The organism is Mesorhizobium sp. M0062 (genome assembly GCF_040323125.1).
Taxonomy (GTDB): Bacteria; Pseudomonadota; Alphaproteobacteria; order Rhizobiales; family Rhizobiaceae; genus Mesorhizobium.
The window spans coordinates 54,483-161,888 of the sequence record NZ_JAMYUO010000010.1 but is presented as its reverse complement, the minus strand read 5'-3'; the positions used below and the strand labels follow the sequence as shown (position 1 = coordinate 161,888).

Here is a 107,406-nt window from a genome sequence, read left to right as displayed (position 1 = left end):
AGCTGCCCGGCCGCAAGTTCATCTTCACCAACGGCGACCGCAGGCACGCCGAGCGCACCGCGCGTCAGCTCGGCATACTCGACCATTTCGACGACATTTTCGATATCGTCGCCGCCGGGCTGACGCCGAAGCCGTCGCGGCAGACCTATGAGAAGTTTGCCGAACTGCACGCCGTCACCGGACACAATGCGGTGATGTTCGAGGATCTCGCCCGCAACCTCGAGGTGCCGAAATCACTGGGCATGACCACGGTGCTGGTGGTGCCGCGCAATTTCGAGCCTACCTTTGCTGAAATCTGGGAACGCGATCCGGCCAATGAGGACGACGTCGATTTCGTCACCGACGATCTGGCGACGTTTCTGACGGGGATAGTGGAGGGGGTGGAGGAATTGAGGAGCTGAAGAATTGAAGAACTGGTGAAAGGAAGAACTGGTGAAAGGAAGACCGATCCGGACCTCCTTTTCCTCAATTCTTCAGTTCCTCAATTCCCGGTTCCCCTACTCCCCCAACTTGTAGAAGCGGCTGATGATCCCCCAGGCCTCGTCGGCGGTGTCGACAAAGTCGATGATATCCTGGTCGCCGGGCGTGATGGTGCCTTGTTCGGCCAGGAAATCGAGGTCGATCGCGCGCTGCCAGAACGCCTTGCCGAACAGGATCACCGGCACGCGCTCCATGCGGCCGGTCTGGATCAGCGTCAGCGTCTCGAAGAATTCGTCCATGGTGCCGAAGCCGCCCGGAAACACCGCGACGGCCTTGGCGCGCATGACGAAATGCATCTTGCGGATGGCGAAATAGTGGAAGTTGAAGCACAGCTCCGGGGTCACATAGGCGTTCGGCGCCTGCTCGTGTGGCAGGACGATGTTGAGGCCGATCGACGGCGCGCCGACATCGTCGGCGCCGCGATTTCCCGCCTCCATCACGCCTGGGCCGCCACCAGTGACGACGACGAATTCGCGGTAGTAGGACGTGGCCGATTGCTGTGAGCAGAGGCGGGCGAATTTGCGCGCCTCCTCGTAGTATTTGCTGTTTTCCTCGAGGTTTTTCTTCTGCGTCTCGTTCTTGGCGGCCCAGGCCTCGCCGCCGGGCTCGGGAATACGCGCGCCGCCGAACAGGATGACCGTCGAGCGGATGCCGCGCTCGGCCAGGATCATTTCGGGCTTCAAGAGCTCAAGCTGCAAGCGCACAGCGCGCAATTCCCGGCGCGTCATGAAGTCGGGATCGTTCCAGGCCAGCCGGTAGGTTTCGGCGCGCGTCTGCGGCGTGTCGGGAACGCTTTTCGAGCGCTCCAGATCCTCGTCCGAATGCGGCAGCGGCGTCCATCCCGCCTTTTCCATAGGAGTCATATGCTTTCTACCCGTCCCAACAGTTCACTTGCGCCGTCCCATGGCGCACGCGTGATTGACCCCCAATACGCCTTAACATAGGGTCCGCGCGACTTTCAAAACAAGGTTAAGGCCGACGGCCTTAACAGCGTGGTAACGGAGCGAATTCATGTCGAAGCCTGATCTGGCCAGCCTCGAAAAGACCATCGAGAAGGCCTTCGAGGAGCGCGACACGATTTCGACCGCGACCCGTGGCGAAACGCGCGACGCCATCCAGTCCTCACTCGACCTGCTCGACCGTGGCACCGTGCGGGTCGCCGAGCGCCAGCCGGATGGCAAATGGCATGTCAACCAGTGGCTGAAGAAGGCGGTGCTGCTCTCCTTCCGGCTCTATCCGATGGAGATCATCAAGGGCGGCCCCGGCCAGGCGGTCTGGTGGGACAAGGTGGCGTCGAAGTTCGACGGCTGGAGCGCGGTCGACTTCGAGAAGGCAGGCTTCCGCGCCGTGCCGTCTTCGATCGTGCGCCGTTCTGCCTATGTCGCGCCGGGCGCGGTGCTGATGCCGTCCTTCGTCAATGTCGGCGCCTATGTTGACAGCGGCACCATGGTCGACACCTGGGCCTCGGTCGGCTCCTGCGCCCAGATCGGCAAGAATGTGCACCTCTCGGGCGGCGTCGGCATCGGCGGGGTGCTGGAGCCGATGCAGGCCGGCCCGACCATCATCGAGGACAATTGCTTCATCGGCGCGCGCTCCGAAGTGGTCGAGGGCTGCATCGTGCGCGAAGGCTCGGTGCTCGGAATGGGTGTGTTCATCGGCCAGTCGACCAAGATCGTCGACCGCGCCACCGGCGAAGTGTTTTATGGCGAGGTGCCGCCGAATTCGGTCGTCGTCGCCGGCTCGATGCCGGGCAAGGCCTTTCCGAACAACGAGCCGGGCCCTGGCCTCTACTGCGCCGTCATCGTCAAGCGCGTCGATGCCAAGACCCGGTCGAAAACCTCGATCAACGAACTGCTGCGTGATTGATCCTGTCCGAGCAACCAGAGCGCTCCAGATTGCCCACCACACCACCACTTCCCTGGCTTTTCTTCAGCCTCTCAGGGCGCGTCAGCCCAAGTGCCTACGTGCTCGCCGGGCTGCTGCTGGTGCTTGCACAGTTTTTCCCGCTCTACCAGTTGTCGAGACTGGAACCAGGCACCGCAACCAGCCAGAACTGGGCACTTGTGTTCTGGGTCGTTTTGCTGATCTCGACATGGTCGAGCTTTGCGGTAACCGCAAAGCGGTTTCATGATTTCGGCAAGCCGACTTATTACGCGTTGATCTCTCTTATCATCGGCCCCATTCTTCTCATCGTTCTAGCGTGTTTCCGCGGTGACCCCGGTCCGAACCGCTACGGCAAACGCAGCAACGCGCCGGCTGAACCATGAGCGCCGACCGGATATCTCGCCATGCGCTACCGCACGCTTGATCCGAAACTGATCATCGACACCGCCGAGCGGCTGGAAGAGCGCGTCGCCGAGCGTTTTCCCGATGCCGGCCTGCGCGGCGTCGCCGCCGAACTGGTGTCGCTGTCGCGCGACCTGGCCAAGGCGGCGCAGGCGCTGGAAGCGCCGATCTGGTGGCTGCGCGGCGCCATCGTCGCCGCTGTTGCCGCCGGCGCGCTGATCTTCCTATTCGTCGGCACCATCCTGCCGCTCATCCATATCTCGCAGGCCGACGATGCGGTGCAGTCAGTGCAAGGCATCGAAGCCACGATCAACATGATGATCCTTGCCGTGCTCGGCCTGCTGGCGCTGATCCGCACCGAGGAGCGCATCAAGCGCAAGCGGGTGTTTCGCCAGCTGCATGGGTTGAGATCGCTGATCCATGTCATCGACATGCACCAGCTGACCAAGGATCCGGCAGCATTGTCCGCCAATTTCAGGCCGACCGCGCATTCGCCGGCTCGCATCACCAATGCCGCCGACCTGGCGCGCTACCTCGACTATTGCTCGGAAATGCTGTCGATCACCGGCAAGATCGCGGCGCTGTTTGCGCAGTCCGTCAATGACGATGTGGTCATCGACGGCGTCAACGACGTCGAGAACCTGGCGTCCAACCTGTCGCGCAAGATCTGGCAGAAGATCACGCTGATCGAGAACCACCCGGCGGCGCAGCCCGTGCCGGCGCCAGGCCCGGCGAGCAAAGCGCCGGCTCCGAGGCGCGCACCAAAGCTGTGACGCGGGGCCCACGCGCCTGTTTTCGGGCTATGCGGGCCAAGGCCCGAGGCTCGCGGCAAGTAGACTATCCAGTGACGGCTTCCGGCGTCAGCCCGGGTGAGCCGCGCTTTTCCCGCTCGGCCTGCCGCACCAGCACGGTGACCCGCTTCAGCAGAGGCGCCGGCGTGCCGGCCTTTTCGGCGAGGTTCAGGACGGCCCCCTGCAGGTCACCGATCTCGGTCGGCCGACCACGCTGGAGGTCGTCCCACATCGACGAGCGCGCCTGCGGGTCGATGGCGAGCATGCGGCGGGCGACCAGCCGGAACAGCCAGTCCGGCAGCCGGAGCAGTTTCGGCAGCAGGACGGGATGCAAGCCGCCGATTCGTGCCGGCGCGATATGTAACGCCTTCATCGCCGCCAGGGCCTCGTCGATCTGACCGGCCAGGATTCGCCGCCAGCGGCGGTCGGCAAGTTCGCTCGCCAGCGGCAGGCCGGACAAGGCGACAAGCGCGTTGTTGAGGTTGATCAGCAGCTTGCCCCACTGAACGGCTTTCATGTCGGGATGGGTTTCCACGCCAAGCCCTTCGACATCGAGAAGGCCGGCAAGGCCGGTCACGCCATCTTCGATCATGACCTTGCCGTCGCTGGCGCGATGCACGTGAAGCGGCAAATTGCCTATGGCCGACTGGACGACATTGAACGGCACCATGCCGGCGAGCACAGTCCGTCCACCGAGCCCGGCGCGTAACCGGTCGGCATTGCCGACGCCGTTCTGCAGGCTGACCACCACGACATCGCCGCGCGCATGTCCGGCAACAAGCGACGCCATCTCCTCGGTAGCGCCGTTCTTGACCGTCACCAGCACCACGTCGGCACTGGCGAGGGCAGCGGCGGGATCGGTGGTGACGGACTCCGGCCGGATGGATCGGTCGCGACCATCGAGATCGGTGATGCGCAGGCCACCGTCCAGCAAGGCTGTCGCGATGCCCGGCCGCGCCAAAAACACCACCTTGCGTCCGGCCAGCGCCAGGCAACCGCCGACATAGCAGCCGATGCTGCCGGCGCCGGCAATGACGATGGTCTTTTCGGCGTTGGCCATGCGATTATCTCGTGTTGGCCTGCACTATACGACAGGAAAACCATAATGTCGGCGGCAGGATCGGTCATCATCTCTGGCCGTGACAGGCCTTTCGCTTTCGACTATCGCTTTGCCCATGAAACTGCCGACCGATCCCGCCGCCAACCTCGCGACCCTCATACGCTGCGCCTCCGTAACGCCCGCCGAGGGCGGCGCGCTGGCTGCCCTGGAAGGCATGCTGAAGCCGCTCGGCTTTTCCGTCGAACGCCCTGTGTTTTCCGAAGACGGCACCCCCGACATCGAGAACCTCTACGCGCGTCGCTCCGGCAACGGGCCGCATCTGATGTTTGCCGGCCATACCGACGTGGTGCCGGCGGGCGACGAGGCGTCGTGGACGCATCCGCCCTTCGCCGCCGAGATCGCCAGGGGCGAGATGTATGGCCGCGGCGCCGTCGACATGAAGGGCGGCATCGCCTGTTTCATCGCCGCCGTGGCGCGCCATGTCGAGAAAAAGGGTGGTCCGAAAGGCTCGGTCTCGCTGCTGATTACCGGCGACGAGGAGGGGCCGGCGATCAACGGGACGACAAAACTGCTCGACTGGGCGGCGGCCAAGGGCGAGAGATGGGACGCCGCGATCGTTGGCGAGCCGACCAATCCGGACACGCTCGGCGACATGATCAAGATCGGCCGGCGTGGCTCGATGTCGGGCAGTGTCACGGTCAACGGCCGCCAGGGCCATGTCGCCTATCCATTGCTCGCCGACAATCCGGTGCGCGGCCTGATCAGCCTGGTCGACGCCTTGCTGTCGCCCGTCTTCGACAAGGGCACGAAGGATTTTCAGCCGACCAATCTGGAAGTGACCTCGATCGATGTCGGCAACCCGGCGACCAATGTTATTCCGGCCAAGGCGACAGCCACCTTCAACATCCGCTTCAACGACACATGGACTGCCGAGACGGTGCAGGCCGAGATCCATAACCGCCTCGACCAGGCGGCGAAGCGCAAGAAATACCGGACCGGCAAGACGCCGGTCGACTACGAGCTGATCTGGCGCGACCGGCCGAGCCATGTCTTCCTGACGCGCGACGACAAGCTGATCGAGACGCTGCGCGGCTCGATCAAGGCGACGGTCGGCAAGGAGCCGGCGCTGTCCACCTCGGGCGGAACCTCGGATGCGCGTTTCATCAAGGACTATTGCCCGGTGGTCGAGTTCGGCCTGGTCGGCAAGACCATGCACATGGTCGACGAGCGCGTCGCACTGGCCGACCTCGAGACGCTGACCCAAATCTACCAGCGCTTCATCGATGACTGGTTCGAGCAGGGCTGATCATGCTTTCGGTTGACGAGACCTCTTCATCGCTTAACGGCGCCTGGCGGCTGATGCTCGGGAAGGCCGACGGCTTGCGGCTGCTCGACCTGTCGGCGGACGGCTTCTGGAATTCCTTCTTCGCCATCGTCGTCGCCGCGCCGGCGATGATCGTCGGCTGGGTCGGCACGGCCAACGAGATCGGCGATCCCAATGCGTTCGCCGGCCGGCTGGGCATGTTGATTCGCCTGGCGACCGTCGACCTCGGCTCGTGGCTGCTGCCCCTGGTTGTGCTTGCCCTGGTCGCATCGCGCGCCGGCATCGGCGACCGCTTCGTCCACTATGTCGTCGCCAGCAACTGGGCGTCGGCGATCACCGCCTGGATGCTGCTGCCTTCAGCGCTGATCAGGCTTTTCCTGCCGTCCGGCAACCCGGTTGCCGAATTGGTGTGGCTGGTTCTGGTGGTGCTTTCGCTGGTACTCTCCTGGCGGATGACCAACGCCGCGATCGGCAAGGGCGCGGCTGTCGGCAGCGCCGTGTTCGCAGGCATGTTGGTGGTGTCTCTGGCCGTGTTGTTCGGCCTGGTGGCGCTGCTCGGCATCACTGTGCCGACCGCCGCTCCGGCCTAGAACTTTTCCGGATAGTCTACACCGACGAGAAAAAGCCCGTCGGGCGGCGCCACCTGGCCGCAGGCGGCGCGGTCTTGTGCAGCGAGCGCGGCCTTGAGGTCGGCGGCGGTCCAGCCGCCGTCGCCGACGCGTTTCAGCGAACCGACCATGGAGCGCACCTGGTTGTGCAGGAAAGAGCGCGCCGAGGCCCTGACTTCGATCAGGTCGCCCTGGCGGCTTACATCGAGCAGCTCCAGCGTCCGCACCGGACTGTTGGCCTGGCATTGCGTCGAGCGGAAGGTGGTAAAGTCATGTCGGCCGAGCAGGACTTTCGCCGCTTCGTGCATGGCGTCCGCATCGAGCCGCTTCGGCACCCACCAGACCTTGCCCTTTTCCATCGCTGCAGGCGCGCGCCGGTTGAGGATGCGGTAGAGATAGTGCCGTCCGCGGGCCGAGAAACGGGCGTCGAACTCATTGGGGACAACCGTCGCCTGCAGGATGGCGATGCGCGCGCCCGCCGCCTGCAGGTGCGCGTTGACGGCGTCGCGCACCTTGTCGTTTGGCCATGCCTTGGCGAGGTCGACATGCGCCACCTGGGCGGTCGCATGCACCCCGGCGTCGGTGCGGCCGGCGGCGCGTATCCGCACCGCCTCACCGCAGAATTTCTCGATCGCCTGCTCTATCGCCTGCTGCACCGAAGGCTGATCCGCCTGGTGTTGCCAGCCGGCGAAGAGGCTGCCGTCATATTCGATATCGAGACGAAAACGCGGCATACACCCTTCGTTCAGGCGGCGAGTGCGGTAAAGGCCTGGGCGTAGACCAGTTTGCCTTTTTCGGGTGCGTCACCCCAGGCCAGCGCCTGCAGCGCTTCGCCCTGATATTCGCTCTCGAACTTTTCGGCCCGCGCATGATTGTAGCCGAAGCGGCCGTAATAGGCCGGATCGCCCAACACAACGGCGAGCGTCTCGCCGGCATCCCTGAGGCGGATATGCGCCTCGCGGATCAGCGCACCGCCAATGCCCGAGCCGTGGAACGAAGGTTCCACCGCCAACGGCGCCAGCGCCACGGCTGCAAACTGCTTGCCGCCGTTCTGAACGAACAGCCTGGAAAACAGGATGTGGCCGACCACCTGGCCGTCTTCTTCCGCCACCAGTTCGACAACGGCGTCGCCGCCGGTGACCAGAGCGTCGACCAGCCCGGCCTCCGCCTGCTGGCCGAATGCGTGTTCCTCGACCAGGCGTATAGCCTCGCGGTCCCGCGGCGTCGCGCCGCGTATCGACATCATGCTCATGAGAACTTCATTCCTTTTTCGATCTTGGCCCCGCGCAGAAACTCCTGCGCGGCAGCAGGCTTTCCGCCCGCCCGTTGAACTTCGACCAGCCTGACCGCGCCCGACCCGCAGGCGACCGTCAGCCGGTCATCGAGAATTCCTCCCGACTCGCCCATGCTTTCAGAAAGCGTACCTTCAGAAAGCGTCGAGCGAAGCAGTTTCAGCCGTTCCGTGCGGCCGCCGATGTCGGCCTCGCACCAGGCGCCCGGGAATGGCGACAGCCCGCGAATGTGATTGTGGACCTCCGCAGCCGGGCGCGTCCAGTCCACACGTGTCTCCGACTTATCGATTTTCCTGGCGTAGGTCACCCTGTCAGCCGCCTGCAAAGTCGATGCCAGGGTATTTGTCTCCAATCGGGACAGCGCTTCCACCATCAGCGTGGCAGCAATATTCATCAAGCGGTCGTGCAGATCGCCGGCGGTCATGTCGGGCTCTATGGCGCATTTTTCAACCAGTGCCACCGGACCGGTGTCCAGGCCCTCTTCCATGCGCATCACCATCATGCCGGTTTCGACGTCGCCGGCCATAATGGCGCGCTGGATGGGAGCTGCACCACGCCAACGCGGCAAAAGCGAGGCGTGGCCGTTGAGGCAGCCGAGGCGCGGAGCCTCCAAAATACCCTTCGGCAACAGCAAACCATACGCGACGACGACCGCGACATCGGCACGCAACGCATAGAAAGCAGCTTGCTCGGCCTCGCCCTTCAGCGACAGCGGCGTGCGCACTTCGATGCCCAGCCGCTCAGCCTCGCGCTGCACCGGCGACGGTGTCAGCTCCAGCCCGCGGCGGCCCGCGGCGCGCGGCGGCTGGGTGTAGACGGCTGCTATCTCGTGCCCGGCCTCGGCAATCGCGCGCAGCACCGGCACCGAAAACTCCGGCGTGCCCATGAAGATGACGCGAAGCGGCATTTTTCGTCCAGTATCCTGTTCTGCGCGCGGCAGTCCGCTCAAGCGTCTGCTTCAAACGGGTTTACGATCTTGAGGTCAAGCTCTTCGAAGTCCTTAATATTGCGCGTCGCCAGCATAGCGTCGTGCGACAGGCAGATGGCAGCGATCATGGCATCGGAAAGGCTGATCGGCCGGCCGATAGTTTCCCGCATTGCCCGGAGCTTGCCCGCCAGACGGGGAATGGGACCGGCAAATTCGACGACACGTCCCGAAAACTGCTTCGAAACCAGGTGGTCAAGTGCACGGACGTGGCGGTCCGAGCCGGTCTTGTTGAGAAACCTTTCGGCTCCAAAGGACTGCTCCATGACAACAGGACCGCAGAGATAGAGGTCGAGCAGGTCCTGTCTGCCAAACCACTTAGCGACGTTTGGATCGGGCGCGGGCCGGCTCGCTTCCGAGACGACATTGGTATCGAGGATTATCACTCGAAATTCTCAATGGTGCGGCCAAAGTCGCGTTTCCGTTCCGCTTCGATCTCATCCATCATCTGCGCAAATTCGTCGCTGATTGCATTTTCCGAGGCGAAGGCAGCGCGAATCGCATCCCAAGCCGTGAGTCCAGGCTCGGCCTTGCCTTCTTTTTCCGCAACCATGCCTTTTCGCAACAGATCGATCGCCTTGATCGAGAGGCTTTGGCCGCCCTTGCGTGCCGCATGCTCGATTTCACGCTTCAACGGCTCGGGAATATCTCTGATCAACATATCGCCCATCTGAGTCTCCAGTCTGATATCAATGATATCACGCAAGGAAGCGTCTCTCAATAGGGGCGGGTCGAGACGGGATTTTGTGCGAGTCGCCGAAAGCAGGGCCTATCCCACCAGCTTGCCCGGCGCCTTGTCCTTGGCGAGCTTCTTGAACTTCTTGACCACCATGTCGCGCTTCAGCTTCGAGATGTGGTCGATGAACAGCACACCGTTGAGATGGTCGATCTCGTGCTGCAGGCAAGTCGCCATCAGGCCTTCGGCCTCGATCTCCTGCAGCTTGCCGTCGCGGTCGAGATATTTCACGCGCACCGAGGCGGGACGCTCGACCTCGGCGTAATAGTCCGGGATCGACAGGCAGCCTTCCTCGTAGACCGAGCGGGCGTCGGCGCTTTCGAGGATTTCGGGATTGATGAAGACATGCGGCGCCGGCGGCTCGTCTTCCTTGGCGAGGTCGATGACCAGCATGCGCAGCGGCTCGCCGATCTGGATTGCGGCCAAACCGATGCCCGGCGCATCATACATCGTCGCCAGCATGTCGTCGGCCAGTTTGCGCAAAGGCGCGTCGACGCGTTCGACTGGTTTGGAAACCTGGCGCAGGATGGGATCGGGAAGGATGATGAGCGGCTTGATCGACATGGCGCCTCACCTAAAACGTCGCAGGAGAAGCGTCAACCGGTGCGAATCGGTCTCGTTCACGTTTTGATCTGTGCCAGGTCTGCGAATCGGCTATGCTGGCGGGATGAACGACCTGAGCACCATCCTTTCCGAACCCGTTGCCCGGCTTGGCGCCACGACGATCACGCTCGGCCATGCACTGGCCCTCGGCGCGCTGGTGTTTCTCGGCCTGTTCCTGGCGCTTGTCGTGGCGCTGTGGCGATCGGCCAAGGCGCGCACCATCGCCGCGGCGGAAGCCGCCGACCACGCCCGCGACACCGAGGCGCGGATGGCCGGCATTTTGCAAAGCCAGGCCGAGATGCAGGGCCGCATGGGCGCCATCGCCGACGTGTTCGGCGCAAGGCAGGCCGAACTCAACCAGTCGATCGGCCAGCGCCTCGACGCCATGACCGGCAGGCTCGGTCAAACCATGACCGAACAGACCAAATCGACGCATGAGAGCCTCGCCAAACTGCAGGAACGGCTGGCGGTCATCGACACCGCGCAAGGCAACATTCAGTCGCTGGCCGGCCAGGTCGTGCAATTGCAGGCGATCCTGTCCAACAAGCAGACGCGCGGCGCCTTCGGCCAGTCGCGCATGGAGGCGATCGTCGCCGACGGCCTTCCGATGGGCGCCTACGAGTTCCAGGCAACGCTGTCAAACGGCAGCCGTCCCGACTGCCTGGTCAGGATGCCGAACGGTGCGCCGCAGCTTGCCATCGACGCCAAGTTTCCGCTGGAAGCCTGGAACGCCATCCGCGCCGCCGATGGCGCCGAACAACAGAAGATCGCGGCCCAGGCTTTCCGCCGCGACATCGAAATTCACGTCCGCGATATCTCGGAAAAATACCTGATCCAGGGCGAGACGCAGGACACCGCCTTCATGTTCGTGCCGTCGGAATCGGTGTTCGCCGAAATCCACGAGAATTTCGACGCCGTGGTCCAGAAGGCGCACCGGGCGCGTGTCATCATCGTCTCACCGTCGCTTTTGATGCTGTCGATCCAGGTCATCCAGGCCATCCTCAAGGACGCCCGCATGCGCGAACAGGCGCATCTGATCCAGGGCGAGGTGATCCGGCTGATGGAAGACGTCGCGCGCGTCGACGAACGCGTGCGCCGGTTGCAGACGCATTTTGGCCAGTCGGCCAAGGATATCGACGAGATACTGGTGTCGACGTCGAAGGTGACCAAGCGCGGCCAAAAGATCGAAGCGCTGGAGTTTGGCGAAAGCGAAGCCGAAGTGCGCGGTGGCGGACCCGCCAAGGCCGAAGCCGGAGTGCGGGTGGCGGATTCCAAGACGGGGCAGCTCAGGCTACGTGTCGTCGAAGGCGACGATTAAAGCGCGTCGCGCTGAACGGATTCATACGACGCGCTTTAAAAGTCTTTGTTTTGATGCATGTCGTTGTCCCAGAACCGCGGCACACTTCTGGGCGCCATGCATTAGACCGTAGCCACGATCACGTGCGCCTGGATCTTGGCCGCAACCTCGCCGCTGCCGTGTCTGGCTGCAATCACGGACGCGGCGTGATCGGTTGCGGCTTCCAGTTTTCCTCTAGCCTCGATTTCGTTGCGAAGCGGAGTTCCCTGGCAATAGGCAACCGCCGGAAGGCGCGGCGAGGAGGCACGGCTTTGTTCGGGCCTCGTGTCGATCACCACACGGGAGAAACCTGCGGCTTCCAACTCGCCGCGGATCAATGCAATGTCATTGTAGCCGTGCGGCGTGCGGGCGAGAAAGCGGGGCGGATCGTTCGGAAAAATCTCCGCAAGAGCATTCGTCACATCATTGGCGAATACATTCTCTTCGATGCGATCCCACACGTTGAACAGGAAATGGCCGCCGGTCTTCAGGACCCGCTTTGCTTCGCGATAGCCGGCGGCTCGGTCGGGAAAGAACATCGCGCCGAACTGACAGCAAACGAGATCGAAAGCCGCATCTTCGAACGGCAGCGCCAGAGCATCCGCCTGACGCCATTGTATACGACTGTCGGGAGCTTGTCGCGAGGCCGCGTAGTCGAGCATAGGCTGGTTGAGGTCGGTCACGACATAGCTTGCGCCGGGAGACAGTTTTGGAGCCAATGCGCGGGTGACAACGCCGGTACCGGCGGCGACTTCCAGGACGGCGCCGGGCGACAAGGACGCTGCCCGTCGTGCCAAATCCGCGGCGAACGGCTCGAAGATCAGCGGCACCATGTAATGGTCGTAGTTTTCCGGAATCGAGCCGGCAAACACTTTGTCCGTTTCCGACATTGCTATCCCCCGCCATCCGTTTGATGGCTAGCCTAGCACATTATTGGCTGGTTTGGGCCGCGTTTAACCGGGAGGCAGGTGCTACTGCGCCTCTACGATGCTTACGCCCTCGAATTCCGGAAGCCAGTGCAGGGCCGATCGGTGCCATTTCTGTTGGGTCGGAACGAGATCTTCGCGTTGCCGCGCGGTCCCCGCCCTGATCCCATAGACCTTCGGCCCGTCGCCAACCGACGTTGCGTAAAGATGGGAACCGCAGTCGCCGCAGAACGCCTGGGCACGCTTGGCGCCGCTCGATCCCGTCTTGATATAAACCTTCGGTGTGCCCTTTGTGATCCTATAATGATCCTCAGGCGCGGGAACAGTGACACGAAAGGCGGTACCGGTCAGTTGCTGGCAGTCGGTGCAATGACAGATAGAGGTCTTTTCCGGGTCGACGTCTGCTTCATAAGTTATGGCGCCGCAATGGCACCCACCATCGATTTTCATCGTTGATTCTCCGAAATCCGTCGGGTGATCTTAGCGGGACCAGGCGATGGCGCCAACGGTGGACTGCTGGTCCAGAACTAGTCCGACGCCGCCTCGACCTGCTTGCGCCGGTGCTCCCAGGTTCCGGTCGTCTGCGGCTTGACGAACAGTCTGGTGATCTCCGGCATTTCTTTTTTCAAGAGCGCCTCGATGCGCTCGACACAGGCTTCGATCTCAGGCGCCGTCAGATGGTCCTCGAATTCGATGCTCAGCCCAGCGACGATCTGTTGCGGGCCGAGATGGACGGTGAGAACGCCGTTGGCCCGCTGCACTGCCGGATCCTGCTGGGCGATGGCCAGCACCTTGGCCTGCACTTCCGGCGAGGCCGGCTCACCGATGAGCAATCCCTTGTTTTCGCGCGCCAGAAAGATGGCGGTGGCGCCGAGGATCATCGCGATGCCGATCGAGGCGACGCCGTCGAGCTCGGGCATGTCGAGGAGTTCGGCCGCCAATATGCCGGCGAAGGCGACGAACAGACCGAGCAGGGCGGCGCTGTCCTCGAACAGGATCGTGTAGACGCTCGGATCCTTGCTCGATTGCACGGCCTGCAGCCAGCCTTGGTTGCCCTTCTGCTGGCGGAACTCCTTCAGCGCCACGTACCAGGAGCTGCCCTCGAACAGCATTGAGAGGCCCAGCACAATGTAGTTGATTTTGGGATTGGCGACCGGCTGAGGCGCCATGATGTGGACGACGCCTTCATAGAAGGACACGCCAGCGCCGAGCGCAAAGACGAGCAGGGCGACAATGAAGCTCCAGAAATACAGCTCGCGGCCATGGCCGAGCGGGTGCGTGCGGTCCGGCGGACGGGCGGCGCGGTGCATGCCGTAGAGCAGCAGCCCGCCATTGCCGGTATCCACCAGCGAGTGCACGCCTTCCGACAGCATCGCCGAGCTGCCGGTGAAGAAGGCGGCGACGAATTTGGTCATAGCAATAGCTAAATTACCGGCGAGCGCCGCGTAGATGACCGTCTTCGACCCGCCATGCGCTGCCATGCTGTCCCTCCAAGGCGCCCAATGTAACGGCCTGCCGCCGAGCTCCACAGGCATCACAACGCACGAATCGCCTGGTCGTTCAGGTTGAAGGCCAGCTTGCGGAAAGACGCCCCTATTCGATGATCTCGTCCGTCCACACCTTGAAACCAGCCAGCGTGCCCGGTCCGAAGATGTGGGTCAGCGGCACGTCGGCGGCGTCGCGACCCGACGCGATCAGGATGCGGCCGATGCGTGGCGAATTGTTGCGCGGGTCAAAGACATGCCAGCGGCCACCGAGATAGACCTCCATCCAGGCTGCGAAATCCATGCTCGCCCAAGGTTTGGGCAGGCCGATGTCGCTGATGTAGCCGGTGCAGTAGCGGGTCGGGATGTTTAGCGCACGGCAGAAGGTGACGGCGAGGTGGGCAAAGTCACGGCAGACGCCGCTTTGCTCGCGATAGGCTTCGGCCGCGGTGCGCGTCGGTCGGGCATTGCCGTAGCTGAAGACGATGTGGTTGTGGACGAAATCACAGACCGCCTGGACGCGGGCAATACCGAGCGGCGTATGCCCGAACAGCCGCCAGGCTTCGCTGGCCAGCAGATCGCTCTCGCAAAAGCGGCTGGGCAACAGGAACAGCAATGTGTCCGACGGCAGGTCGCGAACCTCATGCTGCCAGGCCATCAGGTCGCCCATCTCGAAGGTACCGGGGTCGCGGATTACCGAATCGGTGCCGAAGGTGAAGCGCCCGGGCGGGGCGACGAAACGGTTGCACCAATTGCCGAAACTGTCGCGGTAGCTCTGGATCGGCACCGGCGGGCTGGAGGTCAGGAAATCCGGGCGCTCGAGATCGGAGGCCCTGGAGTAGTGGACGTTGAGCATCGCGATGAGCGGCGTTTCCTGCGGAAAATCGAAACTCATCTCGCTGCCGATGCGGATTCGCATTGTCGTCCTGACCGCACTGCCTGATCATCGCCGGGCGAAGGCATGGCCGATGCTGCAGTGCGAAGGCAACCATGGCACGGACCGGAATGGTTTACGAGCAAATTAGAAACCGGTTGAAAGCGGCCCGACGGCGCCGGCGACAGACGCCCGCCCCCTTGCAGTCCGGCGTTTCTCTTGTTTCACTTGGCCTCCCAGCAACTGGAGGAGCGAATCATGGCTAAAGGTGCGATGAAGGCGGGCAAGGAAGCTCGGAAGCCGAAAAAAGACGCCAAGAAGCCCGCAGCGGCTCCGGCACTCAAGGCGCCGCCCGTCAAGGCGATGAGGCTCAAGGAAAAGTAAGCCCGCCTCGGAAGATCTTGGACGGTTGAAATCCGGACAACCGTTTCGGCGCAGATTTTGACACCGGCGGCATGAACGATGCGGCCGGTGTTTTTGTTGATCGCACCGGCGCAGCCGCTTATACCGAAGCGGCGAGGACGACCTCGCGCCTTTCTCAAAAGTCCGGCCGGGACGCCCCGCCATCCTCATGGAAGGAGTGCATCCCGATGTCGTGGATTTTTCTGTTCTTCGCTGGTCTGTTCGAAATCGGCTGGGCGATCGGCCTCAAATACACTGACGGCTTCTCGAAGCCGCTGCCGACGGTGCTCACTGTCGCCTCGATGATCATCAGCCTCGGGTTGCTCGGCCTGGCGCTCAAGACGCTGCCTGTCGGGACGGCCTATGCGGTGTGGACCGGCATCGGCACGGTCGGCACGGCGCTGCTTGGCATCTGGCTGCTGGGCGAGCCGGCGACGGCCATCCGGCTCGCCTGCATTGCGCTCATCGTCTGCGGCATTATGGGGCTGAAGCTCGCCGCCTGAGCAAAGCAACCAAGGAAATCGACGCACAAACACATTCAGGGCCGCTGGAAGGCGACCCTGATGTCCGATCGTTTCGATCGAAGCGTTAGCGGGCGGAGAAGCCCGGAGGCGTCCTGCCGGTACGCTGCTTGCGGGCCGCATAGCGTGCGTCGCGCTTGGCCTTGCGTTCGGCTTCGTCGGCCAGCAAACGGGCAATGCGCTCGTTTTCTTCGGCTTCCTTGATCTTCGCTTCAGCCTGCGCTGCCTCTTCGGCCGCAATACGCGCCGCTTCGGCTGCTGCCTCGCGCTCGGCCTTCTCGACCGCCTCGCGTGCCAGCTTTTCCTGCTTCAGCCTGGCCTTTTCGGCCTCGCGTATCTCGCGAGCCTCAAGAATCGCCTTGCGTTCGGCTTGTTTGGCCAGAACCGCAGGATCATCAGCCGCCGGCTTTGACTTGAAGCGCTCCAGAAGCGCCTTCTTTGCCTCGTTCGCGGCATTGCGCCGCTCGAAAATGTCTTTTTCCCTGTAGATAGCCAAGTCCACTTCCCTGAAGTCAATTCGCGACGCTTACATACGCGCGAAAACCGAGAGTTCAAGCGCCAAAACGGTATGCCAGCCATGAAAGTTTATGCTGTTGCAGCCGGGAGACGCGTTTTCCCTGAAACAAAGCCGGCCGAAACCGACATGCACTGTTCACCATCCGCCCCTCTGGCGGCCGGGGCGGCTCGCCGCTACCTCTAGCGGCAAATCAGAACATTTGGATGACATGCCATGGAACTCGGTCTCTACACTTTCGCCGACGTCAGCCCGGAGCCCGGCCCCGGCGCGATCGGCCCGCATCAGCGACTGCGCAATCTGATCGAGGAGGTCGAGCTGGCCGACCAGGTCGGCCTCGACGTCTTTGGTCTGGGCGAACATCACCGCCCCGACTATGCCGCGTCCGCGCCGGTGGTGGCGCTGGCCGCTGCCGCCGAACGCACCAAGCGCATCAAGCTGACCAGCGCGGTCACCGTGCTGTCCTCCGACGATCCGGTTCGCGTCTTCCAGCAGTTCGCAACGCTCGACCTTTTGTCGGGCGGCCGGGCCGAGATCATGGCCGGGCGCGGCTCGTTCATCGAATCCTTCCCGCTGTTCGGCTACAATCTCGAGGATTATGACGAGCTGTTCGCCGAAAAGCTCGATTTGCTGCTGGCCATCCGCGATAATGTAAATGTCACCTGGTCCGGCAATCTGCGCGCGCCGATCAACGACCGCGGCGTCTATCCGCGGCCGCTGCAGGACAAATTGCCGATCTGGATCGCAATAGGTGGAACGCCGCAATCTGCGGCGCGCGCGGGCGTGCTCGGCCTGCCGCTGGCGCTGGCCATCATCGGCGGTGAGCCGGCGCGGTTTGCACCGCTGTTCGACATTTATCGCGATGCCGCCAGGCGGGCCGGTACCGACCCCTCGGGCCTTGCCACCAGCATCAATGTGCACGGCTTCATCGCCGGGACCACTGAACAGGCGGCCGACGATTTCTACGGCCCGCAGGCCGAAGTGATGAACCGCATCGGCCGCGAGCGCGGCTGGGGCCCGACCTCGCGGGCGCATTTCGATCAGTCGCGTGGTCCGAACGGCGCGCTGTTCGTCGGTAATCCGGAGCAGGTGGCGGAAAAGATCGTCGCCCAGCACAAGATCTTCAACAATGACCGCTTCCTGCTGCAGATGGCGATCGGCGCCATGCCGCACGCCAAGATCATGAAGGCGATCGAACTGTACGGCACCAAGGTGGCGCCGATCGTGCGCAAGGAGACCGCCAAGCCCGGCGTCGCCGTCGCAGCGCCAGCCGCCTGAGCGACGGGCGGCCCGGATTGAGGGCCTTGCCGGCTAACGGAACCTTGGGCTTGCAGAGGCGTTTCCGTCAGGGGAATGCACCAATTGCGGTGCGCCGCTGAGGGAAAATCATGAAAGCCGAACCCGCCGCTTTGGGTGCTGGCCTTGCCGAAACCGAAGAGGCGAGAGTTGTGGCGCGTGCCGACACGCATCTGATGCGTTCGCTGCTCATCGGGATCTTCCTGTTCATGGCCATCTACGCGCTGTATTTCGCGCGTGCTTTCTTCATGCCGGTCATCCTCGCCTTCCTGCTGACGCTGACGCTGACACCAATCGTGCGCTTCCTGCGCAAGCGCGGCATTCCGGAAGTGGTTTCGGCGACAATGTTGGTCGTGCTGTCGATCTGCGTCTTCGGCGTTGCCGGCTATCTGCTCAGCGGCCCGGTCATCGACCTTCTCAACAACACCTCGTCGATCGGCCAACAACTTACCGAACGGCTGGCGCAATTACGGCGTCCGCTCGAGAGGATCATGCAGATCTCGCATCAGATCGAACAGATGACGGAGACCTCGCAGGAGCCGGGCATCCAGAAGGTGGCGATGGCACAGTCCGGCGTCCTGTCGGCCGCCGCCAGCAACGTCCTGTCGGCGGGGACAAGCCTGACCATCATCTTCGTGCTGTCGCTGTTCCTGCTGGCGTCAGGCACGATGTTCTATGAGAAGATCATCCAGTCCTTCGCCAGCCTCAGTGAGAAGAAGCGGGCCTTGCGCGTCGTCTATGACGTCGAGCGCGAAATCTCGCATTATCTGCTCACCGTCACCGTCATCAATGCCGGTCTCGGCGCGGTTATCGGCCTTGGCCTGTGGGCGCTCGGCATGCCCAACCCGCTCGTCTGGGGAACGATGGCGGCGCTGCTCAACTTCCTGCCCTATGTCGGCGCGCTGATCACCATCGTGCTGGTCAGCGTCATTGCGATGATCAGCTTCGACTCGATCACCTACGCCCTTTTGGCGCCGGGCTTCGTGCTTTTGTGCGACATCGTCGAAGGCCAGTTCGTTACGCCGATGGTTGTCGGCCGACGCCTCGAGATCAACGCCGTGGCGATCTTCATCGCCATCGCCTTCTGGTCCTGGCTTTGGGGCTTTGTCGGCGCGCTGATGGCGGTGCCGCTGTTGGTCGTCGTCAAAGTGTTCTGCGATCATTTCGATGGCCTCAGCCATGTCGGCAATTTTCTCGCCGCACAGCAGACGGCCGTGGTGGAGGAAGAAGCGGCCGAAGAGAACGGAAAGGCAGCGGCATAAGCTTGCCGCGCCTGTCCGTCATCGCGCATTTGTTGTCTTCAGGCGGAGTGCCTATATCGAGCCGGTCAAGCCGGACCCTGCGATGAAAGATGCCTCCTTCGACCTCGATTCCTATTTCGACCGCATCGGCTATCGCGGCCCGATCGATGCTCCGCTCGGCACGCTGAGCGCGCCGCATCGCCAGCGTCCGCAGGCGATCCCGTTCGAGAATATGGACCCGTTGCTTGGCACCAGCTCGACATCGTCATTCCCGACCGCGCCTTCGAAACCAGGGTCAGGCAGTTGAACATCGTAAAGGCTTGAGGCCCATGACCGCACTTTCCGTTCTCGACCTGTCGCCGATCGTCGAAGGCAGCGACGCCTCGCAATCGCTGGCAAATTCGCTCGACCTGGCCCGCCATGCCGAGCGGCTCGGCTACAGGCGCTACTGGCTGGCCGAGCACCACAACATGCCGGGCATCGCCAGCGCGGCGACCGCCGTCGTCATCGCCCATGTCGCCGGCGGCACCAAGACCATCCGCGTCGGCGCCGGTGGCATCATGCTGCCCAACCATGCGCCGCTGGTGATTGCCGAGCAGTTCGGCACGCTGGCGGCACTGCACCCCGGCCGCATCGACCTCGGCCTCGGCCGCGCGCCCGGCACCGATATGGGAACAGCGCGCGCGCTGCGCCGCAATCTCGAGGCGTCAGACAATTTCCCCCAGGATGTCGTCGAGCTGATGGGCTATTTCCAGCCGGCCGCGGAAGGCCAGCGTATCCACGCCGTGCCCGGCGAAGGCCAGAAGGTGCCGGTCTGGATCCTCGGTTCCAGCCTCTATGGCGCGCAGCTCGCCGCCATGCTCGGCCTGCCCTATGCCTTCGCCTCGCATTTCGCGCCGGCCGAACTGGACCATGCGCTGGAGATCTACCGTTCGCGCTTCCAGCCTTCGGAACAGCTGGACAAGCCCTATGTCATGCTCGGCCTCAACGTTTTCGCCGCACCGACCGATGGAGAGGCAAAACTGCTGTTCACCTCGCTCCAGCAGGCCTTCGTCAATCTGCGCACCGGGCGGGCCGGCCGCCTGCCGCCGCCGGTCGAGGGCTATGACCAGACGCTCGAGCCGATGGCAAAAACCATGATTTCGCAGGCGCTGTCCTGCGCCGTCGTCGGCTCTCCCGAAACCGTCCGGCAAGGCATAGACGCGTTCGTGCGCCGCACCGGCGCAGACGAGCTGATGGTGACCGCGCAGATCTTCGACCATGCGGCACGCGTGCGCTCGTTCGAAATCCTGGCCGAGGCGCATAAATCGCTGTCGCAGGCCGCGTGACGCTTTTGCCTGTGTCTGCTGTGGGCAGGCGCCTTCCTCAGCCAGGAGCCGCCTCTCTCACGCATAGGTGACGTTTTCTTGTGGTTTCGAAGCCCTGACTGGGCGCTTCGCCGGGGGATCGCGCAGATCCTGGGGTTTTGAGCGCGGTTGGAGCACATCCGGGCCGCTGGGCGGCTGTTCAAAGGCGCCAAGCGCGGCGCGGTGGATGCCATGCGCAGAATGCTTGCGCCCGATGCCGCCTGTTCTTATATACGCGCCAAGCCGCCCAGTGCCGGAATGCCGGTTGCCGGAGCGGAATTTCTTGTGAACAGGGGCTTTCGTCGGAACGCCTTACGGGTCCTGAGAGCCTGCTTAGCGGAGAGACTAGAAAAATGGCAAAAGTAATCGGTATCGATCTCGGCACCACCAACTCCTGCATCGCCATCATGGATGGCAAGGAGCCCAAGGTCATTGAAAATGCGGAAGGCGCGCGCACGACGCCTTCCATCGTCGCCATCTCGGGCGACGGCGAACGTCTCGTCGGCCAGCCGGCCAAGCGCCAGGCGGTCACCAATCCTGAAAACACCATCTTCGCGGTCAAGCGCCTGATCGGCCGCCGCTATGACGACCCGGTGACGGAGAAGGACAAGAAGCTTGTCCCCTACAAGATCGTCAAGGGCGACAATGGCGATGCCTGGGTCGAGGCCGGCGGCAAGAAGCAGTCGCCCAGCCAGATCTCGGCCATGATCCTGCAGAAGATGAAGGAAACGGCGGAGGCCTATCTCGGCGAGAAGGTCGAGAAGGCGGTCATCACCGTTCCGGCCTATTTCAATGACGCCCAGCGCCAGGCCACCAAGGACGCCGGCAAGATCGCCGGCCTTGAGGTGCTGCGCATCATCAACGAGCCGACGGCTGCAGCACTTGCCTACGGCCTCGACAAGAAGGATGGCAAGACCATTGCCGTCTATGACCTTGGCGGCGGCACGTTCGACATTTCGGTGCTCGAAATCGGCGACGGCGTGTTCGAAGTGAAGTCGACCAATGGCGACACCTTCCTCGGCGGCGAGGATTTCGACATGCGTCTCGTCGAATACCTGGCGGCCGAGTTCAAGAAGGAACAGGGCATCGACCTGAAGAACGACAAGCTTGCGCTGCAGCGCCTCAAGGAGGCGGCTGAAAAGGCCAAGATCGAGCTGTCGTCGACGACGCAGACGGAAATCAACCTGCCCTTCATCACCGCCGACGCGACCGGCCCCAAGCACCTGACGCTGAAGCTGACCCGTGCCAAGTTCGAGCAGCTGGTCGACGATCTCGTCCAGCGCACCATCGAGCCCTGCAAGGCGGCGCTCAAGGATGCCGGGCTGAAGGCTGGCGAGATCGACGAAGTGGTCCTGGTCGGCGGCATGACCCGCATGCCCAAGATCCAGGAGATCGTGAAGCAGTTCTTCGGCAAGGAGCCGCACAAAGGCGTCAACCCGGATGAAGTCGTCGCACTCGGCGCCGCCATCCAGGCCGGCGTGCTGCAGGGCGACGTGAAGGACGTGCTGCTGCTCGACGTGACGCCGCTGTCGCTCGGCATCGAGACGCTGGGTGGCGTGTTCACCCGCCTGATCGAACGCAACACGACCATCCCGACCAAGAAGAGCCAGGTGTTCTCGACCGCTGAAGACAGTCAGTCGGCCGTGACCATCCGCGTCTTCCAGGGCGAGCGTGAAATGGCTGCCGACAACAAGGCGCTCGGCCAGTTCGACCTGGTCGGCATTCCGCCGGCGCCGCGCGGCGTGCCGCAGATCGAGGTCACTTTCGACATCGACGCCAACGGCATCGTCAACGTTTCGGCCAAGGACAAGGGCACCGGCAAGGAGCACCAGATCCGCATCCAGGCCTCTGGTGGCCTTTCGGACGCCGACATCGAGAAGATGGTCAAGGACGCCGAAGCCAATGCCGAGACCGACAAGCAGCGGCGTGCTTTGGTCGAGGCCCGCAACCAGGCCGAGGCGCTGGTGCACTCCTCCGAGAAGTCGCTGAAGGAATATGGCGACAAGGTTTCGGAAACCGAGCGCACGGCGATATCGGAGGCTATCACGGCGCTGAAGGCTGCTGCCGAAGGCGACGATGCCGCCGACATCGAGGCCAAGTCGCAGACGCTTGCCGAAGCATCCATGAAGCTCGGCCAGGCCATGTACGAAGCTTCGCAGAAGGAAGCGGCGGAAGCCGACGCCAAGGCGGACGCGGCCAAGGATAGCGACGTGGTCGACGCCGATTTCGAGGAAATCGACGAAAACGACGAGAAGAAGAAGTCGGCCTGACCGGTTGACGGCAAATAAAGCGGAAAGCCCGGCGCAAAGCCGGGCTTTTTTGCAACCCTCGCTGAAAAAGTGCGGGCCTTGCCGAAAAAGTCACTGAAAAACACAGGCACAAGCGCGCCGGCCCTAGCATCCGGGCAGCACCGCTCCTAAATCGAGACAACGTGCCGGCAAACGACGCAACATGCATCAAGACGTTGAGCATCCGGACTGCGGGAAAAGATGAAAGCTGATTTCTACGAGACGCTGGGCGTGCAAAAGGGCGCCGACGAGAAGGAGCTCAAGAGCGCTTTCCGCAAGCTGGCCATGCAGTTCCATCCCGACCGCAATCCCGGCGATCACTCATGCGAGCATAAGTTCAAGGAAATCAACGAAGCCTACGAAACGCTGAAGGACCCGCAGAAGCGCGCGGCCTATGACCGTTTCGGTCACGCCGCCTTCGAGCAGGGCGGCATGAATGGCGGCGCGCAAGGTTTTGGCGCCGGCGGCTTCGCCGACATTTTCGAAGATATTTTCGGCGACATGATGGGCGGGCGCCAGCGCCGCTCGTCGGGCGGCCGCGAACGCGGCGCCGATTTGCGCTACAATATGGAAATCACGCTGGAAGAAGCGTTTGCCGGCAAGACCGCGCAAATCCGCGTGCCGGCCTCGATCTCATGCACGGAATGCTCCGGGACCGGCGCCAAGCCCGGCACCCAGCCGGTGACCTGCTCGATGTGCCATGGCCACGGCAAGGTACGAGCGACGCAAGGCTTCTTCTCGATCGAGCGTACCTGCCCGCAATGCCAAGGCCGCGGCCAGACGATCAAGGACCCGTGCCCGAAATGCGCCGGCCAGGGCCGCGTCACCGAGGAACGCTCGCTGTCGGTCAATATCCCGGCCGGCATCGAGGACGGCACCCGCATCCGGCTTGCCAATGAGGGCGAGGCGGGCCTGCGCGGCGGCCCATCGGGCGACCTCTATATTTTCCTGGCGGTGAAGCCGCATGAATTCTTCCAGCGCGACGGCGCCGATCTCTACTGCAAGGTGCCGATATCGATGACGACGGCCGCCCTTGGCGGCTCGTTCGAGGTGACGACGCTGGACGGCAGTCAGACCAAGGTGAAAGTGACCGAAGGCACGCAGAACGGCCGCCAGTTCCGCCTCAAGGGCAAGGGCATGCCGGTGCTGCGCCAGCCCAATGTCGGCGACCTCTATATCCAGACCGCGGTCGAAACGCCGCAAAACCTGTCGCGCCGCCAGCGCGAGTTGCTGGAAGAGTTCGAGCAGCTGTCGTCGAAGGACAATTCGCCCCAGTCGAGCGGCTTTTTCGCCCGCATGAAGGACTTTTTCGAATCCTTCGGCGAGCACTGAACCCAAGCCAAGGCCGCCACGCTTCCCGAACGTCATCAACATCTTATGCCAGATCGCGCCTTGCCTTGGACCTGTTAGCTGCTAAGTAGCGTTCGGGGAGTGTTGAGGAGAACTTGCATGGCACGTGGTCCGGGATTGCGGAAGGCGCTGGCGGAAAAGTTCGACGACGAACTCAAATTCTTCAAAGGCTGGATCGACAAGCCGAAGTCGGTCGGTTCGATCGTGCCGACAAGCTCCGTCACCGCCCGCAAGATGGCTTCCATCGTCAATCCGAAGTCCGGCCTGCCGGTGCTTGAAGTCGGCCCCGGCACAGGCGTCATCACGCGTGCAATCCTCGCCCAGGGCGTTAAGCCCGAAAACCTCTACGCGGTCGAATATTCCACCGATTTCGTGCGCCATCTGCGCCAGCTCTATCCCGGCGTCAACGTCATCGAGGGCGATGCCTTCAGTCTCAACGCCACGCTTGGCGAGAAGAGCGGGATGGTTTTCGATTCCGTCGTCTCCGGCGTGCCGCTGCTCAATTTTCCGGTCGCACAGCGGATCGCCTATATTGAAAGCCTGCTGGACCGCATCCCGGTTGGACGGCCGATCGTGCAGCTGACCTATGGGCCGTTGTCGCCGATCCCGCCCGGCCGCGGCAATTACACGGTCAAGCATTTCGACTTCATCTTCCGCAACATCCCGCCGACGCAGCTGTGGATCTACCGGCGCGAAGCGCATTAGCTGGTATTGGGGGCGGGAGAAGTCTCTGGCGCCTTGTAGAGGATCGCCGTCTCCCGAAGGAAGCTCGATTGAGGGTCGATCCACATCCTTGACTGTTATCCGCCTCGCAAACTCGTGGCGACCTCTCTGATCGCCGCGCACATGGCCCGCACGGCCGTTGCTTCGGCGCTGCTGGAGAACAGAAGCAGCAGAGGCCGACGCGCACGCGGCTCAAGAGGACGCCTCGCGACGGTTCGCTGCCAATCGGCCGGAAACGCCAGGCCTGGCGCAATCGACAAACCGCGCCCGGCCCCCACCAGAGCAAGCAGCGCCGCCATATCGCTCGCCGACAGGATGACAACTGGCGCAACGCCAAAATCCTGGAACAATTCGGCAAGCATTGGTCCGCAGCCGCCGCTCGACATGATGAATGGCTGGCCGTCGAGAGCGCGGATCGGAAATGACCCGCCTTGGACTGAGTTCTTTTGCGATGACGCCACAAAGAGTTCGTCGTCGACAAGTTCCTCGGCTTGGCAATTGCCGGCGATGTAGGACAGTCCAATATCGGCGGCACCGCGATCGACCCACTCCGCCACCTCGGTATCCGTGCCCAAGAGCAGTTCGACAGCAAGCTCCGGGTGCCGGACGGAAGTAATGTTCAACGCATATGGAGCAATCTTTACCGAGGCGCTGCTGACCAGCGCGAGCCGTACTCTGCCTTTGATGGAGTGTTCCCGTAGGCCGACAAGACGGCCTAAAGCATGCAAAGCGGCGCGCGCCGCGTCCAAAGCCGCCTCGCCGGTTGCGGTGAAAGCGACACCGCGCCGATCACGTATGACGAGGGGCGCGCCAACGATCTCCTCCAGCGCCTTCATTGCATGGCTTATGGCCGATTGAGAAAGACAGAGCCGCTCGGCGGTTTTGGTGAAGCTGCGCGTCTCGCTGAGCGATGTCAGGACGCGCACCATCGTGATGTTGATATTAGCTTTGTTCATGGCTGCCGAAATATCTTTCATTTCGCTCATATTAAAGAGCGCTGTAGGTTTTGTGAAGGTGAGGGAAACGACCCTCGAAATCGGCGAGCGGCTTTCCTGGCCTCTCCGGCATGCAGGCGTGCGGTACGACGAGACTGAAACTGGAGTATCGCATGAGCTACCTTCCGCAATTCCTGACCCTTGCTTCGGTCTTCCTGCTCGGCGCCATGAGCCCAGGACCCGATTTTGTAGCCGTGACTTCCCATGCGCTGATCAGCCGTCGCGCGGGGTTCCATGTGGCGCTTGGCATTGCCGCAGCGATCATGGTGTGGGCGGCTCTCGCGATGTGTGGCCTGGGCCTCGTACTGACGCAGATTGCATGGGCTCACCTTGCCGTCCGGATCGCCGGTGCCGTGTATCTCGGTTACCTGGGCAGCAAGATCCTTTTGTCGGCTTGGCAGGCGCGGCCACCGCTGGCCGTCGGTGGCGCAGAGACTACGGCTCCTTGGCGAAGCGGATTCGTTGTCGGAATTACAAATCCGAAGACGGCCGCGTTCTTCGCGAGCCTGTTCATATCGGTATTGCCGATGCAGGCTCCGATCTGGGTCCAGGCAGTGTCGCTGGCCATAATCGGGCTGGTCGCGATGGCGTGGTTTGGGCTTGTCGCGCTAATGTTCTCCACAAGAAGGGTTCGGTCGGTATATGGCAGCGTCCGCAGGCCGATAGATGCCTTGCTCGGAGTTGCACTCATCGCGCTGAGTGCAAGAATTGCGGTCACCCACTAGAAATAGCCCAGCTGCTCGGCACACCTTCGCGCGCTTGCCCCCCGATCGTTTCCGTTTTTTGGGCCAGTGCGTTGATTTGCGCAGCCTCTGGCTGTACCTGTCCGGGAACAAGAGTGGCCAATGGCTGTGATCGCGAAAATCCTCGTCTTCGCCGGCTCGGTGCGCAGCGGCGCCTTCAGCGGCAGGACCGCCGATGTGGCGCAGAAGGAGCTGGCCATGCAAGGCGCCGAGGTGACGCGCATTTCGCTGGCCGACTATCCGCTGCCGATCATCGACGAGGACCTCGAAAAGGAAAAAGGCGTTCCCGACAACGCCGTGAAGCTCGGCCGGCTGATCGCCGCCCATGACGGGCTGCTGATCGCGACGCCGGAATATAATGGCTCGATCCCGCCACTGCTCAAGAACACGATCGACTGGGTAAGCCGGGTGCGCCTCGATGGCGGCTGGCCGGTGAGGCCATTTGTCGGCAAGGTCGCCGGCCTGTGCTCGTCTTCGAACGGACATTTCGCCGGGATCCGCTGCATCAACCATCTGCGCGCCGTGCTGGTGCGCTGCCAGCTGGAGATGGTGACGCCGGAATGCTCGGTATCCGATGGCGGCAGTGCCTTCGACGGCGACGGCAATTTCAGGGATGATAGACTGACCAAATCGATGGAGCACCTATGCCGCACGCTGATCGAAACCTCGCGCATGCTATCGACCCGGACCGGGGCATGATTTCCACAGCCATGCAGGCCCATACCATGAGAGACAGGCTGATCGTCGGCCTCGACGTGCCGACGGTGAAAGAGGCCGAACAGGCGGTGCGCGAACTCGACGGCGTCGTCTCCTTCTACAAGATCGGCTATCAGCTGGCCTTCGCCGGCGGGCTCGACTTCGCCAGGGAGTTGGCCAGCGGCGGCACCAGAATCTTCCTCGACATGAAGCTGCTCGACATCGACCACACGGTGGCCAAGGGTGTCGAGAACATCGTGCGCATGGGCATGACCATGCTGACCATCCACGCCTATCCCAAGGCGATGCGGGCCGCGGTGGAGGCCGCCAGGGGCAGCGACCTCTGCCTGCTGGCGGTCAGCGTGCTGACCTCGATGGACGAGCAGGACGTGATCGACGCCGGCTATGAATATGACCCGCACACGCTGGTGCTGAGGCGCGCCGAACAGGCGCTGCATGCAGGCATGGGCGGCGTCGTCTGCTCGGCCGAGGAGGCGGAAGCGGTGCGCCGCATCGTCGGACCCGACCTGGCGGTGGTGACGCCGGGGATACGGCCCAAGGGCAGCGACCATGGTGACCAGAAACGCGTGGTGACGCCCGGCCAGGCGATCCGCAACGGCTCCAGCCATCTTGTTGTGGGCCGGCCAATCGTGGCGGCAAGCGACAGGCGCGCGGCGGCGGAAGCCATACTGGAAGAGATGCGCGCCGCGTAACGAGGAGAAGAAAATGCGCAAGGGATACTGGATAGCCCGCGTCGATGTGCGCGACGCTGAAGGCTACAAGGACTATGTCGCTGCCGCCAAGCTCGCTTTCGACCGTTTCGACGTGAAGTTCCTTGCCCGTGGCGGTGAGCATGAAAAGGCCGAGGGGCCTGGCCGCGCCCGCAATGTCATTATCGAGTTCGAATCGCTCAGCGCGGCGCATGACTGCTACCACTCGCCGGAATACCAACGCGCCGTCGCCATCCGTCAGAAAGTGGCCGATGGCGAGATCGTGCTGGTAGAGGGTATCTGACGCGCGAAGCTGCTCTGCTCAGTGCGGCGCTTCCTCCTGCGCCAGCACCTCCAGTTGATGGCGGTGCCCCGACAGCTCATAGCCGACAACGGTGACGGCCGGCGCTAGCGTCAGTAAGATGAGGCAGACCGCCATGTCGACGCCGGCAAGGGCGGCGATGGTGGCAAGTGCGACGACCGCAGCCGTTCCCGCCAGCAGCCAGACGTGGAGGGGATCGAAGCGCTGGACGAGATAATAATACAGCGCATAGATCGCCCCCAGGAACACGCCTAGCGGAATGGCGACTGACAGCAGGGTCGCTACCGGGCCGTTATGGGTCTTGTGCTCGATGAAATAGGCCGCGACATGCAGCCCGGCGCCGGTGGCGACGATGGCAGCGACGATCACCATCTGGCCATAGCCCCAGACGAAGGAACGGCTGCGGTGCTGGTGCAGCACCGTCCCCGAGGGCAGCATGTAATAGACCCACCACATGCCGAAGGTGAGACCCATTCCGGCAATGCCGATCAAGGCGGCATCGAGGTTCCAGCCCTGCTCCTCGACCGCGGCCGACAGCGTCGCCAGCGTGCCGACCACCCCTTCGCCCAGCGCGATGATGGCGAACAGGCTGTAGCGCTCGGCGACGTGGTGCGCGTGCCAGGGCGTGCCGCCATCCCGGCGTTCGGCGATGACCGGTCCGGCAAGCTCGATGAGAAGCAGGACCGCGCCGAAAGCCAGGCTGGTCTCCAGCGAGAAATCGACCAGGATCTGCACCACCCAGCCGATCTGGGCGATCGCGATGGCGATGGCATAGGTGAGACAGGCACGCCGCCGCCCAGGGTCCTGCCGCGCCGCGCGCAGCCATTGGAAGATCATGGCGACGCGCATGATGACGTAGCCCAGCACCATCACCGAATTGTTGAGGTGTTCGCCATGCTCGATCGAGGCGAACATGCGCGGCAGGCCGATGGCCAGCACCAGCACGCCGATCATCTGCACCATGGTGACGAGGCGGAAGATCCAATCGTCGGTGTCATAGGCGGAGGAAAACCAGGAGAAATTGATCCACGCCCAGCAGATGGCGAAGCTGGCAAAGCCGAAGCCGATCAGCGCCGCCGCGTAGTTGCCATCGGCAAGGGCGTGCGCCAGTTGCGCGGCGGCAAGGCTGAAGGCGGTGACGAAGGTCAGATCGAACAGCAGCTCGAGCGGCGTGGCGACGCGATGCGCCTCGTGCGGATCGCGCCCGGCCATGCGCCTGATGTGATGGTGGAGGGAGCTTGCTGGTGTGCTCATCGCGCGGCCTTGCCTGAGGACTGTCCCGCGACACTAAAGGTGGAGCAAAAGCCGTCAAGGCGCGGTAGGTCGCGCTGGTCCCTCGACCGTTCAGATCGCCTGTCGGTTCAGTCGGTTCGCCGCCGTCTCGGCAACCGCATCGGCCAGCGTCATGCCCCATTGTATCAGGCAATAGGCGCGGAAATCGAAGCAGGGCAGGCCGGGACAGACCTCGAACTCGATGAGGTGGACATGGTCGTTAGCCTCGACCCTGAAATCGAGGGAAAACACGTCTCGCAGGCCGAGCCCGCTGACCAGCCGCTCGGCGATGCGGCGGATGGTTGCCGCGGCTGCCGGCTGGGTGTCGGCAACCGCCTCCAGCACCGGCTCGCTGTATAGTCCAGCCGCCTTGGCGGCCTCGCCGGTGTCGCCGTAAAGCGCCATCGAGTCCGCCATGGTCTGGAAATCGCCGCCGGAGTCGACGAATGCAACGCCGAGCGCTTCCGCCCCGGCATCCGTTTGCAGCCCAAGGAAGCTGGCGCGGACATTGCGACCGCCGACATAGGGCTGGACGACGACATCGTCGCGATAAGCGGCATAGACCCGCCGGCTAAGCTCCAGCGCATGGGCCAGGTCGTTGCAGCGTGAATCCGGCCAGATGCCTACCTTGGAGCCGAGCCGGTTCGGCTTGACGAACCAGCCGGCTTCCGAAGCTGGCGGGTCGGCCAGCCAGCGGCCGTCGCGGGCCAGGCCTGCCTGCGGCGCCGGCAGGCCGAGCGCGCAAAGCACGGCGCCGGAACGGAACTTGTCCTGGCAAAGCGCGAACAGCGCATCGTCGGCTCCGATGGTTCTAAGCCCATTCAGCCTGGCAAGTGCGGGCGCTGCAGCACCGCGGAAATAGGCAATGCCGTCGGTCAGCGTCCAGACCAGCGTGGTTGCGGGATCGGCCTTCGCCAGCGCGCTTGCCGCATCGTCGAGTGCAACCGGCATAAAGGCGAGGCCGCGCTTTTCACAAGCGGTCGCCAGTTGATCGAACTCAGGAGCGAGATCGGTCGACTGCGCCAGATAAGACGAGATTTCCAAGGCGCGCTCGGCGGGAAAGCCGTCGGCGACCAGCCTGTCGAAACAGGCCTTTTCCGGCTCGTGGACGAGGATCAAGGTCGGGCGCGGCATGGGTCAAAGCTTCTCGGTGATGCAGCCACACCATCGCACGGCCAATGCGATCGGCTTGCGCGAAATCGACCCGCGCCCGCCGCCTGCACGACAACCGGTACGCTCAGGCGATGACCACGCGCGGCTCGAAGCGGCCGTTGACGGGGATGTCGAGCAGGAAGGTCATGCCGGCCTGTGGGTCGAGCTTGCGCTGCTTGTCGTCCTTGCCTTTCCAGGCCGAGGTCACCGCCAGCCGATCGGCCTTGGCCCCGACAAAGGCCGGGCACGAGGACTGCCCCGCCGGCACGGCAATTTCGCGCAACAATGTGCCATCTGGCGAATAGGCCTTGACCGCCTTGCCGCCCCAGACGGCGTTCCACAGCACGCCGTCGCGATCAACGACCGAGCCGTCGACAAAGCCCTTGGACGAGCGATGGTCGACGAACACTTTGGACTCGCCGATCGGCAGACCCGTTGCCGGATCGCAGGCGACGCGCATCAACAGGCCGGTCGAGGTATCGGTGTAGTAGGCGATCGTTCCATCCTTCGAGAAACAGATCGAGTTCGACACGGTGATGCCGGTGTAAAGCGTGCGCAATTCTCCCTTGAAGAACCAGTAGATGGCGCCCGCGCCCTTCTCCTCACCCTTGCCCATCGTGCCGACCCAGAAGGCGCCACAAGGGTGGACGCGCGAATCGTTGGAGCGGGTCAGCGCATTGTCGGCCTCGATGGGCGTATGCAGCGTCAGCTTGCCGGTCGAGACGTCGCGGACATGCAGGCCGGTCTCGGTGGCGATGAGCTGGCGATTGTCGTCGATAATGGCGATGGCGCTGGCCATCTGGCCGAGCTCATGGACCTTCCGCGCGCTGGACGTGACACCCTGCTCCAGCAAAAGCCCGTTGACGATGTCGAACCAGAACAGCGTGTCGGTGGCGGGATCGTAGCTCGGCCCCTCGCCGAGTTCACAGACATGGTCCGAAAAAACCGAAACCTTGTCCATCATGCCGCTCCGCCGAAGGCCGCGTCCCAGGCCGTCACCGCCGCCCGGGCGCGCGTGGCCACTTCATCGACGCTCATGCCGGGTTTGAACAGGCTGGAGCCAAGACCAAAAGCAGTCACCCCAGCGGCTTTGTAGCCGGCAAAGTCTTTGTCGGAAACGCCGCCGACGGCGCCGACCACGGTATCGGCCGGCAGCACGGCCCGCATCGCCGAAATGCCGCTAGGCCCGAGCACGCTTGCCGGGAAGAACTTGAGCGCCGAAGCCCCAAGCCTAATCGCCTGAAAAGCTTCGGTGGGGGCGAACACGCCTGGCATCGTCACCATGCCATGGTGCATGGCGCGGGCCATGACTTCGGCATCGATGTTGGGGCTGACCAGCAGCCTCCCGCCGGCCTTGGCCAGGGCGTCGACATCGGCTGAAGTCAGCACCGTGCCGGCGCCGACCAGCGTTGTCTTGGGCAATGCGGTGACAATGCTGGCGATCGATGAAAACGGCTCCGGCGAATTGAGCGGCACCTCGATGGCTTCGATGCCGGCGTCAAACAGCGCCTGGCCGATGGCAACCGCCTCGCTGGGTTTGAGGCCGCGCAGAATGGCGACGAGGCCGCGCTTCAGCTTCGGGAAAGGTGCTGTCTGGGTCACGCGGTCACTCCATTTCTGGCAATCATGCCATTTTCCCGCGCGGCCTCGATCAGGCCGGCACGCACCGCCTCGTCGGCGTCGACCGTCCTGACGGCAAGCCCTGCAAGGTCGAGCGCCTGGCGGTAGAGGGCTGCTAGCGACCCCGAGGCGACCAGCACGATTGCAGTGGTGCTTTCGCCATAGCGGCGGCCCGCCGAGGCGATCTCGCCGCCGATCAGCAGGCCGGACAGGCAAGCGGCGGCATCGTCGGCCTTGAGGTTCTGCAGCAGGCCGGCGGCGCGGATCGAGAACAGCCGCGAGGTGACATCGCCGCCCTCCGCCAAAGCCTTGCGGCACCATTCCTGGAAGAACGGATCGTCCGGAATGACCGGCTTCGGGCTCTCGCCCAGCGAATGGCGCAGGATCGAGTGAGTGGCCAGCACCGAAAACAGCTCGCCGGTCGGCCAGGTGCAGAAGCCGTCGACCGCGCCGTCTTCGACCAGAACCCATTTCGAATGGGTGCCGGGCATGCAGACGAGATGGCGACCTTTTGCCGGCAAACCGGCGCCGGCAAGCTGGGTTTCCTCGCCGCGCATTACGTCCGGCGCATCTTCCAGGCGCTGCGCCAGGCCAGGCACGATGCGGATGTCGCGGCTCTGGCCGGGAATGCGGGCGGCCCCCGCGAGGATGGCACTGAGCGGCGCCGGCAGGGTGACGTAAGGCGCTTCCAGCCAACCCTGGCGCGAGCCGGCCATGCCACAGATGATGACCGGCAGTGTGTCAGGTGCGCCGAGCGCCGCCAGATGGCCCTCGAGGATGGTCGAAAAGCCTTTTTGCTGCGCGGTGATCAACCCATCATCGCCGCGACGCTCGGCAAGCACCCCGCCCGCCTCGTCGACCAGCCAGACCCGCATGCGGGTCGTGCCCCAGTCGACGGCGGCGACTGCCGGCGTGCCTTTTGCCGGATTTTGATTCACCGGGCTCACAGGAAACCCCCGTCCACGATCAACATCTGCGCCGTCAGCATACGCGAGGCGTCGGAGGCCAGGAACAGCACCGTGCCGACGATGTCGTCGGGCTGCATGACCTGCTTGATGCATTGCTTGGCGACATGGGCGGCGAGCCCCTGCTCGGTGACCCAGAGTTCCCGCTGGCGCTCGGTGATCACCCAGCCCGGCGCAATCGCATTGACGCGGATGCCGTCGACCCCAAGCTTGCCCGCGAGACCCTTGGTGAGGCCGAGTATGCCGGCCTTGGCGGCGGTGTAGGCCGGCATATCGGGGTGGTTGATGAGATAGGAGGTCGAGGTGAAGTTGATGATCGAACCGCCGCCGGCCCGCTTCATGCCCGGCGCCACCGCCTGTGCGGTGAAGAAATGCGGGCGCAGATTGACGGCGAGATTGTTGTCCCAGAACTCGACGGTAACGTCAGCGACGTCGTGGCGTTCGTCCCAGGCGGCATTGTTGACCAGCACGGTGACGTCGCCATGTGCCTCAGCCGCTTTGGCGGCCGAAGCGCGCAACGCCTCGACGTCGCGCAAATCGGTCTTGAGGTAGAGCGGTCGCCGGCCAAGTTCTTTTTCGACGCGGTCGGCAAGCAGCGTGCTTGGGCCATCGGCGATGTCGATGAAGGCGACATGGGCGCCCTGGCGAACGAAGCCCTCGGTCAGTGCCGCACCAATTCCGGAACCGCCGCCGGTGATCAGCACCGAGGCTCCCCTGAGGTCGGCAAAATCCGCCGATGGCATCATATCTTCATCTCCCGGTCCGGTCGGCGCGCATCCTATCCAGCCAAGTCCGGGGAGCAAGGGCGAAAACGGCGATTTGATTGGCTTATGTCAGACAAAAGGCCGCAAGATGGCGGCCACAGTCGATCTTGGCTCGCGCCGCTGACTTGCTCGACGCAGGCCAGACCGCCGGTCAGACTGCCTTGGCGTAGAGGGCGCCGCGATAGGAATCGCGGAGGTAGCCGAGCGTGGCGTCGGCATCGACCGGTTTGCCGAAGAGATAGCCCTGGCCGCCGGCGCAGCCGAACTGAACGAGGCGGTCGGCCTGCGCCTCCTCCTCGATGCCTTCGGCGACGACATCCATGCCGAGCCCTTCGCACATGGCCAGAATGGCGCGGATGATGTGTTCCGACGGTCGGTCGTCGAGGATCGAGGAGACGAAGGCGCGGTCGATCTTGAGCTTGTCGAAATGGAATTCGCGCAAGCGGCCGAGCGAGGACTGGCCGGTGCCGAAATCGTCGAGCGAGACTCGGATGCCGACGCGACGCAGGTCCTCGACGATCTTCTCGGCCGAGGCCGGATCGTTCATCAGGCCGGTTTCGGTGATCTCGATCTCCAGCCGTCGCGGATCGAAGCCGGTGCGGTCGAGGATCGACAATATGTGCAGGCCAGTGTTCTGGTCGACGAGCTGCGAGGGCGACAGGTTGAAGGACAGGAACAGGTCCTTCGGCCAGCTGCGCGCCGCTTCGGCCGCCTTGCGCAGCACCAGCTGCGACAGCGGGCCGATGATGCCGCGCTCTTCGGCGATGGGGATGAACACGGTCGGCGGGACGACGCCGAGGTCGCGATCGGTCCAGCGCGCCAGCGTCTCGAAGCCGATGGTGCGGCGGGTGGTCAGATCGACGATGGGCTGGAAATGCGGCTCGACCTCACCGGCCGAGACGGCGCGGCGCAGCGCCTGTTCGATGCGGGTGACGCGCTTGGCCGCCTCTTCCATTTCGCGGGTGTAGACGACGACGCGGCCACGGCCCGAACGCTTGGCGTGGTAGAGCGCCGTTTCGGCCTTGTTGACGAGGATTTCCGTGGTTTCGTCGCCGGAATAAAAGAGCGAGCAGCCGACCGAGGCCGAAAGCCTGGCGGTGCGTTCGCCGACATCGTAGGGCGCCGACAGGATTTCGATCATCATGCGCGACTTCTCGGCCGCCGCCTCCTCCGAGAACACCATCGGGTAGAGGAAGGCGAATTCGTCGGCGCCGATGCGGCAGACAGTAGAGTGGCTGTCCATCGAGGCGCGCAGCCGCATCGCCACCTGGATCAATATGTCGTCGCCGGCCTTGTGGCCGAACAGATCGTTGATCGGCTTGAAGCCGTCGAGGTCGAGAATGCCGACCGTGAACGGCGCGGGATCGTCTGCACGGTCGCTGATCAGGCGATCGACCTTGTCGAAGAAGCGGCGATGGTTGCCAAGCCCGGTCAGCGCATCGGTGAACGCCAGATCCGAGTTTTCCCTGCTTGCCTGCCCGGTGCCAAACGTCGTTTGCATCGGTATCCCTGTTTGTGACGCCCGAAATTTAGGCTGAGACTGGCAGCAAAGCGTTTAGGAAGCGTATCGCGAAATCGATTTTTCGCTGGCGAATGATGCTTTAGCGGACGCGGTAGAGTTCGACCGGGGTTCCGCGCGTTTCGGCCACCGGTTCGAGCCAATCGGGGACGCTTCCCTGCATCAGCCTGGCCAGGAAGCCTTGCGGCGCCTTGGCGGCAAGCATCTTGCTTTCGGCGCTGCCGCGGCAGAGCGCCATCAGGCCGACGTGGTGAGCCGCCGCGATCGTCCTCGCCTGGTCCGCCGATCCGAGGAAGGCATCGAGCGCAAGCAGGTCGCCGGCGATGTTGCGATGATAGGGGCCGGCAAAGACGCGGTGCCCGGAATAGGCCAGGATGGGCGAGCCGAGATTGGAAATGGCAAGCACCGTGGTGTCCGGCAGCCGGGCCAACGCCGCGAAGGAGGCCTTGCGCTCGCAGGACGGATCGCTGTCGGTGTCCTGTGCCTCGACCGAGACCTTGTTGGCCTCGAACACGCTCGACGTCGCGGCGGCAGCGCCGGCCCAGACGGCATTCACCGACACCACCCAGACCGCCGCCATGCGCAGCGATACGCTGCGCGCAGGGCTGATCCTCGCCCGTTCGCGCCAGCTTGCGATCCAGGCCGACAGCGGGATGACGGCAAAGGCGATCGAGAATGTCGAGCCGCGGACCTGCCAGGCGCTGACGATGAAGGCGCCGACCAGCAAGGCGCCGACGAGGCTGTCCTGGCGGCGCCATGGTCCGCGCAGGCGAAGCGCCATCAGCGCGATCGCCACCAGCGGCGTGACATAGCGCGCCGCCAGCGAGGCCGGCTCGCTGGCGGCAATACTGAACAGCGACTGCGCCTCGTCGATGTGATCGAGCCACAATTCCTTGAGGCGCGGATCGAGAGTTGCGTAGGGAGCCGCAAGGCATTGCGGAAACAGCGCCGCGACAACGGCGCCCAGCACAAGCGCGAGCAGGCCGAGCGAAATCAGGCGGCGTCCGGCCGTGCCGTTGGACACCTTGAGCGACGTCACGGCGGCAAGGCCCAGTCCGGCGATTGCCGCGACGACGAATTGTACGGCCGAGAAGGCATCGCACTGCGGCTGGCCCCAGGCCGATGGCGGGATGGTGGTGACGAAGACCAGGGCTGAAACGCCGGCAAAGCCGAGACCGAAATCCCTGGCGATCCGGCGTTCGCCGCCGGGATCGACGACGAACAGCAAAGCGATGCAGGCGCCGATGGTGGCGACATAGGGCGCGGTTTCCATGCCGACGGCCAGCGTCAGGGCCGCACACAGCCCGGAAATCAGCGCCGCCCAGCGACGCGCCGGCGCCTCGAGCAGCAGGCTGAGGCTGGCCATGGTCAGCGTCAGCTGGACATTGTGATGATCGAGCGCACCCGGCAAGAAAATGCCGATGAAATGCAGCGCCGCCGCGCCGATGACGATAGCGGGCAGCACGGCGCCGACGCCGGCGAAGCTGCGTGCCGCACGGGCTGTAAAAAACACCGCCAGGCAAAACAGCAGCGACGGCCACAGCACCTGTGCGATCGCTTCGGCCATGGCCATGCTGCCGGTCAGGGCCGAGGCGGCGAGAATGATGACGGCGAGCGGTGCGTCGACCAGCCGCGACCAGTGCATGACGAAACCGCCTTCCGGCCCCATCCTGTACTGATGCAGGTCGAACCAGCCCTGGCCGGCCAGCATGTCGCGAACCTCGACCAGCCGCAGCAGGCTGTCATTGTCGCCGCCGGCATTGCTCAATTCGCGAAAGCCCGTGGCGGCATTGACCGCCAGCACCACCAGCATGGCAAGCAACGCCAGCGTCATATCGGACTTCCAGGAGGAAGCACCCGCCTTGGCTGCGTTCATCATCATGACCTTCGTCGGAAAGACTGCGGCCTTAAACCTAGCCTTAACAGCTTCAATAAATAGTAAAGTCGCCTGAGCGAGGCCGCATATGAGCGCGGCCGGAGGCTCCGCCGGGTGTCGGGAGACGGAAATGCCGCACGAAGTCCGCCATGAGCCGGCCATTGCCGTGCTCCTGCCTTGCTACAATGAGGAACTGACCATCGCCGAGGTGGTGCGGCGCTTTCGCGAGACGCTGCCATCGGCCGAGATCTATGTCTATGACAACAATTCCAGGGATTTGACCGCGCTCAAGGCGCGCGCAGCGGGCGCCATCGTCGTCCGCGAGCCGCGCCAGGGCAAGGGCAATGTCGTGCGGCGCATGTTCGCCGACATCGATGCCGATATCTATCTGATGGCCGACGGCGACGGCACCTATGCGCCGGAAGATGCCTCGCTGCTGATCAACATCCTGCAGACCGAGCGCTGCGACATGGTGGTGGGCACCAGGCGCGGCGTCACCGACGATGCCGGCCGTTCCGGCCATGCCTTTGGCAACCGCATTTTCAACAGCCTCTACAAGCGGCTGTTCGGCACCGACTTCACCGACATCTTCTCCGGCTACCGCGTCTTCTCGAGGCGTTTCGTCAAGAGCTTTCCCGCGGTTTCCGGCGGCTTCGAGATCGAGACCGAAATGTCGGTGCATGCCTCGCAGCTCAAACTGCCGGTGAGCGAGATCGCGCTCGATTATGGCCGCCGGCCTGAGGGATCGTCGTCGAAGCTGTCGACCTATCGCGACGGCGCCAGGATCCTGTGGATGTTCGCCATGCTGATGAAGGAGACGCAGCCGCTGCGCTTCTTCGGCGCCTTCGCGATTTTCTTCCTGGCGTCGAGCCTTGCCCTGATGACGCCGGTGCTGATCGAATTCGCCCAGACCGGCCTCGTGCCGCGCATGCCGACCTGGGTGCTGTCGGTCGGCCTGCTGCTGCTCTCGATGCTTGCGATGGTGACCGGATTGATCCTCGATTCGGTGTCGCGCGGGCGCGCCGAGCAGAAGCGCATTTTTTATCTCTCGGTGCCGTCGAGCCGGGTCGAAGGGCGCGAACGCACTGGTGAAATCCCGAAGGCCGAACCGGGCAAGACGCCCCGGGCCGCCTGAGCCGTGAGCCGGCTCGCCCGCTTCGTCCTGGCAGGCGGCGTTGGTTTCGTCGCCGATGCCGCGGCGCTCTGGCTGCTCTTGGCGCTGACGCCGCTCGGTCCCTTCGTCGCCCGTGTCCTGTCGATCGGCTTTGCGCTGTGCGTCACCTGGCAGATCAACCGGCACCTGACCTTTTCGCCGTCGAGCCGCGGCGTGGCGCAGGAGGGCGCGCGCTATGGCGGCGTCGGCATCGCCACCAGCATCGTCAACTATCTCATCTACTGCGCCATCCTGTTTGCGCTGCCGGCGCTGCCGCCGCTGGCCGCACTTGCCGTCGCCTCGCCGGTCGCCATGGCGCTGTCGTTCCTCGGTTACTCCCGGCTGGTCTTCGACCGTTAAAGGTCTGGGCCAAGCAAGCGCGATTGGCAGAAGCCGCCAAGTTCCGTATATCGGCGACTTGCCTTGCCGCAATTCCGGACGGAAAACCACTACGCACTTTTCCTGGACTTGCTCGACCCGCTGGAGACCGGAAGATGCCCCTGAAAATCGCCGTCCAGATGGACCATGTCTCCACCGTCTCGATCGCCGGCGACACGTCGTTTGCGCTGTCGCTGGAGGCGCAGCGGCGCGGCCACCAACTGTTCCACTATACGCCCGACCGGCTGTCGATGCTGGGCGGCAAGGTGTTTGCCCGCATCGAAGAGATGAAGCTCCGCGACGAGAAGGGCAATCATTATACGCTGGGCGACAAAGTGCGCACCGACCTGTCGGAGATGGATGTGATCCTGCTGCGCCAGGACCCGCCCTTCGACATGAATTACATCACCACCACGCACATTCTGGAGCGTATCCATCCCAAGACACTGGTCGTCAACGACCCGGCCTGGGTGCGCAACAGCCCGGAAAAGATCTTCGTCACCGAATTCCCCGATCTGATGCCCGAAACGCTGATCACCAAGGATCCCCAGGAGGTCGCGGCCTTCCGCAAGGAATTCGGCGACATCATCGTCAAGCCGCTCTACGGCAATGGCGGCGCCGGCATCTTCCATCTCAAGGAGGGCGACCGCAACCTCGCCTCACTGCTCGAAATGTTCGCCCAGCTGTCACGCGAGCCCTATATCGTCCAGCGCTATCTCAAGGATGTGCGCAAGGGGGACAAGCGCATCATCCTGATCGACGGCGAGGCGGTCGGCGCCATCAACCGCGTGCCGGCCGACCACGATTCCCGCTCCAACATGCATGTCGGCGGCCGTGCCGAAAAGACCGAGCTGACGACACGCGAACGCGAGATCTGCGCCCGCATCGGGCCGTCCCTGAAAGCACGCGGCTTCATCCTCGTCGGCATCGACGTCATCGGCGACTACATGACCGAGATCAACGTGACCTCGCCGACCGGCGTGCGCGAAGTGCAACGTTTTGGTGGCGCGGATATCGCCAGCCTGTTCTGGGACGCGGTGGAGGCGAAGCGGCGCAATTCGGCCGCGTAGTGTGCGTTGCTACGGAGGACTTTGGTGGGTCCAGAGAAGCATCGAAAGATGCTCTTTATCGGGTAAGACTGCCGAGCAAGCGGCTCATCAAATCAAACTATGTCCCGGAAGCGCCGAGGCCTCAGTTTCGGAGGAAGGAGACCGATAAGTCTGGTCTGCAATTTTAGCTGTGGTGTTGCCCAGTCTTTCAGCAGAAAACCCGCATCGGCGTTCTTTTCCAGCAATGCAAAAGCCGCAGACAGTCCGATCAGGTCGACCAAGGTCCTGCGCATTGAGTGGCGGGAGATTAAATGCGCCAGTCCCGGCGCCACTTCGCACCAACGATTGGCCAGTGCCCGCCGTATCGCTATTTCAGTATCAGGCGACATCCTGCCGAGGCCAACTCCGGTACCCAGGATGCGCCCGTCCGCCCAGCCATTGCCGCCGTGAAGCCGATAACTGCCAAGAGCCCGCCCAATCCTCACGGTTCCGCCGATCATATGGGCGGCACGAGCCATATAACCATCGGCACATATCCTTATTTCGTCCGGATCGGATGGACGCATGATTTCAAGCGGAGCTCGACGAAACATCATCCCCGATGTGGTTGACCAAAACCAACCCACGGTACCCCGATCAATAAATAATAATGTCGGGTCAGCTTCGGTGTCGACATGCAGGTAGCCGCTCATTTTCGGCATCGATCGCGGGTCATTCAGGTGGAATACGGGATGACCGCCCGCAAGCAGTTTGCCGGCCGTATCTATCACCACCTCATCGGAGCTCGACATCGCCGCGATACGGGTGTGGCTGAGATGCGCTCTCACATGGCATTCTATGAAGTCAGGGTGCCAAGCATCGTCACCGTCAAGAAACGAGATCAGGGGCCCGGCTGTCGCGTCAAGCCCGGTCATCATTGCTGTCAACTGCCCGCCATTTTGCAGTCGGGGCAGAAAGCGGAAACGACTGTCGCCAAGCTGGGACAGACACTCTTCAATCCTTCGGCGGGAACCGTCAGTCGAAAAATCATCGACCACCACGCATTCGAACGCAGTGTATGTCTGCGCCGCTACGGATCGGATCGCAGTGTCGATGAATGCCTCTTGATTGAAACAGCCTACGCAAACGGATACGGTTGGTAGCGCGATGTGAGAACCAGCTCCGCTTGGGACGATGTTTTCTTTCAAGAGGCGCTTCTCCGTACACCAGATTTGATCGCCTGAGATATTCCGTCGATCAAATGGCGGTGTTTCTTTGCCAAATTTCTCTCTATCGAAGCGAGTTTTTCTCCGCACTCAAGATCGCAATTGCCGCATGTTGACCCTACAGCACGGGTATCGCCCTCCTACCAAATTCGAGATTGTCAGAGCCATGCTGCGTCATGGCCACAACCTCAGAAAAGGGCACCCTTCCGCGAAGTCGCAACCTGCTCTTCAGGCCAGTTTGCTGTCGGACGATCCGTTCATATCCTATTCGGGAATGTCCGGTACGCCGCTCGGATTAGCAAGTCATATGCCTTTCCGTCCACGCAGCCACCGCGCCTGGTTTCTCATCTCGCCAACCTGGTCCATCGAAAACAGTGCTAGCGTCAAAACCATCCGGACCTATGCCGTTCTGCATAGACTCAAGAACCCCCGTCACTCGCTAATCTTCCTTTCCAACACTCAGCCAGAGGCTGATCTGTTGAACCAGTCCGGCGAGGCCGCCGTCCTGCACAACAAGACGTCAACAACCTCCGAACACATATTCAGGCCTCTCGATGACGTCCCTGTAGAATTTGATGCAATCTACAATGCGCAGCTGGCTCCGTGGAAGCGCCATGACTTGTCGCTTGGCATCCAGCGTTGCGCATTTGTCTTCTATCGAGATTCAAGCGGATCCTCCACGACGGAGTCGGAAAGAGCGCGAATAAATCGGCATAGGGAGCTCGCGCCGCATCACGTCTTTATCAACGAGTTTGACGGCACCGGCAAGCCTGTCCGATTGGCACCGGCTCAGGTGAACACGCATCTAAATCGTGCAGCCGTGGGAATCTGTCTCTCTCACCTGGAAGGACCAATGTTCGCAAGCACGGAATATCTTCTCGCGGGGCTTCCAGTGGTCACGACGCCGAACCATGGCGGCCGAGACCTTTATCTGGATGATGACTATTCGCTTACAGTTCCACCCGATCCTCGATCCATCGCGGAGGCTGTCTTAGCGCTGAAGGAGCGACGAATTCCCCGGGATTACATTCGTTCGCAAACTTTGAAACGAATCGAACGAGACCGCGGGCGGTTCATAGACCTTGTAAACGAGATTTTTCTGGAGAGCGGCTCTTCGCGCCGGATCGCCCTGCCTTGGCCTTTCAGATATCCTGTCATGGAGTGGCTTCCACCGCAGGTCGCGATCGATCGATCGCTTTCAGGTTCGGTCGATGCCTTCATCACCGCTTAGAAGCAACACCCTCAGATTGCCGAAGGGCCTAGTCGCCTTTGTTAACGCGGTCGAGGAGGCGGAGCAGCCGTTCCATTTTGCTCAACCATCTTCCGTTTTTGCAACCGGCACAGCGCGCTGCAACCACCACGAATGCATGTTCCTGTAATGTTCTTGCCTTGGCCTGAAATCTATGGTTGTCTTGTCCTGACGTCGCTCGCGGTCTGAACCACAAGGCCGAGGCGAGCTGATATCCGGGGGCAAAGCAAGATGGTGGCGCGGGTTCGCACGGTTGCTTTCCAGGGCATCGAGGCCGTACCGGTCGATGTCCAGGTGATGATCGCGCCGGGCAAGGTCGGCATGCAGATTGTCGGCCTGGCCGACAAGGCGGTGGCCGAAAGCCGCGAGCGGGTGCAGGCGGCGCTGCACGCTTCGGGCCTGTCAATGCCGTCGAAGAAGGTGACGGTCAACCTGGCGCCTGCCGACCTGCCCAAGGAAGGGAGCCATTACGACCTGCCGATCGCGCTCGGCCTGATGGCGGCACTCGGCGCCATTCCGGGCGATATGCTGGCGTCTTATGTCGTGCTGGGTGAATTGTCGCTCGACGGCACCATTGCCGCGGTGGCCGGCGCGCTGCCGGCGGCGATCGGCGCCAATGCCGAGGGAAAAGGCCTGATCTGCCCGTTCGGCTGCGGGCCGGAAGCGGCCTGGGCGGGCAAGGATTTCGACATATTGGCGCCGCGCAGCCTGATTGCCATCGCCAATCATTTTCGCGGCACGCAGGTGCTGTCGCGGCCCGAGCCCGGCATCCATGTCTCGGCCCGCGACCTGCCCGACCTTTCAGACATCAAGGGCCAGGAAAGCGCCAAGCGGGCGCTGGAAGTGGCGGCGGCCGGCGGCCACAATCTGTTGATGGTCGGGCCTCCCGGCTCGGGAAAATCGATGCTGGCGCAGAGGCTGCCTTCAATTCTGCCACCACTGGCGCCCAAGGAACTTCTTGAAGTCTCGATGATCGCCTCGGTGGCCGGCGAGCTCGGCGAAGGCAAGCTCACCGACCGGCGGCCGTTCCGCGCACCGCACCATTCGGCCTCGATGGCGGCAATGGTCGGCGGCGGCATCAGGGCGCGGCCGGGCGAAGTATCGCTTGCCCATAACGGCGTCCTGTTCCTCGACGAGTTTCCCGAATTCACGCCGCAGACCTTGGATGCGCTGCGCCAGCCGCTGGAGACCGGCGACTGCATGATCGCGCGCGCCAACCACCGCGTCACCTATCCAGCGCGCATCCAGCTGGTGGCGGCGATGAACCCGTGCCGTTGCGGCATGGCCGGCGAGCCCGGCTATCGCTGCCTGCGCGGCGAGCGCTGCCGCACCGACTACCAGGCGCGCATCTCCGGCCCGCTGCTCGACCGCATCGACCTCAGGATCGAAGTGCCGGCGGTCTCGGCCGCCGACCTGATCCGGCCCGACCGGGCGGAGAAAAGTGCAGCCGCCGCCCAGCGCGTGGCGCGCGCCCGCACCATCCAGCGCGAACGTTTCGAGCGGCTGGGCGTCACCAGCGCCACCACCAACGCCCATTGCTCGCCTTCTGTCATCGAGGACATCGCCGCGCCGGACGCAGCCGGCCTGTCGCTGCTGAAAGACGCCAGCGAGAAACTCGGCTTTTCCGCGCGCGCCTATCACCGCGTGCTTAAAGTGGCGCGCACACTGGCCGACCTCGACGCCAGCGAAACCGTCGGCCGCATTCACCTGGCCGAGGCGATTTCCTACCGCATGATGTCGGAGCGGGTAGCGCAGGCGGCGTAACCCTCCCCTTGAGGGGAGGGAAACGCAGGCGCTAATTCGCCCGCTCTTTCGCCTTCAGCTCCAGCCTCCGCCTGTGCAGCACCGGCTCGGTGTAGCCGTTGGGCAGCTCGCGGCCCTTGAACACCAGATCGCAGGCGGCCTGGAAGGCGATTGAAGCGTCGAAGTCGGTGGCCATCGGGCGGTAGAGCGGGTCGCCGACATTTTGGAGGTCGACGATCGCTGCCATGCGCCGCAGCGAATCCATCACCTGAATTTCGGAGCAAACCTTGTGGTGCAGCCAGTTGGCGATGTGCTGCGAGGAGATGCGCAGCGTGGCGCGGTCTTCCATCAGGCCGACATCGTTGATGTCGGGCACTTTCGAGCAGCCGACGCCCTGGTCGATCCAGCGCACGACATAGCCGAGAATGCCTTGCGCATTGTTGTCGAGCTCGCGCTGGATCTCGTCGGGGGTCCAGTTCGGCCGCACCGCCACCGGCACCGACAATATATCATCGAGCTTCGCCTTCGGCCGGCTCTTGAGCGCCGCCTGGACGGCGTGGACATCGACCTTGTGATAGTGCGTGGCGTGCAGCGTCGCCGCCGTCGGCGACGGCACCCAGGCGGTGTTGGCGCCGGCCTTGGGATGCGCGATCTTCTGTTCCAGCATCGCCGCCATCAGATCGGGCATCGCCCACATGCCCTTGCCGATCTGGGCGTGGCCGGCCAGCCCGCATTCGAGCCCGGTGTCGACATTCCACGCCTCGTAGGCGGAAATCCAGGCGGCCTGCTTCATGTCGCCCTTGCGGATCATCGGGCCGGCTTCCATCGAGGTGTGGATCTCGTCGCCTGTGCGGTCGAGGAAGCCGGTGTTGATGAACACGACGCGTTCCTTCGCGGCGCGGATCGCCTCCTTGAGGTTGACGGTGGTGCGCCGCTCCTCGTCCATGATGCCCATCTTGATGGTGTTTGCCGCCATACCGAGCAGCGCTTCGACGCGGTCGAAAATCTCGACTGCGAAGGCGACTTCCTCCGGCCCATGCATCTTCGGCTTCACCACATACATCGAGCCCGCGCGGGAGTTCATCCGCCGCCCTTTGGCGCCGACATCGTGCAGCGCGATCAGCGCCGTCAGCGCCGCATCCATGATGCCTTCCGGCACCTCGTTGCCATCGCGGTCGAGGATGGCCGGATTGGTCATCAGGTGGCCGACGTTTCTCACCAGCATCAGCGAGCGGCCGGGCAAGCTCAGCGCGCCACCACTGGGCGCGGTCCAGGCGCGGTCCGGATTGAGCTTGCGCGTGAAGGTTTTGCCGCCCTTGCTGATTTCCTCCGCCAGATCGCCCTTCATCAGGCCGAGCCAGTTGCGGTAGACGATGACCTTGTCCTCGGCATCCACCGCCGCGACCGAATCCTCGCAGTCCTGGATGGTGGTCAGCGCCGATTCCAGGATCACGTCGGCAATGCCGGCCGGGTCGGTGCGGCCGATCTGGTTGGTGCGGTCGATGAGGATCTCGATGTGCAGGCCGTTCTGGACCAGCAGGATGGCTTCCGGGTTGGCGCCGTCACCGCGATAGCCGGCAAATTGTTTCGGGTTGGCCAGCGTCGTGCCGCTGGCGCCGGCGCCGAGCCGCAAGGTGCCACCCGAAACCGTCAGCCCGTTCACGCCGGCCCATTTGCCCGAGGTGAGCGGCACGGACTCGTCCAGAAAACTCTTCGCCCAGGCAACCACCTTGGCGCCGCGCACGGGGTTGAAGCTTTTGCCCTTCTCGGCGCCACCGGTCTCGGCAATAGCGTCGGTGCCGTAGAGCGCATCGTAGAGCGAGCCCCAGCGGGCATTGGCGGCGTTGATCGCATAACGCGCATTCATCACCGGCACCACCAGCTGCGGCCCGGCAACGCTGGCGATCTCGGGGTCGACATTGTCGGTCGTCACGGAGAAGGCCGGCCCTTCGGGCACGAGATAGCCGATCTCACGCAAGAAGCTTTTGTAGGCCTCCATATCGATGGGCGCGCCATTGGCGCGGTGCCAGGCGTCGATCTGTTCCTGCATGGCGTCGCGTTTGGCCAACAGCGCTCGGTTCTTCGGCGCCAGATCATGCACGATGGCCGAAAAGCCGTTCCAGAAAACGTCCGCGGCAATACCGGTACCCGGCAGCGCTTCGCCGACAAAGTCATGCAGTTCGCGGGCAATCCGCAATCCGGCGATCTCGACGCGATCGGTCATCAGGGCTTCTCCAGATGAAGGCTTTGCGGCCTTTGGCATGTCAGGGGCGAAGGGTCAATTCAGCTTAGGGTGAAGCCGGGGATTTTGAAGCTGCTGATCTCCCCCCTCGTGGGGGAGATTACCCTAAACCGCGATCCTCGGCCGACCCGATGCAACCGCCACCACATGCGCTTCGATAAACATCCGTTGGGCCTCAACCGTAGACACCTTGAACTCGGTCGAAACGTCGATCTCGGCATTATCCGTGCCGGCATCCTTCGCGCGCGCGGCTACGATCGCCCGCACATCAGCCTCCGCTGCCGCGATCGCCTTGGCCTCGTCGGTGAAGTCGCGCACCGTTTGCCCCGACGCGACCCGGAACAAACCTTCCTTGGGCTGGCTGACGCGGGCTTCGGCCGAGACGCGGACCTGGCCGACGACGGCGCCGAGCGCGTTGGCGACGTCGGTATCCTCCGGCACCACGCACTCATTACCGACCAGCTCGGCCAAGCCGGCATAGTGCAGCGGCGCCGAGGCGCCGAGGCCAATGACCGGACGATCGAGCGCGACGCTGAGCCTTGCGATGCCGGGATGGGAATCGACGGCGCGCTGCACCAGCGCGTGCGCGACGGTGGCGGCGCCATCCAGCCCATCCTCGGCAAAGGCTGTCTCCAGAATGTATTCGGCCGACCAGCGCGTGAGCGTCAGCAGCACGCGTTCGGAAATCACCTCCGGAGACGGCGCGATGTACTGGCCTCGCCCATCACGCTTGCGGGCAAACAGTTCGGCGCCGAGCCGGGCCGCAAGCGGGTCCCAGTTGGCCTGCTTGCCGAGCACATGGGCGGCGTCCGAGGGGGTGAAGCCCGAGATATGCACAAGACCGCGCGAGACCAGCCGGTTCAGCGTGGCGTTCTGGGCGTTCGAGGTGAGCAGCCTGTCGATGGCGAGCGGCACGGCACCAATCAGTTCATACAGTTTCGCCTCGGGCGCGGTCAGGCCGGCGGCGAGCCTGTCCGGCACGCCGGTGCGCAACGCAAAGCGGCCGTCCATGCGGCCGGGGTTGGGCGCCCTGAGCTGGCGCTCGAGCTCCGATGTCACTGAAGCACCATGCATCATGCCGGCCAGCGCCAGCGGCACCAGGCGGCGCGGCCCGAGCAGGATTTTCGGGTTGAGCGCGCCATCTTCCAGTGCCACTTCGGAATCGCCGCCGAGGCCGAAGGTGCGCATGGCGACCGCCTCGACCATGGTGCGGAAGCCGCCGACAGTGGCGCCTTCGGGATCGAGCCGAGGACGGCCGCCGTCGAGCACGGCGACATCGGTGGTGGTGCCGCCAATGTCGGACACCATGGCGTTGTCCAGGCCCGTCATGTGGCGGGCGCCGACCAGGCTGGCGGCCGGGCCGGAGAGGATGGTCTCGATCGGCCGCTGGCGGGCAAACGCCGCCGAAACCAGCGCGCCATCGCCGCGCACCACCATCAGGGGCGCTGCGATGTTGCGGGCTTCCAAAAATCCTTCGGTTGCCGCCACCAGCCGGTCGATCATCGAGATCAGCCTGGCGTTGAGCAAGGTGGTGAGCGCGCGACGCGGACCGCCGAGCTTGGCCGACAATTCATGGCTGGCGGTCACCGGCAGGCCGGTCTTTTCGCGGATGAGGTCGCGCGCGGCGAGTTCATGCTCCGGGTTGCGGGTGGCGAAATAGGCGCACACGGCAAAGCCCGACACCGAGGCGCCGAGTTCAGGGAGTGCTGCTTCCAGCCCCGACAGATCGAGCTTGGCCGCATTGCCGTGCACGTCATGGCCGCCCGGACAAAACACCACCGGATCGGTGCCGAGCGCCGTCTTCAGCCCGTCGCGCGCAAGGTCGGCCCCGGTAAAGCCGATCATGATGAGCGCCACACGCCCACCCTGGCCCTCGACCAGCGCATTGGTGGCGAGCGTCGTCGACATCGACACGAGTTTGATCGCGGCCGGATAGGTGGCCGATTTTCCCAGCACCGCATCGACCGCGCCGGAAATGCCGACGGCAAGATCGTGCCGCGTGGTCAGCGCCTTGGCCTTGGCCAGCACCTTGCCTTTTGGCCCGCCCTGTTCCGACCACAGCACGGCATCGGTATAGGTGCCACCGGTGTCGATACCGAGAAACAGGGGTTTTGGCTTGGCGGTCATGTCTGGCGGTCCGGGATTCTGCTCCCCCGCCCTTAGCCGATACGGCCCGGCTGATAAAGGCGGGAGAGGTGGGCCAGTTTGACCCTGGTCGCCGCTCATGCCCGCCAAACTTTGTAACGGTCACATTTTTTCATTGGTGCGTGGCCTGCCTTTGCGTGCACCATGCGCCGATCTCATCGCTTTCAGGACTTCGCCATGACCACGCTTCCCGGCATCGCCGACATCCATGCCGCCGCCGCGCGGCTCTCCGGCCTGATCGCCGAAACGACCTTGATCGAATCGCTGGAACTCAACAAACGCTTCGGCGGCCGCATCCTGTTCAAGCCGGAGACGCTGCAGCGCACCGGCTCGTTCAAATTCCGCGGCGCCTACAACAAACTGTCTTCGCTGAGCGAAGAAGAGCGCAGCCGCGGCGTCGTCGCCTTCTCCTCCGGCAACCATGCTCAGGGCGTCGCCGCGGCGGCTGCCATGTTCGGCGTCAAGGCGGTCATTGCCATGCCGGCCGACGCGCCGGCGATGAAGATCGCCAATGTCCGCAAGATGGGCGCCGAAGTGGTGCCGTTCGACCGCTTTCGCGACGACCGCATGACGGTGGTGCGACCCTACATGGACAAGGGCATGGTGCTGGTGCCTCCTTTCGACGATCCGGCCATCATCGCCGGCCAGGGCACGATCGGTCTCGAACTGATGCGCCAGGCAAAAGCGCTCGGCGTCAGCCTCGATGCGGTCGTCATTCCCTGTGGAGGCGGCGGCCTGACGAGCGGCATTTCGATCGCCGTCAAGGATGCCTCGCCGGCCACGGCAGTCTGGGCCGTTGAGCCCGAGCATTTCGACGACACCCGCCGCTCGCTGATCGAGGGAAAAAGGGTTTCCAACGAGCCCGGCCACAGTTCGATCTGCGATGCCATCCTCACCGCAGAGCCCGGTGCCATCACCTTCGAGATCAACCGCAAGAACCTCGCCGGCGCCATCGCCGTCTCCGACAAGGCGGCCGCACAGGCGGTGCGCGACGCCATGGCCCATCTCAAGCTGGTGGTCGAACCCGGCGGCTGCGTGGCGCTGGCGGCGCTCTCGTCAGGCGAGATCGAACTGTCGGGCAAATGCGTCGCCGTCGTGCTGTCAGGCGGCAATGTCGATTTCACCACCTATGCCGAGATCATGGCTGCGGCCTGAGAACCGATATGGCAGACGCTGAGATAAGGGCGGCTCTCGATCGCCATTGGGCTGCCTCCGATGCCAATGATTTCGAGACGGAGCATCAGATCTATCGCGAGGACGCGGTGCTTGACTATCCGCAGTCAGGCGAGCGCATCAGCGGACGGCACAACATCCAGCCGTCGCGCGCCGCCCAGCCCAACCGGAAGCGCTTTGCCGTGCGGCGGATCACCGGGTCAGGCGACCTCTGAATCACCGAGTATGTCCTGACCCATGACGGGATTCCGTCCTATACGGTGAGCATCATGGAGTTCGTCGATGGCAAGGTGGTTCGCGAGACCCAGTATTTCGGCGATCCGTTCGAGCCGGGGCAGTCGCGCGCGCAATGGGTCGAACGGATACCTTGAAACACGGCGGCGGTAGCATGACCAGCCACCATCCGCTCGATCGTGCCGAACTGCCTGATGATACGGCCGATCTCGCCCGCTATCTCATCGGCAAGCTCGTGGTGCGGGAGCTGCCGGAAGGCATCGTCAGCGGCCGTATCGTCGAGACCGAGGCCTATGTCACCGGCGACGCCGCCGGGCACGGCTATCGCGGCATGACGCCGCGCAACCGTTCGCTGTTCCTCGGGCCCGGACACGCCTATGTCTATCTCGCCTATGGGGTCTCCTGGATGCTCAATGTTTCGAGCGAGGGGCCAGGGACCGGCACCGGTGTGCTGATCCGGGCGCTCGAACCGCTCGAAGGCATTGCCATCATGCGGCTGAACCGGGGCGTGGAGCGCCTGCGCGACCTGGCGCGCGGGCCGGGGCGGCTCGCACAGGCATTGCGGATCGACCGTTCGCTGGACGGCCTCGATCTGTGCCGCCAAGGCCCGCTATGGCTGGCAGCCGACGAGCATCAGGCCGGCGACATCGGCCAAGGCATCCGCATCGGCATCACGAAGGATGCGGACCGCCCGCTGCGGTTCTATGTCAGGGGCAGTCCGTTCGTCAGCGGTCCGCGATCGCTCAATTCCTGAACGCTCAGTCGAGCGTGCGCCTGAACCGCACCAATGCGACGCCGGCAAACAAGGCCACGAACCCGACCAGCCAGGCGATCTCGCCCGCAACCGCCGGCAGTTCAGCGCCCTTCAGCATCACCGCGCGGGTAATGCGCAAAAAATGCGTCAGCGGGAAAATCTCGCCGAAGGTCTGCGCCCAGCCCGGCATGCCGCGATAGGGGAACATGAAGCCGGACAAAAGGATCGACGGCAGGAAGAAGAAGAAGGTCAGCTGCAGCGCCTGCATCTGCGTGCGGGCGATGGTCGAGATGGTGTAGCCAAGCAGCACCAGCGCCAGCACGAACACCAGCACGGCGGTAAGCAGCAGCGACATCGAGCCGGTGAAAGGAATGGCGAACAGAAGCTTCGACGCCGCCAGCACCACCACCACCTGGACGCCGCCGACCACCAGATAGGGCAGCACCTTGCCCAGCATGATCTCGAACGGACTGGACGGCATGGCGAGCAGGTTTTCCATCGTGCCGCGCTCCGTCTCGCGCGTCAGCGCGATCGATGTCATCATCACCAGGGTCATCTGCAGGATGACGCCGAGCAGGCCGGGGACGATGTTGTATTGCGAGATGCCTTCGGGATTGTAGCGCTGGTGCACCACCACATCGAGCTGGCCCCTGGCGGTCTCAGTCGCCGCCTCCTGCATGCCTTGCGCCCGAAGCAGCGCCTGGCTGGCCACTTTGCTCAGCGTCGAGATGGCGCCGCTGGCGGCGGCCGGGTCGGTGGCGTCGGCCTCGATCAGGATCTGCGGGTTGTCGCCGCGCTCCACCCGGCGGCCGAAATCGGCCGGGATGGTGACGACGAAGGCGACATCGCCGCGCGCCATCAGGAATTCAGCGTCCTCGGCACTTTGCGCGACATGATCGAAGCGGTAGTAGCCGGTCGTCTGCAGGGCCGCGACAATGGCGCGGGTGTAGGGGTCGTTGCTGGTCGCCACCAGTGCGGCAGGCAGGCTTTTGGGATCGTTGTTGATGGCGTAGCCGAACAGCACCAGCTGTAAAAGCGGCACGCCCAGCATCATGGCGAAGGTGATGCGGTCGCGCCGCATCTGGATGAATTCCTTGATCAGCAGCGCACCGAGCCTGGCGAAGGAGAAGACCCTGTTCATGCCATATTGTCCTTCGAGCCGGACATGAACTGGATGAAGACGTCCTCGAGGCTGGTCTCGCCGGGTTTTACGCTGACGCCCTTGTGCTCCTTCTCGACATCGGCGAGCGCCTTTTCGAGCTTTGCCTTGTCGGAGCCGACGACATGCAGCGTCGCGCCGAACGGCGCCACCTGGTCGACGCCGGGCCGGTCCCTGAGTGCATCGGCGACCTGGTCGAGGCGCGGTCCCTGCAGCACGAAGGTGGTCAGACCGGCATTCGTCACCACCTCGTCCACCGTGCCGGTGGCCAGCATCTTGCCGTAGGAGATGTAGCTGATGCGGTGGCAGCGCTCGGCCTCGTCCATGTAGTGGGTGGACACCAGCACGGTCAGACCGCCGCTCGCCAGCCGGTGGATCTCGTCCCAGAATTCGCGCCGCGCCTTCGGATCGACGCCGGCGGTCGGCTCGTCGAGCAGCAGCAGCTTCGGCTTGTGCATGATGCAGGCGGCCAGTGCCAGCCGCTGCTTCCAGCCGCCCGACAGCGTGCCGGCGAGCTGGTTGCGGCGGCTCGTGAGGCCAAGCTCTTCCAGCGTTTTCGACACATGCTCCTCGACCGGCTTCAGTCGGTAGAGCCGCGCCACGAATTCGAGATTCTCGCCGATCGTCAAATCCTCGTAGAACGAGAATTTCTGCGTCATGTAGCCGACTTCGCGCTTGATGCGGAGCGACTCGGTGCGGATGTTGAAACCCAGCACCGTACCTTCGCCCTCGTCGGGCGTCAGCAGGCCGCACATGATGCGGATGGTCGTCGTCTTGCCGGACCCGTTGGGCCCGAGAAAGCCGACGATCTCGCCCTCGGCCACCGTCATCGTCACATGGTCGACGACAGTCTTGTCGCCGAAGCGCTTGACCAGGCCATGAACGTCGATGGCGTTCATTTTGCGGAGGCCGCCAGCTCGACATCGACGATCTGTCCCGGCTGCAGCGCTTGCGCCTTGCCCTCAGGCCGCGCCTCGACGAGGTAGACCAGCTTCTGCCGGTTCTCGAGCGAGTAGATCACCGGCGGGGTGAATTCCGGGTCGGGCGAGACATAGCTGACGCGCGCCTTCACCTCCGGCCCGCAGCCGTCGCAATGGACGACAAGCAGCGTGCCGACCTTGATCGACGAGAACGCACTTTCCGGGACATAGACGCTGAGCTTCACCGCACCGTCCGGCAACATCGAAATGACAGGCGCGGTCGGACCGGCGGTGTCGCCGGAATTGCGGATGACGTCATTGATGCGGCCGGGCGAAGGTGCCGCCAGCACGCGCTTCGACAGCCGCCACTCAGCTTGTTCCAACGCCGACTGCGCCTGTTTGACCTGATTGTCTGCCGCCTTGATCGTTTCGGGACGCGCAGGCAGACCGCCGACGGCGAGGTTGGCCTGCGCCTGGCCGACCTGCGCATTGGCGGTCTCCAGCGTCGCGGCGGCGGTGTCGTAGTCGGCCTGCGTGCCGGCACCGCGCTTGAACAGGTCGGCGGCGCGGTCGTATTTGCGCTTGGCATCCGTGGCCTGGGCCTTGGCCATGTCGACCTCGGCCTTCAGCACCGCGATCTCCTCCGGCCGCTTGCCGATCTGCAGGTCGGCCAGCTGCGCCTGCGCCTGGGCGAGCGCGGCCTCTGCCTGGGCGACGGCGATTTTTGCGTCGGCGCTTTCGAGAGTCACCACCGGCGTGCCTGATACAACACGGTCGCCGCGCTTGACCGCGACGGTCTCGACCTGCGCCACCTCGATCGGCGCCAGCAAGACATAGTCGCCCTCGACATAGCCGACGGCAAGCGGCGCTGCCGGCGCGCAGGCGCCGAACAGCTGGGCTGCGAGCGGCAGGGAACAGAGAAAACTCATCGCTTGCTCTCCTTGCGGGCGACCGGATTTCGGGCCGCCAGTATGGCGCCAAGATTGCTTGTGACCGCCGCCACCACCTTGGCGGCTTCGGTGTTACCGATCTCGCGCCAGCCCATACGACGCATCACTGCTTCGCGGCCTATGCGGAAATAGATGACCTGGCCGATCAGCGTGAAGACCACGAGCTTGGTGGCCTCGCTTTCGGCCGGCTCGCCCGTCGCCTGTTCCCAGATCTGGCAGAGGCGGCGATGCGTCGGTTCGAACACCCCGTCATAGATGCGGTCGAGGGCGGCCGTCGGATGCGACAACTCTCTAAGTACGAATTGTACGATCTCGCCCGCCTCCGGCCTGGCGACGATAAATCCTACCATCCGCTCCAATGCGGTCGAGAGCTGCGCCCGCGCCGCCTCTGGACTGGCTTGACCTTGCAGCTGCATGCCGCCGAGCGCCTGGCCGGCAACCGCCTGGATGGTCTCGACGATGTGGTCGGCGGCGGCCGCGCGCAGCCCTTCCTTGCCGCCGAAATGATAGGCGATGGAGCCGATGTTGGCCTTCGCCTCCGCCGCGATCTCGCGCGTCGAGGTGCCGTCGAAGCCCTGCCGCCCAAACAGTTTGAGCGCGGCCAGCACCAGTGCGGCGCGCGTCTGCTCGGCGGGCGATGTCTCCTGGCGGGGCATTTTGTCGGGCGCGGATTTGATCATATCGGTCTGTTTAATCAATCGATTGATTAAAGTCAAATTGATTGTCTACGGCCGCTTGCCATGTCGGGCCGCAGACGCTTTAGTGGGCGGCCATGGGCAAGGAAGTCGAACGCAAGTTCCTGGTCTCCAGCGCCGAATGGCTGGAAATGGCCGAGGCGAATATACGCATTCGCCAGTTCTATCTTGCCGCCACACCCGGCCGCACCGTGCGCGTGCGCATCAGCGACGGCAGTTCGGCGAAGCTGACGCTTAAATTCGGCAGCAAGATCCGCGAGCGTGACGAATACGAATATGAAATTCCACTGGCGGACGCAGAGGAGATGCTGGCCTTCGCCATCGGACATGTCATCGAGAAGACACGCCACCATGTTAGGCATCGCGGCTATCTCTACGAAGTCGATGTTTTCGGCGGGATTCTAGCCGGCCTTGTGGTGGCCGAACTGGAGACGCCGGAGGATGTACCTGACGAAATGCTGCCTGATTGGCTCGGCCGCGAAGTGACCGGCGAGCAGAGATTTTACAACGCGTCGCTCGCCCTAGAGCCGGATGATTTTAGGTCGGGTCGACCTAAAATCGGAATCCGGCTCTAAATCAAAAGAGATGGAGCATGATGTCGTCCGAAAACCGCTTCACACTTTTCGGCATCATGCTCTAGGGGGATTCCGGAGATCGCCGCATGAGCTTTCGCATCGACCCGCGCCTGCCGCTGACCGGCGAGGTCAGGCGTATCCTTGGCGAGGAGATCGGCAAGGCGCTTGCCCATCTGGCCGTCGCGCGCGACCAGCCGGAGCAGGCATTGCACAAATGCCGCAAGCGGCTGAAGAGTGCGCGTTCGTTGCTGCGGCTGGTCCGTTCCGGCAACGAAACATTTTGTCAGACTGAGAATCAATGCTACCGGCAGGTGGCGGCGCTGCTTGCCGGGCCGCGCGAGGCGACCGCCCTGGTCGAGACCGTCGACCGGCTGGCAGCCGCCTTCCCCGAGCAGGTTGCCGGCGGCGGCCTCGACAGCGTGCGCGACCGGCTGATTGCCCGCCAGCATGAAATGCATGCCGGCGCCGGCCTCGACGCCGCCATAGGCGCGGCCACCGCCGCCTGCGAGGAAGGCCTCATCAGGATAGAGCGGCTGCTGCTCCCCGATCTGCCTGAGCATGCAGCCGATGTGCTTGCGGAAGGCGCTCGCAAGACCTTGCGCCGGGCCAGGAAGGCGCTGGACAAAGCCGGATCCCACGGAGGAGCCGAGGATTTCCACGATCTGCGCAAGGCTGCCAAGACCCACTCGATGCATTTGTCGCTGCTCGGCCGGCTATGGCCGACGCCGATCAAGGTGCGGCGCAAGGCAGTCGACGAACTGGGCGAAAGGCTCGGCGAACTGCACGACGTCTTCGTCATGCGCGTGTTGCTCGAGGCCGACGGTGAGCCGCTCGGCGATGCGCAGGACACAAGGCTTCTTGGCAAGCTTTTGAAGCGCTCGGAAAAAAGCCTGAAGAAGAGCTGCCTTGCCGGAGCGGCCGAGCTGTTCGGCGACAGCCCCAAGCGCTCGACGAAGAAACTCGCGCGCAATGCGCGCGACGACCTCGCCGGCCCGGCATCCTCGGAAGAGGTCCCGGTCGGTTGATCATGGCCGAGGACGTCACCTCGTGCTAGTCACACTTTGCCATGACCGCGCCGCGCGACACGCTTCTCGACCGCCTTGGCCGCTGGCTTGCCGGCCGGCTGCAGGACGAATCCTCCGGCTATGAGCCCTACACGCCGTCCGACGCCGAGACGTTGCGGCGCACGCTCGAGCCCGGCGACATCCTGCTCATCGAAGGCAACCAGAAGATCTCGGCGGCAATCAAATACCTGACACAGTCGACCTGGTCGCATGCGGCTTTCTATATCGGCGATGCCTTGTCCGAGCCGGAGGACGGATCGGAACGGCGTCGGCTGATCGAAGTCACGCTCGGCGAAGGCTGTGTCGCCGTGCCGCTGTCGCGCTACCGCACCTACAATACCCGTATCTGCCGGGCGAGCGGGCTGACCCCGGAAGACCGCGACCATGTCGTCGCCTTCATGATCGGCAAGCTCGGCCTGAAATACGATCTCAAGAACATTTTCGACATGCTGCGCTTTTTCCTGCCGACGCCACCGGTGCCGGTGCGCTGGCGCCGCCGCATGCTGGCTTTCGGTTCCGGCGATCCGACCCGCGCCATCTGCTCGACGCTGATCGCCGAAGCCTATGGCGAGATCCGCTACCCGATCCTGCCCGAGATCACCCGCGCGCCCGGCCGCGCCTCGGCGCAGTCGAACTATTCACGCCGCGAAATCCTGCACATCCGCCACCACTCGCTCTACACGCCGCGCGACTTCGACCTGTCGCCCTTCTTCCGCATCGTGAAACCGACGCTGGAATTTGGGTTCGACTACCGGGCGGTGACCTGGGAAGATAGGGCCGCTGAGGCGAAGGCCGCCGAATAGCAACCATTCAAACCGGCGCCGATGGCGAGTGGCGCCCTATGAGATCATTCGAGACAGTGTCGATGATCTCAGCGGAAAGCGTCGGATCGGGCACGACGCGGGAGAGGATCACCGATCCGACCATTTCCGCTAGGAATGCGATCGCGGCACTCCGCTTCGCGGCCGGGTCGCTTCCCGGCAGGAGTGAAATGATCAACGCGACATAATTGCTGACGATGCTTCCGAAGAACGATCGAAGCGCTGGATCGTCGTGCCGGGCGGCATCGGCCGCCAGTGCGGTGAGGCTGCATCCGTGCCCCGGATTGTCGCGATGATGGTCCGAGATGTAGTGGCGCACGAGCGTCTCCAACGGAGTATCGGTCGAAGCGAGCCGGGCGGATAGATCGGCGCTCATGTCACTGAAGGCCCGCTGCATGGCCTGAACGATGAGGTCGTCCTTCGACTTGAATTGTCGGTAGAAGCCTCCGTGGGTAAGCCCGGCCGCGCTCATCAGATCGGCAATGCCGATCCCGTCGATCCCTTGTTCGCGGAAGAGCTTTGCAGCGGTATCGATGACCCGCTCTCGATTTAACTCGACCATCTCCTTGCTCACCTTCACGACCGCATCCTCTCCTATTGATGATGATCGACATATAAGACGTGGCGGAGGCGCTTGACAATGATTACGGCGGTCATTATCACCCAATGATTACGATCATAATCATTAGGCAGGAAAGTTGAGATGACACAAGTTCAGTCGCGCGCCGAGAAGATCGCGCTGATCACCGGCGCTTCGGGTGGCATCGGGCATGCGGCCGGACTTGCGCTCATCCGGGCGGGGTATCGCGTGTTCGGCACCAGCCGCCGAGCTGCGCCCAACGAAGTGCGTCAGGGCATTCACATGGTCCCTTGCGACGTCACCGATGATGGGTCCGTCAGAGACGCCATCAAGCAAGTTGTCGCCCTCGCCGGCCGGATCGACGTACTGGTAAACAATGCGGGCCGCAGCCTGATCGGCGGCGCCGAGGAATCATCGGTCGCTCAAGCCCAAAGCCTGTTCGACATAAATGTCTTCGGCATCGTTCGCATGACCAATGAAGTGCTGCCCATCATGCGCAGACAGGGCGAGGGCCGGATCATCAACATCAGTTCGGTGTCCGGTTTCCTGCCGGGGCCATTCACCGCCCTCTACACCGCCACCAAACACGCAGTCGAAGGATATTCCGAGTCGCTCGATCACGAACTTCGAACGTTCGGCATCAGGGTTTCCCTTGTCGAGCCCGCCTTCACCCGCACCGGACTGGAAGAGAACGCCGAACAGCCTGACCGGATTTCCGGCGTCTACGAGCAGGGGCGCTCAGCCATGAATTCGACCTGGCGCAACAGAATCGCGAGCGGCGATCCGGTGGAAGCCGTGGCCGACAAAGTGGTACAGGCAGCCACCGAAAAGACGCCGAGCATGCGCTATACGCCTGGCAAAACGGCAGGCCGTCTTCGCTTCATGCGGCGCTTCGTGCCCGAAAACATGTTCGACAAGAGCTTCCGCAAGCAGATGGGCGTGGCCGATTGATCTAAAATCAAGGCATCGCCAGGCCAGTCCGGCAGGCGAGCCTCCTTTCGCCGAGGAGCGCCGAATGAAGTCCTATTTGTGCAAATATATTCCGCCGCGTTCCGACTTTCTGGCAACGATGACCACCGATGAGGAAGAGTGGATGAAGCAGCACGGAGCATTCCTGGATGACCTGCTTGAAAAGAGGCTTATCGTCGCGCACGGCCCCGTGATGGACCCGGCTGGCGGTTATGGGGTGTCGCTCTATCGGATTGCCGATGATCTGGACATAGAGGCGATCACCTCGGAGGACCCGATCGTGAAGAATGGCGCCGGGCACTACGAACACCATCCGATGCTGCATTTGAAAACGCACGGCTAACCATTTCGACCAAACCGCATCGATGCGGCAGCGAAAGTCGCTCTCGAACGGGCCAGCTTTGCGCACGCTGGCGGGCGCGATCCTGTCGAGGTTTCTGGCGTCCATCCTGCCGAGGTGCAGGCGTCTCACATGGCGGCCTGCATCACGCCGAAACCGCAATAGCGCCCTGGTTTTCGGCTCTGTGTTCGACCCAGACATGGACCGGTTCGTCCCGGCCGCGGATGCTAACCGGTCCATGATCGCGCGCATTCAGCTGTGTCCCGAGCGATTCCGCCTTCGCGGCCTCGATCAGTCGTGACCCAAAGCAAATATTCGCCTGAAGCTCACGGCAGAGCGCCTGCAAACGGCTGGCGACGTTGACGGTGTCGCCCACCACCGCGAAGGACAGGTTGCGCTCGCTGCCGACCGCGCCGAGGACGACGGCGCCATATTGTGCACCGATCCGAACGTCCAGCGGCGGATATCCTCTGGACACACGCTGGACATTCCAGTCTTCGATAGCGGCGATCATCGCTTCAGCGCACCGGATGGCCCGGGTTGCGTCGTCATGGCTGGCTTGCGGAACCCCGAAGGTCGCCATGATGCAATCGCCGATATAGTTGTCGACGGTGCCATGGTGGTCGAAAACGACCTGCTCCATGCGACGGTGGAACTGACGCAGTAGTTCGAACACTGCTTCGGCCGGATGATCCTCGGAATAGTGTGTGAAGCCGACGATGTCGGCGAACAGCACCGCGATATCCTGCCGGCGGACCGGGCCGAAGGGCTCGTCATCCGTGGCGAGCTGGTCGACGACATTGGGCGAAAAATGCCGGGCGAGATTGGCGCGGGCGCGCTCCGCCTTGACATAGTCTTCCGACAGATGTCGGGAACGAGAGACGACCAGCGCCATGATCGCGCCGATAATCAGCACAACCAACACATTGGTCGCCTGCGCGAACGTATCGACGAAATTGGGGTTGAGATAGAGATTCAGTCGCTCTGTCAGCGGCAGCGAATAGAGGTTCGTTGCCGGAATGACGGTTCCCGCATGAAAAACCACCCATCCCACCCCGATCGTCCACGTCAAGGCCGCGAGCGCGCCGAGATAGAGCGCCAATCGTGTCGAAAGGGTCAGCGCGCCAAGGCATACGAAAATCAGCAGGAATTTGAAGCTGCCCTCGCGCAGTTGCATCGCGGCTGGCGCGACCTCCTGGGAAAACGGGTTGGGCGTTACCAGCAGAACGGTCAACAGAATGATGTCCAGCGTACCGACGAGGTAACCGATCCACCATGGCGCGTTGCGACGGCGCGCAAAGCGAAACTGGATCAGGCCGACGAGTTGGAACAGCGCGAGGCCCGCCAGCACGAAGAGCAGCGAGGCATCCCAGCGGCTGATCAATGAAAAGAAGCAGGAGATCACGGCGAGCGATGCCGTGCGCGCCCAGAACTGCAATGCAGCACCCTGGCGTTCTGCGCGCTCCCGCAAATTTTTCAGGCGCGAATAGCGGCGAAGTTCAAGTGTTGGCGCGGTCGGCATAGGATCACTTCGATTTTGCGGGGACGGTCACGCATTCGGCAAACCCGCCCCGTACAGTCAGGCAAATCAGCGCGCGACTCTATCATGGTTTCGTTTTTGAAACGCGGCTGGCGCGTCAAGCCGGCAACGGACGGCGTCCCTTTGCCGGAGCGGTGGGCCGGTCGGACGCACCGGCATCCCTGGGGTGCGGGCCGATCGGCATGATCGCCGGAAACGGGGTTGCGCCAAAAGCAAACGTCCATTTGTAGCCGGTCAGCCCGTCTTCCGGCGTCGTGTGCTGGTCGTGATGGGCGAGCAGTTTGGCGCGCTCGGCCAGTTCCTCCGCCTCGCGCTTCACCATCTCCGCCGTCTCCGGCCGCATCCGCCTGGAGAAAGAGACGAAGGTCGCTTCCCGCTCCAGATGGGTGATCGCCCAGCCGATGAAATTCTTGTTTGTCATCTCGAACAGCGGCCTGAGCGGCCCTTCGAAATTCCACTGGATCGGTGTGTCGACCAGCAGCCGTGCCGACAGCCCGCTGCCCAGCGCAATGAGGCCGAGCGCTTCGAGATCGCGCAGGTAGAGGAACATCGACGCTTCGCTCAAGCCCTGCGAGCGCATGACGCCCTCGGGCGTGAATTTCTCCGATAGCATGACGAAGATGAACAGCAACGCCGGCCGTCCGGCAAGCTCGCGCTCGACCTCCGGCGCGATGCGGTTGACCGGTCCCGGCCCCCGGTTCATCGACCCCAGCACGTTTTCCAGCTCGACGCCGGCGGCAGCGCAGATCCCGACGAGACGGTCGAGCTTGCAGTTGCGCTCGTGGAAGATGCGCTTCACCGTCGGCTCGGAAACGCCCATCCGCCCGGCAAGCTCACGATAGGTGACGCCTTTGGCCTTCAGCGTCCGCTTCAGCGCCTCGAAGATCAGGCCGTTCATGGAATGCACCTCTTTTCTCGCGATTTGGTATCGCGTTTCGATACTAGCGGCAATCGCCCTTCCGGAAAAGTATCGACATCTCTAGCTCTCCGCCATCCACCACAGGAGACCTGGCCGTGAAAACCCTCATCCCCTCGATTTGCGTCGCCGCCTTCGGTATCGCGCTCGCACCTGCGGCCGAGGCCGCCGAACTCTGGCGCGCCTCGGGCTTCGAGCAACCGGAATCGGCGCTGTTCGACGCCGCCAACAGTCGCATCATCGTCTCCAACATCGTCGGCAATCCTGGGGAGGCCGACGGCAACGGCTATCTCTCGGTGCTGTCGCTGGACGGCAAGATCATTAGCAAGCACTGGACCGACGGCATGGATGCACCAAAAGGCTCGGCGATCTCCGGCGGCAAGCTCTACGTCGCCGATATCACCAAGGTGCGCATCGTCGATCTCGCCAGCGGCAAGCTCATCTCGACCATCGATGTGCCCGGCGCCGTTTTCCTCAACGACGTGACATCGGACAGTTCGGGCAAGGTTTATGTCACCGACATGCTGGCCGATGCGATCTACCGCATTGACGGCGACAAGCCGGAACTGTTCGTGAAGGATGCGAAGCTCGCCGCGCCCAACGGCATCTTTGCCGATCGCGATCGGCTGATCGTGGCGTCCTGGGGCAAGGGCATCAAACCGGACTTCAGCACTGCCGCGCCCGGGGGCCTGCTGTCGGTCGATCTCGCGACGAAAGCCGTGACGCCGCTGCCTGGCGCACAAAACTTTGCCGACCTCGATGGCGTCGTCGCTATCGGCGACAGCATCTACGCCACCGCCTTCATGACCGGCACGCTCTATCGGTACAAAGTCGGCGAGGCGCCGGAGGCTGTAGAGCAGTTCAAGCCGGGCAGCGCCGATATCGGCACAGACGGCACGCGGATTTTCGTGCCGCTGATGAACGAGGGCGAGATCGCGGTGCTGAGCCTGGACTGACGGCGCACACTTGCCGGCTCAGCCAGCGGGCGCGGCTTTGAGTTGCGCCCGCGAATCCTTGATCGAGGCGGCAAAGGTCACCAGCGGCCGCTTGACGCCGTGGTTGATCAGCATGCGCCGTGTCTGCGGCGAGGCACCGGCGATGATGAAACGCACCCCTGCGCGCTTCGCCTTGTGCGCCGCGCCCTCGATGACATTGGCCGCGGTGGAATCGAAGAACGGCACCGCCGAGCAATCGAGGATGAAGTTCTTGCGCTGGTCGGCGATGCGGTCGAGCACCGTGCCGACAGTCGAGGCGGCGCCGAAGAAGAAGGCGCCGGAGATGCGATAGACGACGGTGTCGGCGTCGCTTGCCTCGCTTGCATCGTAGGCGCGGCCGCTGCTGTCGGCGACATCGTCCTGCACCAGCGGCAAATCCGCCTCCACGGCGATCGACTTGGCCATGCGGTCGATGAACAGGATCGAGCCTAGCGCGAAGCCGACGACGATGCCTTCGGTGAGATCGCGGAAGACGACGATCAGGAAGGTTGCCATCAGCACCAGGGCGTCGCCGCGCGAAGCGCGCAGCAACGTGGCGAAGGCCTGCTTCTCGAACATGTTCCAGCAGACAACCGCCAGCACCCCGGCAAGGGCGGCAAGCGGGATGTAGCTCGCCATTGGTGCGGCCACCAGCATGAAGACCAGCAGAAAAAGCGAATGCAGCATGCCGGAAACCGGCCCATGCGCGCCGGCCCGCACATTGGTGGCGGTGCGGGCGATGGTGCCGGTGGTGCAGATGCCACCGAACAGGGCAGACGCGATGTTGGCAAAGCCTTGCGCGACAAGCTCGCAATTGGAACGGTGCCGCCGCCCGGTCATGCCGTCGGCGACCACGGCCGACAGCAGCGATTCGATGGCGCCGAGCAGCGCGAAGGCCACCGCATCCGGCAGCACCGCAAGCGCCTTGTCGAGGCTGAGCGCCGGCAGCGCCGGAAATTGCAGGCTGCGCGGAATGCCGCCATAGCGGGTGCCGATCGTTTCCGCCGGCAGCGAAAGCAGCGCCACGACAAGGGAGGCCAGTCCGACGGCGATCAGCATGCCCGGCCAGCCGGGCCGCCAGCGCTTCACCCCGACGATGGTGGCGATGGTCAGCGCCGCCACCAGCGTTGCCGAGATATTGAGCGTGCCGGCCGCGTGGCCGATCGCCATCAGTTTCGGCAGCAGCGGCCCGGGCTCCGGCCCGGCAAGCCTCAGCCCGAACAGTTCGACGATCTGGCCGGAGAAGATGATGATCGAGATGCCGGCGGTGAAGCCGACCGTCACCGGGTAAGGGATGAATTTGATATAGGTTCCGAGCCGGAGATAGCCGATGGCGAGCAGGAAGATGCCGGCCATCATCGTCGCCAGCAGCAGTCCGTCGACGCCTTCGCGCTGCACCGTCGCCGCCACCAGCACGATGAAGGCGCCGGCCGGGCCGCCGATCTGGAAGCGGCTGCCGCCGAGCGCCGAGACGATGAAGCCGCCGACAATGGCCGTGAACAGGCCGCGCTCCGGCGTCACGCCCGAAGCAATCGCAATCGCCATCGACAGCGGCAACGCGACAATGGCGACGGTCAGCCCGGCCATGAAGTCGGCCTTGAACTGCGGCAGGCGGTAACCTTCGCGCCAGACCGTCACCAGCTTGGGCGTGAACAGCTCTGAAAATGTCGGCTTTGCCGACTTCTGGGCCGGTTGATGCACTGCCCGCCGGATCTGATCCATGGACTGCCTTCCGCTTGCGTGAAGGCGGCGGGATCGTCGGCAGGACTGTCGGCGGTCGCCGTCGCGACTATATGCCGGCTCAGCCTTGCGGGTTCGGCGGCGCGACCGGCTTGAGGCGCACGCCCCGGCCGCCGCGCTCGCTGGTCTGGTTCTCGCCGATGAGCTCCACCCCGGCCTCGTCGAGAGCCTGGACAACCTTCATCAGCGTATCGACCACACCCCTGACCACGCCGTCACTCGCTTCCATGCGCTGGATTGTCGGAAGCGAAACGCCGGCACGCTCGGCGAGTGTCTTCTGATCGATGCCGGCCAGCGCCCTCGCGGCGCGCATCTGCGCGGCAGTGATCATCGGTCGGAACCCCCGTCTGAGTCTGCGGAGACGACGTGTAATACAATCATAGTGATGTTTCAACCATCATAAAGCATACATGAAACATGATCTCTCCACAAAGCCGGATGGCGGGATACGGGATGAGCATGCTACGTTAACCGCCTTGGCTCTTATGGCGGGGAAATATCAGTTGAAGATTTTCAGGACCTTGACGACGTCGGCAGCCTTGCTGTCGGCGGTTTTTCTGCTGGCAGGCTGCGGACACGGGCTGATCAACCGGCTGATTTGAATGTCGCTCCGGATCGTCAGTCTTCGGGCTCGTTGCCATCGGCCACCGCCTTGTTCCGCTGCAGCATTCGCGCCGCCAGCCAGCACAGCGTCGCCCAGGTGAAGCCGGCGCACCATCCCGCCAGCACGTCGGAAGGCCAGTGGACGCCGAGATAGACGCGGCTGACGCCGACCAGCAGCGTTACCAGCACCGCCAGGCTGAGGACATAGATTTTCGTCGTTCGTCCCGGCAGGAAGCGCGCTGCCAGCGAGCCCAGCGTGAGATAGGTCACCGCCGACAGCATGGCGTGGCCGCTGGGAAACGACAGCGACGTCTCGTTGGCCAGGTGCGAGACAAGATCGGGGCGCGGCCGGTCGATGCCGGCCTTGAGCAAGGTCGACAGCAGCTGCCCGCCAGCCACCGCGACAAAGATCAGCAGCGCCGTCCTCGGCCTACGGATCAGCAGGAGGTAGACGATCACCGCCGTTACGATCAGCGCCAGCACGCTGGAGCTGCCGAGGCTGGTGATGTCGCGCATCGCGCCTTCCAGCCATGCCGGGCCGACGGGAACATCCGGCTGACCCACTTTTCGGAAAGCGAGCAGGATCTCAGTATCGAAAGCGTGCGGCGTGGTGGCCCGCGCCACCTCCATCAGTTCCTCGAAGCCCCACAGCCCGGCGGCTATCACCAGCCCGGCCAGCAGCACCGGAAATTCAAGCCAGTTGGTGAACGCACGCGGGGTCTTCATCGGATTACAGTCGCCCCTGCAGGTAAGGCCCGAGCGAGATCAGCACCACCGCCGCGATGGCCAGCACGATGCCGGTCGCCTGCAAGGCATTGACGCGTTCGCCGAAGAACACCAGCGCCACCACATTGACCGCCACCAGCTGGATCACCGCCGACAGGCTGAACGACACCGACATGCCGAACTCACGAACCAGCCGCAGCATCATCAGATTGCCCGCCGTATAGAGCGCCAGTGTCAGCACGATCTTGCCAAGGCTTGGCGCCAGCCCCCATTGCTTGGCCGCGATGGCCGCCAGCAGGAAGATCACCGTCGAAATGACGAGCTGCGCCAGTCCCCAGAAACTCACTTTTGTGCCTCGCTGTCCTTTGTGGCAGCTCTTGTTTCGCAAGCGTGGCGGCACGTCAAGCAGACTGCGGCGGAACAGGCCACGGCCGAGGTGCTGAATGAATGGCAGCGCGATCGCGGTCTGACTGCCACGCTCGGTCGGATTCGTGCAAACCCAGGCAGCTGCGCTCAAGCATTGGAAAAGAATGGACTTTTAAACATGGCGTCCTACGTCTTCTGGAGGAGACTGCGATGCCAAAGTCCGTCTATGACCGTGGCCTGCTGAAACCCGACGACATCGCCAGGCTGCAACGCGTGTTCGACGAAGCCTGCCGCAGGCGCGACGTGCATCCCGATTCCGCGGATGCGCGGGAGATCGCGCTGAACCTGCTTGCGCTGCACAATGCCGGCATGGTCGAGGAAGATATGCTTATGGAAACCGTGGGTTTCCGCCGGTTGGAGCCGAAATCAGCCTGAGGCCTGCAAGGCGGCCTGGAGCAATTCCAGAAAAGTGTGAAGCGGTTTCCGTCCGGAATTGGGTAAAAAACAAAGGCCTCTAGCCGGCGCGCTGCACGACGGCCACATTCATCTCTGCCCTCAGCCTGAAGCCGATGGACTCGTACAACCGGACCGCGCCGGCATTGCTGGCATAGGCATGCAGGTAGGGAACTTCGCCGCGCGCAAAAATTCGGTTGGCCACGAACACCGACAGCAGCCGGCCGAGGCCGCTGCCGCGAAATTCGGGATGCGAGCAGACGCCGCTGAGTTCGCTGTAGCCGGGCTGCTTCATGCGCTCGCCGGCCATCGCCGCCAGCCGGCCGCCGATCTTCACGCCCCAGAACTCGCCGAGGCTCAGCGCCTTGAGCGTGAACGGGCCGGGCTTGGTCAGTGACGCCAAAGCAAGCATCTCGGCCGCGTCGTCCTGCGTCAGCTGCTGCACACGCTCGTCCGACACGGAAGGCAATGGCGCCTCGGCAACCATCTGAACGCCGAAGGCGGTCACGGTCGCGGTCAGTTCCGGCGGCAAGGCAATGGGGTCCGCCTGGAGCATGAACACGCTCTCACCTGCAGGAATGAGGCTTGCGAGCGCCTGCAGGCTCTCAGCGCCGTCTGCCCCGGAAGCCGCGAAGGGGACGATCGAGGAGGGATAGCGCCTGGCGAGCCTGTCGCCATACGCAAAGATCCGATGCCGCGTGTCGAGCGCGCTCCAGACCGGACGATCGAGGACATGGCTCATGGCGCAGCATCCTGTTTCACACGACGGTCGAGCGGGGCCGCGGCCAGGCCGTCCTCTATTGCCGAGAGTTGTTCGAGAAGCGGCCCTGCAAGGCCTTTGCACAAGTCGGCAACGGCGTTCTCGATGCGCGGCCAAACGTCCCTCTTCGCCTTATCGACCAGGCGCTGGCCCTTCGCGGTCAGCGAGATCATCCTGCGGCGCTGGTCGTCGTTCGATGGCGCGGCCTCGACCAGCCCCAACTCGGCCAGCAGCGCCACGCTGCGCGTCACCCCCGGCTGGGTGATCCCCAGTGACTGCGCCAGCTCGCCGACAGGCAGCGGCCCGAGCCGGTCCAGCGCGGCCAGCAGAGGATACTGGCTGGACTGCACCGGCACCTCCAGCCCATCGAGCATGCGCTGCGTATCGGCCTGCAACTGCTTGCCGATGCGCTTCAGCCTGCTGCCGAGGGTGAGGTAGCCAAGGGATCGAATGATGTCTTCCATGGGTGTCCGTCTGTTGGATAACTATAACATCTTATATAACAAGGCAATGAGCGAGTTCAAGCGCCTGCTTTGGAGGTTGGCCGCACGCATCTCGACTTCGTCATCCTTGGGCGAAGCAGGAGCGAAGCTCCGTCGCGGAGACCCAGGGATCATGCCTTGGCCATGGAAGCAGCGGAGCAGAACCTGCAACGCAGCGTAGCTCAGAAGTCACGGCATGGATCCTCGGGTATGCGCCGCGTCGCTACGCTCCTTGCTTCGCCCGTGGATGACGACGGGATGGCGTTTCGCCCAATCGCCAGGATATTCGATCCCGTCTTGCAGATGCGTTGAACCACCAGTCCGCGCCACAGCAGCAGCCCGAAGTGCGGTGGTTCTCCGTCCAGAAGCGCTCGTCTACAACCCCTTGGCGATCTGACGGGCAATCGCTTCGGCCTGCAGGCCGGCGCTGTGAAAATAGCTGGTCAGGCTTGGCCGCATGCCGATGAACCACAGGCCGGGCTGGCCGCTCGGGGTGCCGCCATTGGCCTTCGGCACGCCCTTGGCGTCGAGCACGCCGAGATCGCCCAGCATGGCCTCCAGGCCGGTGCGATAGCCGGTTGCCGCGATCACCACATCCGGCTCGAGCACCGTGCCGTCGTTCAGCCGCACGCCGGCGCCTTCGAAAGCCGCCACCGGCGCCACCACCGAAATCCGTCCGGCCTTCAGCGCGGCGACGGCGCCGTCATCAACGGCAATAGCGATCTGCTCGACACCGAGCCGGCTGGCGCCGCCCTTCGGCGCCGGCGGCAGGCCGAAGCGGGCGAGGTCGCCGAACACCAGCCGTTGCATCGCTGCGATCATGGCGTCGGCGATCCATGTCGGCAGCATCGCCATGAAGCCGCCGAAGCGCGCCACGGCGACCTTGCCGATCCTTTTCGGCATCAGCGACGGACCATGCCTGGCTGACAACCAGATGGCCTTGGTGTCGGCGCGGGCGAGGTGGTTGAGCACGTCGAAGCCGGAATTTCCGGCTCCGACCACCAGCACGCTTTTGCCCACATAGTCCTGTGCTGTGCCGAAATCGGCGGCGTGGACAAGTTTGCCGGTGAAAGTCGCCTTGCCTTGCCAGTCCGGCGTCCATGGCAAGCGGTCGCGGCCGGTGGCGACGATGACATTGCGGGCGCTCAGCGTTTCCCGGCCCGTATGGACGAGCCAGCCATTGCCTCTGCGTTCGATCCGCTCGACGGCGGTGCCGAATTCGACCCTTATGCCGCGCGCGCGGGCAAAATCCTCGAGATAACCGACGATGGCATCCTTGTTCGGAAAGGCGGCGGTGCGTGGCGGATAGGCAAGGCCGGGCAGGGCCGACAGCGCGCGATGCGTGTTGAGGGTCAGCTTCTCGTGCCGCCCTCGCCACGGTTCGGCGATCCGCGGCTCCTTTTCAAGCACGACGACCCGCACGCCGCGCCGGCCAAGCGCGGCGGCGGCGGCCAATCCCGCCGCTCCGGCGCCGATGACGATAACCGTATCGTCGAGTCCTTTCGGCCCCAGGACGATAGGCATCGTTTCGCTTGTCGTAGCCGCCATTCGGTCGAGATTTCCTTTCAGGTGCGCCATGGGGACCCGTCCTATATGGCACGTCCCATATGGCACAGGGGCGATATGATCGATAATGAGGTCGCGTCAATGCGACTGATTCGAGGCCTTGGGGGCAAGCCTCTGTTTATTATCGGCACGCGGAAGCTCGACCATGCCCTCCTTGCGTATCTTTCTCGACAGACTGCTGGAGGGCGCCGCAGCCAAGGTGCCGCGCCAGGATTTTTCGCACGTCGAGCGGCTGGCGCTTGTCCGCCGGCACGGCGACTTCTCGCTGGCCTATTCGACCGCCGTGCAGCAAAAACTGTCCTATTTCGGCGACGCCGACGGCTACATCGCCTTCGGCACCAAGATGAAGCACCATTTCGCGCTCGGTGACCCGGTCGCCCATCCGGCCGATCGGCCCGACTATATCAGGCGCTTTGTCGAAGCCGCCGACAGCCCGTGGTTCGTGCAGATCGGCGAACCGACGGCTCGCGTTCTGGCAGGGCTCGGCTACCAGGTCAACCGCCTCGGCGTCGACACGCGGCTGGAGCTGCCGGCTCACGATTTTTCCGGCAAGCGCAACGAAACCGTGCGCTATTCCGAACGCTGGCTCTTGAAGAAGGGGTTTTCTTTTGGCGAAGGAGCGGTCTATCTCGACGAGGTCCAGCGCCTGTCGCAGAACTGGCGGGCAGACCGCATCGTCAAGCGCTGGGAGATGGCGTTCCTCAACAGGCCCTTTGCCGATCATCTCGGCATCGATATGCGCCGTTTCGTGCTCTACAGCCCGGAAGGCGAGCTCGTCGCCCTGCTCGATTTCGATCCGATGTTCAGTGGCGGCAAGGTGATCGGCTACACCACCTCGTTCAAGCGCAAGCACATCGATGCCTCGCCGCATGCCGAAATCGGGCTGACCAAATTCGCCGTCGACCGGTTTCGCAATGAGGGCATTTCTGTCGTCACGCTCGGCCTGTCGCCGATGCTCGACGTCGGAGCCAACGGCTTTGCCGAATCGAGCTTCTGGCGCAACGCCTTCGAGCGGGCCTATGAGTCGCCCTGGGTCAACCGCAGCAAGTTCAACCTCAAGGGCCAGGCGGCGTTCAAGCGCCGCTTCCACGGCGTCGAGGAACCCACCTACATCGCCTTCCGCCAAGGCAGGCTGATCGAGATGCTGGGGTTGCTGCGCCTCATCAAGGCGATCTAGCAAGAAAACGCGACGCGCTTTAGAGCGGCAGGGTCAGTTGCGCAGCCGGTAGCCGGTGCGGAAGATCCAGGCGACGATGGCGATGCAGATGGCGAGGAACACCATCGTCATGCCCAGGCTGACGGCGACCGAGACATCGGACTTGCCGTAAAAGCTCCAGCGGAAACCGCTGATCAGGTAGACGACCGGGTTGAACAGCGTCACCGTGCGCCAGGTCTCGGGCAGCATGTTGATCGAATAGAAGCTGCCGCCGAGGAAGGTCAGCGGCGTGATGATCAACAGCGGCACCAGCTGCAATTGCTCGAAGCTTTTCGCCCATATGCCGATGATGAAGCCGAACAGGCTGAAGGTCACCGCCGTCAAGACAAGGAAGGCCAGCATCCAGAACGGATGCTGGATGGTGAGCGGCACGAACAGCGAGGCCGTCGCCAGGATGATCAAGCCGAGGATGATCGACTTGGTCGCGGCGCCGCCGACATAGGCGATGACGATCTCCAGATACGACACCGGCGCCGACAAGAGCTCGTAGATGGAGCCGACGAATTTCGGGAAATAGATGGCAAAGGAAGCGTTGGAGATCGACTGCGTCAACAGCGACAGCATGATCAGGCCGGGCACGATGAAGGCGCCGTAGCTGATGCCGTCGATCTCGGTGATGCGCGAGCCGATGGCCGAGCCGAAGACGACGAAATAAAGCGATGTCGAGATCACCGGCGAGACGATGCTCTGCAGCACGGTGCGGAACGCACGCGCCATCTCGACCCGGTAGATCGCCCATACTGCTCGCCAATTCATGGCTCTTGCCTCAACAGATTGACGAAGATCTCCTCGAGCGAGCTGTTTTGCGTATCCATGTCGCGGAACTGGATGCCGGCCGTCTCGAGTTCGCGCAGCAGCGATGCGACGCCGGGGCGTTCGCTCTGATTGTCATAGGTGTAGGTCAGCTGTGTGCCATCGCCCGACAGCTCCAACGCGTAGTGCGAGAATGCATCGGGAATGGCGGGGAGCGGGTTGCGCAATTCCACGATCAGGCGCTTGCGGCCGAGCTTGCGCATCAGTTCGGCCTTGCCCTCGACCAGGATGATCTCGCCGCGGTTGATGACGCCGACACGGTCGGCCATCGCCTCGGCCTCTTCGATATAGTGCGTGGTGAGGATGATGGTGACGCCATCGTCGCGCAACCGTCGCACCATCGCCCACATGTCCTGGCGCAGTTCGACGTCGACGCCGGCCGTCGGTTCGTCGAGGAACAGGATGCGCGGCTCATGCGACAGCGCCTTTGCAATCATCAGCCGCCGCTTCATGCCGCCCGACAGCGTGATCGCCTTGGCGTCCTTCTTGTCCCACAACGACAGGTCGCGCAGCACCTTTTCGACGAAGCCCGGATTGGGCGCCTTGCCAAACAGGCCGCGGCTGTAGGTGACGGTTGCCCAGACGCTCTCGAACGCATCGATGGTCAGCTCCTGCGGCACCAGCCCGATCAGGCTGCGCGCCGCGCGGTAGTCTCGGTTGATATCATGGCCGTCGACGGTCACCGTTCCCGACGAACGGTTGACGATGCCGCAGACGATCGAGATGAGCGTCGTCTTGCCGGCGCCGTTCGGCCCCAGCAGCGCGAAAATCTCGCCGCGTTCGATGTCGAGGTTGATTTCCTTCAGCGCCTTGAAGCCGGTGGCGTAGGTCTTGGTGACCCCGGAAATCGAAATGATGGAAGGCAAATTAGTGGAAGACATGAGGCCGAAAACGACTGTTTGAAAGAGGCGGGGATTATTATTGCGCTGAATGTCGGTGCGCACGGCGGGAAGTCAATGCCGCTGCTGACAATTGTGGACAAACGTTCCCCTCTTGCCGTTTCGTCATGGGGGTATCGGGGCACTGACGGATTGATCCCATCTGCTGCGACAACGCGCCCCGCGTGACGCCAAGCCGCTTTGACCGGACCGCATCCGCCGCCTATTCTGCGCCAACAAACAGCAGCCGGAGCCCGCATGGACCCGCTCATCCTGTCGCGAATGCAGTTCGGGGCGAATATCTCGTTCCACATCCTGTTTCCGACCATCACGATTGCGCTTGGCTGGGTGCTGCTGTTCTTCAAGCTCCGCTACAACACCACCAATGATTCCGCCTGGATGCGCGCCTATTTCACCTGGGTGAAAGTGTTCGCACTGTCCTTCGCCATGGGCGTGGTCTCCGGCGTCACCATGAGCTTCCAGTTCGGCACCAACTGGCCGGGCTATATGGAAAAGGTCGGCAACATCGCCGGGCCGCTGCTTGCCTACGAGATCCTCACCGCCTTCTTCCTCGAAGCGGCCTTCCTGGGCATCATGCTGTTCGGGTTCCGCCGCGTCTCCAACCGCGTCCACACGCTGGCGACGGTATTGGTCGCCGGCGGCACCACGCTGTCGGCCTTCTGGATCATTGCGCTGAACTCCTGGATGCAGACGCCGGCCGGCTTCGAGATGATCGATGGCAAGGCGCATCCCGTCGACTGGTGGGCGATCGTCTTCAACCCGTCCATGCCCTACCGTCTGACGCATATGCTGCTTGCCTCCGGCCTGACGGTGTCGTTCCTGATCGCCGGCCTGTCGGCGCTGCGCTACCTCACCGGCGACCGGTCGGAATCGATGTGGAAGGCGCTGCGCACCGGCGTCTTCACCGCCGCCATCCTGATCCCGATCCAGATCTTCGCCGGCGACCAGCACGGGCTGAATACGCTGGAGCACCAGCCGCAGAAGATCGCGGCCATGGAGGCCAACTGGAACACCGGCCCCAACGTGCCGCTGGTGCTGTTTGCGCTGCCCGACGAGGCGGCGAAGGAAAACAAATTCGAGATCGCCATTCCCGACGGCGCCAGCCTGGTGCTGCGTCACTCCACCAGCGGCATCGTGCCGGGGCTCAACGACTATCCCGGCCTGCATCCGCCGGTCTTCCCGGTGTTCTGGGGCTTCCGCATCATGGTCGGCACCGGCATTTTGATGCTCATCGTCTCGTGGTCGGCGACCTTCTTCCTCAAGCGCCGCCACAGCCTGCCGAGGCCGCTGGCCATGCTGATGGTGCCGATGGCGCTGTCGGGCTGGCTGGCGACGCTGGCCGGCTGGTACACCACCGAAATCGGCCGCCAGCCCTGGCTGGTCACCGGCGTGCTGAAAACCGCCGACGCTATCGGCCCGGTCGCCGGCAGCCATGTCGCGCTGACGCTCGCCATCTATCTCATCCTCTATGTGCTGCTGCTGATCGCCTATCTTGGCGTGCTGGTGCACCTGGCGCTGAAGGCCGCCAAGGACGGCGATACCTCGCCGCTGCCGGGCGTCATGAAGACGGCGATGTCGCAACCGGCCGCAGCGGAGTGAGGAATGGTCCGCGTAGCGGACGAAAAGCCAACGATTTGGCTTTCCGAATGACGAACGCCCGGAGCCATAGCGAAGGGCAGAACCGTTGATGAGAGGGATGACAGACCGATGAGCTTCGACTGGCCAACCGCGCTGCCCCTGATCTTCGCCGGCCTGATGGGCCTCGCCATCCTGATCTACGTCATTCTCGACGGTTTCGATCTCGGCATCGGCATCCTGTTCTCGGTCGCCGAAGATGCCGAGCAGGACACCATGATCGCGGCAATAGGCCCGTTCTGGGATGCCAACGAGACCTGGCTGGTGCTGGCCGTCGGCCTGCTCCTGGTCGCCTTCCCGCTGGCGCATGGCGTCATCCTCACCGCGCTCTACATTCCGGTCTTCGTGCTTTTGGTCGGCCTCATCCTGCGCGGCGTCGCCTTCGATTTCCGCGCCAAGGTGCCCGCCGGCAAGAAGCATCGCTGGAACCGCATTTTCTTCCTCGGTTCCGTCATCGCCTCGCTGGCGCAAGGCTATATGCTCGGCGTCTATGTGCTTGGCCTCGATGTCGGCTTTGGCGGCATCGCTTTCGGGGCGCTGGTGGCGCTCTGCCTGTCGGCGGCCTATGCAGCGATGGGCGCTGCCTGGGTCATCTACAAGACCGAGGGCGAATTGCAGAGGAAGGCGGTGGCCTGGCTGCGGACAGCCCTGGTGCTGACCGCGCTCGGCATGGCGGCGGTGTCGCTGGCGACCCCATTCGCCAGCCCGCGCATCTTCGCCAAATGGTTCGTCTGGCCCGAAATGCTCTTTCTGTCGCCGCTGCCGATCCTGTCGGCGCTGCTGTTCCTGTGGCTGTGGCGGCAGACCTTCCACCTGCCCAAGCCCGACGACCGCCATGCGCTGCGGCCGTTCCTGACGCTCGCCGCCATCTTCGCGCTCGGCTTTGCCGGGCTTGCCTGGTCGTTCTACCCCTTCGTGGTGCCCGAGAGGCTGACCATCTGGCAGGCGGCGTCGGCGACGGAAAGCCTGGCCATCATCCTCGCCGGCACGGTGGTCGTGCTGCCGGTGATCATCTTCTATTCGTTCTATGCGTATCGGGTGTTTGGGGGCAAGGCGACGGATCTGACGTATGATTGAAGGGCTCTCTAATCGCGGTTTGCGCGAGGCACCCCCCTCTGGCCTGCCGGCCATCTCCCCCTCAAGGGGGGAGATCAGCTCCTCACTGCGGCCTTCGCCAACCTTGCAAGATGAGCACCGTCAGCGACGCTGCCAATCTCCCCGCATGAGGGGGAGATGCCCGGAAGGGCAGAGGGGGGTGCTGTCCCGCTGGCGTCTCAGGTAGGGCGTCGCCGCTCTCTGCGTCCGGCCAAGTCCTATCGCCCCTCAGCTCTTCCCCGCCAGCACCAGCACCGGTTTCTCGCTGTACAACCCCGGGAACAGCGACTTCAAATTCGCCACCTTGGGCAGGTCGTTGTAGACGATGTAGGGGTAGGTCGGGTTCAGCGTCAAAAAGTCCTGGTGATATTCCTCGGCCGGATAGAAGGTTTTGCCCGTCTCCAGCGTGGTGACGATGGGCTTGGCAAACACCTTCGCCTGGTCGAGCTGGGCGATGTAGCTCTGGGCGATCTTCTGCTGCGCATCGTTCTCGGCAAAGATGGTCGAGCGGTACTGGGTGCCCGAGTCGGGGCCCTGGAAGTTCAACTGCGTCGGGTTGTGGGCGACCGAGAAATAGACCTGCAGCAGCTGGCCGTAGGTCACCTTGGACGGATCGTAGGTGATCTCGACCGATTCGGCGTGGCCGGTGCGGCCGCTGCCCACCGTTTCGTAGACGGCGTCATCCTTGGCGCCGCCGGTGTAGCCGGAGACGGCCTTGGTCACGCCCTTGACGTGCTGGAACACGCCCTGCACGCCCCAGAAGCAGCCGCCGGCGAAGATAGCCTTCTCGCTGCCGCTGGCGGCCTTCTCGTCCACTGCCGGCGGCGGGATCACCACCGCGTCCTCGGCCGAACGCGCCGGGCTCTGCCAGAAGGCAGCCGCCGCGGCGGCGACGATGAGCGCGGCAAGCGCGCTCTTGAAGATCGGCGTTCTCGTCCTTGCAATGCCGGTCATGTCTGATCTCCTTGATGGTGGCGAAGACTATACGACAGAACGTCCCGCCTGGTTTCTCAAATTGCCGTGCGCCGGCCCGGCCATTGTGCGGCCGGGCCATGGGACCAAGCCTTATTGCGCGGGCGCCATGGCGTCCGCCGGCTTCATCGCATCCGTTGCGGGCTTCATCGCATCAACCGGCTTCATGGCGTCGGTGGCGGGTTTCATTGCATTCGTCGCCATTGGGTCGGCGGGCTTCATGGCACCGGTCGCCGGCGCCATGGCATCGGTCACGGGCTTCATCGCATCGGTGGCCATCGCCGGCTTCATGGCGTTGGTCGCTTCGTCGGCACGGGCGCCGGCGGCGAAGCCGGTCATCGAAAGCGCAAGGGCGAGCGCGGTCAGGGTCTTGGTCATGATGGTATTTCCTCCTTGAAGAGGGCGCGCGGATGCGAGCCCGGTTATGCCGCGCTAGCGGCGTTGCGTAGAAAAAGAATCAGTCGGCGGCTGCAGCCAGGATCGGCCCACCACCCGGCGACTGCACCAGCACCGCGGTGCTCAGCCCGCCGCTTGCCGCCGGCAGCGGCAGTGTGGTGGCGTCGCCGCTCCAGCTGCCGAGCTTCTCCAGCGAGTGCACGACATTGGCATGCGGCAGCGTGCGGCCGGTGTTCTCGCCGCGCGCCACCGGCACTTCGATGACGCCCTTGTTGTAGCGGACCAGCCAGACATCGGCGCGGCCGGCCGGCGCGGAACCGGCGCCGATGCTGATCTTGCCACCGTCGAGCGACAGCATCGGCCCCTTCGTGTGACCGCTCGCGGAAATCAGCTGCTCGATCTCGCCGGGCGCCGCGCCCACCGCATCGGCACCGCCATTGACCACGACCTGCGGCGTGAACGGGCCGGAGCGGCCGAGCGACGGCTCATAGCGCACCTGGCGCTGGGTAAATTCCTCGCGGCCGAAAATGTCCTTCCAGCCGAGATAGTCCCAGTAGGTGACGTTGAACGACAGCGCCAGAACGCCCGGCTGGTCCTTGACCTTGATCAGATTGGCATTGGCCGGCGGACAGGACGAACAGCCCTGGCTGGTGAACAATTCGACCACGGTGAGCGGCTGGGCAAAGGCGGTGCCGCCAAGCATCATCAGCGCCGCGCCTGCGGCAGCCAGCATCGCGCTGCGTTTTGGGTTAAGTCCAGTCATCGTGGGTCTCCGTTGCGGCGAGTTCTTCCCACACTTCGCCGCTGCCAGAGGCTTCGTTACATGGTTCACCGCTTCGTGATTGGGGGCCGACGCGTCGTTGCCTTCTCCCCTTGTGGGAGAAGGTGGATCGGCGCGAAGCGCCGAGACGGATGAGGGGTGTTCCAGCGGAGTGAGACGTTGGTTAATCTAACGTCATGCCACATCAGCCCGTCGCTCCTGCCAAACGAAACTTTGCCCGTTCGCTCCGACGTGAAATGACGGAGGCGGAAGACAAACTGTGGCACGAACTACGTGACCGCAGGCTTGATCGGATCAAATTTCGGCGCCAAGTTCCTGTTGGAAAATACGTCGCCGATTTCGCTTGTCTTGAATCACTCCTCATCATCGAGATCGATGGGAGTCAGCATGCGGACTCAGAGTCAGACCATGCCCGTAGAACGGAACTGGAGGCGAGAGGCTTTCGTGTGTTGCGCTTTTGGAACGACGATGTCCTGAAAGACATGGACAGCGTCTGCACCACGATAATCGCTTATGTAAGGGATGTCAGTTTGCAGCCATGGCGGTGAAAGAACGCCGGCGTCAAGCTGGAACACCCCTCATCCGTCTCGGCGCTGCGCGCCGATCCACCTTCTCCCACAAGGGGAGAAGGCAAGGGCACCGCCACCCCGCTTGCCCCTGCAACCCGCCCCTGCTAAAGCGCGCGCCATGAGCACGCCTCTCGACCACATCCGCAATTTCTCCATCGTCGCCCATATCGACCATGGCAAATCCACGCTTGCCGACCGGCTGATCCAGTCCACCGGCGGGCTGGAGCTGCGCGACATGAAGGAGCAGGTGCTGGACTCGATGGACATCGAGCGCGAGCGCGGCATCACCATCAAGGCGCAGACGGTGCGGCTGAAATACCGCGCCAACAATGGCGAGGACTATATCCTCAACCTGATCGACACGCCCGGCCATGTCGACTTCGCCTATGAAGTGTCGCGCTCGCTCGCCGCCTGCGAGGGTTCGCTGCTGGTCGTCGACGCCTCGCAGGGCGTCGAGGCGCAGACGCTGGCCAATGTCTACCAGGCCATCGACAACAACCACGAGATCGTCGTGGTGCTGAACAAGGTAGACCTGCCGGCCGCCGAGCCCGAGCGCATCCGCGAGCAGGTCGAGGAAGTCATCGGCATCGACGCCTCCAACGCCGTGCTGATCTCGGCCAAGACCGGCCTCGGCATTCCCGATGTGCTGGAGGCAATCGTCCACCAATTGCCGCCGCCGCGCGAAGGCGACGCGTCGGCACCCCTGAAAGCCATGCTGGTGGACAGCTGGTACGACGCCTATCTCGGCGTCATCGTCCTGGTGCGCATCATCGACGGCGTGCTGAAAAAGGGCGCGACCATCCGCATGATGGGCACCGGCGCAAAACACCTGGTCGAGCGCACCGGCGTGTTCACGCCCGCCCGCATCAATGTCGACGAGCTCGGCCCCGGCGAGTTCGGCTTCTTCACCGGCTCGATCAAGGAAGTGGCCGACACCCGCGTCGGCGACACCATCACCGAGGACAAGCGCCAGACCGCGCACGCCCTGCCCGGCTTCAAGCCGGCGCAGCCGGTGGTGTTTTGCGGCCTGTTCCCGGTCGACGCCGCCGATTTCGAGGATCTGCGCGCCGCCGTCGGCAAATTGCGCCTCAACGACGCCAGCTTCTCCTATGAAATGGAGACCAGTGCCGCGCTCGGCTTCGGCTATCGCTGCGGCTTCCTCGGTCTGCTGCACCTGGAAATCATCCAGGAGCGGCTGGAGCGCGAGTTCAACCTCGACCTCATTGCCACGGCGCCGAGCGTCGTCTACCGGCTGCTGCTCAATGACGGCTCGGTCAAGGAACTGCACAACCCCGCCGACATGCCCGACGTGGTGAAAATCTCAGCCATCGAGGAGCCGTGGATCCGCGCCACCATCCTCACCCCCGACGACTATCTCGGCGGCATCCTGAAGCTCTGCCAGGACCGGCGCGGCATCCAGGCCGACCTGTCCTATGTCGGCAAGCGCGCCATGCTGATCTACGACCTGCCGCTCAACGAAGTGGTTTTTGACTTCTATGATCGCCTAAAATCGATCTCCAAGGGCTACGCCTCCTTCGACTATCATCTGACCGACTACAAGGAAGGCGACCTGGTGAAGATGTCGATCCTGGTCAATGAGGAGCCGGTCGACGCCCTGTCCATGCTGGTCCACCGCACCGCGGCGGAAAAGCGCGGCCGCCAGATGTGCGAGAAGCTGAAGGAGCTGATCCCGAACCACCTCTTCAAGATCCCGATCCAGGCCGCCATCGGCGGCAAGGTCATCGCCCGCGAAACCATCTCGGCGCTGCGCAAGGACGTCACCGCGAAGTGCTATGGCGGCGACGTCTCGCGCAAACGCAAGCTGCTGGACAAGCAGAAAGAGGGCAAGAAGCGGATGCGCCAGTTCGGCAAGGTGGATATCCCGCAGGAGGCGTTTATTCAGGCGCTGAAGATGGGAGACTAACCGGTCCGGCCTTCTGGCCGCACGTGTCGACCCGGTGGGTCGGTGCGAGCGCAAGTCCGCGTAGGAGCTGCCGAAGGCAGCGGGTCCCACCCCGGGGGGGTGCGGCAGTGCGGTGACCTAGTCGGACGCCCCGTGCGAAGCACTATTCCATCAAGCGGTACCAATTGCGGACAACGAGCTTAAGCTTCACAACGTCATCCTCACCTAAAACACCGCAATGCGCGATTGGACCTCGAAGCATGTTGAGTTGCTGTAGCACTTTTTCAACACCAACTTTGTCGTGCCTAGAGAATACCCCTCCGAATACGTCCCAGTTCGCTTTTATAATTTCGCCAAGCTCGCCAAACGTAGTGTAATCGATCATTCGGTCCGATCTCGGAATTATTCCCTCTCGGCGCTCTCGCTCCAAATTCTTCGCGGCGTTCAGCCTAACATTCTCAGGAACCTTGCTTAGCCACCAATCTGTTTCATCACTAGATTCTATCAGATCAACAATGAAACTTCTTATCTCGTTTTCCAACAAATAAAACAATTTATAGTATGACGCCATGCGGTCTGCCTGTTGTCGATTCTCGGAAGACGCTACCGAAATATAGCCCTTAATAAGAGCATCTGAAAACTTCTCAATGGCGGTTACGTGCCCCCTAACGCCTTGCTCCGCAAGCGCATTGTCTACAGCCGATCGTAGCGAAGCTCCCATTAGTAAGAAATGTTGAAGCTCTATTTTCAATTTAGCAAATTCTCTCTAATTGACCGGAAAATCGCGTTGTATACTTGTACGTCCGTTGTCTCAGGAAGGACGACGTTTATGGTGGTAACGAGATTAAATTCGTGGTTGTCGCTCTGTCTTCTGACGTCGCCTTTAGTGGCGCCATCCGTTTTGCTCGACTGATTAATTGCCGGATCTTGAGCCTTTGCTTCCTTGGCGCTTTTTGCGAATTCGTTAAAGGCGCCGAACGTGCCGAAAATCGCACTGACGATCTGGTCGCTCTTGTGTAGGCCCGTTATCTCTATAATCAGCTCTTTGATCCGATCGTCCGGCAGCCTGTGCGCATACTCGTTTCTTCTGAAAATTTCTGAAAATCCGTTTTTAAGTGCTGCGAGCGCTGCCTCCGAGCGCGTTGATTCTGACTTAAACTTGGAGTATAGGTCAGTTGGAGAGTTGTCAGAACTCAACAACCCCATTCTCTTCAGGATTGGAGGGATTGCCCTAGCACTACCACCTCGAATCTTCAGTACACTGTCCAAGAAACTTTCGTTGAACTGCTGCGGTCGCTCCGCCTCGATCAGGGCTTTTAGCGCCTCGCTTAGCCTACCGTGAGTAGGGGTGTATGGAAGATTCCCTGGGATTTCGCGCCTAGTCCCTTTCTTTTCACCCGGCGTTTGATCCGATTTTGTTGTTTCTTCTACCGGGCTCGCCTTTTCTGCCAATTGATCCTCCCGCCAATAATATTGAGGGAACTATACGCGTCCTGAAGTGCGCGATGTCAAGCTATTGCCAACCAAGTGCTTCGCACGCGAATATGTGTATCTCTGCCTCCTCCTGAATCTGCAGGATCGAGCCAACCGCATCGCAACCGTGCGGGTAGCCACGCCGACACCGGATCATGGCCGCTTGGAACCCCCCGTTGCCAGGCGCCTTTGGGAAACATCACATGCGCACCACATCAGACAGCGGCTGGGCAATGACTGCATAGCTGCCGGGTTCCTCACCTTCCTTGCCGGCGAAAGCATGCTGCTCGCCGGCAATGCGGCGGGGCTGGAGGCCAGCGTGCCCTCCTATGTCGGCGGCATCTCGCTGTGGGCGGCAGCGCTTGTCCTGATCAGCGCGTCGAGCACCGTTGCCCTGTGGATGCGGCTCACCGGCGCGCCATCCTGTTTGTCGTGACGGTGGCCATGGTGCTGTGGGCGCGCCGTTGCTGCCGACCTCGGCGCCGCTGCCCGCCGCCGGCTGTCCGTTCCTGGTGCTGACTTTTGTTGGCTGGATCTAGACGTTGCTGAAGTCGCCGAGGTGATTGACGCGATCCGACGGCTGGCGCCGCATGTGAAGTGGGGCAGTAGGGGGCGTAGGGTATCACGAGGCCGCCCCCTCATCCGGCCGCTTCGCGGCCACCTTCTCCCCGCTGGGGAGAAGAGGCGAGCACCAGCGCCGAGCGAGCTCCTCTCCCCTCGGGGAGAGGTCGGATTTCCCCCCAATTCCGTTAGCAATTACGGGGGCAAAAAGGGGGAGGGGGGGATTCCTAGCCCGTGCTGAATGCCCGGCCCTCGCGGCGTGCGACCCTCGCATCTCCGATTCGGGACCGCCCATCATGCTCCGCCTCACCCTTACCGCCCTGCTCCTCGCCACCCCAACCCATGCCGCCGATATGGCGTTCTTCGTCAAGAATTTGCGCAAACAGGCGGTGGCGGTGGAGTTGTTCAGCCGTGATCGCAAGATGTCGTGGCCGGGTGGTGGTCAGGTGTTTCTGATCGAGCCGAGCTCGCAGAAATCGGTGCCGATCTCGTGCAATCCGGGAGAAAACATCTGCTACGGCGCCTGGGTCAACGGCAATGATGCGATCTCCGCCGGGGTCGGGCCGGATAATGACCAGCCTTGCGATACGTGCTGTTTCATCTGTGTGGAGAAGACGACCGAGACGATCGATCTGGTGGAGTGAGGGGCGGGGCGCCGAAGCTGCTGATCTCCCCCCTCGTGGGGGAGATGTCCGGCAGGACAGAGGGGGGCGCGAAGGATCGCCAGCGTATGGATCAGCAAGCCTAAAATTGAAATGACGCGGCTGCAGGAATGAGAGGTCGGCGGGACAGCGCCCCCCTCTGCCTTGCCAGGCATCTCCCCCACGAGGGGGGAGATCAGCAGTTCCGCCCCCTTGGCCAATCACCCCAAAATCAGTCAGCCGCTCCCCTTCAATGTCAGCCGCCATCATGCGATGCTGATTCCCTCGGCCGGGGGGCCGATTTGCCTCGGGGGAACACCATGTCTTTCACTTGTCTGCGCCGCGTCGTCGCGCTGTCGCTTGCCGCGCTGTTTGCGCCGGCAGCGTACGCCGCCGACATCACCTTCGCCGTCAAGAACAGCCATCCCAACGCCATGCGCCTCGAGCTCTACAGCCAGGACCGCGACTATGTCTGGCCGGGCAACGACAAGGATTTCTATCTCGACGATGGCGAGACCAAGCAGATCCCGGTCTCGTGCGACGAAGGCGAGTCCATCTGCTACGGCGCCTGGGTCGACGGCGACGAGGGCACCTATTGGGGCGTCGGCCCCAACAACAAGGAAAGATGCGAGGATTGCTGCTACACCTGCAATGGCGGCGAGACGGAGGAAATTGAACTGACGCCTTAGGAAGTACAGCCAATCTCCCCCCAAGTGGGTTCCAAGTGGGGGAGATGTCCGGCAGGACAGAGGGGGGCGCCATAGAGCGCAAGCCTCGGCAACCACCGAGCATCGTAATGCCGCACACGCCTCTGCCGCCTCGACGTCGCGCAAACGCCAGATCGATGCGCAAAGTCCTGACGCCAGCCGAACTCAAGCTCTGGAACGAACTTCGTGCCCACCGGCTGATGGGGCTTGGCTTCCGGCGACAATTTCCGATTGCCGCCTACATCGTCGATTTCGCTTGCCCGGAGAAGAAGCTGGTCATCGAAGTCGATGGCTCCCCGCATGCGGACGCCGGCGCGGCTGCCGGTGATGAAACGCGGACATCGCACCTCGAACAAGATGGCTGGACCGTCCTGCGGTTCTGGAATGACGACGTCATCCGCGACATCGACAATGTCTGCCAGCATATTGTGATTGCGGCTGGGCTTGGCGGCGCATCCTGAACGGTGCTGGGCTTTAGGCAGGGAAAGGTCGGCGGGACAGCGCCCCCCTCTGGCCTGCCGGCCATCTCCCCCACGAGGGGGGAGATCGGGTTTCCCCGCGGCATTCGCCAATTATCCCAGTAACGCCCTCTGCCGCTTCGGCCCGCCCGCCTTGCGCCAGGAATTGAACCGGTGCGTTGCGGCGGCAAACGAGATCTTCATCTGCTGGGCGACCGAATAGCGCGACTTGCCTTCGTCGAACAGGCGGTAGCAGCATTCGACGCCCTCCTCGGTCAGCTTGCCGTCGGGCGCCTTGTTGTGCGGATTGGCGGGATCGAATTTTTCGACCTGCTGTTCGACCAGGCCTTTCAGCCGTTGCAAATCGGCCTCGATGCTGGCGATCAGATCGAGGACGGGTTTCGGATCGAAGTGGTCGTGCGGCTTTGCCGTCATCTTGCTCATGCCTTTCGCTTGCGTGTCGCGACAATATAGGTGAACATTTGCCGATAATGAAGGGCGCGTTGCAATCCGGCGCTTCAACATTTCTTGACTGGTGATTGACCGCAGAGATTGCAGCGCCTAGTTTAGAATTGTTCTAAACTGGGGTGAATTTCTCATGCTTTCCCGTGTCTTCGGTTTCGGCCGCCGTCCTTTCGAAACGCTGTCGGAACAGGAGATCCTGGCGCTGGCAATTTCCTCCGAAGAGGATGACGGGCGCATCTACCGCGCCTATGCCGACGGGCTGGCGGACAGTTTTCCGCAATCGGCGAAAGTGTTCGAGGCGATGGCGGAGGAGGAGGACGGGCATCGTGATTCCCTGATCGAGCTCTACCGCAAGCGTTTCGGCGAGCGCATTCCGCTGCTGCGCCGCGAGCATGTGAAAGGCTATTACGAGCGCAAGCCCGACTGGCTGGTGCGGCCGCTCGGCATCGAGCATGTGCGGCGCCAAGCCGAAGAGATGGAGCGGCAGGCCTACCGGTTCTATGTCGAGGCGGCCAAGCGCACCGGCGATGCTTCGACGCGGAAACTGCTCGGCGACCTGGCCGCGGCCGAGCAAAGCCACGAAAATTCGGCGCATCGGCTGGAACAGAAACTTGTGCCGGGCGAGGTGAAGGACGAGGAAGCCAGCGCCGAGCAGCGCCAATTCATCCTGACCTATGTGCAGCCGGGACTGGCCGGGCTGATGGATGGCTCGGTGTCGACGCTGGCGCCGATCTTTGCCGCGGCGTTTGCCACGCACGACACCTGGCAGACGCTGCTGGTCGGCCTCGCCGCCTCGATCGGCGCCGGCATCTCGATGGGCTTTACCGAAGTCGCTTCCGACGATGGCAAATTGTCAGGGCGTGGCTCGCCGATCAAGCGCGGACTGACGGTCGGCATCATGACGACGCTAGGTGGACTGGGCCACGCGCTGCCTTACATCATCCCGCATTTCTGGACGGCGACGGCGGTGGCGGCCGTGGTGGTGTTCTTCGAATTGTGGGCGATCGCCTTCGTGCAGAACCGCTACATGCAAACCCCGTTCCTGCGCGCGGCGTTTCAGGTGGTGCTCGGCGGGGCGCTGGTGTTTGCGGCCGGGGTGCTGATCGGGAATGCTTGAGCGCCAAGCGCCCCCTCACCCAGCCTCCGCTTCGCTCGGCTGACCTCTCCCCGAGGGGAGAGGAGATTTTCGACGCCTGCGCCAGTCTCTTCTCCCCAGCGGCGAGAAGGTGGCCGCGAAGCGGCCGGATGAGGGGGCCTGGCGCGACGCCGATACCTAGTCACCCATTCACCGCCCGGCTGTCGGCCGGCGCTTCATCCCTCTCCGTCAGCCCATAGTCCCGCAGCACATGCGCAATGCGCAGCCGGTAGCCGGCAAAGATTCCGCCACGGCCGGCCTTTTGCGCCTGCCGGTGCTCTTCCGTGTTGCGCCAGGCTTTCACCGCTTCCTCGTCGCGCCAGAAGGACAGCGACAGCACGCGGTTCGGGTCGACCAAGCTCTGAAACCGCTCGATCGAGATGAAACCGTCTATGCCGTCGAGCAGCGGCCGCAACTCGGCAGCGATACCGAGATAGGCATCGCGCTTTCCCTCAGCCGGTTGCACCTCGAAGATGACAGCGATCATATCTCCTCCTTGACGGCGGTCTGGAACAGCTGCCGCGGTCCATGCGGCCCCGACACCAGCTTCAGGAAGATGCGACCTTCTTTCAAGATGAACTTTTCCCGGCGGGCGAATTCGTAATTGGCCTTGCCGGCGGGATCGGCTGCGAGACGGGCGCGGTAGGCCTCATAGGCAGCGAGGCTGTCAATGTTGTAGGCGGCGTAGGCGGTGGTGGCCGAGCCCTCATGCGGGGCGTAGTAGCCGATCAGATCGGCGCCGCAGCGCGGGATCGCCTGGCCCCAGGCCTTGGCATATTGCTCGAAGGCCGGCTTGCCGAACGGGTCGATCTCATAGCGGATGAAGCAGGTGATGGTCATCGTGATCTCCTTGGGTTCGCGTGGATAGTTCGAGCGGCGTCGAAACGTTGTGCCGCAGGGTCTGCTAAGCGAAAGCGCTGGCGGTCAGGCCTGCCAGAAGGATTTCGCGCATTCGCGGCGCACATCCTCACGGGTCAGGCCGAGATCGCGCAGCAGATGGTCGTCGACCGCCGCGAGGTCGAGCCGCTGCACATGGCGGTCGTACCAGCGGGCGAGCAGCCGCCGTTGCAGCCAGGTGACGAATGGAAACCGCCGGCGGCTGGCGAGTGGGGCGGAAGCGGTTGGCATCGGCGTTCTCCTTGATCCCGCCCGACAATAATGCTTATCTGACGAGAATGCTTCGATGGAGACCTAACTATGCGTGAAGGACCCGACATTGCCCGCATCGCCAGCCTGGTCGGCGATCCGGCGCGGGCAAACATGCTGAACGCGCTGATGGGCGGCACGGCTTTGACGGCTAGCGAACTGGCGCTGGAGGCCGGCGTGTCGCTGCCGACGGCGTCCTCGCATCTGTCGAAACTGATGGAGGGCGGGCTTTTAACTTTGGCCAGCCAGGGCCGGCATCGCTATTACGGCCTCGCAGGGCCGCAGGTGGCCGGCATGATCGAGGCGATCACCGGGGTGGCCGAAGCGGTCGGCCCCAAGCGGGTGCGGCCCGGCCCGCGCGACGGCGCCATGCGCGTCGCCCGTGTCTGCTACGACCACCTCGCCGGCGAACATGCGGTGGCGATGCTCGACCGCCTCGTCGCGCGCGGCATCCTGTTGCGCGACGACAATGAGATCAGGCTCGGGGAGATCCGGCCGGGGCAGATCCGGCCGGGGGAGATCAGGCTCGGGCCGTCGGCAGCATCGCATTTTTCCGCCATCGGCATCGATGTCGGCGCCAAGCCGCGCCGGCCGGTCTGCCGAGCCTGTCTCGACTGGAGCGTGCGCCGCTCGCACCTCGCGGGAACGCTCGGCGCGGCTATTCTGGACAAGATCCTGTCGGAGAAATGGGCAAGGCGGGAGAAGGACAGCCGCGCGGTGGTGTTTTCACCGCCGGGGAAGCAGGCGTTCGAGCGGGTGTTTTTGGGTTAGTTTGCAGGCACTAATTGGGCGACGCTGGCGGTACAGCACTCCCCTCTGTCCTGCCGGACAGAGGGGGGTGTGACGGAACGCTTGCGTAGCAGGTGAGGCGCGCGACGCTCACCCCCGCTTCAACACCTTCCCCTGCTTGAAGAAATCCGCCCACGGATCGGCCTGCGCTAGTTCCTTCAGCGTCGTCTTGCCCCCGATCGGGAAGGAATTCGGCGCCAACCCTTTTTCAACCTCCGCCCAGGTCACCGGGATCGACACCGTCGCGCCCTTCTTGGCGCGGGAAGAGTAGGGCGCGACCGTGGTCGAGCCCCTGCCGTTGCGCAGATAGTCGACGAAGATTTTTCCGGTGCGCGCCTTTTTCGACAGCGTCGCCGTGTAGCGGTCGGGCGCGGCCTGCTCCAGCGCCTTGGCGAAATCATGGGAGAAGGTTTTGACTTCCTCCCAATCCGCCGAGGGTTTCAGCGGCACCAGCACGTGATAGCCCTTGCCGCCTGACGGCTTGACGAAGTTCGGCAGCGACAGATCGTCGAGCTTGCCTCTGATGTCGAGTGCGGCCTCGCGCACCGCCTTGACGTCGACGCCTTCATCGGGATCGAGATCGAAGATGATCTGATCCGGCTTTTCCAGCTCCTCGATCTTGCAGCCCCAGATGTGGACCTCGACCACGCCATACTGGACCAGAGCGGCAAGGCCGTCGAAATCGCGGATGAACAGGATTTCCTCGCCATCGGTCGGGTCCTTCATCCGGGCAATCTTGTCGCTCATGCCGGCCGAAGCATGTTTCTGGAAGAAGCGCGGGCCGCCGATGCCATCCGGCGCCCTGACCAGGCTGAGCGGCCGGTTGACGATGAACTGCTCCATGCGCGGCCAGACCAGCGCGTAGTGTTCGAGCAAAGCCTGTTTGGATATTTTTTCCTCGGGCCACAGCAGCTTGTCGGGATGGGATAGTTTTACGCTGGTCGTGATCGTCGCGGGCGCCTTAGCCCCGGCGGCCTTGCCGGCGCTGCTTGCCGCCGGCTTTGCCTTGTTCGCCGCCTTCGATGGCTTTTCCTGCACGACTTCCTCCGCCGGCTTGTCCTCGCGCAGTCCCTGGAACGACGCGTGGCGTATTATACGGTCCGACGTCCAGCTGCGGAACTCCACTTCGCCGACAAGTTCGGGCCTGACCCAGACCAGGCCCTTGCCCTTCGGCACGGCGGCGGCAAAGGGCGAGGCGACTGCCTTCAGCGCATCGAGTTTTTTCTTCAGATCGGTGGCGCTCCTGGCTGTGAAGCCCGTGCCGACGCGGCCGGCATAGTGGAGCTTGCCGCCCTCGTGGTAGCCGACCAGCAGCGAGCGCAGGCCGCGGCCGGTCTTGTCCGAGGGCAGATACCCGCCGATGACGAATTCCTGGCGGGCCGTGCATTTGGACTTCACCCAGCTTGGGCCACGGCCGCTGCGGTAGGGCGCATCGGCGCGCTTGGAGACGATGCCTTCAAGGCCCATGCGGCAGGCGTGCTGCAGCATGATCTTGCCCGGTTCCGCGAAATGGTCGCTGAAGCGAACAGCGGCATTTTCGGCCGTCTCGCCGAGCAGCTCCTGCAGCGCCTGCTTGCGCTCGACCAGCGGCTCGCGGCGCAAATCCTTGCCGTCAAGCCGCATCAGGTCGAACACATAGTAGGTGAAGCGGTCGGTTCGATTGGCGGAGAGATCCTGCTGCAGCAGCGAGAAAGACGAAACGCCGCTGTCGGCGAGCACGACGATTTCGCCATCGATGATGGCGTCGCTGCATTTCAGCTGGGCGAGTTCCGCGACGATCTCGAGGCCGAATTTCTCCGTCCAGTCGAGGCCGGTGCGGGTCAGCAGCCGCACCTCCGTGCCGGCGATCTGCGCCTGCATGCGGTAACCGTCGAACTTGACCTCATGCAGCCAGTCCTCGCCGGGCGGCGCCTCGCGCTCCAGCGTCGCCAGTTGCGGCTCGACGAAGTCGAGGCGCTTGCCGGCTTTCGCCTTGCTGGATGCCGCGGGCTTGTTGGAGTGCCAGACCTTCGGCTTCTTGCCGTCGGCGGTCTTGCCTTCCGCGACCTCTTCGATGGTCAGGCCGGACTTCACCGATTTCGGTGCGTCCTTCAGGATATCCTCGCCGGGGCGGGCGGCGGCATCGTCGGATTTGATCAGCAGCCAGTTGTCGCGCTTTTCGCCCGGGCGGGGCCTTAATCTGACCAGATGCCACCGCCCATTCAGCTTCTGGCCGTTGAGTTCGAAGTCGATATGGCCCTTCTTCATCGCCTTGGCCGGGTCGATCTCTGGCGTCCATGTGCCTTCGTCCCAGACGATGACGGTGCCGCCGCCATATTCGCCCTTGGGAATGGTGCCCTCGAAGCCGGCATAGTCGATCGGGTGGTCCTCGACATGCACGGCCAGCCGCTTTTCGTGCGGGTCGAGGCTCGGGCCTCGCGTCACCGCCCAGCTCCACAACACGCCCTCATGCTCGAGGCGGAAATCATAGTGCAGCCTGGTCGCGTCGTGCTTCTGGACGACGAAGATGCCGCCGGGCTGCTTGCCGCGCGCGACCTTGCCCGCCGGCTCGGCCGTCTTCTTGAAATCGCGCTTGGACTGATATTGTTCGAGGCTGGCCACGGCGCCGACCCTCAAGCCGACTTGCGCTTGGGCGCAGAAGCTTTCGCCTTGCCGCTTTTTGCCGCCGGCTTGGCCTTCTTCGCCGGGCCTTCCGCCTGGCCGCCATCGGACAGGCTCTTCTTCAGCGCGTCGAACAGATTGACGACATTGGACGGCTTGGGCGCGGCCTGCGCTTTCGGAGCCTTCTTGCCGGCCTTCTTGGCGCGGATCAGTTCGAGCAGCGCGTCCTCATACTTGTCCTCGAATGTCGACGGATCGAACTTCCCCTTCTTCTTGTCGATGATGCGTTCGGCCATATCGGTCATCTCCTGGTCGGTCTTCACCGCCTTGATGTCGCCGAAGATGCTCTCCGGCTCCCGCACCGTGTTGCCGTACCGCAAGGTGGTCAGCACCATGCCTTTGCCGCGCGGCTCGATCACCACGGGCCGCTCGCGGCTATAGAGCACGACGCGCGCCAGCCCGGCCATCTTCTTGTCCGCCATGGCATCGCGGATGACGGCAAAGGCCTCCTCCGACACCTTGTCGGCGGGCGTGACATAATAGGGCGTGTCGAGATAGATCTGCTCTATCGAGGCTTTGTCGACGAAGCCATCCAGCGCCATCGTGTGCGAGGACTCGATCTGCACCGCTTCGATCTCTTCGTCCTCGATATGGACGAACTCACCGGGGCTCACCTCATAGCCCCTGATCTCGTCGCCATCGCCCAGCGGCTTGCCGGTTTCAGAATCGACATAGATGCGCTTGACCGTGTTGCCGGTCTTGCGGTTGAGCACCCGGAACGAAACTTTTTCGGCGTGGGTGACGACGTTGGTCAGTTCGACAGCGCAGGTGACCAGCGACAGTTTCAGATAGCCCTTCCAGGCGGGGCGAGGTGCCATGGCGAACTCCTGCGCGATGCGGTTCAAGCGAGAACGGGCAAGGCCCGTTCCGGTTCCGGGCGCGCAACCAGGGGCATTTCGGCAGCGAGCATGGAAATTTCGAGAGGCTCGCCAAATCTGAAACAGAACCGCGCCCAAGCGACATCCAGACGAAACATATGTGATGCAAAAGTCACAATGCCGGAAATGGCGACGAACCACACCGAAAGACCCCCAAACAGCCGCATTCCGGCCACGAAGCATGGGGTTTTCGACCAAAGATTAACATCGTGTTCACCGACTATTCACGCCTCGACACTATGATCCCCGCAATCGGACGGGACATCCGAAAATCGGGACAGGGACTTGAATAAAATGAAATTCTGGGGCCACATCGCCGGCTATGCTGCCGCCATCCGTGAGTTCATCGCGCCGACCTATCGGCCGGAGCGCTACTACATGCGCGGCCCGGGTCCGGCCTGCGCCCGTCGCGGCAGCTCGCTCGGCGCGCATTGATCATGACATTCGAAACGCGTCACGACAGCCGGATCTGCAGACCGGAGGCCGATCCCCGCGCAACCACCTATCGCGCCGAGCGCCCCGCGCTGGCCGCGAGAAGCCGTGCGACAACGCCGCGACTTTGATCCCGCTGCCGGCGGGCTTAGTGTCTGAAGACACAAGCTGCCGGACGTCCCGTGACTTCTTCTCCTGAACCCTTCGATGCCAGCCAGCCATTGATCGTTTTCGACGGCGTCTGCGTGCTGTGCTCGGGCTTCGTGCGCACGGTGGTCGGGCTCGACCGCAAAAACCGCTTCCGCTTCGCCACGGCGCAGTCGCCCTTCGGCGAGGCGCTGTTCCAGAGATACGGGCTGCGCACCGACAGCTACGAGACCAATCTGGTCCTTGTCGGCGGCGCTCCCTTCATCCGGCTGGACAGTTTCATCGCGGTGATGGCCGAACTCGGCTGGCCGTGGCGGGCGGCGAAGGCCCTGCTGCTCATCCCGCGCCCCTTGCGTGACTGGCTCTACGAACGCATCGCCAAAAACCGCTACGCCATGTTCGGCCGCAAGGACAGTTGCGAGATCCTGTCCGCCGCGATACGTGCGCGCGTGATCGGCTAATCGCATGTCACCCAAAAATGACCTCCGTTCTGGGAAAACGACATACGCAAAAAGAGCGGCGCGATAAGGCTTCTGGTCGTTGGCGGCTATGGCATTTTCGGCGGCCGCATCGTGCAATTGCTGGAGAGCGAGCCACGCCTGATCCTGCTCGTCGCCGGGCGCTCACTGGCCAGAGCCGAGGCCTTGTGCAACGCCCGCACCGGCGCGGCGGCGCAGCTCGTGCCGGCGCGCTTCGATCGCAACGGCGACCTCGCGCAAGGCCGGCCTGTTCGTTCGCGCCTCAGTCCGGCAGCGCCGCGACGGCGACGATCTCGATGACGATGTCTGCCTGGGCAAGCGCTGCGACGCCGATTACCTCCGAAGGCGGCGGATTGTTGTCGCTACAATGCTTCGGACAATGCTCGGCGAAAAACGCGTCCAGCACGTCGAGACGAAAATTAGGCGAGCTGAGGACGCCGCCGTCGGGAAATGGCCCTTTGACGAAAAAGGTCAGCCTGATGAGATGGTCGAGCCCGCTGCCAAGTTCTTCCAGATCCGATTTGATGTTGCCGAGAACTTCCCGCCACTGCGCCGCGGCATCGCCGGCGAAGCCGCCACCCTTCTTGCCGGCCGGATCGTAGTCAGCCGATGTCGCGGTGTTGCCGCAGAGATAGACGGTGCCTTTCGCACCGCTGACGACCGTGCCTTTGCCCCATGGCATCAACCGGCCGTTCTTGAATTTCTTGTGGGTCACGAGTTCCATTCTCTTCTCCCACGCCTCGTGTGACGTGCCCGCCAACGACAGAGGATAGTGCTGTGCGGAGCCACGGCCAGTCCGCTGCCGGTCATCCGCCAGCAGACGAAGGAACATCTGGTCCTTGCGAAATCTCCTGGCGGAGGCGAAAGTTTTTTCTGAAGCCTGTCGAAATCGGCCGCCGCCGCGCGACATACGTCTGGCCCCGCTAGGACGCGGCCTGCGAAACCACGGGAGAAGACCCATGCGATACATGCTTTTGATCAACAGCGACGAAGCCGCGCAGGCGAACACGCCAATCGAGAAGGCTCAGCAGATGAGCGCAGCATATGCCGCCTATACCGAAGCGTTGAAGAAATCCGGCGCATGGCTCGCCGGCGAACGGTTGCGCCCGACCCAGGCGACCACCTCGGTGCGGATCACAGACGGCAAGACCAACGTGATCGACGGCCCCTATGCCGACACCAAGGAGCAGCTTGCCGGCTTCTACATGATCGAGGCGGCCGATATCGATACCGCCATCGAGTGGGCGGCGCGCTGTCCGGCGGCGAGCGCCGGCACGGTCGAGTTGCGGCCGATCTGGGAAATGGCCGACTACATGCCCAAGAAATGAAACCGTGATGGACAATCGCCCGGAGATCGCGCGGGCGGCGGCCGAAGCGGCCGCCCGGCAGAGTTACGGCAAGCTGGTCGCCTGGCTAGCGGCGCGCACCCGCGACGTGGCCGGCGCCGAGGACGCGCTGGCCGAGGCCTTCGCCGCGGCGCTGGAGCGCTGGCCACAGACCGGCGTGCCCGACAAGCCGGAAGCATGGCTGCTGGCCGTGGCGCGCCGGCGGCGCGTCGACGCGGTGCGCCGTCGGCTGACCAGCGAGGCGAGCCGCGACCATCTCAAGCTGATGGCCGAGGAGATGGAGGCGAGCATGGAAGACGAAGACCTTCCCGACGAACGTCTCAGGCTGATGTTTGCATGTGCGCATCCGGCGATCGAAGCCAGCGTGCGGGCGCCGCTGATCCTGCAGACGGTTCTGGGTTTCGACGCGGCGACGATCGCCTCGGCCTTCCTGGTTTCGCCGGCGACGATGGGCCAGCGTCTGGTGCGTGCCAAGAGCCGCATCCGCGAGATCGGCATTCCGTTCCGCGTGCCGGATCGGGCCGAACTCGGCGAGCGGCTGGAAACGGTGCTGGAAGCGATCTACGCGGCTTTCGCCGAAGGCTGGACCGACCCGGCAGGGACCGAGACGAGAGCGCGCAATCTGGCGACCGAAGGCATCTGGCTCGGGCGGCTGGTGGCGTCACTGATGCCGGACGAACCGGAAGCGCTCGGCCTGCTGGCGCTGATGCTGTTTGCCGAGGCGCGGCGCCCGGCGCGGCGCGATGCGGCTGGAGATTATGTGCCGCTCGCCGACCAGGATTGCCGTCTTTGGGATCACGCGCTGATCGACGAAGCCGAGGCGCTGCTGGGCCGCGCCGCCACCATGGGCGTCATCGGCCGCTATCAGCTCGAAGCGGCGGTACAATCGGTGCATGCGACGCGGCGACGGACCGGCCAAACCGATTGGGCGGCGATCCGTAACTTCTACGATGCGCTGTCGGCGATATCAGGCTCGCCGGTGATTTCGATCAACCGCGCAGTGGCGATTGCCGAGGCCGAAGGGGCGGCGGCAGGACTGGCGGCGCTCTACGTGCTGGGCGACGACAAGCGGCTCAACGACTATCAGCCCTACTGGGCCGCCCGCGCCGGCCTGCTGGCCAGGCTCGGCAATGCGGCGCAAGCGGTCGAAGCCTATGACCGGGCGATCGGCCTTGAACGCGACCCCGCCGTGCGCCGCTTCCTGCAGGCGAAACGGGCGATCCTGCGAAATTGAAGCGTCCGTTCAGGCCGGCCACATCTCATGCGCGGTGTTGAGCCGTTTCATCAGCGGATGCGCGCGCAGCGCCGACCATAAGCGTTCGATGTTCGGCCAGTCGGCCCGCGCCTTGTCCATGTCGGGGTGCCAGGCCACCAGCATGACGAGGTAGATGTCGGCCAGCGACATCGCGTCGCCGACCAGCCAGCCGCGCCCCTCGAGGGCTGCATCGACAATGGCGAAGCCGCGGTCCATCTCGGCAATGGCTGCCTGCTTGACGGCTTTCTTGCCGTCGGCATCGGTGGTGTAGCGATGGGCATAGTAGAGGCGCAGGATGGCGGGGTAGAGCGCCGACGACATGAACGCCATCCAGCGCAGGAAACCGGCGCGATCCGGGGATCCGGCGGCCGGTGCCAGACCCGCCTCCGGATGGCGCTCGGCAAGCAGGATGCAGATCGCCGCCGATTCGGTTATCGATTGACCGTTGGGCAAGGTCAGCACCGGAACCTGATTCAACGGGCTGATGTCGAGGAAAGCCGGGTCCGGCGGATCCTTCTTGGGCACATCGATCTGGTCGAATTGCGCGTTTGCCAGCGCCAATGCGGCCTCGACGACGAAACCGCCACTGCCTGGGCGCGTGTAAAGTCTGTACATGTGATTCTCCCCCTGCCCGCGCGAAGCAGGCCGGGGCGATTTGACCCTGAAGCCGCCTCCCGCTCAAGCCGGTGGCGGACGCCACGGCCGGGTTTTCTGCGGTCCAGCCATGAGACTTCCGATGTCGGAGGGACAGCACCCCCCGATGCCCGGCAGGGCAGAGGGGGGTGCGAAGGATCGCCGCCTATCCAGTTAAGACGTTAAGCCCCCAGCCCGTCGAACAGGATCGTCGACAGATAGCGCTCGGCGAAGGACGGGATGATCACCACCAGGTTCTTGCCCTTGTTCTCCGGCCGCGACCCGACGGCGATGGCGGCCTGCAGGGCAGCGCCCGACGAGATGCCGACCGGCACGCCTTCAAGGCGGGCGACGAGGCGGGCGTTGGCGACCGAATCCTCGTTGGAGACCTTGACGATCTCGTCATAGATCGAGGTGTCGAGGATCTTGGGCGCAAAGCCGGCGCCGATGCCCTGGATCTTGTGCGGGCCGGGCTGGCCGCCCGACAGCACCGGCGAGGCCTCCGGCTCGACGGCGACGACATGCACCGAGGGCTTGCGTTGCTTCAGCACCTGTCCGACGCCGGTGATGGTGCCGCCGGTACCGATGCCGGCGACGAAGATGTCGACCCCGCCATCGGTGTCGTTCCAGATCTCCTCGGCGGTGGTGCGGCGGTGGATCTCCGGATTAGCCGGGTTTTCGAACTGCTGCGGGATGACGGCGTCAGGCAGGGTGGCGGCCAGTTCGTCGGCCTTGGCGATGGCGCCCTTCATGCCTTTCGGCCCTTCCGTCAGCACCAGTTCGGCGCCGAGCAGCGCCAGCATCTTGCGGCGCTCCACCGACATGGTTTCGGGCATGGTCAGGATCAGCTTGTAGCCCTTGGCGGCGGCGGCGAAGGCGAGCGCGATGCCGGTATTCCCCGAGGTCGGCTCGATCAGCGTCGTCTTGCCGGGTTTGATCCGGCCCGACGCTTCCAGCGCCTCGATCATGGAAACGCCGATGCGGTCCTTGACCGAGGCGATCGGATTGAAGAATTCGAGCTTGGCAAGAAGGTTGGCAACGACGCCCTTCTCCTTGGCGAACTTGTCGAGCCGCACCAGCGGCGTGTCGCCGATCGTCTCGGTGATCGAGTTGTAGACACGGCCGCGGCCGGGCGCGCGCGCGGAAGGCTTGTTCATTAGTTTCGCTCCCAAATCAGATCAGGCAATTGGCGTCGGAAGACAGAATAGGGCTTTCGCCCGCGCAAGATAGGCTGCCGGCCGAAAATATCGAGTGGGCCGCTTGCTGAAAACGCTTGTCTCCTCAAGCCGCATTTTCCGGATGGACCGATCGGCGGAATGGATGGGCCTGAACCGATCTACTGACGTGCGGCAATGGCAGCGGCCGCGCCCACCATGAAGCCGGCGGCGGTGCGGTTCAGCGCCTTCAGCGCGCGTGGCGATTTCAGGAACCAGCGCGCCTTGGCTGCCAGCGCCAGATAGGGCACAAGCACCACGAAGAGCACGATAACGGTGAGCGCGACCAGGATGCCGTAGTCGGCGAGCGTGATGGTCTTCAGGTCGACGATGGTTGGCGTGATGGCGAGGTAGAAGATCATCGTCTTCGGGTTGCCCAGCGTGACGGTGAGGCCGGCAAGGAAGCTCGATACCAGGCCGCCCTTGCCTTTCCTGGCCTCGACAGGCTCGGGCGTGATCCCGGCCGTCCAGAAACGCCAGCCGAGAAAGGCGAGATAGGAGACGCCCAGCCATTTGATGGCGAGAAACACCATGCCGAAGCTTTGCGCGACAAAGGCAAGGCCGAGCACCACCGCGGTGAGATAAATGAGGTCGCCGAGCATCAGGCCGAACGACATCGCCAGCGATGAGCGGAAGCCGGATCCGAGCGCCCGCGCCACAAGCGCGGTGACGCCGGGCCCGGGAATGGCGGCGGCGATGCCCAGCGCAGCACTATAGGCAAGGAAGCCGGTGAGGGTCATGACGGTCGCACCTCGTGAAACGACTCTGATGCCATGAAAGCCTGCAACGGCAAAACGGATTCGATTGCGCCAAGCAGGGCATGAAAGCCGGTCATCCTCGCCTGAAAGCGAGAGATGGTTCACTTACGCCCCGAAGGCGGTCGGCTATCTCGCATGGCTCCGAACGGCAGGAGCACCCATGTTAGCCAAAAGACTTCACATCCAGCTCATGAAGTGGATGCCCAACAACTATTCCGAAGCACGCGGTCACGTCCACGAGCTGGAATGGTATCTGTGGTTCGAGGGGCGTCAGGCTTTCAGCCTGTTCGACAAGGGCGATAGCGATGTCGTTCCGCAGACTGGATATTTTACCGACAGCCGGAACCCTGGCGCCTACCCCGTTCGTCCGATGATCTATCCGCTGGTCGTCAACAACCGCTTCAAGGTGCGGCTGGTGGCGATCGAGCGTGACGGACCGCAAAAGATAGACCCCGACGACACCGCCAAAGGCGAATTCTACATCGACCTCGACACCAAATATCCGCCGGTCTCGGACTGGCGCATCATTGCTGCCGATCCGCGCAATACCGACCTCAACGTGGAAGCGTCGTTCCAGCTGCAATGCCTGGATTATGTCGATACCGCCGAGATTGCCGAGGATGGCCCGCCACGCATCATCGACAAGTCCAATTATCCCTATCCCTGGGGCGCCAATGTGATGGTGTTCGAGCACTGGCTCGGGCTTGGCCGCAAGGCGCCGCTCAAACTCATCGACCCGAACCGCGCATCGCGCCGCGAATACTGGATGATCAATGGCAATGCGGCCCGGCGCATGGTGCAGGACCTCTATCGCTTCCACATCAACCAACTGGGCGTCGCCAACGACACCATCAGCAGTGTTTACGTGCCGAAGCTCAATGCCGGCCACGTCACGGTGAGCCTTTACGAGCACGATTTCAGCGACAGCCGCTTCGCGCAAGGGGCGAAGAAGTCCTTCGGCTCGGTCGGCCTCTTCAATCTCAGGGATACCGGTTTTGATGACCGCGTCTCATCGGCCGAGGTGATCCATACCTATCCCAAGGTGATCCATCGGGACGTGCATTAGGGCCGGATTGCGCTGTTCGCCGGCTCAGGATGGGCCATCGACATGGGTGATGCGCCAGATGGTGCCGTTGCCATCCTCGGTGACGATAAGCGCGCCGTCCTTGGCCACCGCGACGCCGACCGGCCGGCCCCAGACGGCGTCGTCGGAGAGGACGAAGCCGGTGATGAAATCCTGGTACTCGCCGGTCGGCTTGCCGTCGCTGAATCTCAGCCGCACCACCTTGTAGCCGGTCCTCATACCACGGTTCCAGGAGCCGTGCAGGGCGACGAAGGCGTCATCCTTGTACTCTGCCGGGAAATTGCCGCCGCCATAGAAGGCGATGTTGAGCGGCGCCGAATGCGCCTGCATCAGCACGTCGGGCACGGTGACCGAGCCGGCGAGGTCTGGGCGCGCGCCCTCGTGACGCGGGTCCTCGTTGGCGCCGATATAATACCAGGGCCAGCCATAGAAGGCGCCGTCCTTGACTGAGGTGGCATATTCGAACGGCACATCGTCGCCGAGACCGTCGCGCTCGTTGACGACACACCACAGCGCGCCGGTGGCCGGTTGCACGGTCATGCCCGAACAATTGCGCAGGCCGGTAGCGAGGATGCGGCCATTCTTGCCGTCGGGGCCGAAGGCCAGCACGTCGGCACGGCCATCCTCGGAACCCCAGGTGGCGCCGAGTGGCTGTGATTTTGCCCAGGCGTCAAGGCCGCCCTTCGGTGCCTTCTGCATGCCCTCCGCGACGTTCGATCCGGAGCCGACCGAGAGATACAGCGTCTTCCCGTCCGGCGAGAAGGCGATATCGCGGGTCCAGTGGCCGCCGGTAGGGATGTCGGAGACAATCGTCTCCGGTTCGCCGGAGGCTTTAAGGTCGCCGTCGCGATAGGCGTAGCGGACCACGCTGTCGTTGTTGGCGACGTAGACCCATTGCGGCTTGTCGCCAGGCGGGTAGAAGGCGATGCCATAGGGCTGGTTTAGATTGTCGGCAAAAATGCCCTCTTCGGCCGGCTTCGCGCTACCCTTGGCCAGCCGATAGACGCGGATCTGGTTGGCGTCACTGTCGGCGACGAACAGGTCGCCGTTCGGCGCCACGCGCACGACCCGCGGATTGGAAATGCCGGAAGCAACCAGTTCGGCCGAAAACCCAGGCAGCAGGACGGGCTTCGCGCCCTCGGGCCGATCGCCAAGGCCGGCGCTGTTGGAGGCGGATTCGGTGATGTTGGGCTTTTGCAGATCATCCGGCTTGATTAGCCGGCGCACACCTGGCTTGTCGGCCGTCCAGTCGCCGAAAGCGTCTTTGCCGGTCAGCAGCGGTTGATCGGCCTCCTGGGCGAAGGTGCTGGTGGCCAGAAGCAGGGCAAGGCCTGCCAAGCCGGCAATCCGGATCATGCTGTTCTCCTCGAACTCGCGCCGGTCGGCGCGTCATGCACAAGGGAGATATTGTGCGGCCGCCGCAAAAGAGAAGCGTGCGCGCGCGCAGATTCGACGAGAGAACCGCTCAACTTTCCTCTTCGACGTCGAGATCGTCGTCGAGACGCTTTTCCAATGCGACGAGATCTTCCGGCAGCGGCAAGCCCATGGCGCGCATTTCGCGCAGTTTTTCGCGCAGCTGCTCTTGGATTTCGTGCTCGTCCTCCGGCTGGTTGACCATTTCTTCGAGCAGCATGCTGATCTGGGCCTTGAACGATTCAAGCGCCATTCTGCGCCCTCCTTTACGGTGATCCCGGCTTCGGAATTATCTTAACATCCGGGTAATCAATTGCGCAGTGTAGTCGACCATAGGCACGATGCGGGCATAATTCAGCCTGGTCGGGCCGATGACGCCGAGCGCGCCGACGACGCGGGCGTCCTTGTCGCGGTAAGGCGCCACGACCAGCGACGAGCCGGAGAGCGAGAACAGCTTGTTTTCCGAGCCGATGAAGATCCGCACGCCGGGGCCGTCCTCGGCGAGGTCGAGCAGCTGGATCAGCCCGTCCTGCGTCTCCAGATCCTCGAACAGGTGGCGCAGCAATTCGATATCGGCCTGGGCGGTGACGTTTTCGAGCAAATTGGCGCGGCCGCGCACGATAAGGCGCGCCGGCAGGCCGCTATCGGCGCCGGCCCACACCGCCAGGCCTTTCTCGACCAGATCCTGCGACAGCGTGTCCAGCGCTGCCCTGGTCTCGTCCTTGATGCGGGCGATCTCGATGCGCGCCTCGGCGAGCGTGCGGCCCCTGATATGGGCGTTGAGGAAGTTGGAGGCCTCGTGCAGCTGCGAGACGGTGATGCCGGCCGGCAGGTCGACGACGCGGTTCTCGACATCGCCATTCTGCGACACCATCACCGCCAGCGCCTTGGTCGGCTCGAGCTGGATGAACTCGATGTGCTTCAGCGCCACCTCGTTCTTGGTGGCGAGCACCAGGCCGGCGCCGCGCGACATGCCCGACAGCATCTGGCTGGCCTCGGTCAGCATGTGTTCCAGCGTCGCGCCCGAGCCGGAGGCGCGCACCTGCGCCTCGATGACCCGGCGTTCCTCGTCGGAGAGATCGCCAAGCTCCATGAAGGCATCGACGAAGAAGCGCAGGCCGGTCTGCGTCGGCAGGCGCCCGGCCGAGATGTGCGGGGCATAGATCAGGCCGAGATGCTCGAGGTCGCTCATCACGTTGCGGATGGTGGCCGGCGACAGCGACGACGGCAGGATGCGCGACAGGCTGCGCGATCCCACAGGCTCACCGTCCTTCAGATAGGATTCGACGATGCGCCGGAAAATGTCGCGCGAACGCATGTCGAGCGATTGCAGCGCGGGCGCCAGCAGACTGGGTTCGGTGACTGCCTTGGTCATTCGAGCCAAAAACCTCCGGCTCAAGGATATAGACTTCCATCGCCCCCGCGCAACCCGGCGTCTGTGCCAGATCGCCCGGCCTTTTCCTTTGCGCCATGGGCTGCATGCGTCTACAAGCCGCCGACGCAACCGTAAAAGAACAGAAAGAGGCCTCGATGCGCCCTTCCAAACGCCAAGCCGACGAAATGCGCGCCATCTCCTTCGAGCGCGGCGTCTCCAAACACGCCGAGGGCTCGTGCCTGGTGAAATTCGGCGACACGCATGTGTTGTGCACGGCGAGCCTGGAGGAAAAGGTGCCGGGCTGGATGCGCAATTCCGGCAAGGGCTGGGTGACGGCGGAATACGGCATGCTGCCGCGTTCGACCGGCGAGCGCATGCGCCGTGAAGCCTCGGCCGGCAAGCAAGGCGGCCGCACGCTGGAAATCCAGCGGCTGATCGGCCGCTCCTTGCGCGCCGTTGTCGACCTGCAGGCACTGGGCGAACAGCAGATCACCGTCGACTGCGACGTCATCCAGGCCGATGGCGGCACCCGCACGGCCTCGATCACCGGCGGCTGGGTGGCGCTCTACGATTGCCTGCGCTGGATGGAAGCGCGGCAGATGGCCAGTGTTGCCAAGGTGCTGAAGGACCATGTCGCGGCAATTTCCTGCGGCATCCATGACGGCCAGCCGGTCATCGACCTCGACTACATCGAGGATTCATCTGCCGGCACCGACGCCAATTTCGTCATGACCGGCAAGGGCGGCATCGTCGAGATCCAGGGCACCGCCGAGGGCGAGCCTTTCTCGGAAGGGCAGTTCGCGGAGCTGATGGGCCTTGCCAAGAAGGGCATTCAGCGGCTGGTGAGCTTGCAGCAGATGGCTGTGGCTTGATTGAATTTAACGTGATGACGTCGGCGATCCTTCACACCCCCCTCTGGCCTGCCGGCCATCTCCCCCGCAAGGGGGGAGATCAGAGGTCGCTACCGTTTTCGCCAACCATCAACGTTGAGACGCCGCCAGCGGAACTGCCAATCTCCCCCCTTGCGGGGGGGATGCCCGGCAGGGCAGAGGGGGGTGCCTGATGCAACCCTCCGCTATTCTTGAGTCAGCGCTTTACGTCACGGATCTCGCCGCTGCCGAAGCCTTCTACTCCAACGTCCTCGGCCTCCCTCTCCTCGGCAAGGTCGACGGCCGCCATCTCTTCTTCCGCTGCGGCCCGGGCGTGCTGCTCATCTTCAACGCCGAAGCCACCAAAATCCCGCCGGCGCCCGATGCGCGGCTGAAAGTGCCGCCACATGGCGCGGTCGGCGAGGGCCATCTCTGCTTTGCCGCAAGTGCGGATGAACTCGCACAGTGGAAGCCGCAACTTGAGGCGAAAAACATCGCCATCGAAAGCGAATTCGAATGGCCGCAGGGCGGGCGCTCGATCTACATACGCGACCCCTCGGGCAATTCGATCGAATTCGCCGAGCCAAGGATCTGGGGCCTTTGATGCATTCTCTCGATGGAAAGAAGATCGTCGTTGCCAGCCACAATGAAGGCAAGCTGCGCGAATTCGCCGACTTGATGGGTCCGTTCGGCTTCGAGGCGAAGTCGGCCAAGGACTACGGCCTGCCGGAACCGGAGGAGACCGGCACCACCTTCGAGGAAAACGCCTACATCAAGGCCTTCGCCGCGGCTAAGGCGACCGGCCTGCCGGCGCTGTCGGACGATTCGGGCCTGTGCGTCGACGCGCTCGACGGCGCCCCCGGCGTCTACACCGCCAATTGGGCCGAAGCTCCCGACGGCAGCCGCGACTTCGGGATGGCCATGCAACGCACCGAAGTGGCCTTGCAGGAGGTCGGCGCCGCCGAGCCAGCGCAGCGCAAGGGGCGGTTCGTCGCCGTCATCTGTCTGGCCTTCCCCAATGGCGAGGCTGAATATTATCGCGGCGAAGCTGAGGGAACGCTGGTGTGGCCGCCGCGCGGCGAACTCGGCTTCGGCTACGACCCGGTGTTTTTGCCGGACGGTTTCGAAAAGACGTTCGGCGAGATGAGCGCTGAGGAAAAACACGGCTGGAAGCCCGGCCAGCCGACGGCGCTGTCGCACCGCGCCCGCGCCTTCCAGAAATTCGCCCGCGCCAGGTTAGGCTCAGCTTAATGTCGCTGGACCGCAGCCCGGGCTTCGGCGTCTACATCCATTGGCCGTTCTGCGCGGCCAAATGCCCGTATTGCGACTTCAACAGCCATGTCCGTCACCAGCCGGTCGACCAGGAGCGCTTTGCCCGCGCCTTCGAGACCGAGCTGAAGACCATGAGCGAGCGGACCGGGCCGCGCGAAGTGACCAGCATCTTTCTCGGCGGCGGCACACCGTCGCTGATGCAGCCGCAGACGGTGGCGGCGGTGCTGGACGCCGTGGCGAAGAATTGGACGGTGCCCGACGGCATCGAGGTGACGCTGGAAGCCAATCCATCTTCGGTAGAGGCCGAGCGCTTTCGCGGCTACCGCGCCGCCGGCGTCAACCGCGTGTCGCTCGGCGTGCAGGCGCTGAACGACAAGGATCTGCGCTTCCTCGGCCGGCTGCACAATGTCGAGGAGGCGCTGCATGCAATTGGCCTGGCACGGGACATATTCCCAAGACTCTCCTTCGACCTGATCTACGCCCGCCCCGGCCAGACGCTGGACGACTGGCAGGCGGAGCTCGAACAGGCGATCGGCCATGCCGCCGACCATCTGTCGCTCTACCAGCTGACCATCGAGGAAGGCACGCCGTTCCATGCCCTTCATGCGGCGAAGAAATTCATCATCCCCGATAATGACCGGGCCGCCGATCTCTATGCGCTGACTCAGGAGGTCACCGCGGCGCATGGCCTGCCGGCCTATGAGATTTCCAACCACGCCAGGCCGGGCGCCGAGAGCCGGCACAATCTGACCTATTGGCGCTATGGCGAATATGTCGGCGTCGGACCGGGCGCGCATGGCCGCTTTATCGAGAACGGCCACCGCACCGTGACGATCGCCGAGCGGATGCCGGAGACCTGGGCCAATCTGGTGGAGGCCAGGGGCCATGGCGTCACCGGCGGCGAGATCCTGACGCGCTCCGAAGAGGCCGACGAGTTCCTGCTGATGGGGCTGAGGTTGGCCGAAGGCATCGACCTCTCCCGCTACGAGGCGTTTTCCGGGCGCGGCCTGTCGAGCGCCCGGCTGACCGTGCTGCAGGATGAGGGGCTGGTGGCGCCGATCGGCAATGCCAGGCTACGCGCCACGCCAGCCGGCATGATCGTGCTCGATGCCGTGGTGGCGGATTTGGCGCGATAACGCCTTTGAAAAACGTGCTCTTCGTCAAGCGTCGTGCTTGAAGCGGCGCTTGCCGCGGTGTTTCTCGGCATGCGCCTCTCCGTTTCGGGCCGGCTTGGCGTCGCTCTTGTCCCGGCGGACGCTGTTCTGGTCGTTCATCGGATGCGGCGGCGCGCCTTCGCGGGCGCTCTTCGTTTCAAGACGGGTGATGAAGATATCGAAACGATTGGGCATCGTACGGTCAGTGCTCCATCGTGCTGTCCGGTTTGTTGTCCGAAAGCCTGACATTCGTCGGCAAGGCGGTGGCCGCCCGACTGGCCAGGCCGGTGTCGCTTTCGGCGAGCGCACGCTTGCCCTTTCGCGCAGTGAAGCGCTTGCGCTCGGCATAATAGGGCTCGAAAACGTCCTGCAATTCCAGGCTGTCCATCCTGTCCTCCTCCTCAAGAGACTCAGGTATTCAATCCGCCAGCCACGCTTTCGTTCCCCACTGTGGCAAAGACATGGCCGCCGGGTTACATCGGCGTCAGGTTTGGCTCGACGTTCGGGATTTTGCAACCCGGCGCGCGCCGTGCCAAACAGGGCGAAATGGAGAGACCCCGGTGACCGGCGAGAAGCGCAGCTATGTGATCGGGCAGACCGAGATCGCGGTCCGGTCGGTGGCGCCGGCGCTGTATCTGGTGGCGACGCCGATCGGCAACCTCTCCGACATCACGCTGCGCGCGCTGGAGACGCTGGTCGCCGCCGACATCGTCGCCTGCGAGGACACTCGCGTCTCGCGCGTGTTGCTCGATCGCTACGGCATCCGGCGGCGCACCACCGCTTATCACGAGCACAACGCCGGCGAGGCCGGGCCGAAGCTGATCGCGGCTCTCGAGGCCGGGCAGAGCGTGGCGCTGATTTCGGATGCCGGCACGCCGCTGATCTCCGACCCAGGCTACCGGCTGGTCGGCGAAGCGCTGGAGCGCGGCCTGCGCGTGGTGCCGATCCCCGGCCCATCGGCGCCGCTGGCGGCGCTGACGGCGTCGGGCCTGCCGTCCGACGCCTTCCTGTTCGCCGGATTTCTGCCGGTGAAATCAGGGCAGCGGCTGACAAAGCTCGAAACGTTCAGGGCGGTGCCGGCAACGCTGATCTTCTTCGAGTCGCCACGCCGGCTGGCCGATACGCTGGTCGCCATGGTCGAGGCGTTGGGCGGCGCGCGCAAGGCCGCCATCGGCCGCGAGCTGACCAAGACTTTTGAAGAGATGCGGACGGGAACGCTGCAGGCGCTGGCCGACCACTATGCGGCGGCTGACACGCCGAAGGGCGAGATCGTCATCTGCGTCGGGCCCGCCGAGATCAAGGCCGACCAACCCGCCGACATCGACAGGCTGCTGCTGTCGCTGGCCGCCGAAATGCCGGCGTCCAAGGCGGCGGCGGAAGCGGCGAAGATGACTGGCGGGCAGAAGCAGTCGCTCTACCGGCGGCTGCTGGAACTCAGGGATGCGGTTGGAGAAGGCGAAGGTGGCTGAGCGCCCGGCCGCCAGCCGCCAAAAAGCCTATCGGCGCGGCCATCGCGGCGAGTGGCTGGCGGCGGCGGCGCTGATGCTGAAAGGTTATCGCATCCTCGCCCGCCGGCATCGCACCCGCTTCGGCGAGATCGACCTGATCGCCAGGCGCGGCGACCAAGTGCTGTTCGTCGAGGTCAAGGCGCGGCGCACGCTGATGGAAGCGACGGAGGCGATCGGCCACGAATCGGAGCGCCGCATCGAGGGCGCGGCCGACATCTGGCTGTCGCGCCAACCGGATTATGGCAGATTGTCGATGCGCTTCGACATGATCGCGGTGCTGCCCTGGCGCTGGCCGGTGCATGTCGAGAACGCGTTTTATGGGAGGAGTTAGCGGCCTTTACCCTCCCCCTTGTAGGGAGGGTCGGTGAGCAAGCGACGCGTCGTTGGCGAAACGGGGCGGGGGTGTGCGCCGACCCCCCACCCCGATCCGCTTTGCGGATCGACTGACCGGGGCGAGCCGCCTGTCTCGCCCGTCCTTCGGACCCCCACAAGGGGGGCACAAGGGGGAGGGTAAAGCTCACCCCCAGATCATCAGCGCCACCAACCCCACACTGCCCACCACCAGCCGCCACCAGCCGAACAGCGAGTAGCCGTTGCGCGAGACGTAATCGAGCAGGAAGCGCACGACGATCAGCGCGGTAACGAAGGCGGCGACGAAGCCGATGGCGATGATCGGCAGGTCGGCGCTGCTCAGCACGTTGCGGTTCTTGAACAGATCGAAGGCGAAGGCGCCGACCATGGTCGGGATGGCGAGGAAGAAGGAGAATTCCGCCGCCGCGCGCTTGTCGACGCCCAGCAGCAGCGCGCCGACGATGGTCGAACCGGAGCGCGACGTGCCGGGGATCAGCGACAGGCACTGGAACAGGCCGATCTGCAAATAAAGCCTTGTCGGGAAGCGCTCGACATCGCGATAGACCGGCTGCAGCTTCATGCGGTCGACGACCAACAGCACGACGCCGCCGACGATCAGCATGATGCAGATCAGCCTTGGCGATTCGAACAGCACCGTCTTGATGAAATCATGCGCCAGCGCGCCGATGATGGCGGCCGGCAGGAAGGCAATCAGGATGCCGATGACGAAATGCCGCGTCAGCCGATCATGCGGCAGGTCGAGCAGCATCTGCCACAGGCGGCGGAAATAGACGCTGAGGATCGCCAGGATGGCGCCCAGCTGGATCAGGATCTCAAAGGCCTTGCCGGTGGAATGGAAGCCGAGGAAATGGCCGGCGAGCAGGATATGGCCGGTCGAGGAGACCGGGATGAACTCGGTCAGCCCCTCCAGCAGGCCGAGCAGCAGGGCTTCGACGATGGTGTGGCTATCCATGGCAACCTCGGCATTCAAGGGACGGAAGGAAACGGCTTGCGAATGGCTTGCTTGTCACGGCGCGGAAGTCCCCCTATAGGTCGCAGCACCGTGACGGCCGCATGACGGGCCGCCAAGACTTACCGGTGCGGACGGCGATTCGCCAGTGCGCCTTAATATCGCGGAATCATGCTGACGCTTTTCCATCACCCGATGTTCGCCACCTGCCGCTTCGTGCGCCTCGCCTTCGGCGAATATGGCGAGGAGCTGGCGCTGATCGAGGAAAAACCGTGGACGCGGCGCAAGGAATTTCTGGCGCTGAACCCGGCCGGCACCTTGCCTATCCTGCTTGCCGAGGGCGACGTGCCGATCGTCGGCGCCATGGTGATCGCGGAATATCTTGACGAGACACGTGGCGTCCTGAAGCGCGACAAGCGCCTGTTTGCCGAAGACCCGATGCAGCGCGCCGAAATCCGCCGTCTCACAGACTGGTATCTCAACAAGGCCGAGAGCGAAGTGACCCGGCATCTGGTGCGCGAGCGCGTGCTGAAGCCGGTGATGCCGGAAACGGCGGGCGGCGGTTCCCCCGATTCGGCGGCGATCCGCGCGGCGCGCGCCAACATTCGCCAGCACATGAAGTACACCAACTGGCTGGCCGGCACCCGTCATTGGCTGGCCGGCAGCAAGGTCACCTATGCCGACTTGGCGGCGGCCGCGACGCTGTCGGTGCTGGATTATCTCGGCGAGATCGATTGGCGCGAGCATGCCGCGGCGCGCGAATGGTACACGCGGGTGAAATCGCGGCCGTCGTTCCGGCCGCTGCTCTCCGACCGGGTGCGCGGCCTGTCGCCGGTGTCGCATTATGCGGACCTCGACTTCTAGAAGCCAAACCCTGCGCGCGCTAGTCGACGCCGAGGCGCGGCGCGCCGGCTTCGATGCGGTTGCCGTCACCACGCCCGATGCGATCCCGCTGGCGCCAGCCAGATTGGCCGAATTCGTCGCCGATGGTTTTCACGGTTCGATGGCGTGGATTGCGGAGACGCTTCAACGCCGTAGCGAGCCTTCGACGCTGTGGCCCGAGGTGCGCTCGATCATCGTGCTGGCAATGAATTACGGCCCCGACCACGATCCGCGTGCGCTGCAGGCAAGGCGCGATCGCGGCGCGATCTCGGTCTATGCGCAAAACCGCGACTATCACGAGGTGATGAAGGGCCGGCTGAAGGAGATCGCCGGCAAGATCGTCGCGCGGGCCGGCGGCAACGTGAAGGTTTTCGTCGATACGGCGCCCGTGATGGAAAAGCCGCTGGCTGAGGCCGCCGGGCTCGGCTGGCAAGGCAAGCATACCAA

General features: G+C 63.6%; 121 protein-coding genes and 1 pseudogene (2 of these 122 running past the window's edge). 60 read left to right on the top strand and 62 right to left on the bottom strand.

Going from position 1 to position 107,406, the window contains the following annotated elements; genetic code table 11:
- Positions 1-401, top strand: the 3' portion of a protein-coding gene (locus NKJ64_RS14900; protein ID WP_023687469.1) for a pyrimidine 5'-nucleotidase. It extends 319 nt beyond the left edge of the window; the window shows 401 of its 720 coding nt (coding positions 320-720); its start codon lies off the left edge, out of view; the stop codon is at positions 399-401.
- 96 nt (positions 402-497) lie between these two features.
- Here NKJ64_RS14900 and NKJ64_RS14895 read toward each other — a convergent pair whose 3' ends face one another.
- On the bottom strand, positions 498-1,343 hold the full coding sequence (locus tag NKJ64_RS14895; RefSeq protein ID WP_023681343.1) for an LOG family protein: 846 nt from the start codon (positions 1,341-1,343) through the stop codon (positions 498-500).
- A gap of 148 nt (positions 1,344-1,491) precedes the next feature.
- Between NKJ64_RS14895 and dapD the strand changes: the two genes are divergently transcribed.
- Genes dapD through NKJ64_RS14880 form a run of 3 tightly spaced genes read left to right on the top strand, consistent with a single transcriptional unit; the run spans position 1,492 to position 3,539 of the window.
- Complete coding sequence (gene dapD, locus NKJ64_RS14890) at positions 1,492-2,346, top strand: 2,3,4,5-tetrahydropyridine-2,6-dicarboxylate N-succinyltransferase (RefSeq protein WP_023696035.1); 855 nt, start codon at positions 1,492-1,494, stop codon at positions 2,344-2,346.
- Positions 2,343-2,747: a DUF805 domain-containing protein gene (locus NKJ64_RS14885; RefSeq protein WP_352462840.1), complete on the top strand. Its 405-nt coding sequence runs from the start codon at positions 2,343-2,345 to the stop codon at positions 2,745-2,747. Before dapD ends, NKJ64_RS14885 begins: the two co-directional genes overlap by 4 nt.
- Positions 2,748-2,768: 21 nt before the next feature.
- The gene (locus NKJ64_RS14880) at positions 2,769-3,539 is read left to right on the top strand and encodes a hypothetical protein (protein WP_023673220.1); all 771 of its coding nucleotides are present in this window, start codon (positions 2,769-2,771) and stop codon (positions 3,537-3,539) included.
- A 64-nt stretch (positions 3,540-3,603) separates the two neighbouring features.
- On the opposite strand, the gene NKJ64_RS14875 is transcribed toward NKJ64_RS14880, so the two are convergent.
- Positions 3,604-4,617 carry a 2-dehydropantoate 2-reductase gene (locus NKJ64_RS14875; protein ID WP_352459998.1) on the bottom strand — a complete coding sequence of 338 codons (1,014 nt, stop codon included), beginning with the start codon at positions 4,615-4,617 and terminating at the stop codon, positions 3,604-3,606.
- Positions 4,618-4,732: 115 nt separating this feature from the next.
- Between NKJ64_RS14875 and dapE the strand changes: the two genes are divergently transcribed.
- The gene (gene dapE, locus NKJ64_RS14870; protein WP_023725314.1) at positions 4,733-5,923 is read left to right on the top strand and encodes a succinyl-diaminopimelate desuccinylase; all 1,191 of its coding nucleotides are present in this window, start codon (positions 4,733-4,735) and stop codon (positions 5,921-5,923) included.
- Positions 5,924-5,925: 2 nt separating this feature from the next.
- Positions 5,926-6,531: a hypothetical protein gene (locus tag NKJ64_RS14865; protein ID WP_023673217.1), complete on the top strand. Its 606-nt coding sequence runs from the start codon at positions 5,926-5,928 to the stop codon at positions 6,529-6,531.
- Here NKJ64_RS14865 and truA read toward each other — a convergent pair.
- From truA to def, 6 genes are all read right to left on the bottom strand, one after another.
- Positions 6,528-7,283, bottom strand: a complete 756-nt coding sequence (truA, locus tag NKJ64_RS14860) for a tRNA pseudouridine(38-40) synthase TruA (RefSeq protein WP_023696039.1) — start codon at positions 7,281-7,283, stop codon at positions 6,528-6,530. The genes NKJ64_RS14865 and truA overlap by 4 nt on opposite strands.
- Positions 7,284-7,294: 11 nt before the next feature.
- Positions 7,295-7,801, bottom strand: a complete 507-nt coding sequence (locus NKJ64_RS14855) for a GNAT family N-acetyltransferase (RefSeq protein ID WP_023728813.1) — start codon at positions 7,799-7,801, stop codon at positions 7,295-7,297.
- Positions 7,798-8,748 carry a methionyl-tRNA formyltransferase gene (gene fmt / locus NKJ64_RS14850; RefSeq protein WP_023696041.1) on the bottom strand — a complete coding sequence of 317 codons (951 nt, stop codon included), beginning with the start codon at positions 8,746-8,748 and terminating at the stop codon, positions 7,798-7,800. Before fmt ends, NKJ64_RS14855 begins: the two co-directional genes overlap by 4 nt.
- A gap of 38 nt (positions 8,749-8,786) precedes the next feature.
- Entirely contained in the window at positions 8,787-9,212 is a 426-nt protein-coding gene (locus tag NKJ64_RS14845; RefSeq protein WP_023696042.1) for a type II toxin-antitoxin system VapC family toxin, read from the bottom strand.
- Positions 9,209-9,496, bottom strand: coding sequence for a hypothetical protein (locus NKJ64_RS14840; protein WP_023696043.1), 288 nt, complete (start codon positions 9,494-9,496; stop codon positions 9,209-9,211). The genes NKJ64_RS14845 and NKJ64_RS14840 overlap by 4 nt, the downstream gene beginning before the upstream one ends.
- Positions 9,497-9,595: 99 nt before the next feature.
- On the bottom strand, positions 9,596-10,126 hold the full coding sequence (def, locus tag NKJ64_RS14835; protein WP_023673213.1) for a peptide deformylase: 531 nt from the start codon (positions 10,124-10,126) through the stop codon (positions 9,596-9,598).
- Between the two features lie 103 nt (positions 10,127-10,229).
- On the opposite strand from def, the gene NKJ64_RS14830 reads away from it, so the two are divergent.
- Positions 10,230-11,483 carry a DNA recombination protein RmuC gene (locus NKJ64_RS14830; RefSeq protein ID WP_352462839.1) on the top strand — a complete coding sequence of 418 codons (1,254 nt, stop codon included), beginning with the start codon at positions 10,230-10,232 and terminating at the stop codon, positions 11,481-11,483.
- Between the two features lie 101 nt (positions 11,484-11,584).
- Here the strand turns inward: NKJ64_RS14830 and NKJ64_RS14825 are convergent, their stop codons facing one another.
- The 4 genes from NKJ64_RS14825 to NKJ64_RS14810 all read right to left on the bottom strand — a co-directional run bounded on the left by NKJ64_RS14825 (position 11,585) and on the right by NKJ64_RS14810 (position 14,830).
- Complete coding sequence (locus NKJ64_RS14825; protein ID WP_352462838.1) at positions 11,585-12,391, bottom strand: class I SAM-dependent methyltransferase; 807 nt, start codon at positions 12,389-12,391, stop codon at positions 11,585-11,587.
- A gap of 81 nt (positions 12,392-12,472) precedes the next feature.
- Positions 12,473-12,877, bottom strand: coding sequence for a GFA family protein (locus tag NKJ64_RS14820; RefSeq protein ID WP_023673210.1), 405 nt, complete (start codon positions 12,875-12,877; stop codon positions 12,473-12,475).
- Positions 12,878-12,954: 77 nt separating this feature from the next.
- Entirely contained in the window at positions 12,955-13,908 is a 954-nt protein-coding gene (locus NKJ64_RS14815) for a cation diffusion facilitator family transporter (protein ID WP_352462837.1), read from the bottom strand.
- A 112-nt stretch (positions 13,909-14,020) separates the two neighbouring features.
- A complete protein-coding gene (locus NKJ64_RS14810; RefSeq protein WP_023673208.1) occupies positions 14,021-14,830 on the bottom strand; it encodes a transglutaminase-like domain-containing protein in 810 nt (269 codons plus the stop codon).
- Positions 14,831-15,043: 213 nt separating this feature from the next.
- On the opposite strand from NKJ64_RS14810, the gene NKJ64_RS14805 reads away from it, so the two are divergent.
- Together NKJ64_RS14805 and sugE are read left to right on the top strand one after the other, a co-directional pair.
- Complete coding sequence (locus NKJ64_RS14805) at positions 15,044-15,169, top strand: hypothetical protein (RefSeq protein ID WP_006200611.1); 126 nt, start codon at positions 15,044-15,046, stop codon at positions 15,167-15,169.
- A 206-nt stretch (positions 15,170-15,375) separates the two neighbouring features.
- On the top strand, positions 15,376-15,690 hold the full coding sequence (sugE, locus tag NKJ64_RS14800) for a quaternary ammonium compound efflux SMR transporter SugE (RefSeq protein WP_023681326.1): 315 nt from the start codon (positions 15,376-15,378) through the stop codon (positions 15,688-15,690).
- Positions 15,691-15,775: 85 nt separating this feature from the next.
- On the opposite strand, the gene NKJ64_RS14795 is transcribed toward sugE, so the two are convergent.
- Positions 15,776-16,204 carry a DUF6481 family protein gene (locus NKJ64_RS14795; protein WP_023673205.1) on the bottom strand — a complete coding sequence of 143 codons (429 nt, stop codon included), beginning with the start codon at positions 16,202-16,204 and terminating at the stop codon, positions 15,776-15,778.
- A gap of 234 nt (positions 16,205-16,438) precedes the next feature.
- Here NKJ64_RS14795 and NKJ64_RS14790 point away from each other — a divergent pair, with 234 nt between their 5' ends.
- The 7 genes from NKJ64_RS14790 (at position 16,439) to pmtA (ending at position 24,448) form a co-directional block, all read left to right on the top strand.
- Positions 16,439-17,500: an LLM class flavin-dependent oxidoreductase gene (locus tag NKJ64_RS14790; protein ID WP_352462836.1), complete on the top strand. Its 1,062-nt coding sequence runs from the start codon at positions 16,439-16,441 to the stop codon at positions 17,498-17,500.
- 110 nt (positions 17,501-17,610) lie between these two features.
- The gene (locus tag NKJ64_RS14785; RefSeq protein WP_023673203.1) at positions 17,611-18,780 is read left to right on the top strand and encodes an AI-2E family transporter; all 1,170 of its coding nucleotides are present in this window, start codon (positions 17,611-17,613) and stop codon (positions 18,778-18,780) included.
- 82 nt (positions 18,781-18,862) lie between these two features.
- Positions 18,863-19,066, top strand: coding sequence for an arylamine N-acetyltransferase (locus NKJ64_RS14780; protein ID WP_023673202.1), 204 nt, complete (start codon positions 18,863-18,865; stop codon positions 19,064-19,066).
- A gap of 22 nt (positions 19,067-19,088) precedes the next feature.
- Positions 19,089-20,087, top strand: a complete 999-nt coding sequence (locus NKJ64_RS14775) for an LLM class flavin-dependent oxidoreductase (RefSeq protein ID WP_023673201.1) — start codon at positions 19,089-19,091, stop codon at positions 20,085-20,087.
- Between the two features lie 371 nt (positions 20,088-20,458).
- The gene (dnaK, locus tag NKJ64_RS14770; protein WP_023673200.1) at positions 20,459-22,375 is read left to right on the top strand and encodes a molecular chaperone DnaK; all 1,917 of its coding nucleotides are present in this window, start codon (positions 20,459-20,461) and stop codon (positions 22,373-22,375) included.
- Positions 22,376-22,594: 219 nt separating this feature from the next.
- Entirely contained in the window at positions 22,595-23,725 is a 1,131-nt protein-coding gene (gene dnaJ / locus NKJ64_RS14765) for a molecular chaperone DnaJ (RefSeq protein ID WP_023681322.1), read from the top strand.
- A 117-nt stretch (positions 23,726-23,842) separates the two neighbouring features.
- Entirely contained in the window at positions 23,843-24,448 is a 606-nt protein-coding gene (gene pmtA / locus NKJ64_RS14760; protein WP_352462835.1) for a phospholipid N-methyltransferase PmtA, read from the top strand.
- Positions 24,449-24,543: 95 nt separating this feature from the next.
- On the opposite strand, the gene NKJ64_RS14755 is transcribed toward pmtA, so the two are convergent.
- Positions 24,544-25,452, bottom strand: coding sequence for a LysR family transcriptional regulator (locus NKJ64_RS14755; protein WP_023681320.1), 909 nt, complete (start codon positions 25,450-25,452; stop codon positions 24,544-24,546).
- 122 nt (positions 25,453-25,574) lie between these two features.
- On the opposite strand from NKJ64_RS14755, the gene NKJ64_RS14750 reads away from it, so the two are divergent.
- The 4 genes from NKJ64_RS14750 (at position 25,575) to NKJ64_RS14735 (ending at position 27,914) form a co-directional block, all read left to right on the top strand.
- Positions 25,575-26,186, top strand: a complete 612-nt coding sequence (locus tag NKJ64_RS14750) for a LysE family translocator (protein WP_023687486.1) — start codon at positions 25,575-25,577, stop codon at positions 26,184-26,186.
- A gap of 120 nt (positions 26,187-26,306) precedes the next feature.
- Entirely contained in the window at positions 26,307-26,903 is a 597-nt protein-coding gene (locus NKJ64_RS14745; RefSeq protein ID WP_023701964.1) for an NADPH-dependent FMN reductase, read from the top strand.
- Positions 26,900-27,613 carry an orotidine-5'-phosphate decarboxylase gene (gene pyrF, locus NKJ64_RS14740; RefSeq protein ID WP_023701963.1) on the top strand — a complete coding sequence of 238 codons (714 nt, stop codon included), beginning with the start codon at positions 26,900-26,902 and terminating at the stop codon, positions 27,611-27,613. The genes NKJ64_RS14745 and pyrF overlap by 4 nt, the downstream gene beginning before the upstream one ends.
- A gap of 13 nt (positions 27,614-27,626) precedes the next feature.
- Positions 27,627-27,914 carry a DUF1330 domain-containing protein gene (locus NKJ64_RS14735; protein WP_023701962.1) on the top strand — a complete coding sequence of 96 codons (288 nt, stop codon included), beginning with the start codon at positions 27,627-27,629 and terminating at the stop codon, positions 27,912-27,914.
- A gap of 18 nt (positions 27,915-27,932) precedes the next feature.
- Here the strand turns inward: NKJ64_RS14735 and NKJ64_RS14730 are convergent, their stop codons facing one another.
- The 8 genes from NKJ64_RS14730 to NKJ64_RS14695 form a co-directional block, all read right to left on the bottom strand.
- The gene (locus tag NKJ64_RS14730) at positions 27,933-29,186 is read right to left on the bottom strand and encodes a low temperature requirement protein A (protein ID WP_352462834.1); all 1,254 of its coding nucleotides are present in this window, start codon (positions 29,184-29,186) and stop codon (positions 27,933-27,935) included.
- A 90-nt stretch (positions 29,187-29,276) separates the two neighbouring features.
- Positions 29,277-30,338 (bottom strand): D-alanine--D-alanine ligase family protein, encoded by a 1,062-nt coding sequence (locus NKJ64_RS14725; protein ID WP_352462833.1) that lies wholly within the window; start codon positions 30,336-30,338, stop codon positions 29,277-29,279.
- Positions 30,339-30,441: 103 nt separating this feature from the next.
- A complete protein-coding gene (locus NKJ64_RS14720; RefSeq protein ID WP_352462832.1) occupies positions 30,442-31,317 on the bottom strand; it encodes an SMP-30/gluconolactonase/LRE family protein in 876 nt (291 codons plus the stop codon).
- Positions 31,317-31,958 carry a 2-dehydro-3-deoxy-6-phosphogalactonate aldolase gene (locus NKJ64_RS14715; protein ID WP_352462831.1) on the bottom strand — a complete coding sequence of 214 codons (642 nt, stop codon included), beginning with the start codon at positions 31,956-31,958 and terminating at the stop codon, positions 31,317-31,319. Before NKJ64_RS14715 ends, NKJ64_RS14720 begins: the two co-directional genes overlap by 1 nt.
- A complete protein-coding gene (locus tag NKJ64_RS14710) occupies positions 31,955-32,914 on the bottom strand; it encodes a 2-dehydro-3-deoxygalactonokinase (RefSeq protein WP_352462851.1) in 960 nt (319 codons plus the stop codon). The genes NKJ64_RS14715 and NKJ64_RS14710 overlap by 4 nt, the downstream gene beginning before the upstream one ends.
- A 5-nt stretch (positions 32,915-32,919) precedes the next feature.
- Positions 32,920-33,687, bottom strand: a complete 768-nt coding sequence (locus NKJ64_RS14705) for an SDR family NAD(P)-dependent oxidoreductase (protein ID WP_023673186.1) — start codon at positions 33,685-33,687, stop codon at positions 32,920-32,922.
- Positions 33,688-33,856: 169 nt separating this feature from the next.
- Positions 33,857-35,206: a putative bifunctional diguanylate cyclase/phosphodiesterase gene (locus NKJ64_RS14700; protein WP_023673185.1), complete on the bottom strand. Its 1,350-nt coding sequence runs from the start codon at positions 35,204-35,206 to the stop codon at positions 33,857-33,859.
- 100 nt (positions 35,207-35,306) lie between these two features.
- Entirely contained in the window at positions 35,307-37,106 is a 1,800-nt protein-coding gene (locus NKJ64_RS14695; RefSeq protein ID WP_352462830.1) for a GtrA family protein, read from the bottom strand.
- A gap of 124 nt (positions 37,107-37,230) precedes the next feature.
- Between NKJ64_RS14695 and NKJ64_RS14690 the strand changes: the two genes are divergently transcribed.
- The 3 genes from NKJ64_RS14690 to gshB all read left to right on the top strand — a co-directional run bounded on the left by NKJ64_RS14690 (position 37,231) and on the right by gshB (position 39,701).
- Positions 37,231-38,235: a glycosyltransferase gene (locus tag NKJ64_RS14690; protein WP_352462829.1), complete on the top strand. Its 1,005-nt coding sequence runs from the start codon at positions 37,231-37,233 to the stop codon at positions 38,233-38,235.
- A 3-nt stretch (positions 38,236-38,238) separates the two neighbouring features.
- The gene (locus NKJ64_RS14685) at positions 38,239-38,613 is read left to right on the top strand and encodes a GtrA family protein (RefSeq protein ID WP_023701953.1); all 375 of its coding nucleotides are present in this window, start codon (positions 38,239-38,241) and stop codon (positions 38,611-38,613) included.
- 134 nt (positions 38,614-38,747) lie between these two features.
- Complete coding sequence (gene gshB / locus NKJ64_RS14680; protein ID WP_023701952.1) at positions 38,748-39,701, top strand: glutathione synthase; 954 nt, start codon at positions 38,748-38,750, stop codon at positions 39,699-39,701.
- Positions 39,702-39,793: 92 nt separating this feature from the next.
- Here gshB and NKJ64_RS14675 read toward each other — a convergent pair whose 3' ends face one another.
- On the bottom strand, positions 39,794-40,867 hold the full coding sequence (locus NKJ64_RS14675; protein ID WP_196814868.1) for a glycosyltransferase family 2 protein: 1,074 nt from the start codon (positions 40,865-40,867) through the stop codon (positions 39,794-39,796).
- A 184-nt stretch (positions 40,868-41,051) separates the two neighbouring features.
- On the opposite strand from NKJ64_RS14675, the gene NKJ64_RS14670 reads away from it, so the two are divergent.
- Together NKJ64_RS14670 and NKJ64_RS14665 are read left to right on the top strand one after the other, a co-directional pair.
- Entirely contained in the window at positions 41,052-42,116 is a 1,065-nt protein-coding gene (locus NKJ64_RS14670) for a glycosyltransferase (RefSeq protein ID WP_155929503.1), read from the top strand.
- 249 nt (positions 42,117-42,365) lie between these two features.
- Positions 42,366-43,898, top strand: coding sequence for a YifB family Mg chelatase-like AAA ATPase (locus tag NKJ64_RS14665; protein ID WP_352462828.1), 1,533 nt, complete (start codon positions 42,366-42,368; stop codon positions 43,896-43,898).
- A 31-nt stretch (positions 43,899-43,929) separates the two neighbouring features.
- On the opposite strand, the gene NKJ64_RS14660 is transcribed toward NKJ64_RS14665, so the two are convergent.
- Positions 43,930-46,101: a malate synthase G gene (locus NKJ64_RS14660; RefSeq protein WP_352462827.1), complete on the bottom strand. Its 2,172-nt coding sequence runs from the start codon at positions 46,099-46,101 to the stop codon at positions 43,930-43,932.
- 123 nt (positions 46,102-46,224) lie between these two features.
- A complete protein-coding gene (locus tag NKJ64_RS14655) occupies positions 46,225-48,246 on the bottom strand; it encodes a hydantoinase/oxoprolinase N-terminal domain-containing protein (protein WP_352462826.1) in 2,022 nt (673 codons plus the stop codon).
- A 195-nt stretch (positions 48,247-48,441) separates the two neighbouring features.
- On the opposite strand from NKJ64_RS14655, the gene NKJ64_RS14650 reads away from it, so the two are divergent.
- The 3 genes and pseudogenes from NKJ64_RS14650 (at position 48,442) to NKJ64_RS14640 (ending at position 50,425) form a co-directional block, all read left to right on the top strand.
- On the top strand, positions 48,442-49,419 hold the full coding sequence (locus NKJ64_RS14650) for a threonine ammonia-lyase (RefSeq protein WP_023673293.1): 978 nt from the start codon (positions 48,442-48,444) through the stop codon (positions 49,417-49,419).
- Between the two features lie 8 nt (positions 49,420-49,427).
- Positions 49,428-49,808, top strand: a pseudogene (locus tag NKJ64_RS14645) (nuclear transport factor 2 family protein).
- Positions 49,809-49,825: 17 nt separating this feature from the next.
- Positions 49,826-50,425 carry a DNA-3-methyladenine glycosylase gene (locus NKJ64_RS14640; RefSeq protein WP_023739817.1) on the top strand — a complete coding sequence of 200 codons (600 nt, stop codon included), beginning with the start codon at positions 49,826-49,828 and terminating at the stop codon, positions 50,423-50,425.
- A gap of 4 nt (positions 50,426-50,429) precedes the next feature.
- Here NKJ64_RS14640 and NKJ64_RS14635 read toward each other — a convergent pair whose 3' ends face one another.
- From NKJ64_RS14635 to NKJ64_RS14620, 4 genes are read right to left on the bottom strand one after another with little or no spacing between them, the layout of a single operon-like run.
- Positions 50,430-51,566: an ABC transporter permease gene (locus NKJ64_RS14635; protein WP_023755338.1), complete on the bottom strand. Its 1,137-nt coding sequence runs from the start codon at positions 51,564-51,566 to the stop codon at positions 50,430-50,432.
- Entirely contained in the window at positions 51,563-52,483 is a 921-nt protein-coding gene (locus tag NKJ64_RS14630) for an ABC transporter ATP-binding protein (protein ID WP_023673289.1), read from the bottom strand. The genes NKJ64_RS14635 and NKJ64_RS14630 overlap by 4 nt, the downstream gene beginning before the upstream one ends.
- On the bottom strand, positions 52,480-53,433 hold the full coding sequence (locus NKJ64_RS14625; RefSeq protein ID WP_023681280.1) for an HlyD family secretion protein: 954 nt from the start codon (positions 53,431-53,433) through the stop codon (positions 52,480-52,482). The genes NKJ64_RS14630 and NKJ64_RS14625 overlap by 4 nt, the downstream gene beginning before the upstream one ends.
- The gene (locus tag NKJ64_RS14620) at positions 53,430-54,134 is read right to left on the bottom strand and encodes a CerR family C-terminal domain-containing protein (protein WP_023755337.1); all 705 of its coding nucleotides are present in this window, start codon (positions 54,132-54,134) and stop codon (positions 53,430-53,432) included. The genes NKJ64_RS14625 and NKJ64_RS14620 overlap by 4 nt, the downstream gene beginning before the upstream one ends.
- Before the next feature lie 92 nt (positions 54,135-54,226).
- Between NKJ64_RS14620 and NKJ64_RS14615 the strand changes: the two genes are divergently transcribed.
- The 3 genes from NKJ64_RS14615 to NKJ64_RS14605 all read left to right on the top strand — a co-directional run bounded on the left by NKJ64_RS14615 (position 54,227) and on the right by NKJ64_RS14605 (position 56,591).
- A complete protein-coding gene (locus NKJ64_RS14615; protein ID WP_023728787.1) occupies positions 54,227-54,724 on the top strand; it encodes a CYTH domain-containing protein in 498 nt (165 codons plus the stop codon).
- Between the two features lie 86 nt (positions 54,725-54,810).
- The gene (locus NKJ64_RS14610; RefSeq protein ID WP_023755336.1) at positions 54,811-55,749 is read left to right on the top strand and encodes a CHAD domain-containing protein; all 939 of its coding nucleotides are present in this window, start codon (positions 54,811-54,813) and stop codon (positions 55,747-55,749) included.
- Positions 55,750-55,790: 41 nt separating this feature from the next.
- Positions 55,791-56,591, top strand: a complete 801-nt coding sequence (locus tag NKJ64_RS14605) for a C40 family peptidase (RefSeq protein ID WP_023755335.1) — start codon at positions 55,791-55,793, stop codon at positions 56,589-56,591.
- A gap of 7 nt (positions 56,592-56,598) precedes the next feature.
- Here NKJ64_RS14605 and NKJ64_RS14600 read toward each other — a convergent pair whose 3' ends face one another.
- Positions 56,599-57,189 carry a TetR/AcrR family transcriptional regulator gene (locus NKJ64_RS14600; protein ID WP_023755334.1) on the bottom strand — a complete coding sequence of 197 codons (591 nt, stop codon included), beginning with the start codon at positions 57,187-57,189 and terminating at the stop codon, positions 56,599-56,601.
- A gap of 123 nt (positions 57,190-57,312) precedes the next feature.
- On the opposite strand from NKJ64_RS14600, the gene NKJ64_RS14595 reads away from it, so the two are divergent.
- Together NKJ64_RS14595 and NKJ64_RS14590 are read left to right on the top strand one after the other, a co-directional pair.
- Positions 57,313-58,140: an oxidoreductase gene (locus NKJ64_RS14595; RefSeq protein WP_023673282.1), complete on the top strand. Its 828-nt coding sequence runs from the start codon at positions 57,313-57,315 to the stop codon at positions 58,138-58,140.
- Between the two features lie 64 nt (positions 58,141-58,204).
- On the top strand, positions 58,205-58,501 hold the full coding sequence (locus NKJ64_RS14590) for a YciI family protein (protein WP_023703852.1): 297 nt from the start codon (positions 58,205-58,207) through the stop codon (positions 58,499-58,501).
- A gap of 142 nt (positions 58,502-58,643) precedes the next feature.
- On the opposite strand, the gene NKJ64_RS14585 is transcribed toward NKJ64_RS14590, so the two are convergent.
- Together NKJ64_RS14585 and NKJ64_RS14580 are read right to left on the bottom strand one after the other, a co-directional pair.
- Complete coding sequence (locus tag NKJ64_RS14585) at positions 58,644-60,020, bottom strand: adenylate/guanylate cyclase domain-containing protein (protein ID WP_352462825.1); 1,377 nt, start codon at positions 60,018-60,020, stop codon at positions 58,644-58,646.
- Positions 60,021-60,135: 115 nt separating this feature from the next.
- A complete protein-coding gene (locus NKJ64_RS14580; RefSeq protein WP_352462824.1) occupies positions 60,136-60,936 on the bottom strand; it encodes a helix-turn-helix domain-containing protein in 801 nt (266 codons plus the stop codon).
- 116 nt (positions 60,937-61,052) lie between these two features.
- On the opposite strand from NKJ64_RS14580, the gene NKJ64_RS14575 reads away from it, so the two are divergent.
- Entirely contained in the window at positions 61,053-61,910 is an 858-nt protein-coding gene (locus tag NKJ64_RS14575; protein ID WP_352462823.1) for an SMP-30/gluconolactonase/LRE family protein, read from the top strand.
- 18 nt (positions 61,911-61,928) lie between these two features.
- On the opposite strand, the gene NKJ64_RS14570 is transcribed toward NKJ64_RS14575, so the two are convergent.
- Positions 61,929-63,650: a SulP family inorganic anion transporter gene (locus NKJ64_RS14570; RefSeq protein WP_352462822.1), complete on the bottom strand. Its 1,722-nt coding sequence runs from the start codon at positions 63,648-63,650 to the stop codon at positions 61,929-61,931.
- 79 nt (positions 63,651-63,729) lie between these two features.
- Entirely contained in the window at positions 63,730-63,999 is a 270-nt protein-coding gene (locus tag NKJ64_RS14565; protein WP_023687514.1) for a helix-turn-helix domain-containing protein, read from the bottom strand.
- 79 nt (positions 64,000-64,078) lie between these two features.
- Here NKJ64_RS14565 and NKJ64_RS14560 point away from each other — a divergent pair, with 79 nt between their 5' ends.
- Positions 64,079-64,270, top strand: coding sequence for a hypothetical protein (locus NKJ64_RS14560; RefSeq protein WP_023687515.1), 192 nt, complete (start codon positions 64,079-64,081; stop codon positions 64,268-64,270).
- A gap of 16 nt (positions 64,271-64,286) precedes the next feature.
- Here NKJ64_RS14560 and NKJ64_RS14555 read toward each other — a convergent pair whose 3' ends face one another.
- Both NKJ64_RS14555 and NKJ64_RS14550 read right to left on the bottom strand, forming a co-directional pair.
- Complete coding sequence (locus NKJ64_RS14555; RefSeq protein ID WP_023701943.1) at positions 64,287-64,997, bottom strand: phosphatase PAP2 family protein; 711 nt, start codon at positions 64,995-64,997, stop codon at positions 64,287-64,289.
- A 4-nt stretch (positions 64,998-65,001) separates the two neighbouring features.
- On the bottom strand, positions 65,002-65,343 hold the full coding sequence (locus NKJ64_RS14550; RefSeq protein WP_023681268.1) for a hypothetical protein: 342 nt from the start codon (positions 65,341-65,343) through the stop codon (positions 65,002-65,004).
- A 230-nt stretch (positions 65,344-65,573) separates the two neighbouring features.
- On the opposite strand from NKJ64_RS14550, the gene NKJ64_RS14545 reads away from it, so the two are divergent.
- Complete coding sequence (locus tag NKJ64_RS14545; protein ID WP_023687518.1) at positions 65,574-65,798, top strand: hypothetical protein; 225 nt, start codon at positions 65,574-65,576, stop codon at positions 65,796-65,798.
- Positions 65,799-65,877: 79 nt separating this feature from the next.
- Here the strand turns inward: NKJ64_RS14545 and NKJ64_RS14540 are convergent, their stop codons facing one another.
- The 3 genes from NKJ64_RS14540 to NKJ64_RS14530 all read right to left on the bottom strand — a co-directional run bounded on the left by NKJ64_RS14540 (position 65,878) and on the right by NKJ64_RS14530 (position 68,636).
- Positions 65,878-66,558 (bottom strand): GNAT family N-acetyltransferase, encoded by a 681-nt coding sequence (locus NKJ64_RS14540; RefSeq protein ID WP_023739827.1) that lies wholly within the window; start codon positions 66,556-66,558, stop codon positions 65,878-65,880.
- Positions 66,555-67,040 (bottom strand): MarR family winged helix-turn-helix transcriptional regulator, encoded by a 486-nt coding sequence (locus NKJ64_RS14535; RefSeq protein WP_352462821.1) that lies wholly within the window; start codon positions 67,038-67,040, stop codon positions 66,555-66,557. The genes NKJ64_RS14540 and NKJ64_RS14535 overlap by 4 nt, the downstream gene beginning before the upstream one ends.
- 393 nt (positions 67,041-67,433) lie before the next feature.
- Positions 67,434-68,636 carry a flavin-containing monooxygenase gene (locus NKJ64_RS14530; protein WP_352462820.1) on the bottom strand — a complete coding sequence of 401 codons (1,203 nt, stop codon included), beginning with the start codon at positions 68,634-68,636 and terminating at the stop codon, positions 67,434-67,436.
- A gap of 133 nt (positions 68,637-68,769) precedes the next feature.
- On the opposite strand from NKJ64_RS14530, the gene NKJ64_RS14525 reads away from it, so the two are divergent.
- Positions 68,770-69,801 (top strand): phosphatidylglycerol lysyltransferase domain-containing protein, encoded by a 1,032-nt coding sequence (locus tag NKJ64_RS14525; protein WP_023714442.1) that lies wholly within the window; start codon positions 68,770-68,772, stop codon positions 69,799-69,801.
- A gap of 33 nt (positions 69,802-69,834) precedes the next feature.
- Here the strand turns inward: NKJ64_RS14525 and NKJ64_RS14520 are convergent, their stop codons facing one another.
- Together NKJ64_RS14520 and NKJ64_RS14515 are read right to left on the bottom strand one after the other, a co-directional pair.
- Positions 69,835-70,596 (bottom strand): ABC transporter permease, encoded by a 762-nt coding sequence (locus tag NKJ64_RS14520; RefSeq protein WP_023681263.1) that lies wholly within the window; start codon positions 70,594-70,596, stop codon positions 69,835-69,837.
- A complete protein-coding gene (locus tag NKJ64_RS14515; RefSeq protein WP_023687524.1) occupies positions 70,593-71,519 on the bottom strand; it encodes an ABC transporter ATP-binding protein in 927 nt (308 codons plus the stop codon). Before NKJ64_RS14515 ends, NKJ64_RS14520 begins: the two co-directional genes overlap by 4 nt.
- Positions 71,520-71,789: 270 nt before the next feature.
- Here NKJ64_RS14515 and NKJ64_RS14510 point away from each other — a divergent pair, with 270 nt between their 5' ends.
- A complete protein-coding gene (locus NKJ64_RS14510) occupies positions 71,790-73,151 on the top strand; it encodes a cytochrome ubiquinol oxidase subunit I (protein WP_023687525.1) in 1,362 nt (453 codons plus the stop codon).
- A 108-nt stretch (positions 73,152-73,259) separates the two neighbouring features.
- Positions 73,260-74,264 (top strand): cytochrome d ubiquinol oxidase subunit II, encoded by a 1,005-nt coding sequence (locus tag NKJ64_RS14505; RefSeq protein ID WP_023687526.1) that lies wholly within the window; start codon positions 73,260-73,262, stop codon positions 74,262-74,264.
- Between the two features lie 246 nt (positions 74,265-74,510).
- Here the strand turns inward: NKJ64_RS14505 and msrA are convergent, their stop codons facing one another.
- The 3 genes from msrA to NKJ64_RS14490 all read right to left on the bottom strand — a co-directional run bounded on the left by msrA (position 74,511) and on the right by NKJ64_RS14490 (position 76,413).
- On the bottom strand, positions 74,511-75,236 hold the full coding sequence (msrA, locus tag NKJ64_RS14500; protein WP_023681259.1) for a peptide-methionine (S)-S-oxide reductase MsrA: 726 nt from the start codon (positions 75,234-75,236) through the stop codon (positions 74,511-74,513).
- Between the two features lie 111 nt (positions 75,237-75,347).
- Positions 75,348-75,632 carry a hypothetical protein gene (locus NKJ64_RS14495; protein WP_023681258.1) on the bottom strand — a complete coding sequence of 95 codons (285 nt, stop codon included), beginning with the start codon at positions 75,630-75,632 and terminating at the stop codon, positions 75,348-75,350.
- Between the two features lie 79 nt (positions 75,633-75,711).
- Positions 75,712-76,413 (bottom strand): DUF1223 domain-containing protein, encoded by a 702-nt coding sequence (locus NKJ64_RS14490; RefSeq protein WP_502902868.1) that lies wholly within the window; start codon positions 76,411-76,413, stop codon positions 75,712-75,714.
- Positions 76,414-76,607: 194 nt separating this feature from the next.
- Between NKJ64_RS14490 and NKJ64_RS14485 the strand changes: the two genes are divergently transcribed.
- Together NKJ64_RS14485 and lepA are read left to right on the top strand one after the other, a co-directional pair.
- Positions 76,608-76,979: an endonuclease domain-containing protein gene (locus tag NKJ64_RS14485; RefSeq protein WP_023703870.1), complete on the top strand. Its 372-nt coding sequence runs from the start codon at positions 76,608-76,610 to the stop codon at positions 76,977-76,979.
- Between the two features lie 139 nt (positions 76,980-77,118).
- On the top strand, positions 77,119-78,924 hold the full coding sequence (gene lepA / locus NKJ64_RS14480; RefSeq protein ID WP_023673259.1) for a translation elongation factor 4: 1,806 nt from the start codon (positions 77,119-77,121) through the stop codon (positions 78,922-78,924).
- A gap of 142 nt (positions 78,925-79,066) precedes the next feature.
- On the opposite strand, the gene NKJ64_RS14475 is transcribed toward lepA, so the two are convergent.
- Complete coding sequence (locus tag NKJ64_RS14475; RefSeq protein ID WP_031198315.1) at positions 79,067-79,654, bottom strand: Swt1 family HEPN domain-containing protein; 588 nt, start codon at positions 79,652-79,654, stop codon at positions 79,067-79,069.
- Complete coding sequence (locus NKJ64_RS14470; protein ID WP_155921606.1) at positions 79,651-80,355, bottom strand: DUF5343 domain-containing protein; 705 nt, start codon at positions 80,353-80,355, stop codon at positions 79,651-79,653. Before NKJ64_RS14470 ends, NKJ64_RS14475 begins: the two co-directional genes overlap by 4 nt.
- Positions 80,356-80,401: 46 nt before the next feature.
- On the opposite strand from NKJ64_RS14470, the gene NKJ64_RS14465 reads away from it, so the two are divergent.
- The 4 genes from NKJ64_RS14465 to NKJ64_RS14450 all read left to right on the top strand — a co-directional run bounded on the left by NKJ64_RS14465 (position 80,402) and on the right by NKJ64_RS14450 (position 82,746).
- On the top strand, positions 80,402-80,812 hold the full coding sequence (locus NKJ64_RS14465) for a hypothetical protein (protein WP_245270239.1): 411 nt from the start codon (positions 80,402-80,404) through the stop codon (positions 80,810-80,812).
- A 421-nt stretch (positions 80,813-81,233) separates the two neighbouring features.
- A complete protein-coding gene (locus NKJ64_RS14460) occupies positions 81,234-81,581 on the top strand; it encodes a hypothetical protein (protein WP_023828861.1) in 348 nt (115 codons plus the stop codon).
- A gap of 317 nt (positions 81,582-81,898) precedes the next feature.
- Positions 81,899-82,267 carry a hypothetical protein gene (locus tag NKJ64_RS14455; protein WP_023830244.1) on the top strand — a complete coding sequence of 123 codons (369 nt, stop codon included), beginning with the start codon at positions 81,899-81,901 and terminating at the stop codon, positions 82,265-82,267.
- A gap of 107 nt (positions 82,268-82,374) precedes the next feature.
- A complete protein-coding gene (locus NKJ64_RS14450; RefSeq protein WP_023805838.1) occupies positions 82,375-82,746 on the top strand; it encodes an endonuclease domain-containing protein in 372 nt (123 codons plus the stop codon).
- Between the two features lie 111 nt (positions 82,747-82,857).
- On the opposite strand, the gene NKJ64_RS14445 is transcribed toward NKJ64_RS14450, so the two are convergent.
- A complete protein-coding gene (locus NKJ64_RS14445) occupies positions 82,858-83,178 on the bottom strand; it encodes a hypothetical protein (RefSeq protein WP_023681249.1) in 321 nt (106 codons plus the stop codon).
- A gap of 163 nt (positions 83,179-83,341) precedes the next feature.
- On the opposite strand from NKJ64_RS14445, the gene mbfA reads away from it, so the two are divergent.
- Positions 83,342-84,325, top strand: coding sequence for an iron exporter MbfA (gene mbfA / locus NKJ64_RS14440; protein ID WP_023681248.1), 984 nt, complete (start codon positions 83,342-83,344; stop codon positions 84,323-84,325).
- A gap of 160 nt (positions 84,326-84,485) precedes the next feature.
- On the opposite strand, the gene NKJ64_RS14435 is transcribed toward mbfA, so the two are convergent.
- The 3 genes from NKJ64_RS14435 to NKJ64_RS14425 form a co-directional block, all read right to left on the bottom strand.
- On the bottom strand, positions 84,486-84,830 hold the full coding sequence (locus NKJ64_RS14435) for an antibiotic biosynthesis monooxygenase family protein (RefSeq protein WP_023673249.1): 345 nt from the start codon (positions 84,828-84,830) through the stop codon (positions 84,486-84,488).
- Complete coding sequence (locus NKJ64_RS14430; protein ID WP_023805840.1) at positions 84,827-85,183, bottom strand: NIPSNAP family protein; 357 nt, start codon at positions 85,181-85,183, stop codon at positions 84,827-84,829. Before NKJ64_RS14430 ends, NKJ64_RS14435 begins: the two co-directional genes overlap by 4 nt.
- An 84-nt stretch (positions 85,184-85,267) precedes the next feature.
- On the bottom strand, positions 85,268-85,471 hold the full coding sequence (locus tag NKJ64_RS14425) for a DUF1127 domain-containing protein (protein WP_023752376.1): 204 nt from the start codon (positions 85,469-85,471) through the stop codon (positions 85,268-85,270).
- A 69-nt stretch (positions 85,472-85,540) separates the two neighbouring features.
- On the opposite strand from NKJ64_RS14425, the gene NKJ64_RS14420 reads away from it, so the two are divergent.
- Positions 85,541-86,260 carry an ArsR/SmtB family transcription factor gene (locus tag NKJ64_RS14420; RefSeq protein ID WP_023752377.1) on the top strand — a complete coding sequence of 240 codons (720 nt, stop codon included), beginning with the start codon at positions 85,541-85,543 and terminating at the stop codon, positions 86,258-86,260.
- Between the two features lie 108 nt (positions 86,261-86,368).
- On the opposite strand, the gene ligD is transcribed toward NKJ64_RS14420, so the two are convergent.
- Together ligD and ku are read right to left on the bottom strand one after the other, a co-directional pair.
- Positions 86,369-88,879 carry a DNA ligase D gene (ligD, locus tag NKJ64_RS14415; RefSeq protein WP_352462819.1) on the bottom strand — a complete coding sequence of 837 codons (2,511 nt, stop codon included), beginning with the start codon at positions 88,877-88,879 and terminating at the stop codon, positions 86,369-86,371.
- A gap of 11 nt (positions 88,880-88,890) precedes the next feature.
- Positions 88,891-89,757 carry a non-homologous end joining protein Ku gene (gene ku, locus NKJ64_RS14410; RefSeq protein WP_023681243.1) on the bottom strand — a complete coding sequence of 289 codons (867 nt, stop codon included), beginning with the start codon at positions 89,755-89,757 and terminating at the stop codon, positions 88,891-88,893.
- Between the two features lie 345 nt (positions 89,758-90,102).
- Between ku and NKJ64_RS14405 the strand changes: the two genes are divergently transcribed.
- Positions 90,103-90,252: a hypothetical protein gene (locus NKJ64_RS14405; protein ID WP_352462853.1), complete on the top strand. Its 150-nt coding sequence runs from the start codon at positions 90,103-90,105 to the stop codon at positions 90,250-90,252.
- 179 nt (positions 90,253-90,431) lie between these two features.
- Complete coding sequence (locus tag NKJ64_RS14400; RefSeq protein WP_031198306.1) at positions 90,432-90,857, top strand: thiol-disulfide oxidoreductase DCC family protein; 426 nt, start codon at positions 90,432-90,434, stop codon at positions 90,855-90,857.
- 280 nt (positions 90,858-91,137) lie between these two features.
- On the opposite strand, the gene NKJ64_RS14395 is transcribed toward NKJ64_RS14400, so the two are convergent.
- Positions 91,138-91,599 carry a RidA family protein gene (locus tag NKJ64_RS14395; protein ID WP_023687546.1) on the bottom strand — a complete coding sequence of 154 codons (462 nt, stop codon included), beginning with the start codon at positions 91,597-91,599 and terminating at the stop codon, positions 91,138-91,140.
- Positions 91,600-91,834: 235 nt separating this feature from the next.
- On the opposite strand from NKJ64_RS14395, the gene NKJ64_RS14390 reads away from it, so the two are divergent.
- Both NKJ64_RS14390 and NKJ64_RS14385 read left to right on the top strand, forming a co-directional pair.
- Positions 91,835-92,203 carry a YciI family protein gene (locus tag NKJ64_RS14390; protein ID WP_023744856.1) on the top strand — a complete coding sequence of 123 codons (369 nt, stop codon included), beginning with the start codon at positions 91,835-91,837 and terminating at the stop codon, positions 92,201-92,203.
- Positions 92,204-92,210: 7 nt separating this feature from the next.
- Positions 92,211-93,455: an RNA polymerase sigma factor gene (locus NKJ64_RS14385; protein ID WP_352462818.1), complete on the top strand. Its 1,245-nt coding sequence runs from the start codon at positions 92,211-92,213 to the stop codon at positions 93,453-93,455.
- Between the two features lie 9 nt (positions 93,456-93,464).
- Here NKJ64_RS14385 and NKJ64_RS14380 read toward each other — a convergent pair whose 3' ends face one another.
- From NKJ64_RS14380 to NKJ64_RS14370, 3 genes are all read right to left on the bottom strand, one after another.
- Entirely contained in the window at positions 93,465-94,091 is a 627-nt protein-coding gene (locus NKJ64_RS14380; protein WP_352462817.1) for a glutathione S-transferase family protein, read from the bottom strand.
- Between the two features lie 200 nt (positions 94,092-94,291).
- On the bottom strand, positions 94,292-95,266 hold the full coding sequence (gene cysK / locus NKJ64_RS14375; RefSeq protein ID WP_023681236.1) for a cysteine synthase A: 975 nt from the start codon (positions 95,264-95,266) through the stop codon (positions 94,292-94,294).
- A gap of 179 nt (positions 95,267-95,445) precedes the next feature.
- Positions 95,446-96,063 (bottom strand): LysE family translocator, encoded by a 618-nt coding sequence (locus tag NKJ64_RS14370; RefSeq protein ID WP_352462816.1) that lies wholly within the window; start codon positions 96,061-96,063, stop codon positions 95,446-95,448.
- A 178-nt stretch (positions 96,064-96,241) separates the two neighbouring features.
- Between NKJ64_RS14370 and NKJ64_RS14365 the strand changes: the two genes are divergently transcribed.
- Entirely contained in the window at positions 96,242-97,147 is a 906-nt protein-coding gene (locus tag NKJ64_RS14365; RefSeq protein WP_352462815.1) for a hypothetical protein, read from the top strand.
- A 24-nt stretch (positions 97,148-97,171) separates the two neighbouring features.
- Here NKJ64_RS14365 and NKJ64_RS14360 read toward each other — a convergent pair whose 3' ends face one another.
- The 3 genes from NKJ64_RS14360 to hrcA form a co-directional block, all read right to left on the bottom strand.
- Entirely contained in the window at positions 97,172-98,521 is a 1,350-nt protein-coding gene (locus tag NKJ64_RS14360) for a PQQ-dependent sugar dehydrogenase (protein WP_352462814.1), read from the bottom strand.
- 109 nt (positions 98,522-98,630) lie between these two features.
- Positions 98,631-98,831, bottom strand: coding sequence for a hypothetical protein (locus NKJ64_RS14355; protein WP_023672050.1), 201 nt, complete (start codon positions 98,829-98,831; stop codon positions 98,631-98,633).
- A gap of 36 nt (positions 98,832-98,867) precedes the next feature.
- Positions 98,868-99,953, bottom strand: coding sequence for a heat-inducible transcriptional repressor HrcA (gene hrcA / locus NKJ64_RS14350; RefSeq protein ID WP_023681233.1), 1,086 nt, complete (start codon positions 99,951-99,953; stop codon positions 98,868-98,870).
- A gap of 155 nt (positions 99,954-100,108) precedes the next feature.
- Here hrcA and rph point away from each other — a divergent pair, with 155 nt between their 5' ends.
- The 4 genes from rph to hemW all read left to right on the top strand — a co-directional run bounded on the left by rph (position 100,109) and on the right by hemW (position 103,230).
- Positions 100,109-100,825: a ribonuclease PH gene (rph, locus tag NKJ64_RS14345; RefSeq protein ID WP_023672052.1), complete on the top strand. Its 717-nt coding sequence runs from the start codon at positions 100,109-100,111 to the stop codon at positions 100,823-100,825.
- 190 nt (positions 100,826-101,015) lie between these two features.
- Positions 101,016-101,426, top strand: coding sequence for a VOC family protein (locus NKJ64_RS14340; protein WP_352462813.1), 411 nt, complete (start codon positions 101,016-101,018; stop codon positions 101,424-101,426).
- Complete coding sequence (rdgB, locus tag NKJ64_RS14335; protein WP_023816142.1) at positions 101,426-102,073, top strand: RdgB/HAM1 family non-canonical purine NTP pyrophosphatase; 648 nt, start codon at positions 101,426-101,428, stop codon at positions 102,071-102,073. Before NKJ64_RS14340 ends, rdgB begins: the two co-directional genes overlap by 1 nt.
- Entirely contained in the window at positions 102,073-103,230 is a 1,158-nt protein-coding gene (gene hemW / locus NKJ64_RS14330; protein ID WP_023816141.1) for a radical SAM family heme chaperone HemW, read from the top strand. The genes rdgB and hemW overlap by 1 nt, the downstream gene beginning before the upstream one ends.
- Positions 103,231-103,254: 24 nt before the next feature.
- Here hemW and NKJ64_RS14325 read toward each other — a convergent pair whose 3' ends face one another.
- Positions 103,255-103,443, bottom strand: a complete 189-nt coding sequence (locus NKJ64_RS14325) for a hypothetical protein (protein WP_352462812.1) — start codon at positions 103,441-103,443, stop codon at positions 103,255-103,257.
- A gap of 7 nt (positions 103,444-103,450) precedes the next feature.
- Positions 103,451-103,636, bottom strand: a complete 186-nt coding sequence (locus NKJ64_RS14320) for a hypothetical protein (RefSeq protein WP_352462811.1) — start codon at positions 103,634-103,636, stop codon at positions 103,451-103,453.
- A gap of 172 nt (positions 103,637-103,808) precedes the next feature.
- Between NKJ64_RS14320 and rsmI the strand changes: the two genes are divergently transcribed.
- Positions 103,809-104,717 carry a 16S rRNA (cytidine(1402)-2'-O)-methyltransferase gene (gene rsmI / locus NKJ64_RS14315; RefSeq protein ID WP_352462810.1) on the top strand — a complete coding sequence of 303 codons (909 nt, stop codon included), beginning with the start codon at positions 103,809-103,811 and terminating at the stop codon, positions 104,715-104,717.
- Positions 104,710-105,087 carry a YraN family protein gene (locus NKJ64_RS14310; protein WP_352462809.1) on the top strand — a complete coding sequence of 126 codons (378 nt, stop codon included), beginning with the start codon at positions 104,710-104,712 and terminating at the stop codon, positions 105,085-105,087. Before rsmI ends, NKJ64_RS14310 begins: the two co-directional genes overlap by 8 nt.
- Positions 105,088-105,273: 186 nt before the next feature.
- On the opposite strand, the gene NKJ64_RS14305 is transcribed toward NKJ64_RS14310, so the two are convergent.
- A complete protein-coding gene (locus tag NKJ64_RS14305) occupies positions 105,274-106,080 on the bottom strand; it encodes an undecaprenyl-diphosphate phosphatase (protein ID WP_352462808.1) in 807 nt (268 codons plus the stop codon).
- A gap of 168 nt (positions 106,081-106,248) precedes the next feature.
- Here NKJ64_RS14305 and NKJ64_RS14300 point away from each other — a divergent pair, with 168 nt between their 5' ends.
- Together NKJ64_RS14300 and queG are read left to right on the top strand one after the other, a co-directional pair.
- Complete coding sequence (locus tag NKJ64_RS14300; RefSeq protein WP_023672063.1) at positions 106,249-106,941, top strand: glutathione S-transferase family protein; 693 nt, start codon at positions 106,249-106,251, stop codon at positions 106,939-106,941.
- Positions 106,922-107,406 carry the 5' portion of a tRNA epoxyqueuosine(34) reductase QueG gene (gene queG, locus NKJ64_RS14295; protein ID WP_352462807.1) on the top strand. It continues 670 nt past the right edge of the window, so the window shows 485 of its 1,155 coding nt (coding positions 1-485); its start codon is at positions 106,922-106,924; the stop codon falls past the right edge of the window. Before NKJ64_RS14300 ends, queG begins: the two co-directional genes overlap by 20 nt.

Bases quoted from the DNA above. Each gene is read 5' to 3' on its own strand.
- NKJ64_RS14690 (WP_352462829.1), top strand. From the start codon at position 37,231: ATGCCGCACGAAGTCCGCCATGAGCCGGCCATTGCCGTGCTCCTGCCT.
- NKJ64_RS14325 (WP_352462812.1), bottom strand. From the start codon at position 103,443: ATGCCCAATCGTTTCGATATCTTCATCACCCGTCTTGAAACGAAGAGC.
- NKJ64_RS14895 (WP_023681343.1), bottom strand. From the start codon at position 1,343: ATGACTCCTATGGAAAAGGCGGGATGGACGCCGCTGCCGCATTCGGAC.
- lepA (WP_023673259.1), top strand. From the start codon at position 77,119: ATGAGCACGCCTCTCGACCACATCCGCAATTTCTCCATCGTCGCCCAT.
- NKJ64_RS14655 (WP_352462826.1), bottom strand. From the start codon at position 48,246: ATGACCGCCAAGCCAAAACCCCTGTTTCTCGGTATCGACACCGGTGGC.
- NKJ64_RS14530 (WP_352462820.1), bottom strand. From the start codon at position 68,636: ATGGCGCACCTGAAAGGAAATCTCGACCGAATGGCGGCTACGACAAGC.
- NKJ64_RS14430 (WP_023805840.1), bottom strand. From the start codon at position 85,183: ATGACCATCACCTGCTTCATCCGCTATGAGATCGACCCGTTCGGCAAG.
- gshB (WP_023701952.1), top strand. From the start codon at position 38,748: ATGCCCCTGAAAATCGCCGTCCAGATGGACCATGTCTCCACCGTCTCG.
- NKJ64_RS14340 (WP_352462813.1), top strand. From the start codon at position 101,016: ATGCAACCCTCCGCTATTCTTGAGTCAGCGCTTTACGTCACGGATCTC.
- NKJ64_RS14540 (WP_023739827.1), bottom strand. From the start codon at position 66,558: ATGAGCCATGTCCTCGATCGTCCGGTCTGGAGCGCGCTCGACACGCGG.
- truA (WP_023696039.1), bottom strand. From the start codon at position 7,283: ATGCCGCGTTTTCGTCTCGATATCGAATATGACGGCAGCCTCTTCGCC.
- NKJ64_RS14300 (WP_023672063.1), top strand. From the start codon at position 106,249: ATGCTGACGCTTTTCCATCACCCGATGTTCGCCACCTGCCGCTTCGTG.
- NKJ64_RS14630 (WP_023673289.1), bottom strand. From the start codon at position 52,483: ATGAACGCCATCGACGTTCATGGCCTGGTCAAGCGCTTCGGCGACAAG.
- NKJ64_RS14735 (WP_023701962.1), top strand. From the start codon at position 27,627: ATGCGCAAGGGATACTGGATAGCCCGCGTCGATGTGCGCGACGCTGAA.
- NKJ64_RS14355 (WP_023672050.1), bottom strand. From the start codon at position 98,831: ATGGCGCTTGAATCGTTCAAGGCCCAGATCAGCATGCTGCTCGAAGAA.
- NKJ64_RS14505 (WP_023687526.1), top strand. From the start codon at position 73,260: ATGAGCTTCGACTGGCCAACCGCGCTGCCCCTGATCTTCGCCGGCCTG.
- NKJ64_RS14455 (WP_023830244.1), top strand. From the start codon at position 81,899: ATGTCTTTCACTTGTCTGCGCCGCGTCGTCGCGCTGTCGCTTGCCGCG.
- hrcA (WP_023681233.1), bottom strand. From the start codon at position 99,953: ATGACCAAGGCAGTCACCGAACCCAGTCTGCTGGCGCCCGCGCTGCAA.
- NKJ64_RS14485 (WP_023703870.1), top strand. From the start codon at position 76,608: ATGCCACATCAGCCCGTCGCTCCTGCCAAACGAAACTTTGCCCGTTCG.
- NKJ64_RS14590 (WP_023703852.1), top strand. From the start codon at position 58,205: ATGAAGTCCTATTTGTGCAAATATATTCCGCCGCGTTCCGACTTTCTG.
- rph (WP_023672052.1), top strand. From the start codon at position 100,109: ATGCGCCCTTCCAAACGCCAAGCCGACGAAATGCGCGCCATCTCCTTC.
- NKJ64_RS14495 (WP_023681258.1), bottom strand. From the start codon at position 75,632: ATGACCAAGACCCTGACCGCGCTCGCCCTTGCGCTTTCGATGACCGGC.
- NKJ64_RS14390 (WP_023744856.1), top strand. From the start codon at position 91,835: ATGCGATACATGCTTTTGATCAACAGCGACGAAGCCGCGCAGGCGAAC.
- NKJ64_RS14695 (WP_352462830.1), bottom strand. From the start codon at position 37,106: ATGATGATGAACGCAGCCAAGGCGGGTGCTTCCTCCTGGAAGTCCGAT.
- mbfA (WP_023681248.1), top strand. From the start codon at position 83,342: ATGCTTTCCCGTGTCTTCGGTTTCGGCCGCCGTCCTTTCGAAACGCTG.
- NKJ64_RS14625 (WP_023681280.1), bottom strand. From the start codon at position 53,433: ATGAGTTTTCTCTGTTCCCTGCCGCTCGCAGCCCAGCTGTTCGGCGCC.
- NKJ64_RS14700 (WP_023673185.1), bottom strand. From the start codon at position 35,206: ATGCAAACGACGTTTGGCACCGGGCAGGCAAGCAGGGAAAACTCGGAT.
- NKJ64_RS14855 (WP_023728813.1), bottom strand. From the start codon at position 7,801: ATGAGCATGATGTCGATACGCGGCGCGACGCCGCGGGACCGCGAGGCT.
- NKJ64_RS14745 (WP_023701964.1), top strand. From the start codon at position 26,307: ATGGCTGTGATCGCGAAAATCCTCGTCTTCGCCGGCTCGGTGCGCAGC.
- ku (WP_023681243.1), bottom strand. From the start codon at position 89,757: ATGGCACCTCGCCCCGCCTGGAAGGGCTATCTGAAACTGTCGCTGGTC.
- NKJ64_RS14605 (WP_023755335.1), top strand. From the start codon at position 55,791: ATGACCGCGCCGCGCGACACGCTTCTCGACCGCCTTGGCCGCTGGCTT.
- NKJ64_RS14420 (WP_023752377.1), top strand. From the start codon at position 85,541: ATGCGTGAAGGACCCGACATTGCCCGCATCGCCAGCCTGGTCGGCGAT.
- NKJ64_RS14720 (WP_352462832.1), bottom strand. From the start codon at position 31,317: ATGGACAAGGTTTCGGTTTTTTCGGACCATGTCTGTGAACTCGGCGAG.
- msrA (WP_023681259.1), bottom strand. From the start codon at position 75,236: ATGACCGGCATTGCAAGGACGAGAACGCCGATCTTCAAGAGCGCGCTT.
- NKJ64_RS14545 (WP_023687518.1), top strand. From the start codon at position 65,574: ATGCCAAAGTCCGTCTATGACCGTGGCCTGCTGAAACCCGACGACATC.
- NKJ64_RS14585 (WP_352462825.1), bottom strand. From the start codon at position 60,020: ATGCCGACCGCGCCAACACTTGAACTTCGCCGCTATTCGCGCCTGAAA.
- NKJ64_RS14810 (WP_023673208.1), bottom strand. From the start codon at position 14,830: ATGCGAATCCGCATCGGCAGCGAGATGAGTTTCGATTTTCCGCAGGAA.
- NKJ64_RS14580 (WP_352462824.1), bottom strand. From the start codon at position 60,936: ATGAACGGCCTGATCTTCGAGGCGCTGAAGCGGACGCTGAAGGCCAAA.
- NKJ64_RS14450 (WP_023805838.1), top strand. From the start codon at position 82,375: ATGCCGCACACGCCTCTGCCGCCTCGACGTCGCGCAAACGCCAGATCG.
- NKJ64_RS14775 (WP_023673201.1), top strand. From the start codon at position 19,089: ATGACCGCACTTTCCGTTCTCGACCTGTCGCCGATCGTCGAAGGCAGC.
- dnaJ (WP_023681322.1), top strand. From the start codon at position 22,595: ATGAAAGCTGATTTCTACGAGACGCTGGGCGTGCAAAAGGGCGCCGAC.
- dapD (WP_023696035.1), top strand. From the start codon at position 1,492: ATGTCGAAGCCTGATCTGGCCAGCCTCGAAAAGACCATCGAGAAGGCC.
- NKJ64_RS14610 (WP_023755336.1), top strand. From the start codon at position 54,811: ATGAGCTTTCGCATCGACCCGCGCCTGCCGCTGACCGGCGAGGTCAGG.
- NKJ64_RS14395 (WP_023687546.1), bottom strand. From the start codon at position 91,599: ATGGAACTCGTGACCCACAAGAAATTCAAGAACGGCCGGTTGATGCCA.
- NKJ64_RS14670 (WP_155929503.1), top strand. From the start codon at position 41,052: ATGCTGCGTCATGGCCACAACCTCAGAAAAGGGCACCCTTCCGCGAAG.
- NKJ64_RS14490 (WP_502902868.1), bottom strand. From the start codon at position 76,413: ATGACTGGACTTAACCCAAAACGCAGCGCGATGCTGGCTGCCGCAGGC.
- NKJ64_RS14555 (WP_023701943.1), bottom strand. From the start codon at position 64,997: ATGAAGACCCCGCGTGCGTTCACCAACTGGCTTGAATTTCCGGTGCTG.
- NKJ64_RS14535 (WP_352462821.1), bottom strand. From the start codon at position 67,040: ATGGAAGACATCATTCGATCCCTTGGCTACCTCACCCTCGGCAGCAGG.
- sugE (WP_023681326.1), top strand. From the start codon at position 15,376: ATGTCGTGGATTTTTCTGTTCTTCGCTGGTCTGTTCGAAATCGGCTGG.
- NKJ64_RS14370 (WP_352462816.1), bottom strand. From the start codon at position 96,063: ATGACCCTCACCGGCTTCCTTGCCTATAGTGCTGCGCTGGGCATCGCC.
- NKJ64_RS14460 (WP_023828861.1), top strand. From the start codon at position 81,234: ATGCTCCGCCTCACCCTTACCGCCCTGCTCCTCGCCACCCCAACCCAT.
- NKJ64_RS14380 (WP_352462817.1), bottom strand. From the start codon at position 94,091: ATGTACAGACTTTACACGCGCCCAGGCAGTGGCGGTTTCGTCGTCGAG.
- NKJ64_RS14570 (WP_352462822.1), bottom strand. From the start codon at position 63,650: ATGGATCAGATCCGGCGGGCAGTGCATCAACCGGCCCAGAAGTCGGCA.
- NKJ64_RS14820 (WP_023673210.1), bottom strand. From the start codon at position 12,877: ATGAAAATCGATGGTGGGTGCCATTGCGGCGCCATAACTTATGAAGCA.
- NKJ64_RS14635 (WP_023755338.1), bottom strand. From the start codon at position 51,566: ATGAACAGGGTCTTCTCCTTCGCCAGGCTCGGTGCGCTGCTGATCAAG.
- NKJ64_RS14750 (WP_023687486.1), top strand. From the start codon at position 25,575: ATGAGCTACCTTCCGCAATTCCTGACCCTTGCTTCGGTCTTCCTGCTC.
- rdgB (WP_023816142.1), top strand. From the start codon at position 101,426: ATGCATTCTCTCGATGGAAAGAAGATCGTCGTTGCCAGCCACAATGAA.
- NKJ64_RS14445 (WP_023681249.1), bottom strand. From the start codon at position 83,178: ATGACGGCAAAGCCGCACGACCACTTCGATCCGAAACCCGTCCTCGAT.
- NKJ64_RS14755 (WP_023681320.1), bottom strand. From the start codon at position 25,452: ATGAGCGAAATGAAAGATATTTCGGCAGCCATGAACAAAGCTAATATC.
- NKJ64_RS14365 (WP_352462815.1), top strand. From the start codon at position 96,242: ATGTTAGCCAAAAGACTTCACATCCAGCTCATGAAGTGGATGCCCAAC.
- dnaK (WP_023673200.1), top strand. From the start codon at position 20,459: ATGGCAAAAGTAATCGGTATCGATCTCGGCACCACCAACTCCTGCATC.
- NKJ64_RS14435 (WP_023673249.1), bottom strand. From the start codon at position 84,830: ATGATCGCTGTCATCTTCGAGGTGCAACCGGCTGAGGGAAAGCGCGAT.
- NKJ64_RS14830 (WP_352462839.1), top strand. From the start codon at position 10,230: ATGAACGACCTGAGCACCATCCTTTCCGAACCCGTTGCCCGGCTTGGC.
- NKJ64_RS14425 (WP_023752376.1), bottom strand. From the start codon at position 85,471: ATGCCAACCGCTTCCGCCCCACTCGCCAGCCGCCGGCGGTTTCCATTC.
- dapE (WP_023725314.1), top strand. From the start codon at position 4,733: ATGAAACTGCCGACCGATCCCGCCGCCAACCTCGCGACCCTCATACGC.
- NKJ64_RS14825 (WP_352462838.1), bottom strand. From the start codon at position 12,391: ATGTCGGAAACGGACAAAGTGTTTGCCGGCTCGATTCCGGAAAACTAC.
- pyrF (WP_023701963.1), top strand. From the start codon at position 26,900: ATGATTTCCACAGCCATGCAGGCCCATACCATGAGAGACAGGCTGATC.
- NKJ64_RS14560 (WP_023687515.1), top strand. From the start codon at position 64,079: ATGAAACATGATCTCTCCACAAAGCCGGATGGCGGGATACGGGATGAG.
- NKJ64_RS14360 (WP_352462814.1), bottom strand. From the start codon at position 98,521: ATGATCCGGATTGCCGGCTTGGCAGGCCTTGCCCTGCTTCTGGCCACC.
- NKJ64_RS14725 (WP_352462833.1), bottom strand. From the start codon at position 30,338: ATGCCGCGCCCGACCTTGATCCTCGTCCACGAGCCGGAAAAGGCCTGT.
- hemW (WP_023816141.1), top strand. From the start codon at position 102,073: ATGTCGCTGGACCGCAGCCCGGGCTTCGGCGTCTACATCCATTGGCCG.
- NKJ64_RS14790 (WP_352462836.1), top strand. From the start codon at position 16,439: ATGGAACTCGGTCTCTACACTTTCGCCGACGTCAGCCCGGAGCCCGGC.
- NKJ64_RS14650 (WP_023673293.1), top strand. From the start codon at position 48,442: ATGACCACGCTTCCCGGCATCGCCGACATCCATGCCGCCGCCGCGCGG.
- NKJ64_RS14880 (WP_023673220.1), top strand. From the start codon at position 2,769: ATGCGCTACCGCACGCTTGATCCGAAACTGATCATCGACACCGCCGAG.
- NKJ64_RS14510 (WP_023687525.1), top strand. From the start codon at position 71,790: ATGGACCCGCTCATCCTGTCGCGAATGCAGTTCGGGGCGAATATCTCG.
- NKJ64_RS14640 (WP_023739817.1), top strand. From the start codon at position 49,826: ATGACCAGCCACCATCCGCTCGATCGTGCCGAACTGCCTGATGATACG.
- NKJ64_RS14865 (WP_023673217.1), top strand. From the start codon at position 5,926: ATGCTTTCGGTTGACGAGACCTCTTCATCGCTTAACGGCGCCTGGCGG.
- fmt (WP_023696041.1), bottom strand. From the start codon at position 8,748: ATGCCGCTTCGCGTCATCTTCATGGGCACGCCGGAGTTTTCGGTGCCG.
- NKJ64_RS14805 (WP_006200611.1), top strand. From the start codon at position 15,044: ATGGCTAAAGGTGCGATGAAGGCGGGCAAGGAAGCTCGGAAGCCGAAA.
- NKJ64_RS14705 (WP_023673186.1), bottom strand. From the start codon at position 33,687: ATGATGCCATCGGCGGATTTTGCCGACCTCAGGGGAGCCTCGGTGCTG.
- NKJ64_RS14660 (WP_352462827.1), bottom strand. From the start codon at position 46,101: ATGACCGATCGCGTCGAGATCGCCGGATTGCGGATTGCCCGCGAACTG.
- def (WP_023673213.1), bottom strand. From the start codon at position 10,126: ATGTCGATCAAGCCGCTCATCATCCTTCCCGATCCCATCCTGCGCCAG.
- NKJ64_RS14730 (WP_352462834.1), bottom strand. From the start codon at position 29,186: ATGAGCACACCAGCAAGCTCCCTCCACCATCACATCAGGCGCATGGCC.
- NKJ64_RS14520 (WP_023681263.1), bottom strand. From the start codon at position 70,596: ATGAATTGGCGAGCAGTATGGGCGATCTACCGGGTCGAGATGGCGCGT.
- NKJ64_RS14815 (WP_352462837.1), bottom strand. From the start codon at position 13,908: ATGGCAGCGCATGGCGGGTCGAAGACGGTCATCTACGCGGCGCTCGCC.
- NKJ64_RS14320 (WP_352462811.1), bottom strand. From the start codon at position 103,636: ATGGACAGCCTGGAATTGCAGGACGTTTTCGAGCCCTATTATGCCGAG.
- NKJ64_RS14595 (WP_023673282.1), top strand. From the start codon at position 57,313: ATGACACAAGTTCAGTCGCGCGCCGAGAAGATCGCGCTGATCACCGGC.
- NKJ64_RS14385 (WP_352462818.1), top strand. From the start codon at position 92,211: ATGGACAATCGCCCGGAGATCGCGCGGGCGGCGGCCGAAGCGGCCGCC.
- NKJ64_RS14875 (WP_352459998.1), bottom strand. From the start codon at position 4,617: ATGGCCAACGCCGAAAAGACCATCGTCATTGCCGGCGCCGGCAGCATC.
- pmtA (WP_352462835.1), top strand. From the start codon at position 23,843: ATGGCACGTGGTCCGGGATTGCGGAAGGCGCTGGCGGAAAAGTTCGAC.
- cysK (WP_023681236.1), bottom strand. From the start codon at position 95,266: ATGAACAAGCCTTCCGCGCGCGCGCCCGGCCGCGGCCGTGTCTACAAC.
- NKJ64_RS14565 (WP_023687514.1), bottom strand. From the start codon at position 63,999: ATGATCACTGCCGCGCAGATGCGCGCCGCGAGGGCGCTGGCCGGCATC.
- NKJ64_RS14620 (WP_023755337.1), bottom strand. From the start codon at position 54,134: ATGATCAAATCCGCGCCCGACAAAATGCCCCGCCAGGAGACATCGCCC.
- NKJ64_RS14780 (WP_023673202.1), top strand. From the start codon at position 18,863: ATGAAAGATGCCTCCTTCGACCTCGATTCCTATTTCGACCGCATCGGC.
- NKJ64_RS14785 (WP_023673203.1), top strand. From the start codon at position 17,611: ATGAAAGCCGAACCCGCCGCTTTGGGTGCTGGCCTTGCCGAAACCGAA.
- NKJ64_RS14665 (WP_352462828.1), top strand. From the start codon at position 42,366: ATGGTGGCGCGGGTTCGCACGGTTGCTTTCCAGGGCATCGAGGCCGTA.
- NKJ64_RS14615 (WP_023728787.1), top strand. From the start codon at position 54,227: ATGGGCAAGGAAGTCGAACGCAAGTTCCTGGTCTCCAGCGCCGAATGG.
- NKJ64_RS14305 (WP_352462808.1), bottom strand. From the start codon at position 106,080: ATGGATAGCCACACCATCGTCGAAGCCCTGCTGCTCGGCCTGCTGGAG.
- NKJ64_RS14840 (WP_023696043.1), bottom strand. From the start codon at position 9,496: ATGGGCGATATGTTGATCAGAGATATTCCCGAGCCGTTGAAGCGTGAA.
- NKJ64_RS14525 (WP_023714442.1), top strand. From the start codon at position 68,770: ATGCCCTCCTTGCGTATCTTTCTCGACAGACTGCTGGAGGGCGCCGCA.